Genomic DNA, 113,032 nt, shown 5'->3' on the forward strand with positions numbered 1-113,032 from the left:
TGACCTCGTCCACCACGTGGAACAACCAGCCGGCCTCCAACCTGTCCATCGGCGCGAAGAACGTCGCCTACGGCTGGTCGTCCAGCGGCGCCGGCGGGGCTTCGTCCTGCCCCGCGGCCTGGATCGGCTGGGACGTGACCAGCGCCCTGCAGAGCATCGTGACCGCCGGCGGCACGTCCATCACGTTCATGGTGAAGGCGGGCAGCGAGACGGACAACTACTACTGGAAGCGGTTCGCGAACAACCCGAACGTCTCCATCACCTACAACACGATCCCGGCCACGCCGTCGAGCCTGGCGATCGCGCCCTGCACGACCTGCGCCAGCCCCGCGCTGGTGTCGTCCGCGCAGCCGACGCTGTCGGCCAAGGTCAGTGACACGGACGCGCAGGCGCAGCGGGCCGACTTCGAGGTGTGGACGCCCGACCACGCGACCAAGGTCACCGGCGGCTCCGTCTCGGGCGTCGCCTCCGGAGCCACGGCCTCGTGGAAGGTGGGTACGGCCCTGGCCAACACCACCTACCACTGGCGGGTCCGCTTCTACGACGCCACCGACTACAGCGCGTGGTCCAGCTGGTTCACCTTCACCGTGGACGCGGCCCCGCCGCCCGCCCCTGACGTCTCCTCCGCCGACTATCCCGAGGACGCGTGGGCGAAGGGCTCCGGCCAGGCGGGCCAGTTCACCATCACGCCGACCGGCACCGATGTGTCGGCCGTGGTCTGGTCCTTCGACGGCGCCGCCCAGCAGTCGGCCGCGAACTCCGGCACGCCGTACACGGTGAGCTGGACCCCGGCCGCCGACGGTCCGCACACGTTGCAGGCCTGGGTGAAGGACAAGGCGGGCAATCTGTCCGACGCCACGACCTACGCCTTCAACGTCGGCCGCTCGGCCGTCACCTCCCCGAAGGACGGCGGCTCGACCGCCCGCCGTACGGTGCTGACCGCCGAGGGCAGCAGCGGGCTGACCGCGGTCACGTTCGCCTACCGGCGCGGCGAGGCCGACGACTGGCACCAGGTTCCCGCCGCGGACGTGCGGAAGAAGGCCGACGGTTCGGCGATCACCTGGCCGGTGGCGATGGCCTCCGGTGTCTCCCCCGAGCTGCTCTGGGACGCCACCCACACGCTCACCGAGGACGGCGTGATCCAGATCAGGGCCGAGTTCACCGCCTCCTCGGGAACGGCCGCGTCCCAGCCCGTCGAGCTGATCGTCGACCGCGACGCGGAGGGCGCCTCCAGCCAGCCCGTCGGGCCGGGCTCGGTCAACGTGCTCACCGGTGACTTCAGGATGGCGGCCACCGACGCCAACGTGTTCGGTGTCGGGCTCATGCGCTCCTTCTCCTCGCGGGACCCGCGCAAGGGCTCCTCGCTGCCGGGGGTCGCGGCCATCTTCGGCACCGAGTGGACGCCGACCGGGCTCGCCCAGTCGGGGCAGGGCACCTTCGCCCAGCTCCGCCTCACCTCCCCCACCTCCGTCGAGCTCAGCGGCGAGGGCTCGTCGGTGGCGTTCACCAAGAACACCGACGGCTCCTTCGCCGCGCAGCCCGACGCCGCCAACCTGAAACTGACCTACGACGCGACGACCGACCGCTACACCCTGGCCGACACCAACTCCGCGGAGCGGACGGTCTTCGCCAAGGTGACCACCGACGCGACGGCCTACCTGGTCCGCGCCGTCTATCCGGCGAGCGGCAAGAGCAGCACGGCCTTCGTCTGGGAGTCGGTGACCGGCACCGACGGCAAGGCGCTGGCCAGGCCGCTCAAGATCATCGCTCCGTCCTGGTCGGTCGCCTCGCAGGGCGACTGCGACGTGGACACCCTCGCCGGGCTGCCCCAGGGCTGCCGGCTGATCAGGCTGACGTACGCCACCACGACGACCGCGGGCGCCCAGCTCGGCGACGTGGCCGGCCAGGTCAAGCAGATCAGCCTCTGGGAGGGCGGGGCGAGCGCGCCCCAGGGCCTGGCCGAGTACCGCTACGACGACCTGGGCCGCCTGCGCGAGCAGTGGAACCCCAACACCCCCGACATCAAGACCCGCTACGACTACGACCTCGGCGGCCGGGTGAACCGGTACTCCCCGCCCGGCGAGCTGCCGTGGACCTTCACCTACGGCAAGGCCGGCAACACCGACACCGCCGCCGACGGGATGCTGCTCAGCGCCTCCAGGCCGACGCTGCGCCCGGGGACACCGAGCGAGACGAACGGCACCGCGACCACCTCGGTGGTCTACGACGTCCCGACCGGCGGGGCCGGCGCGCCGTACACGCTGACCGAGGCCGCCACCGCGGCCTGGGGCCAGAGTGACGCGCCCACCGACGCGACCGCGATCTTCCCGGTCGACCAGGTGCCCGCCAACCACACCGGCCGCGGCGGCCTGGCCGCCTCCGACTACGGCCGCGCCACGATCACCTACCTCAACGCCTCGGGGCAGACGGTCGACCGTGTGGAGCCGGGCGGCGGCGTGTCCGTGAGCCAGTACGACGCGCAGGGCAACACCGTGCTCTCGCTCTCGGCGGGCAACCTGGCGCTGGCCATGGGCCAGGGCTCGTCGGCGGGCACCGACCTGGGCCGGCTCGGCCTGCTCAACACGCCGACGGCGGAGCGGGCCCGGCTGCTGGCCGAGCAGTCCGTCTACAGCGCCGACGGCCAGCGCATGGAGTCCGAACTGGGCCCGCTGCACCTGATCACGCTGAACGGCGCTCAGGTCGCCGCCAGGAAGCACACGGTCAACACCTTCGACGAGGGGCGGCCCGCGGACGCCAAGGTGGCGAACCTCACCACCACCGTGACCGTCGGCGCCTCGGTGCCCGGCAGCGCGGCCGACACCGACCTGAGGGTGAGCAAGACCACCTACGACTGGGCCACCGGCAAGAGCCTCAAGACCGTCCAGGACCCCGGCGGCCTGGCGATCACCAAGACGACCGGCTACGACTCCGAAGGCAGGGTGATCACCGCCACCATGCCGAAGTCGTCGGGCGACGACGCCGGCACCACCACCAGCGAGTACTACTCCGCCGACGGCTCGGGCACCTGCGGCGGCAAGGCCGAGTGGGCCGGGCTGCTGTGCCGCACCAAGTCGAAGACGGCCGTCTCCGACAGCGGCTCCAGGCCCGCCGAGTTGGTCACGAAGGTCTACACCTACGAGCCCGGCGGCCGGGTGACCGGGGTGACCGAGACCGCGAACGGGATCACCAGGACGACCACCACCACGTACAACGTCGCGGGCGAGATCGCGAAGGTCACGGTCACCGGCGGTGTGGGCACGGCCGTGCCCGAGGTGACCGCGATCTACGACTCGGCCGGGCGCGCGGTGCAGACCACCGCGTCCAACGGGACCGTGATCAAGCGCGAGTACGACGCGCTGGGCCGCCAGACGTCCTACACCGACGCCGACGGCGGCGTGACCCGGGTGGAGTACGACGCGCTCGACCGGGTGACCAAGAAGACCGACACCGCGCCGTCCACGGTGACCTACGTCTACGACACCACCGCCGACCCCAGGGGCGTGCTCACCTCGATGACCGACTCGGTCGCGGGCACGTTCACCGCCGCCTACAACGTGGACGGCTCCATCGTCCGCGAGAGCCTGCCCGGAGGCGTCTCCTACAGCCTCACCAGGGACCCGTCGGGCGCGCCGACCTCGCGCGTGTACCAGAACGCCGCCGGTGTGAAGCTGATCGACGACTCGGTGACCTGGTCGGTCCACGGCCAGCAGGTCACGCACAACGGGATGTCGGCTCAGAAGATCGCCTACGACAAGCTGGGCCGGATCGGCTCGGTGGACGACACCGTGAGCGGGGTCTGCGCGCGGCGGGCGTACGGGTACGACGCCAACTCCAACAGGACCTCGCTGACCAGCAGCGGCTGTGACGGTTCCGGGTCCGTCACCGAGAACCACGCCTACGACGGCGGGGACCGGCTGGCCGACCCGGGCTACACCTACGACGCCTACGGCCGCACCACGGCGACGCCCGCGGGGCTGACGGTGGACTACTACAACACCGACCTGGTCAAGTCGATGACCTCGGGCTCGGTGCGGCAGTCGTACACGCTCGACCCGCAACTCCGGCGCGACACCACCACGCTGGAGCAGCAGAGCGGCGGAGTCTGGAGCAGCGCCGGCAAGCGGGTCGAGCACTTCGACGCCGACGACGACACGCCGGCGTGGATCGTGGAGGACACCACCTCCGGAGCCATCACCAGGAACGTCCACTCCATCTCGGGCGGCCTGTCGGCGATCACGTCGGCGACCGGCGACGTCCGGCTGCAACTGACCAACCTGCACGACGACATCAACGTGGTGTACACGGTGGCCGGCGGCGTCCCGATGGCGCTGGACTTCGACGAGTTCGGCAACCCGCGCGCGGGGCAGCCCTCGACGAGGTACGGCTGGCACGGCGCGGCCGAGCGGGCCACCGACACCCCTGACGGCACCATCCTCATGGGCGTCCGGCTCTACCAGCCCAAGCTGGGGCGCTTCCTGCAGACCGATCCGGTGGACGGCGGCAGCGCGAACGCCTACGACTACGCCGCCCAGTCACCCACGTCGAACGCCGACCTGGACGGCAAGAAGTGGTACTGGTGCACGAACTTCTGGCACTTCGCCTTCAACCACTGCGGCGTCAACTACGCCTACTACCACGGCAGCTGGCGGTACGTGCACTGGAAGAAGACCCCGGCGGGCTGGTGGGTCCGCGGCGTGTACTACGACTACTGCACCAAGGCCCCCGACAAGCCGCTCGGGTACGACTTCCGGCAGGCGTGCATGATGCACGATTACGGCTACGCCCTGCGCAACATGGGATACGTCCACAGCAAGTACCAGGTGGACTACATCTTCTACTACGTCCTCTACTGGGGCGTCTGCTCCCATTACTTCTGGAAGGGAACCTGTAGGTCCATCGCGTACAACTACTTCCTCGCGGTGCTCGCCTTCGGCTGACGCCCAGGATCGGCACCGGCGGGAGCCTGGCTCCCGCCGGTGTCGGCGTTCCATGGGTTGACGGGCCAAGAACCATCGTGCACATTTAAGCGACTTTGATCTTCTTTGTGCACTTCAGTCTTGTCCGGGAGCGCGATGGAGTTCGCCGTTCTGGGGCCGCTTCACATCTCGGCCGATGACCAGCCGCTACCACTCGGCGCGGGCAAGCAGCGCGCTCTGCTCGCCGAACTCCTCTGTCACCCGGGACGCGCCGTCTCCACCGCCACGCTCATCGAGGCGCTCTGGGGCCAGAGCCCGCCCCGGACCGCGGCGGACAACCTCCGGCTTTACGTGCACCAACTCCGCAGGACGCTGGGCCGCGACCGGATCACCCGCACCGGCACCGGCTACGTGCTCGCCCTCCATCCGGGCGAGCTCGACGCGGACAGGTTCGAGACCCTGGCCGAGCAGGGCAGGATCGCCCTGTCCGCCGGAGACCACGAACGGGCCGCCGAGCTGCTCAAGCGGGCGCTGGACCTGTGGCGCGGTCCCGCGTACGCGGAGCTGAACCTCACCACCGCACTCAGCGACCACGCGCACCGGCTGGAGGAGGAGCGGCTGACCGCGCTGGAGAACCGGGTCGAGGCGGACCTGGCCCGCGGCATGCACGCCGCGCTCGTCGCCGAGCTGAGTGGGCTCGTCGGCGAGCACCCCCTGAGGGAACGGCCGCGCAGGCAGCTCATGCTCGCTCTGGCCAGGTCGGGCCGCCAGGCGGAGGCGCTGGCCACCTACCGCGACGCCCGCAGGGTCTTCGCCACCGAACTCGGTCTCGATCCCGGCGCCGAACTCCGTCATCTGCACCAGGCCATCCTCACCGGCGCCCTGCCCGCCGACTCCGCCCCCGCTCCATCGGGTGACCGGTGTCCTGCGCAACTGCCGGCCGACATCTCGGACTTCACCGGCAGGGTCGAGCAGCTCGCCGAGCTGACCGATCTCCTCGGCGACGGGCCGCCGCCGGGGCCGGGCCCGGTGCGTGTATGCGTCATCGCGGGGATGGGCGGGGTCGGCAAGACGACGCTGGCCGTACACGCGGCCCATCTGATCGCCCGGCACTACCCCGACGGCCAGCTCCACACGAACCTGCACGGCGCGGAGTCCTCCCCCGCCGACCCCGGCCAGGTGCTGGCGGCCTTCCTCACCGCGCTCGGCGTGCCGCGCCCCACCCTGCCGGAGACCGTCGAGGAGCGGGCCGCGGTCTTCCGGAGCCGCCTCGCGGACCGCCGGATGCTCATCGTGCTCGACAACGCCGCCTCCGAACAGCAGGTCCGCCCGCTGTTCCCGGGTACGTCCGGCTGCGCCGTCATCATCACCAGCAGGACCCGGCTGACCGGGCTGTCCGGCGCGGCGGTGGTCGAGCTGTCGGTGCTCCACTTCGACCAGGGCGTCCAGCTGCTCTCCCGGATCGTCGGGCCCGGCCGGGTGTCCGCGGAGCCGGAGGCGGCGGCCGAACTCGTCCGGCTGTCGGACGGCATCCCCCTGGCCGTCCGGGTGGCCGGCGCCCGGCTCGTCGCCCGGCCGCGCTGGCCGCTGACCCGCCTGGCCGGGCAGCTCACCGACGAGCGGCGGCGGCTCGACCAGTTCGCCACCGGCGACCTGGCCGTCCGGGCCAGCCTGGCGCTCAGCTATGTGGGGCTCGACCCCGCCGCGCGCCGGGCGTTCCGGCTGCTCGGCTCGCTGGAGGTGCCCGACTTCGCCGGCTGGGTGGCCGGGGCGCTGCTCGACCTTCCCGTGGCGGCCGGTGAGGAGCTGGTCGAGGTGCTGGTGGACACGCAGCTCGTGCTGATCAGCGGGATGGATCCGGCCGGGCAGCCCCGCTACCGCTTCCACGACCTCGTCCGCCTGTACGCCCGCGAGCGCGGCGAGCTCGAAGAGGAGCCGGCGGCCGTGGCCGCGGCCCTGAGCAGAGCCTTCGGGGCCTGGCTCGCGCTGTCCGAACGCGCCACGGAACGCCTGCCGGGCACCACCTCGGCCATCATCCACGGCACCGCCCCGCGCTGGAACTCCCCCGACGGCGCCCCGTGGGAGCCGCCGGCCGTACAGGATCCGACGGCCTGGTTCGACACCGAGCGGGCGGCGCTGGTCGCGGCGATCCGCCAGGCGTGCTCGCTGGGCCTGTCCGAGGTCGCCTGGGACACGGCCTGCTGCGTGGAGCGTTATTTCGACGTGTGCGGCCTGTTCGACGACTGGCGCGGGCTGCACGAGCGGGTCCTGGAGGTCTGCCTCACGACGGGCGACCGGCTCGGCGAGGCGATGATCCGGCGCGGGCTCATGCACGCCACCACGTGGACGGAGACCGGTGGCGCGGCCATGGCCGCGCAGTACGAGGGGGCCGAGCAGCTGATCGCCCTGTTCGCCGAGCTGGGCGAGGAGCGGGGGCTGTCCGACGCGTACGTGCTGCGCGCCTGGGGTGAGGCGGCCAGAGGCGACACGGCGGAGGGCCTGCGCTCGGGGCAGATCGCGCTGAGCCTGGCGGAGGGCAGCGGCCACCGGGGCGGGCAGGCCAGGGCGCACGTGTGCATGGCGGTGGCGCACGGGACCCGGAACATCAAGATGGCCATCCCGCACCTGCTGCGCGGCCTGGAACTGGCCGAGCAGCTCGGCAATCCGCGCTTCGAGGCCACGACCCTGCAGTTCCTGGGCCTGGCGCACGCCCATGCGAAGGAGTTCGAGACCGGGCTGGACTACCTGGTCAGGGCCCTGGCCATCTACCGGCAGATCCGCGATCCGCTGCTGGAGGCGATGGGCCTGGTCGCGCTGGCCAAGCTCTATGCCGGACACCATGACCCGAGGGCGCGGGCCGCGGCCGAGGCGGCCGAGCTGCTGAGCAGCTCCCATCGCCTGGCCCACCACCGGGCCGACGCGCTCTGGGTGCTCGGCGAGGTGGACCTGGCGGAGGGCAGGATCGACGAGGCGGTCATCCATCTGGAGGAGTCGGTCCGGCTCTGGCGCACACGGGGGTGGCAGGAGTTCCTGGCCGGCGCGCTGGCCGGCCTCGCCGACGCCTACACCGCCGCCGGTGACCTCCCGGCAGCCGCCGCGGCCCGTCAGGAGGCGGACGCTCTCTCCGGATCTACTCAGGCGGGATGAGTACGAGGGCCGATGCCGGGAAGGTCCGTCGGTGATCAGGATGGACTTCACACCTCTTTGGGAGTCACATGTCCCGTTCCGTCATCGCCTGGGCCCTGATCCTCGTCATCGCGGGATCCGTCGCCGTAGCCATCTGTATCGCCACCTCGCCCGTGGCCTCCGCCGACGCCCCCCGTGACTTCTTCGACTCGCCCTACCTGCTGCCCGCCTTCCTCGTCCTGGCGGTCCTGGCCGGTCTGGCCGGTTGGTTCGTCCCTCAAGTGGGCGTGCTGTGGGGGCTGGTGGCCGCCGCTCCGTTCTATGTCTCCTTCGCCCCGGCCGTGATCAAGGAACTCCGGGAAGGCGGGCAGGGGCTCTGGCCGGTCGGGCTGCTGTACCTGGTCGGCCTCACGCTCATTCCCCTGGTCGCCGCCCTGACGACCTCGCTGGTCGTCAGGGCGCGCGGATAAAGGGCATCAACCCTTGTAATTGAAAATCTGGTGGAGGGTGTGCTGAATTTCCACCAGGTCCTTTTGGTCGGCCATTACCTGGTCGATGGATTTGTACGCCGCGGGATGCTCGTCCACCAGTGCGGCGGCTCTGTCCGCATTCCAGATCCGGCCGCTCATGGCCGCGGTGAGAGAGGTCGCCGACAGTTCCCGCTTCGCCTTTGTCCGAGACATGCGGCGGCCCGCGCCATGGGAGCAGGAGTTGTACGACTCGGGATTTCCGCGACCGCGCACGATGTACGAGCACGTGCCCATCGAGCCGGGGATCACTCCTTCATCTCCCGTGTCGGCCTTGATGGCTCCCTTACGGGTGATCCAGAGGGACTTGCCGTAGTGGGACTCCTGCTGCGTGAAGTTGTGGTGGCAGTTGATCGTACGGACCCGCTCGCCCTTGCCCACGACCCGGAACAGGGCGTTGATCAGAACCTTGTCCATCCGGGCCCGCGAGGCCATGGCGTAGCGCTGCGCCCACAGCATGTCCTCGATGTACGCGGTGAACTCCGGCGTGCTCTGGACGAGGTAGGCGAGGTCCGGGTCCTCCAGGCTGGTGGCCTGCTTCTTCATCAGCTTCTTGGCGCCGACGATGTGCATCGTGGCGAGCTGGTTGCCGACGCCGCGCGAACCCGAGTGCAGCACCGTCCACACCCGGTCACGCTCGTCGAGGCAGACCTCGACGAAGTGGTTGCCGGAACCGAGGGTGCCGAACTGGTCGGCCACCTTCCTGGTCTGCCTGGGGTTCAGGTCGGTGTAAGGAAGCCCGAGGTCGCCGAGGGCGCGGTCCGTCGACGGGTCCTGGTGGCCCTTGCCGACGCCGGCGGGGATGCGGTGCTCCACCATCGGCATGAGGGCGGCCAGGGTGTCGGGCAGGTCCGAGGCCGTGAGCGTCGTTTCCGTGGCCACCATGCCGCAGCCGATGTCCACACCGACGGCGGCGGGAATGATGGCGTTTTCCGTGGGAATCACCGAACCGACTGTGGCACCGATGCCGATATGCGCGTCGGGCATGAGAGCGACGTGACCGGAAACGAATGGCAGGCGGGCAGTGCGTGCGGCCTGCGCGATCGCGCCTTCGTCGATCTCGCTGGCCCACGACAGCAGGTTCGGTGCGGGCTGGTTCGGCATGAAAGAAATCTCCTCACTGGTTCGTGATCAGTTTGGCGGGACCAGCGAAGAATTCCCAATCATTTTATCGAGTGCGGGTTTTATGAAGCACATCGAGCCGGACACGACCGCGCCCACCGAGGCATGGGAGGCCGAGCGCATCGAGTGGGCACCAGAGGGCCTGCACGCGCCGCACCGCGCGTTCCGCTACAAAGGTGCCACAACCCGTCCAAACTCAGTCGCCACCAGGCAGCCCGTTCCTCCGTTAGAGTCTTGGGGAACGGGCATGCCGGGCGGAGGATCGCATCGGTTGAGGCAACGCGGCAACGAAGGCGAGAGGACAGCGACGTTGGGGCAGCAGGGGCGCTCCGCAGGCACTCCGCTGACGTCGGACGACCCGCCGGCGATCGGCCCCTATGAGCTGATCAGCCGCCTTGGCTCAGGCGGCATGGGCACCGTCTATCTGGCCAAGGCCGCCGACGGCGTACAGGTCGCGCTCAAGGCGATCCGCCGCGACTACACAGCCGACCCGGTCTACCGGGCGCGCTTCCACGAAGAGGTGTCCAACGCCCGCAAGGTCGCCTCGTTCTGTACGGCCCGGGTCCTGGACCACGGCGAGCACGACGGGGTCCTCTACCTGGTCACCGAGTACATCGAGGGCATCTCCCTCGAGGACCACCTGATCGAGCACGGCCCGCTGACGCCGTCCGTGCTGCACTCGGCGGCCGTGGGCGTGGCGGCGGCGCTGACCGCGATCCACGCCGTCGGCCTGGTGCACCGCGACCTCAAGCCGGCGAACGTGATGCTGACACTGGGCGGCCCCCGGGTGATCGACTTCGGGCTGGCCCGCTCGACCCACGTCTCCTCCCGCCACACCAACGCGGGCATGGTGATGGGCACGCCCGGTTGGATCGCTCCCGAGCAGGTCTTCGAGGGCCGCACCAGCCCGGCGGGCGACGTGTTCGCGTGGGGGTCGCTGATCGCCTACGCCGGGCTCGGCGGCCACCCGTTCGGCGAGGGCGACGCCTACGTCATGGCGGCTCGTGCCCGCACCGCCCCGCCCGACCTGCGCGGCCTGCCCGCGCCGCTCGACCGGCTGGTGGCCGCGGCCATCCATCCCGACCCCGCGCGCCGCCCCGCGGCCAAGCAGCTCCTGCTCGAACTCGTCGGCGCGGCCGACGAGCCGGCCGCCCAGCTCGCCGCGACGCGCCACCTCAGCAGCTCGTGGAATCCGTCGGAGTTCCCGCCGCTGGCCGAGTTCCCGCACAATCCGCAGGTACGCCCGGCGCCGCCGGGCTGGACCCCGCCGCCGCAGGCCCGTCAGCCACAGGTGCACCCGCCTCAGCCCCACCCGTCGCAGACGCACCAGCCGCAGGCCCACCAGGCCCACCAGGCCCAGCCCCACCAGCCGCAAGCCCACCAGCCTCAGGCTCATCAGCGGACCGGCCCGGGGCCGCTGCCGGGACGCGGGCCGGTGCCCCGTCCGGCCGCCCAGGCGCCGCCACCACCCCGCCAGGCACCCCTGTCTCCTCAGCAGACAGGCCAGGTGCCGCTTTCCGCCCATCAGACGGGGCAGGTGCCGCTGCAGCCCGGACCGAGGGGTCCGGCGTTCCCGGCCAAGCCGAAGCCGAAGAGGAGCGTGTTCGCCAGTTGCCTGACCGCCATCGTGGTGGCCATCGTGCTGCTGGTGTTGCTGCTGGCCGTACTGACGTGGGCGCTCAGGTCGCCCGACGCGGTCGGCGCGGACAGCCCGGTGCAGGACGGCAAGCTGAAGTTCGCGGTGACGGGCACCAAGTGCCCCAAACCCGCAAAGGGCGCGAAGCAGCGCACCTGCCAGGTGAGCGTCAAGGTCGACAACATCGGCCAGGAGGCCCGGGTCCTCTACCCGGGCCAGCAGAAACTGCTCGACGAGGACGATGCCTTACACGGCGGCATCAAGCTGCTCGACAAAGCGGGCTCGGAGGTCACACCGGTCCGCATCGGGCCGGGCCAGTCCTTCAGCGGCGCGCTGCTGTTCGAGCTGCCGAAGGAGGCCCAGCCCGCGGGGCTGGAGCTGCACGACTCCGGCCTGAGCACCGGGGTGCGGGTCAGGCTCGACTAGAGCCGTAGGCGGCGGGGTCGGAGATGTCGATCCTCGAACGGTCGGGCAGTGCGAGCGTCGCGGCGAAGCCGATCGCCGCACCGATGATCATGAACACGGAGATGGCCTGCCAGCCGTAGTCGTGCAGCAGCCAGGTGGCGATCAGCGGTGCCGGCCCGCCCGCGATGACCGAGGCCAGCTGGTATCCCAGCCCGGCTCCGCCGTACCGCAGACCGGTCGGGAAGCTCTCCGCGATGAGCGCCGCCTGCGGGCCGTACTCCATGGAGTGCTGGAGTTGCGTGATCATCATGGTGAGCAGGATGACGACGGCGATGCCGGTGTTGAGCAGGGCATAGTAGGGGAAGGCGATCACCGCCAGCAGCGCGGCCCCGATGAGGTAGATCCTGCGGCGGCCTATTCGATCGCTGAGGTGCCCGAAGTACGGGATCGCGAAGAGCTCGACGGCCGCCGCGGCGCTGACGGCGGCGAACGCGAACGTGCGCGACATCCCGATGTGCGGGGCCGTGATGTAGGTGATCACGAATGTCGTGTAGAGGTAGAACGGCATCTGCTCGGAAACGCGCAGAAGCGCGCTGAGCACGACCTCCTTGGGATGCTTCTTGAGGACCTCGACGACCGGCAGCTTGGCCACCTGCCTGGTCTCCAGGAGCCGCGCGAACAGCGGCGTCTCCATGACCCGCAGCCGCACCCACAGACCGACGGCGACCAGCACGAGACTGGCCAGGAACGGAATCCGCCAGCCCCAGTCCTTGAACGCGTCGCCCGCCGCCAGGGCCACCAGCGACATCGCGCCCGTGCCGAGTATGAGGCCGATGGGCACGCCGACCTGCGGCCAGCTCGCCATCAGGCCGCGTCTGCGCTGGTTGCCCCACTCCATCGACAGCAGCACCGAGCCGCTCCACTCGCCGCCGACCGCGATCCCTTGCAGAATGCGCAGGACGACCAGCAGGACCGGCGCGGCCACGCCGATCGAGTCGGTGCTGGGCAGCACGCCGATGAGCGCGCTTGAGACGCCCATCATGACGAGGGTGATGATGAGCGTGGCCTTACGCCCGATGCGGTCGCCCCAGTGCCCGAAGATCGCCGCGCCTACCGGCCGGGCTGCGAAGCCGACCGCGTACGTGGCGAAGGCCGACAGGGTGCCCGCGTACGGGCTGGACTTGGGGAAGAAGACGTCGGCGAATACGGTCGCCGCGGCCGTGCCATAGAGAAAGAAGTCATACCACTCGATGGCAGTACCGACGACGCTCGCCGTCGCTGCCTTCCTCACCTGGGATTGATACTCCGCCGCTGGTAACCCGTGATCGTGCGTCACCTGCGCCTCCTCAGCCCGGACCGGGACTCCCAGTGTGATCCGGCTCACACGCCACCCGGCTTGCGCGATGCCTACCCGGCTCACGGGACACGAACACGGGATTTGTCAGATCGTTAGCGACAAGTGGTGTCTTTCTGGTGTCGGAAGCCGCCTGCGAGGAACCGCGTTACGGTCTCGTCGCCGCAACTCGGGCTTTCCGGCAGCCGTCCGACCGCCTATGCGGCGGTGAGCGCGGCCTGGGCTTGGGGAAGGTCGATGAAGGTGTCCTTCCGTTCGACCAGCCCGTTCTCGTCGAGTGTGACCACGTCGAGGCAGTCGAAGCGGATCGGACGTCGGTTGCCGTCGGGGTCGGCGAGGACAGCGGTGAGCGCCCACTCGAGCACCCAGTGGCGGTCGCCGATGATCGTCCGGTGGACGTCGAATCCCATCTCCGGCCACTGGGCGAACATGGCGGCGAAGGTGTCGCGAAGTGCGGACCGGCCGTGGACCGGCTGCTCGCCGTTGTGCAGCCAGAACTGGGTCGCGGGCGAGTGCAGTGCGACGATCGCGTCCACGTCGCGGGTGGCGAAGGTCGTGACGTAGGTGTCGAAGACGTTCTGTGCGGGCGATGCGGTGGGGGGCATGGCTCATTCTCCTGTCACTGGCTGGGCGGATCACTTGATGCGGTAGACGCGGTAGTTGACGTGGTTGAGCGACAGCTCGTTGACCGCGATGGCGACGGTGGAGTTCAGCCACGCGTAGCGCTCCGCGCCGGTCTCGAACAGCGGCGCGGACCGTGCGTGCATCTCGTCCCAGCCGATGGTCTCACCGACCCAGAGTCGGCTGATCGCCTCGTCCGAGAGCGTGGCGCGACCGGTGACGGTGACGAACACCAGCTCGCCGTCATGGGTGCGGATCGTCGCCCGGACGTCGAGGCGGGCGACGCGATCGGAGCCGACCATGATCCAGTCACCGCCGCCGGGCAGGAACTCGCCGCGCAGCCGCGGCCCCTCGACGGTTCCGCGCTCGACGACCGCGATCATGCGCGTGCCCAGCGGGGTGGACAAGGTCTGCATGGTCTGGAACGTGATGGCGAAGTCGCACAGGCGCTCGACCGCGACCTCGGTGATGGCTGGGTCTGTGTCGAGAAGGGTCATGGGGTCCTCCGGAGCCGGTAGTCCTGCCGTGGCACCACCTTGAAACGATCACTTGGAAAAGTCAAGTGATAGCTCTGAATTTCAGATCAAGAGCTTGGACTTGGCATGACGTGCGGTACGCTGCCGTCATGGCATCGCGTTCCTACGGTCACTACTGCGCGGTGGCCAAAACGCTCGACCTGGTCGGCGAGCGGTGGACCCTGCTGGTCGTCCGCGAACTGCTGGACGGCCCGAAACGCTACGTCGATCTCCTTGGCGGGCTCGTGGGCATTTCCACCGACATGCTGGCCGCCCGGCTGAAGACGCTGGAGGAAGCGGGAATCGTCAGCCGGCGCACGCTTCCCGCGCCCGCCGCATCGAAGGTGTACGAGCTGACGCCGCTCGGCCGGGAGCTGCAACCGGCGATGACCGAGCTGGCCCGGTTCGGCATGCGCCTGCTCGGAGAGCAGGACGACGACGCCTTCCAGGTCCACTGGATCACGCCGTCGCTGTGGGCGATGTTCCAGCCGGAGCGGGCCCAGGCCCTGTCGCTCACCGTCGAGTTCAGGGTAGGCACCGACGCCATGCACGCCCGCATCGCCGACGGCGCACTGCGCACCTGCCCCGGCCACGCCGACGATCCCGACGCCGTCCTGACCTTCGCCGATGCCGCGACCCTCACCGAGATCGGGCGCGATCCCGCCGCGTCACTCGCCGCCGTCTCCACCGGCCGTCTCCACGTTCAAGGAAGGCCTGACGCCGTCCAAGCCACGAGAGACCTCTTCGGACTCAACCGCTAGAGGATTGCGCATACCCCCGAACGGGTCCAACATGATCGGCGATGACCGACACAAACATGATCATGAAGGCAGCGGCCGAGTGTCAGGCGTTCCTGGAATCGGCCGCCGGCCAGGACTGGTCCGGCCCGATCCCCGGCCTGCGGTGGACCGTGGCGCAGGCCGTGGCCCACACGGCCGACGGCCTCCTGTGGTATGCCACCGACCTCGCCGCCGGAGGCCGGGAACTGAGCACCATGGACCTCGCGGTACGGCCGGAAACCGCTCCTCAGGACCTCATCGCCACGCTGGGAACGTTCGCCACCGTGCTGGCCAGGGTCGTGGAAGGCGCACCACCGGACGCCCGGGGCTGGCATCCGTACGGGCTGGCGGACGCGTCCGGCTTCGCCGCCATGGCCTGCGACGAGCTGCTCGTCCACACCTACGACGCCTCACTCGGTCTGGAACCGGACTTCGTCCCTTCCGAAGAGCTCGCTCTGCCGACCCTGGGCCGCCTGTTCCCCTGGGCTCCTGGGCTGGCCGGGGCTTGGGAGACCCTGCTGTGGGCCAACGGACGAGCCGACCTGTGGGGCCAGGAGCGGCAGACAGGCTGGCGATGGCACTGCGCACCGCTGACGCAGTGGGACGGGACCAACCCACGGACGGGTTGAGGGCAGGAACCAGTGGAGGATCACGGGAGCCGGAACAAGGCCACGCCGCCCCCTTCCTCGCGGCTGTCACCTGTCGCTTCGACCGCGAGCACCCGTTCGTCGGGAGACCAGGCGCTGCGGGTGCGCAGCAGGGGCGAGGCGAGGTTCAACAGCCGGCTGCCCGATCCGATGTCCCAGACGCGCAGGGCCGCGTCGTCGCGTCCCCGTACTGTGGCGATCATGGACAGCCGCTTGCCGGACGGGCTGAAGTGGAACCATGGGCCGATCACATCCGCCTCCGGCCCCAGGTCGCCGGGCAGCGCTCGCAGCACCTTTCCCGACCTCGCGTCCGACAGTGTCACCTGCCCGGCCTTACCGTCCCAAGCCGCCTTCACCGTGCCGTCCGCGCTGGCCACCTCCCGTGCTCCCCACCGGCGCCCCCATGCGTCCTGGTCCCGCGATTCCAGCCGCTTGCCCGTTCGCACGTCCCACCACAGGCCGGCCGCCTCGACCGCGGTCTCATCGAGAGAGAAGATCATCCCCTGGGTCCGGGGCAGCTCCATCACCGGTGATTCCCAGCCTCCGGGACTACCGTCCAGACGCCACAGGCGGACGCGTCCCTTGGGCAAGGTGCCGCCATCCTCGGACGCGGTGCCTCGCCAGGCGGGTTCGAAGAACACCCCCGCGGCGTACCGGCCCGTCCAGGAGACGCCGAGCGTGCCGACCAGGCCGCCTCGAAGATAGGGGCCGTCAGCGGTGTGACCGGTGACCGCCCCGCTGGGGGTGACGATCGTGACAAGCGCCGTCCGCTGAGGCGGCGGCTGCTTGTCTTCCTCCGGTTGGTCGGTCCGCTGCACCTCGGTGCCGACCATGCTCAGGTGCTTCCCATCGGGTGCGAAGGCGATCGCGGGAAAGCTCCTCAAGGCCTCGTTCCCCACGAACCCCGGCACGTGATGTACGGCCACACACCCGCTGCGATCCAGCCAGCGGTCGAGCCGCTCACATGGCCGTAACTCCCGGCTGGACCACCAGGCGACGGCCGCCACGATGACGATCGCGACCACAACCGCCGCGCTCCACCGCGAGAGCCGACGATTCCTTAAATTGATCACAAATCGAGGCTACTGCCCTACCCCGTCAAGCGGTCCCCGAGTTCCACGCCCAGGCCGCGATCCCCACCCGATTCGCCGCTCCGAGCTTGCGCTGGACATTGGCCACATGTGTCTTCACCGTGCCGGCGCTGATGAACAACTCGGCCGCGATCTCCGCATTGGTATGCCCGTGCGCGACCAGGCGCGCGATCTCCACCTCCCGCTCGGTGAGCGGATCCTTCGGCGGCACCGCCTTGGAGCCGCGCAGGTGGCGCAGCAACCGCACGGTGACCTGCGGGCTGATGAGCGTGTCCCCGGCCATGGCGGCGCGAATGGCCTCGATGAGCAGCGTCGGCCCCGACCGCTTCAGCAGGAACCCGCAAGCACCGTTGCGGAGCGCGGTGTGCACATAGTCATCGAGGTCGAACGTGGTCACCACGATCACCCGCGTCTCCTGCGCGAGCACCCTGGTGACCTCAAGCCCGTCGAGCTTGGGCATCCGGATGTCGGCCAGTACGACGTCGGGCTTGAGATGCCGGGCCAGCTCCACGGCCGCCCGGCCGTCGGCCGCCTCCCCCACGACCGTCATATCGGGCTGCGAGTCGAGAATGAGCCGGAACCCGATCCGTACATCATCCTGATCATCCGCGATGAGAACCCGTGTCGTCACGGTCCTTCCCCCTCCAGCCGCGCGTACGTCACCCCACAATCCCACCTCCGGCCCGCGGCTCCGGACTCAGACGGGGACGACCGCGGTGACGCGCCAGCCCGTGCCGTGGGGACCCGCGGAAAGGGAGCCGCCGACCGACTCAAGCACTTCGGCAAGGCCCGCCAGGCCGAAGCCGCCGTCGCGACCGTGCTCGGCGAAGCGGCTCCCGCGTTCGTCGGCCTCCGGCCGGCCACCGCTGCCATCGTCGTCCACCCGGACACGGAGCATGTCCCCGTCTCTCGTCACCGCGATGTCGACGGTGGTCGCACGCGGCGCGTGCCTGCGTACGTTGGTCAGCGCCTCCGTCACCACCCGGTAGGCGGTCGCCGACGCCTCGCGCGAAATCTGCTCCGCCTCGACGAAGAGATTCACCCGGACGGTCGGCGAGAACCCGTCGGCGAGGTCCCGCAGCCCGTCGATGCCGGGTGCGGGACCTCTGGCGGGTTCGTTGAGCATGTGGACCGTACGGTCGAGCGAGGCCAGGGCCCGCTGGCCGCCCTCCTCGATGCGCCGCAGGGCATCCTCGATCTGCGGCGGCAGCCCTGGCGCGAGCCGGGCCGCCTGGGCCTGTACGAGCATGCCGCTGACATCGTGCGCCACGAAATCGTGCAGGTCACGGGCCAGAGCGAGCTGCTGATCCCGTACGGCCCGCACCACCGCCCGGCGCCGGTTCCCGTCGAGCGAACGCAGGTAGAGCCCGGCCGCGGCGGCCCCGACCGCCCCCAGCGACCAGCCCGTACAGCCGGCCAGAACCAACGAGAGCGGCCCGGGCCAGACCATGCGCAGCAGGATGACCGAAACCGCGAGACCAGGTACGAGGGCCGCGACAGGCGCGCGGCGGGCCGCGAGCATGGTCAGGGCGAGCAGTGCCGGAACCTCGATCAGCAGCCAGAACGTGGCGCCGCCAAGGGTGCCCGTCAGCGGATAGTAGGCGGTGATCGCCAGGGAGACCGCTCCCCCGCCCACGGCCGAGTAGGCGGGCGGGACGCGCCGCGTGCCCGCCACCACCCGCGCGCACAAGCCGATGAGGTTCACGAGTCCGACCCTAGAGCGCCTCGGCCGGCGGCCTGCCCAACAGGCCCCGGACGAGACCGCAGGAGCCGCCAAGCCCGTAGCTAAAGCGCTTTGCCGCGAATCTGCTCTTCGACCCGGTAGTCAAGAGTGGCGTACAGCTGAACGGCCTCCTCGTTGGCGGGGAAAACGTTCAACGCCAGCAGGTGATTGCCGTGCCGAGCCGCCACCCGCTCCCCCACTCGCATGAGCGCATGACCGTACCCGTGGCCGCGACGGCTTTCCTCGACCCACACCGAGAAAACAAAGGCGCGGCCCGCCCAGCGATCAAGTTGAATCCAGATGGACGCGATGACCTCGCCCGCGGATTCGATCACGTGGAAGGAGTGGCCGGGCGTGTCCATACCCTTGGGCAGTTCCCGGTCGAGGGCGAGGCGGGCCGCGTCCCACGCCTCCTCGGGCGCCAGGCCTTCGGCCTCCAGGCTCTTGGCGTAGTCGGTCGCCTCGCGCTCCAGCCATACCCGGAACTCATCCGCTCGCGGTTTCCGGTCAAGCGGGCCATCGGTGGGAGGAGAGCAGGCGCCGATGGTTTTGGCCATGGTCTGCACCTGCACGGAATAATCCCGGAACAATGCCAGGTGCGCCGCGTCCGAGCCGTCGAGACCGGCATTGACCACCTTGACGCCACGACCGGCACACCAATTCTCCGCGTGCTTCAAAGCAGTCGTGCCGTACCCCCGCCCACGATCGGTGGCGGCGATCCAGATGTCATGCACGAATCCTTCGCCGGCTGCCGCCGCCACCGCGACGAAACCCACTGCGCACCCGTTCGCCATGACGGCGAAAAGGGCGGAGTCAGCCGCTTCACGCCAGCTGACGGCGGAGATTTCGACGGCCTCGGCGATATCGCCGGCGCCATATCCCCAAGCCTCATATCTGGCATGGAGTCGTTTGTCCCAGTCCAGGCGCCACATATTGACGAGATCCGGCGTGGCCGGATGAATCTCCACCATCGTCGCTTGCTCCAACCGGGCGGCGAAGAGGTTGATCATCGAAACACGGTGGAAGCGCTGGTGTCAATACGAGCCTGACGCGGCGGCCCCGCCGACACCGCATGACGCGTACACGGACACGCTACGCTCTCGCGCGTGTCCGAAATATCGGTTCCCGGCTATGAGATCCGGGGCGTGCTGGGGCAGGGTGGCTTCGGGATCGTCTACCTCGCGCTCCAGTCCGCCGTCGGTCGGGAGGTGGCGCTCAAGGTGGACAACCGAGTGCTGCTCTCCGACCGCGACAGGCGCCGCTTCCTGCGCGAGGTCACCGCGGCCGGCGCGCTGTCGGGGCATCCCCATGTCGTCCCCGTCTACGATGCCGGGCTGCTTCCGGACGGCCGGCCGTACATGGTGCTCGAACTCTGTCCCGGCGGGTCGCTCTCCGGTCAGCGCCTGCGGCCGGACGCGGTGCGGGACGTCGGGGTGCGGATCGCCGACGCGCTCGCCGCGGCGCACACCCAAGGCGTGCTTCATCGCGACGTCAAGCCCGCCAACCTGCTGCTCAACCGCTACGGGCACGTGGCGCTGTCCGACTTCGGCCTGGCCACGATGCCCGACTCGGGACCCGACGCGTCGGTGACGCGGGAGTCGCTGACGCCCGCCTACGCTCCTCCGGAGGCGTTCGAGCTCGCCGAGCCGAGCGCTGCCGGTGACGTCTATTCACTCGCGGCCACGCTGTACGCGCTGCTGTCCGGGCGTCCGCCCCGTTTCCCGGAGAGCGGGGTGCCGAACCTGGCGATGGTGCTGGCGATGCATCGCCTGCCGGTTCCCGACATTCCGGGTGTGCCGCCGGCGCTGACGGCGGTTCTGCGTCAGGCGCTCGTCAGCGACCCGCACCAGCGGACACCGAGCGCCGCCGCCTTCCGCGACGCGCTGACCGCCCTGCGCCTCGACGCCGAGCCGGTGGGGTCAGGCTCGGGCCCGATGTGGTCGGGCTCGGATCCGAGGTCGCAGGGCGCTGATCCGGTATGGGCCGGATCGCCGAACAGCGTCCCGTCGGGAGCGCCAGGTGCCGGTAGGCCGGCCGACCCGTACCAGTACGCCGCATCGCAGCCGGTCAGCCCGCCTGGGCCCGGTCATGCCGGCCAGTTCGACAGCCGGTCCGTCAGCCGGCCCGTGGGGCATAGACGGCGGAGTGGCGGCGGCCGGGATGTCCGGCGGGACGACACCGTTGAGCCGGTCGCTCCCCGGGGCGTCTCCAGGGTGTTCCTGGTGATCGTGTCGGCCTGTGCGCTGGTCTTGGCGACAGGCGCGGGGGTGGTCATCTATGAGCACTTCACCCGCGGGCCGGAGACGGGGCAAGCCCCGCAAGCGACCGGGACGGCCGCGCGGAAGTCCCCGGCGGCCGCCCGGATCGCCGGCGTGGAGACCTACACCAAGGGATGCCCCGCGTCCGCCGTGCCCGGGGCGAAGGCATCGTGCGTCAGGGACTCCGAATGCTGGGCCGGCCTGGTCGTCTCCGCGGGCGACACGACGGCGAGGCGGCTTGGTTGCGAGGAGACCCATTCCTGGGAGACGTTCGCGATCGCCCCGCTTCCGGCTGACTCCCTCACCTACGATCAGCGTGATCTGGCGAGACATCCCCTGGTGAAGAAGGTCTGCTCCACGGCCGTCCTGCTGGCCACGCGGTACGGCGCGGCCAAGAACATCGCCGGCGACAAGTGGCTCGCGGATGTGATGCCGCCTTCGTCGGCGCAGTTCGATCAGGGCCTGCGGGTCTACCGGTGTGTCGGTGCCCTGGCGGGTGCGGAGAGGTCCGGCTCCGTCTTCCGGCCCACCTCTTGAGGAGGCAGGATGGGCCCGCGACTGGTACTCGTCACCTTGGCGGCGGTACTGACATTGGCCGGATGTACGGCCGGCTCGCAACCAGTCCCTGATGAGACCCGCTCGGTGAAGGCGAGCGGCACCCCGGCCGCCACCCGCCCCCAGGGACGCTGGCGGGTGGTCTACCGGCAGAAAGGCCTGGACCACGGGGCCGACTTCCTGGACATCACGGCCACGAGCGAGAGCGACGCGTGGGCGGTCGGCGAGCGGACCTTCGGCACCGACGGCCACGAGGCGTTGCTGGTCCGCTGGGACGGCAAGCGCTGGCGACGACTGGCGAAGGAACTGCCGAAGCAGGCCCGGTACGTCACGCTCACCAAAGTGGACGCCTCAGAGCCCGGCAATGTATGGGTCATCGCCGAGGACAAGGAGGGAGGCGAGTCCGGGCTGCTGCACTTCGACGGCCGGCGCTGGTCGTTCGTCCCCGATCCGGTGGACACCTCTGACGAGGCCGCGAGTCCGTCCGAGGTGATCGCCCTGGGTGGTGGGCAGGCGTGGACGTTCGGCGACGGGTGGGCACGGCACTTCGACGGGCAACGCTGGACCAGCCAGGCGATCCCCATCGTCACGCACGCCGCCTTCGCGCGCTCGCCCCAGGACATCTGGGCGGTCGGGGAGTCGGACCCGGTGCCGGACGACGCTTCCGCGCAGTCGGAACCCGCCGTCGCGCACTTCGACGGCCGGACCTGGCAGCGGATGCCGCTGCCCGCGCCGTCGCCGCCCGGCTCGTTCGAGTCTCGGCTCGACGCCGTCCTGGCCGTGGCCGCCGACGACGTATGGGCGGTCGGCGGCTACGAGACGCCGGACGGTACGTTCGGCCCGCTGTCATACCGGTGGAACGGCACCGCCTGGCGGGCGGTCGCCCTGGACGGCGGGCGGTTGACCGGGATCGCCCGCGACAGCGGCGGCGTGGTGTGGGTGGCCTCCCATCGGTTCAACCCCGATCCGGGGAACGACAGCTACCGGCTCCTGGCGGAGGCGGGCGGACGTTGGTCACGGGTCACCCCCTCCGCCCCGGTGACCGGGATGACCTCAGGGAAGCCCTTGTGGGCGATCGGCCAGAACGCGATCACGGAGTATCGCTGAGACGGGGTCAAGGGAGTTCAGGTCGCGGGTGACTTCGACGGTCTCCACCAGGGGCCTCGGCTCCTACGCGCGGCTCAGCAGGACCGGCTCGGTGATCGGGGACTCGTGGGTGCCGAGGACGGTGCAGGCGTGGGCTCCGGCGGTGGCGCCGAGCCGTACGCACTGCTCCAGCGGAAGCCCGCGGAGCCTGCCGTACAGGAAGCCGGAGACGAACGCGTCGCCCGCGCCGTTGCTGTCGGCGACCGGGCCGGGCAGCGGCGCGGCCGGGAAGGCGCGCAGCGGTGTGTCGCGGGTGAAGACCAGGCAGCCCTCGGCGCCGCGGGTGCAGACGACCGTGTGGGCGCGGCCGCGTTCGATGATGCCGGCCATGGTCGCGGCCGGGTCGGCGAGCGCGGCGGCCGAGAGGAAGACGAGGTCGGAGCGGTAGGCGAAGTCCTGGTGGTAGTCGTCGACGCCGTTCCAGTCGTGGAGGTCAGTGGAGACGGGCATGTCGAGGTCCGGGTACACGTGACGGCAGAAGTCGGTGATCGACACGTGCGCGTGCCGCGCTTCGACACCCGTGTAGAGGTGGCGCGGGAGCCGCTCGCCGGGCGTGCTCCTGGGGTCGAACAGCGAGGTGCGGCGGCCGTCCGGACCGACCAGCAGGACGCTGCGCCGGGTGCCCGCCGCCGCCGGCGCCCAGGCGAAGTCGAGGCCGCGCAGCGCGTGGCGGATCAGCGCGCCCTGCGGGTCGTCGCCGATCAGGTCGGCGAACGCGACGTCGAGCCCGAGCGCCGCGCAACCGAGCGCGACACCGGCGCCGGTGTTGCCGATCCGGTCGATCACGGGCGGCACGGCGTAGGTGTCCTCGTACGGCAGGGGCAGCGTGGGCACGTACACGGTGGTGTCGACCCCGGCACCGCCGAGGACCAGGACGTCGCGGATCAACGGCTCACCGTCATCGGTTCACCAGCGGGCCGGAGCCGGTGGAGCCGCGGACGACCAGTTCGGGCTGGAAGACGAGCTCGACGTGTTTGGCGGGAGCGCCGTTGACCTCTTCGAGCAGGGTCTGCACCGCGGCCGTGGCCATCGCGCCGATGGGCTTGCGCACCGTCGTCAGCGGCGGATCCGTGAACGCGATCAGCGGCGAGTCGTCGAAGCCGACCACCGACACCTCGCCCGGCACGGCCAGCCCCTTCTCGCGGCAGGCGCGGATCGCTCCCAGCGCCATCAGGTCGCTCGCGCACACGATGCCGGTGCAGCCGCGGGACAGGAGCTGCATGGCCGCCGCCTGCCCACCCTCGACGGAGAACAACGAGTGCGCGATCAACTCGTCGACCGCGCTCGTACCGAGGAGCTGGGCCATGGCCTGCCGGTACCCCTCGATCTTCCTGATCACGGGGACGAACCTGCGCGGCCCCAGCGCCAGCCCGATCCGCTCGTGTCCGAGGTCCACGAGATGCTGTACGGCCAGCCGCGCGGCGAGCCGGTCGTCGGGTGAGATGAACGGCGCGTCGATGTGCTCGCTGTAGCCGTCGACCAGCACGATCGGCAGCCCCCGGTCGGTGAGCCTGGTGTAACGGTCCATCCGGGCGGTGGTGTCGGCGTGCAGCCCCGACACGAACACGATGCCGCTCACCCCACGGTCCACCAGGAGTTCGGTGAACTCGTCCTCGGGCGCGCCGCCCGGCAGCTGGGTGCAGAGCACGGGCGTGTAGCCGTGCTGGGTCAGCGCCTTCTCGATGGCCTGGGCGAACGCCGGGAAGATCGGGTTGTCGAGCTCGGGCGTGACCAGGCCGACGAGCCCGTTGCTGCGCTGCCGCAGCCGGGGCGGCCGTTCGTAGCCCATGAGGTCGAGCGCGGCCATCACGGCCTGGCGGGTGGCGGCGGAGACGCCCGGCTTGCCGTTGAGCACCCGGCTGACCGTGGCCTCGCTCACCCCGGCCTGGGCGGCGATGTCGGCGAGGCGCGCGTGACCGGTCATGGCCGCCACTTTACTTTCCACCGGGCCGCCGGATGTGGCGCGTACAGGACGTCACCGCAGGCGGAGCCGCTCCTGCGCACGTGATCGGCCACGGCCTCGCGCCACCCCCTGATCATGCTCCGTAACCCTAGACGGTCTCGACCATGAAAGCCCTTGCCGCAAGTTTACGCAAGCCCTTCCAGGGCCCCGTTTTTCCGGACTTTTTCACCAGCGGATGTCCCAAACCCCTGACCGAAACCCGATTGGGCGGAGATCTTTTATGACAAGGGTGGACATGCAGCGTTAAGGCGCGATGTACTACCCCTTCAATCAGCCCCGTCACAGGTGACACGTGCGCAAGGTGTTGGGCCCATGAGCTCGGTCGTTCTCGACAAAGTGACCAAGGTGTACCCGGGTGACTACCTGGCAGTAGACCGACTGAGCCTGAAGGCCGAAAATGGCGAGTTCCTCGTTCTGCTCGGACCCTCGGGCTGTGGCAAGTCCACACTACTCCGCATGATCGCCGGCCTCGAGGAGATCACCGAAGGGGACCTCTGGCTGGACGGGCAGCTGGCCAACCATCTGGCCCCGCGTGACCGCGACGTCGCCATGGTGTTCCAGAACGGCGCCCTCTACCCGCACAGGACCGTACGCGGCAACATCGCCTTTCCCCTGGAGATCGCCAAGTCCGACCCGGCGCAGGTGCGCGAGCGCGTCACCGAACTGTCCAAGGCGCTGCACATCGACGACACGCTGGACCGCCGCCCGGGCACGTTGTCCGGCGGCCAGCGCCAGCGCGTCGCGATGGGGCGGGCGATCGTCCGCCAGCCCAAGTTGTTCCTGATGGACGAGCCCCTGTCGAACCTCGACGCCGGCATGCGCACCGAGCTGCGCATGGAGATCTCCGCCCTGGTCAGATCGCTGAACGTCACCACCATCTACGTCACGCACGACCAGGTCGAGGCGCTCACGCTGGCCGACCGCATCGCCATCCTCAACCGCGGCGTCCTGCAGGACGTGGGCACCCCGTCGCAGATCTACAACGACCCCGCGACGGCGTTCGTGGCGGCCTTCCTCAACTCGCAGCAGCTGAACCTCCTGGCCGCGACGGTACACACGCCGCAGAACCAGTACGTCCTGCTCGACTTCGGCCCGCACCGGCTGACGATCCCGTGGAGCGACCCCCGGGCGTACGCCATCTCGCAGCACACGGGCGGCCAGGTGCTGGTCGGCATGCGCCCCGACGGCCTGGCGCCGGTGCCCGAGTCGTACGAGGGGCCGTCGTTCTTCGGCCGCGTGCGGGCACTGGAGTACCACGGTCATGAGTGGCTCGCCTACGTCGAGTGCGGCATGCCCGCCGTACCGGTGCCCGAGCCGCCGGACCGGCGCGCGAAGACCAACGGTGACAAGAACGGGGCCGGCGGGCTCGGCGGGCTGGTCCGCCGGATGTTCTCCCAGCGCGAGGAGGAACGGGAGCAGCAGGAACAGGTGGGGCAGAACGTCGGCAGCGGCACCCACCGGCGCTCCGACATCATCGTCCGCCTGGGCGGGCGCCCGGCCTGGCGGGCCGGCGAACCGGCCAAGGTGGCCGTCGACCAGGCGCGCCTGATGATCTTCACCCCCGATGGCGGCCGCATCGACCCACCCCGCCGCTGACACCTCCCCCGGGCGGGGGAAAGCGATGGCTCACGGTGGGGAGGCCACCTGTCACCGCCGTCGGCACGCTTGGTGGCATGACTTACTGGACTTCTCGATGGGCCGGTTACGCGGCGATCGGGGGCGATTGGCATGCTCGGAGGGGCGGTAGTCAGCGACCGCGGGGGCGCGGTCTTCGGCGGGTACTGCGCCATCTGGGCGGCCCTCCTGACGATCGCCGCTCTCGGGTTCCAGCGCCGCACCAGAGCGGCGCGAGTTCCAAGCCTGGCTTATCGAACTCGGTGACTCCGACGATTCGGATTCTGTTCTCCTCGAACGACGTCACGGTGGCGGCGCTCGGGACTATTAGCTGTGCGGGCGGTTAGCTGTGGGCGGCGCCCTCTCCCGTGCGGTGGAGATCGCCTGTGGGCGGCAGGATCCCGGCCACCAGTGCGCTGAGGGCGGCCAGCGCCTGCTGAGCATCGACCCGCTCGGGCGCCAGCAGCCACTGCTGGTGGATGCCGATGCCGGCGCCGATGATCGCGACGGCCAGCGCCTCGGCCGACACCCCCGGAGGAAGCGGCAGCCGTTCCAGCCAGCGCCGGCAGTGCTCGCGCAGAGTGTCGTGGATCTCGACGTAGCGCCCGCGGATGGGTGAATCCGGCTCCAGCGCCTCGACCAGGAGCGTGACGAAGAGCTTGGTGGTCGGGAGCGCGAACATCGCGCCGGCCGCCAGGTGCAGCTCTTCGAGCTTCGACTCTGGGAGCTCGGCGAGGCTGTCGCGGACCATCGCCACCGAACGTTCGAGCACCGCCAGCAGCAGGCCCTCCTTGCTGCCGAAGTGCCACGGGATGGAGCCCCTGCTGATCCCGGAGCGTTGGGCCACGTCGATGAAGGTCGTCTGCCGGTAGCCCTTCTCGGCGAACAGCTCCGCCGCCGCGGCGAGGATCAACTCGCGGCTCTCGTTACTGGTCTGCTCTCGTCGCGTTGTCACGCCACCTCCTCTATGCTATGAATCATATTCTATGTTGGCCGACACAGAAACGGAGGCCACCCACTCATGAGACTCCCGGACACCGCCCACACCTCACGCCCCTGGCGGATCCACACCCTGACACCCGACTTCCGGCTCGAGGACGTATGGGAGCTGCCCACTCCCGGCGGCCCCGACGACCTGGAACGCCTGGTGCGGCAGATGGTCACCGGCGATGGCCGTTTCTCCGGCGCCACCCGAGCCCTGTTCGCGCTGCGCTGGAAGATCGGCGAGCTGCTCGGCTGGGACCGGCCGGACACCGGCGTCGGCGTACGCGTGGAGACGTTGCGCAACCGGCTGCCCGCCGACCTGCGCGACGGCCCGCCCGCGCCGGACCCCGTCGCGGTGCCCCTCACCTCGGTCTATCTGACCGACACCGAGTGGGCGGCGGAGCTGGCCAACAAGACCGTGCACACCGTCATGCACATCGGCTGGGTGCCGGATTCCTCCGGCGGCCACCACGGGCAGCTGGCCGTCCTCGTCAAGCCGAACGGCCTGTTCGGCAGGGCCTACATGGCCGCGATCAGGCCCTTCCGCCACCTGATCGTGGACCCGGCATTGATCCGGCTGATCGGCCGCGGCTGGCAGAGGGGGGCGGCATGAAGATCGGAATGATCGCGAGTCACTATCCGCACGCCTTGCACCGGGAGGAGTTCATCGCCCGGGTGCACCAGGTCGCCGAGGTGTTCCGTGGCACACCAGGATGCCTGTCGGCCGACTGCTGGCTGTCCGACGACGCGGTGATCTCGATCGTGCAGTGGGAGTCGGACGAGGCGTTCGCCGCGTCGCTGGCCGCGGCACAGGAGGCGGAACTCGATCTGGCCTATGACGAGCGCGAGGTACGGCCTCGCGAGATTGTTCGAGTCGTGGCCCGCAGTTGACGAACCGGACCACGGTCCGTATTGTTCCCTTACAAGCGGACCGCAGTCCGGAAAGGGGCAATCATGAAGCCGATCCTGCACATTTCCGCCTCCCCCAGAGGAGCGGAGTCGATCTCGCTGGCCATCGCCTCGACCTTCGTCGAGGAGTACCACGCCACGCATCCCGGGGCGCAGGTCGACCACTTCGATCTGTGGGATGGAAGCCTGCCGGAGTTCGGGCCCGCCGCGGCGAAGGCCAAGATGACTGTGTTCGGAGGGGGTGTGCCCGAAGGAGAGGAGGCGGTGGCCTGGGAGGCGGCCGTGCGGACGTTCGAGTGGTTCGACGCCTATGACCGGTATCTGTTCAGCGTGCCGATGTGGAACTCGGGCGTTCCGTACAAGCTCAAGCAGCTCATCGACGTGGTCAGCCAGCCGGGCATGGTGTTCGGGGTGGATGCGGAGACCGGCTACCAACATCTGCTGCGCGGGAAGCGGGCCGCGGTCGTCTACACCAGCGCGGTCTGGGGGCCGGGGGTCGGGGCGGAGTTCGGGAGTGACTTCCAGTCGACGTTCTTCGGCGGGTGGCTGCGCTGGGCCGGGATCGACGACGTTCAGGAGATTCGGCACCATCCGACGTTGACCGGGTCGTACGAGGACGAGCGGAAGCAGGCCGACGAGCGAGCCCGAGAGGTCGCCAGGCGCTTCTAGCGACTTCCGCCGATCGTGCCTGGTGAAGACGACATTAGCCACGAGGCCAGGACCATTTGGACCCCCTTTCTTGACGGCCTGAGAGCCGGCGTTCAGGCTGCGCAGGTGACAGTCCGTACACACTCGAAGACTGGGAGGGACCATGGCGCTACGGTTCTACGGCAAAGGCGGCAGCGACACCGAGAACTGCCCTTCGGTCTCCGTCGATGAGACTGACCTCAGCCTCGTGTTCGTCGGCTGGCCAATCGAGGACCCCGAAGTGATATCCGAGATCGAGCAGTACAGTCACATCGCACCGGACGAGCGTGCCTTCCGGATTCCTCCGGAGCTGCGTAAGGCGATTTGGGAGGCTTTGGGTGGCGACAATCCCAACTTTGGCTGAGCTGCTGAACAAAACCCAGCGCTCGGTTACTCACCTCGAGATGCGGGACACCTATGGGCTCAGCGGTGAGGGCTACCGGGCATGGCGCGAGGGCGTCCGTATCGAAGAAATCTCCAAGTACGACTACCTGTCCTCCTGGGTGAACCTCATCCGCCGGCACATGGCGCGAGGCGTCACCTTCCGTCGCGCGAGAGTCGTCTCCGAACCGTTCAGCGACTACATCCGGTACGAGCACGCCATCACCCCCGCCGCGAACCTTGCGGCCGGGGAGCTGGTTCGTTGGCTGTCTCGGCAACGTGCTTACGACTTGGCGCTGCCTGGCTGTGACTTCTGGCAGTTCGACGATGGGCTGGTGCGGCTGATCTTCTCATCGGGTGACGGTGAACTCGTCGGGTACGAGATGACCGACGATCCGGCAGTGGTCAGCCTGTGCAGCTCGGCCTTTGAGGCCGTCTGGGAGCGCGGCATTGACCACGCTGAGTACAACCCCGCCTAGTCACCGCGCCTCGTACCGTGCCCGCGTCATCGTCCAGCAACGCTCAGCAAGCCCGTAAGGCCATCGGCAACCGGCTACGGGTGATCCTTCGACAGTCCGGCCTGACCTCGCGTGCCCTGGCGAGGCAGGCCGGCTGGGAGGAATCCAGGTGCTCCCGCCTTTTGTCCGGCCGTACCCCGCCGACGGAGACGGACATCGAGATTTGGTGCCGCCTCTGCGGCGTGCCAGAGGAGATTCCTGACCTGATCGCGGCCTCTCGCAACGTCGAGAGCGCCTACATGGAATGGCGCCAATATCAGCGTAGTCAGAAGCATCTCAACGAGATGCGGCGGAAACTGTACGAGGAGACTCGGCTTTACCGTTTCTACAGCTCCACCACATTCCCCTGGCCCGCGCAAGCCCCCGGCTACATGCGGGCGCTCATGCTGCGCGGCGCGGAGCTGCATCGTTCAAATCCCCCGGACATCGAGGATGCGATCCGAGTACGGGTGGATCGTCAACGGCTGCTGGATGATGGCACCCGCCGAGCTGCAATCCTTGTGGAGGAGTCGGCGCTACGCGCTCAGCCCTTCCCCGGCGAGGTGATGCGGGATCAGTTGAACCACCTCCTGGTCGCGATGCGACGCCCGAACATTTCCCTGGGCATAGTGCCTATCGAGGGGCGACGGGTCCAGAAGCCCGCCGAGAACTTCCACCTCTATGACGAGGCACAGGTGTTCATCGAACTACTGACGGCGGCGGTGACCATCACGCAGCCTCGCGAGATCGCCCTCTACGTCCAACTGTTCGATGACCTGACCGCTGATGCCGTCTTCGGCTCGAAGGCGCAGACGTTGATCAATGCCGCTATCCGCGCACTGAACTGAAATTCGTCGTACAAACTCGTACACACTTGTTGAGGTTGCGAAAGTGCAGGTCCTAGCGTCGATGGCATGTCACCGAGACGCGCTGCCGAGCCCCGCCAGGGCCAGCACAACGGGGTAACCGCCGATATGGCCAGCCGGCTGGACGAGGCGCTCGGGCCTGCGCAGCAGGAGTTGAAGCGGCGACATATCCCGTGTCTGAGGGTGTCGCTGATCAGCCTGGAGTTGTGGGAACGGCAGCCGCTGACGTTCCCCGAGTACCACACGCCCGCCATCGAAGTCTGGGACCGGCAGGGAAAGATCGTGGCTGCCGTCACGATGAGCGTGGATTTGAACCACTTCTGCGTGACCGTCCCTTCGCAGCAGAGCCACCCCTACCTCATTTCTGTCCAGGCTCCCGAACTGGTGGCAGCGCTCATTCCTGGCTATGACCGGGAGGGGCCGTGAGTCTGGTGACGGAGGCGGGCGAGACCGGCTTTCGCTATCCGTTCGTGATCGGGTGGACGGGGGAAATCCAGAGTGACCCGTTGAAGTGGATACCGCGCCGTGGCGGTCTGCAACTCAGCTACGCCATTCCGAGTCGTGGCGACTACAACAACGGCGTCTTGCTGTTGCGGCAAGGCAAGAAGATGACGGGACGGCCCGACTTCACGTCGGTGAACACCCGGAGGCAGTGGCGTTGTATGGACAATCGGCTATGCCAGGTGTGTGCTTGTTCGGCGGTAGACGCCGAGACCCGTCGGATCTGGTGGTTGCTGTCATCCGACTCCGGTGATGGCGGAGATGGCTACACCAACGCGCCGCCGACATGTCGGAGGTGTATCCCGGAGGCGATCACGCAGTGTCCCCACCTGCGGCGTAACGCCGCAGTATTCACTGTGGGCACCTGTTCGCCGTTCGGGGTGCGAGCTGATGTGTTCTTGCCCTGCCTGCCGCCGCTGGTGCCGTACGAGCGCAACGTGGTGCTCACGTTCGATGACTACGACATGTCTCACGCGCTTGGCCGGGAGTTGCTGATACGGCTACATGATGTGCAGCCAGCGCCTATGGACGAGCCTGAGTTGAGACTCAGACGGCCCGGTTGAGGTGTTCTCGCTGGTTCATCCTCGGAATCCTCTGATCGGCGGTGCGCGGGCTTGGGCCTGGGACAGGCGGTAGGAGTTGGTACCGGTCTTGATGGTGTTGCCGCCACGGTCAAAGCCCGCTCCAAGCAGCCAGCCCGGCGGAGCGTTCTTGGGCAGGCTGTCCGAGCGTAGCGAGGTCCTTCAGGGGGCGGGCGTCAGCCCGCCTGGGAGGACGTCCGGAGCGAAGCGGAGGGCCGTTGTGGGCGGGCGGGCATCAGACGGCCAACCACCGAATCGGGTAACGGGCGGGAGGAAGAACGTCCGGAGCGAAGCGGAGGCCTATTGGTCAGAGGCGGCCCGTTGTAGCGTCCAGGGCGTACACCTTGCTGTCGGTGCTGCCGAAGTACACCAGCCCATCGACCACCACGGGACTGGACCAGCTGATGTCGCCGAGGGTGGTGTAGCTCCAGCGGACCTTGCCAGTAGCCGCGTCCAGCGCATGGATCTGGTCATCGTGGCCGCCGATGTACACCACGCCGTCGGCCACCGCCGGACGGGCGTTGATCTTGTCGCCCGTGGCATAGGTCCAGCGCACCCTGCCGGTGGCCGCCTCCAGCGCGTACAGCTTGCCGTCGCCGCCACCGACGTACACAAGCCCGCCGGACACCGCCGGACTGGAGAGGACGGCGCCGCCGGTGGCGTGGGTCCAGCGCACCCGGCCAGTGGCCGCCTCCAGCGCGTACACCTTGCCGTCGGCGCTGCCGACATACACAAGCCCGCCGGACACCGCCGGACTGGAGTCGACGGCGCCGCCGGTGGGGTAGGTCCAGCGCACCCGGCCGGTGGCCGCGTCCAGGGCGTACACCTTGTCGTCGCTGCTGCCGATGTACACGATTCCGTCGGCCACTGCCGGGCTGGAGAGGACGGCGCCGCCGGTGGGGCGGGTCCAGCGCGCCCGGCCGGTGGCCGCGTCCAGCGCGTACACCTTGCTGTCGCGACTGCCGACGTACACCATTCCGCCGGCCACCGTCGGATAGGAGTCGACGGCGCCCTTGGTCGCGTGGGTCCAGCGCGCCCGGCCGGTGGCCGCGTCCAGCGCGTACACCTTGCCGTCGCCGCTGCCGGTGAATACGTTCCCGCCGGCCACCGTCGGACTGGAGTAGACGTCGCCGCCGGTGGTGTAGGTCCAGCGCACCTGGCCGGCGGCCGCGTCCAGGGCGTACACCTTGTCGTCGCTGCTGCCGATGTACGCGATCCCGTCCGCCACCGCCGGGCTGGAGATGATGAAATCGCCGGTGGTGTAGGTCCAGCCGATCGCGCGCGTCGGTGCGGTGGAAGCGCTGGGTGCGGCAGGCGTACTGCCGACGGAGCCGGCCGTTTGCGGTCCTCGTGAAGCCAGCTGCCGCAGCGGGCAGGGGGCGGAATGCCTTGTCGTCGTAAGCCGAGACACCGATCAGGATTGCCCGGGAGCGGGGGTAGTCAGGCGAGCGCGGCGCCTCAAGACTCATCGGGCGCCCGCAGTACTTGGCGCAGCAGCGGCGCGATGTCCTGGTCTTTGACCCGCCGGGCGTCTAGTTTCACCTCGCCGGAGGCTTTGATGGTGATGGTGACGTCCGCCCGGCGGGTGGCCAGCCAGACGGTCAGCGCCCGCGACAGGGCCGCGACCGCGCCTGCTGAGCTGAGCGCCAGGACGAGCGTGTCCAAGGCCCCGCCCAGTTCGTCCTCCGCCGCGGGCCTCCGCACGACCTTTACCGTCCCGGTCAGCTCCCGCTCACTGGCCAACCAGTGCCGCAACGCGGTGAACTCCGCTATCTCATCGCCACCTGTGAGCTGGATCTGTGTCTGCATCAGCTACCCCTCCACCGATGGGACCATCGCTCCAAGCAAAGCAGGGGAGGGAGCCCTTCGCTGCGGATTGCAGCAAAGAGTGACCAACTGACAACAAGCCGTCAATGGTCGCAACGCCTTCGCTAAGGCCGCCGACTGCCAATGTCCGATTTTCGAGCCTCGAACCCAACAAAGGTGGGCACTTGCTCGTCCAACGATGAGTTTCCGTCGCGGCAGTGGTCTCACTCCCGAATCGACTGGAAGGAGTGGTTCCGGTGGACCTGTACAGCGTCGTGTGCGTGCGTGACCGGGTGACATCGCAGAAGTGGTTCGAGGCGTTCTTCGGGCGGCCGGCGGACGAGATCATCGGCGAGGAGTACCTGTGGCAGGTCGGTGAGAACGCGTGGGTCGTCATCGACGACCGCCACATGCGGGCCGCGCGGGTGGGCGGCACCATGATCACGCTCGGCGTGACCGATCTCGACGAGATCTTGGCCCGGCTGGCCGCGCACGGCATCGAGCACGAGCCCGTGGAAACGTACGGCAACGGTGTGCGCCACGTGGAAGTCCTCGACCCGGACGGCAACAGCCTGTCTCTCGCGGAGGCGCCCGCCCAGTGATCCGAGCTCAGGAGACGGTAGCGCGGGCGTCAACCTATCGGAGGCGCTGGAGGCCGGCCCTCCGGGCCGCCGGCGTCGTCCCGGTCCTGCCTGTCGACGACAACGCACGGGCCGACCTCACCGGGGCCCCCTCACGGACTGATCACATCAGGTCCGAACTCAGCCCCCGAGAGGCTTCCAGGCGAGGCCACTCAAGCGTTGTGGGTGAGCGCCTTGCATCCGGCCTTGGCTCGCTCGACGTGGTGCGCTGTACGACCTCGCGCTCGATCGTCGAGTTGGTGGTCGGGGCTGGGGTCTTCGCCGGGGCCTTGGTGCTCGGCTTGGGTCTGGGCCAGGCGGTAGGAGTCGGTGCCGGTCTCGATGATGTCGCCGCCACGGTCAAGCCTGCTCCAAGCAACCGGCCCGGCGACGTTACGGACGGTCTGGACGGGCGAAGGCCGGAGCATGTTCGGGGCGGGGCCCAAAGCCGACGAAGCGGGCGGGTATCTTGCGAAGCCCCGGGAACACGCGGGTGAGGAAGAGCATGGACTTCGGCGGGCCGGAACGTTTGCCCGCGAACTGCTTCTCGAACATCACCCGCTGCAGCAGCCGCTGACCATTCTGCACGATCACGGTGGGGCGATACCTGCGCCGTTGCACGGCTGCCAGATCTGTGAGGGTGACGGTGTGCCGACGCAACGGGTCGGCCAGGATGGTGCCGGCCGCCACCGCGTCCTGGATGGCCAGGTTGATGCCCACTCCGCCAGCCGGTGACATGGCGTGCGCGGCGTCGCCGATGAGCAGCAGCCCGTCGAGGTACCAGCGCTTGAGCCGGTTCAGCCGCACGTCGAGTACATGCACGTCGTCCATGCTCGCCAGCCCGCCGACCCGGTCGGCGAAGTCCGGCCGCAGGTGGGCGATGCGCTCTCGGAAGCGCGCTATTCCTTCGGCCCGCAGCCGCGCGTCAGAGCCTTTGGCGGTGAAGTACGCCACCTGGTAGTAGTCGTCGCGGGCGAGGGAGATCAGTGCCTCAGGACCCCGGGCGACCGGCGTCACGCCGGCGGGCACCTCCCGCTCGCCGACCGGCCGGGGCAAGCGAAACCACCAGACGTCGAACGGCACGCGAAACTCCTTGGGCACCAGGCCCGCGTCGCGGCGCAGCGTGGAGTGCCTGCCATCGCAGGCGACCGTCAGCTCGGCGCGGATCTGCCCGTCGCGGCCGTCCGCCGTGCGATACCGGACCCCGGTGATCTTCTCGCCGTCTCGTAGCAACGCGGTCGCCTCGGTGTTCATGCGCAGGGTGAAGCCGGGCTCCTCGTCGGCCGCCTTGGCCAGGAAGGACAGTAAGTCCCATTGCGGCACCATCGCGAGGTAGTTGTACGGCTTTGGCAGCGCCTCGAAGTCGCCCAAGGTCACCATGCTCCCGTCGGGCGCGGGGAGCGACAGGTTGCCCAGGCGGCTTTGCGGCAGGGCGCGAAAGCCGTCGCCGAGGCCGAGCTCGTCCATGAGCCGGATGGTGGCGGGATGCACGGTGTCCCCGCGAAAGTCGCGCAGGAAGTCGCCGTGTTTCTCCAGCACAGTGACCTCGATCCCGGCCCGGGCCAGCAGCAGGCCCAGCATCATGCCGGCCGGGCCGCCGCCGCACACCAGGACGCCGGTGCTTTCGGTGATCGTCATGACCGTCCCTTCCCGCGCAGTCCGTACTGGATGAACAAGGCGATGACCATCAGGCGCAGGGCTACGTTGGCCCAGATCGACGGGTCCACCGCGGCGCGGGTGAACGCGTACGTCTCGACCGCGGCGGTGCAGCCATGTAACACGATCATGGTCCACGTGATGACACGCACCGCATCCTGTTGCCGGAGGGTTCTACCGGCGAACGACAGGAACGCCACGGCCAGTTCGGCGGCCCCCAGCAGGTAGCACACCAGGTAGCCGTCTGGCATGATGCGCACGCCTACGGCGCCGGGAATCAGGCCGGGCGCGGCGATGAGCATGACACCCGCCGCCAAGGTGACCAGGGCATGAAGGGTGAGCAGGATGCGGAGGTTCACCTCGACTCCCGTAGGCGGGTGAGGGCGGACTGCCGGTCGTTGAGGCGTGGGTAGGGCTCGTCCGGAACGGGCACGCCGAGGAAGTCGCACAACGGCTCCCAGCCCTGCCCGCTCTCGTAGACCAGGACGCGATCCGCACGGAGCGTGCCGGTCACCTCCGCCGTGTGGCGCAGGAACACCTTCACGGCATGGCTCTCATCAGGCATCGGGTCGGCCGGTGTCGTGCCGAAGGTGTCGCGCCAGATGCGATCCAGCAGCGGCCGCATGCCGGTGATCACAGGCTGGAGTTCGCGGGGCACCGCACTGGGATCGTGCAGCAGCGCGAAGACGGTGTCGCGGAGGCTGACGTACCAGGCGTGGGGGTCGCGCACGGTCAGGATGACCTTGGCGTCGGGGTGGGTGTGCGTGAGCGGGCGCCAGAAGTGGGCGCTGGGCCAGTCCACCGCGGCCTGGTAACCCCGCAGCAGGCCCGTCCAGTCGACCTGCTCCTCGAGGGCCTGCCGCCACCGCGGCGCCTGCTCTGGATGGGCGCCGATCTCCTGCATGTGGTGACAGGGACCGAAGCCGAGCAGCTCCAGCGCCGCCTTCAGCGATGTGGTCCCGGTACGCGGCAGTCCCGCGCCGATCACGCTGATCATCCGCACGCCTCCTAATTCATCAGAAGGTGAAACTCTTATGTAGACGATACACACATGAGGGTCATGCCGGAAGCGATACCATGACACCTCGTGGACCGAAACCTCCTGGAGGCCGCCCTGGCAGCCGCCGAGCAGCATGGCAAAGACGTGGCCGACTTGCCGCTGAGCGCCATCGCGGCCGCCGCGGGTATCTCCCGCAGCACCCTGATCAGAAGGCTCCACGGATCACGGGCCCAGCTGGACGAGGCGGTCCGGGAGGCCGGAATCGACCCCGGGGGGCGCCCGCCGGTCCGGGACCGGGCCATCGAGGCCGCAGCTACGCTGATCGCCCGCGACGGGCTCGGCGCGGTCACCATGGAGGCCGTCGCGACCGCCGCGCACTGCTCCCCGACCAGCCTGCACGCCGTCTTCGGTAGTCGCGACGGCCTGCTCGCCACCATGTTCGACCGGTACGTCCCCGTGCCGGATCTGGAAGCGCTGGCCGCTGAACCACCCGAACGCATCGAGGACATGGTCCACGCCGTCTACGCCGCGCTGGCCGAGGCGTTCGCCCGCGAGCCACGGGTGTTGCCGGCCATCTTCGGCGACCTGTTCACCCGTCCCGACGGCACCGCCGCCCGGATGCTCAAGGCCAACCTGCCCAGAATGTTCGCCAGTCTCAGCACCCTGCTGACCACGCAGATCCAAGCCGGCCGACTACGGCCCCTCCCCCTGCCGCTCCTCATCCAGCTCATGATCGGCCCAATGGCAGGGCACATGCTGCTGCGCCCCGTCCTGCAAGACGGGCTAGGGGAAGGCCTGCCCCCCGTCGAGGCGGTCGCGCGGACATTCGCCGAGGCGTTCATCCGCGCCACCGCCCCCTGAGCCTGCCACGCTGGGGTTGCCGTAGTACTCGCTGGAAGCGGGCGGATATGGCGTGACCGGTGATCAGGTATTCGTCTGGAGGGGTCCTGGGCCTGATCGACGGCTTCGGGGTAGCGCTGGCGCCTGTCGTGCTCGGTCGATGCTGGTAAAGCTCAGGTCACGTCCCTTGCGCCTGCCGGTAGGGATGATCAGATCCCACGTGGCTCAGCCCAGGTAGAAGTCCCTGCGAGCGGCCACGAACGCCTCGATCGTCTGGGCAGGTACGCCTGTCACGCGTTCGACGTCGTCGGACGCGCGGTCGTAGCGGTTCTCGCGATGCAGCCGGGCCATGGTGGCGATGTGCTGTTCGGTGTGCGGCGGCAGGCCCGCCTTCGCGAGCACCTCGGCCCGCCACTGGTCCAGCGGCACGTCCACGTACGACACCGGACGCCCCAACGCGCGTGAGAACTCCGCGGCCATCTCCGTCATGTCGACCGTACGTGGCCCGGTCAGCTCGTAGACGTGCCCGATGTGCGGAGCCGGGTCGCGGAGTACGGTGGCGACCACCCGGGCGACGTCGTCCGCGGCGATCGGCGACGTGCGCCCGGTACCGAACGGCAGCGCGATCGTGCCGTTCTCCCGGATCGATCGCGCCGCCAGCGTGGTGAACAGCGGATTGTTCAGGAACGTCGTCGGCCGGATGTGTACCACCGGCAGGCCCGACCAGTTCAGCACCTGCTCCGTCAGCCAGTGCAGCCGCTGCTGGTGCGACTCCGCGGTGCTGGTGGCGGTCATCTGCGACACCGTCATCTGTGACATGTCGACCAGGCAGGCCAGTTCCCCCTGCTCCCGCGCCACGGTGGCCACCACAGTCGCCGCCAGGAGCTGGTCCGGCGACACGGGCATCCCGAAGTACATCCGCCCGACCCCCTCCAGGGCGGGCGCGACGGTCTCGGGCCGGGTCAGATCGCCGACGACCACCTCCGTGCCGAGCGCACGCAACTCAGCCGCACGATCATCGTCATGGTGGACCATCGCACGCGCCGGCACGTCCCACGCGCGCAGTTGGTCGAGGACCGAGCGGCCCACGTCACCGACCCCGGCGATGAGAACAAGGTTGCTGGCGGCCATCGGTCGATCTCCTTCTGCGTAGCCGAGTACCTGGGTGGAGGTGTGATCACGTGTGCGTGTGGCGTCTGAAGGAGTGCGGGACGTTCGGCCGAGTGGTGCCCGGCTCTGTGGGACGCTGTATTGCGAGACCGGGCGCGCAGGCCGCGAACCGGGACGGTGTGCCCGGCAGGCTCCTTCAGCGGGTGTACCCGCAGCCGAGCATCACGACGTGGGCGAATACCTCATGTTCGGGTCATCGGAGCGGCAAGCACCTGTCTCATCCCTGAGCGCCCGGACCGAACCCCGACCTCGCGATGCGCAAGTGGCTGTGCGGCTCGATCATCACCGGCCCCGCCGCAGTGATCGCCAAGGTCTACGACCACGCCGAAGCCCGTGATCCCGCAATGTCCGTCCCTGGGTCGTACTCGTCGACGGAGCCCGCCACCAGCTCGATCTGATCACGGCGGAGGCCGCCCGCCGCGGCGTCAGCGTCCACATCGTCATCGACTTCGTTCACGTGCTGGAGAGTTATGGGCTGCCGCCTGGAGCCTGCATCCTCCCGCGGCACCGGCCGCCGAGGACTGGGTCGCCGGTCACGCTCTGGCCCTGCTGGCCGGGCACACCGGCCACGTCATCACCGCGCTGTCCGGTCAGGCGGCCACCACGGCCGCCCACCGCCGCGACGGCATCGAGGCGTGCATCCGCTACCTCACCAACAACGTCGAGTATCTGCGCTACGACCAGGCGCTGGAGGCGGGATGGCCGATCGCGACCGGCGTGATCGAAGGCGCCTGCCGCCATCTGATCGCCGACAGATTCGACCTCGCCGGGGCACGCTGGGGCCTGGCCGGAGCCGAAGCCGTCCTGAAACTCCGCGCCCTGATCGCCAACGGTGATCTCGACGAATACTGGCGTTTCCACCGCGCCCGGCAACACGAACGGGACTACCAGAACGGATGCTCCCTCACGGCTTGATCGCTCCAGCCACTGAGGAAGAGCTACGCCCGATTGAGCTTCTCAAACAGACAGACTGTTTCTCTATTCCGGACTACAATCTGCGGCCCTGCGGCCAGCCCGTAAACTGCTCACTAAAATTGCATACCTTTCCCCTATGGATCTCCACCAAGGCTGTGACTACCATCAAGCAGTAAACATCGACACCGAAGGAGGTTACTAATGGGCCGTATCAAGAAGTTCGGCGTTTCGGCGGCCGCGGTGGCCGCGATCGCCGCCGCGACAACCCTAACGTCACCGACCGCTCCCGCCCAGGCAGCGACCTGCAGCACTAACGCGCAGATCGGCACTATCGGCGGCACTGGCTGGGCGATGTGCAGCGGTGCCGGAGTGACTCAGACACGGGTCGTGCTCTTCTGCCAGGACAGCGGCGGTAGCTACACCACGGTATACGGCCCTTGGGTTGTTAATTCCGTTAAATCAAATGCCCGATGCAGCAGCACCTCATGGCCGATATCGGTCGGATATCAAACAATGTGAGCCATCACAAGCTCATCCGATCGCGGCGTCAATTCCGGCTCGATCGTGACCCGAATGTTCCGGGTAAACCTTGAACCACCCGAAGTCTTCATCTTTCTTCCCAGGGGCACAATTAACCGGCCAAGGCCCTTCCCTCGCCACCCCTACGCGGCCCGCGCGACCGGCTCTTCGCCGAGGAGGAGTCTCACCTGAGGTCGGTGTCAATGTCACAGGAACATGTCACCATCGGTTCGGAGGTGTCCGGCAGTGGCCAAGAAACGCGGCGGCAAAACCTGGACGCTGGCCGGCGCGGCGAAAGCTGGCCCGGGAGGCGCCGATCGCCACGGTACGGCATCTGCGCACAGCAGAGATCTCGCGAGCCTGGCATCAGCAGAAACTGCCAGTGGGCTATTTGGTAACGACTGCCCGGCGCCTCAAGAACATGAGTTCGCACCTGCCATCCAGCCAGGGGCCCGCCGAAGGTCAACGAGGTCGTCGCAGGCGAAGCCTGCGCCGGGGAGGACGTCCGAGCGAAGCGAGGTCCTTCGGGGTCGGGGCTTTGGCCCGACTGGAAGTAACGTCTGAGCCCCCAAAGCGCGAAGCGCCCAAACCGAAGCCCGTTGTGCGCCGAAGGCGCCCCCAGAAGGACGTCCGGAGCGAAGCGGAGGTCCTTTGGAACGGTCAGAGGTGGCCGAGGTGGGCCGAGAGGCGGTCGGTGGTCTGTAGGAGGGCGGCGGCGCAGGCGTCGGCTTCGGCCATGAAGCGTTCTGCCGGGCCGCAGACGCTGATGACCGCCACCGGCCGGCCATGGTGGTCGAGGATGGGGGCCGCCACGGAGGCCGCGCCGCTCTGTCGTTCGGCGATCGACATGGCGTACCCCCGGCGGCGGATGAGCGTCAGGTCGGTACGCAGGCGGGCGGGGTCGGTGACCGTGGCGGGCGTCAGGCTCTCCAGGGAGCGGTCGAGATAGCGGGCGATATCCGCTTCTGGGAGGAACGCCAGGAACGCCTTGGATGATCCGCCCGCGTGCAGCGGATACGGGACGCCCAGCGAGACCGACATGATCACCTCTCGCTCGGGTGTCGCCTGGTCGATGTAGACGCGGGTGTCGCCGGTCCTGATCGACAGGGTGGCGGTCTCGCCGGTGAGCCTCGACAGGGCGGGCAGTTCGGGCGCGGCCAGCCGCCGGACGTCGATGCGGTCGAGGTAGGCCAGGCCGAGCCGCATCGCCGTCAGCCCCAGCGAGTAGCGCCTGCTGTCCTCGTCGAGCACGACCAGCCCCCGGCTCCTGAACGAGGCCAGCACCCGGTGCACCGCCGCCTTCGACATGCCCAGGCTCTCGGCGATCTCGGTGACGCCGAGCGTGTCCGTGCCCGCCTCGGCGAACCGGACGAGGATGTCGGCGGCCCGTTCGACGGTGGCGGCGGTCTGGCTGGGCATGGTGCGCCTTTCGCGGCGAATCGTGTGTACTGTCGGAAACAGCATTCCTACTATTGGAACACAAGGAGCCGTCGAATGTCGCTGTGGAAGGCTCTGGAGGGATCGCGCGTGCTGGACCTGGCGCAGCCGATGCGCAAAGGCATGCCGCAATCCCCCAACCACCCGCCGTTCCGGATGGCGCTGGAACGCCGGCACGGCGACCTGGTCAGGCCCGACGGCGGCTCGGCCGCCAACGAGATCATCGTCACGGGCGGCCACGTCGGCACGCACGTCGACGCGCTCGCGCACGTCTCTCAGGAGGGTCTGCTGTACGGCGGGCGGCCCGCGGCCGAGGTGATGTCGCACGCGGGGTTCAGCGACATGGGCATCGACGGGTTCGAGCCGTTCGTGGGCCGGTGCGTGCTGCTCGACGTGGCCGCCGTGCACGGGGTGGCCACGCTGCCCGCCGGGTACGAGGTCACCCCGGACGACCTGGAGCGGGCCGCCGGAGAGCTGGAGATCCGCGCGGGCGACGCCGTGCTGGTCGGGACCGGGTGGTCGCGGCTGTGGGAATCGGGGGACGACTTCGCCGGTCAGCGGAACGGCGTTCCGGGTCCGGGTGCCGACGCCGCCCGCTGGCTGGCCGCCCGCGGGCCGCGCGTCGTGGGGGGCGAGACGATCGCGTTCGAGCACATCGCGGCGGGCCGCGGGCATGCCACGCTCCCCGTGCACCGAATCATGCTGGTGGAGTCGGGCATCAACATCGTGGAGACGATGCGGCTGGCCGAACTGCTCGACTCGGGAGTACGCGAGTTCCTGCTGGTACTGAACCCGCTGCCGATCGTCGGCGCCACGGGCGCCCCGGTCCGCCCACTCGCCGTCATCGCCTGATCAGGGAGCGGATCTTGACCACTCATGTTCAGCGGCTGGCAGAGTTCGCGGTGGATTGTCGTGATCGGGGCGTGCCCGCCGGGGTACGCGACGACGTGACGGGCCGGGTGCTCGACGTGCTCGGCAACTGCCTGGCCGCCTACGCGGAGCCGGAGGGTGACGCGGCCCCGGCCGTGCTGCGGGCCGTACGGCGCTGGCAAGGGAACGGGGAGGCGACCGCGATCGGGAGCGGCGACCGGCTGCCCGCGCCGTCGGCGGCGCTGGTCAACGGCACGCTGGCGCACGCACTCGACTACGACGACACGCATCTGCCGTCCGTACTGCATCCGAGTGCCCCCGTGGTGCCCGCCGCGCTGGCCGCGGCGGAGGCCACGGACGCGTCCGGCGCGCGGCTGATCGCGGCCGTGGCGGCGGGCGTCGAGGTGTGCAACCGGCTCGGCATGGCCTCTTACCTGCCGGAGGCGGGAAACTCGCTGTTCTTCGAGAAGGGCCAGCACGCCACGTCGATCTGCGGCACGCTCGGCGCGGCGGTCGCGGCCGGGCTCCTGTACGGCTTGGACGCCGACGGCATCGCGCACGCCGTCGGGGTGGCGGCCAGCATGGGGGCCGGCCTGCTCGAGGCCAACCGTACGGGCGGCACGATCAAGCGGGTGCACTGCGGCTGGGCCGCCCACTCGGGCGTCACGGCGGCCGTGCTCGCGCTGGAGGGACTGACGGGGCCGCCCACGGTGCTGGAGGGCCGGTTCGGCTTCTTCCAGGCGTGGCTCGACGGCCGGTTCGACGCCGAGGCGCTGCTGTCGGGTCTGGGCGAGCGGTGGGAACTCCTGCGTACGGTCTACAAGCCGTATCCGACGAACCACTTCACCCATCCGGCCATCGACTGCGCCCTCGCCCTGCGCGCCGGCGACCTGTCCCCCGCCGACATCGAGTCCGTCGAGCTGGGGGTCGCGGCCCCGGTGCTGCGTACCATCGCGGAACCCCGGGCCGACAAGGTCAAGCCGAGCTCGCCGTACCACGCGAAGTTCTCGGGACCGTACACGGTCGCGGCGGCGCTGCACGGCGGCGGCGGGCTGGGGCTGTCGCTGGACGACTTCGCCGCCCTCGATCCGGAACGGCTGGCGCTGGCCGAGCGGGTGCGCTGCGTGGCGGACGAGCGGGCGACGGAGATCTTCCCGCGCGCGTTCGCGGCCGTGCTGCGGGTACGGCTCCGCGACGGCTCGCTGCGGGAGCACCGGGTCGACTCGTCCCGAGGCGGCCCGGAACATCCGCTGACGCCGGAGGAGCTGGCGGTGAAGTTCCGCACGAACGCGGGGCGGGCACTGGGCCCCGACCGCGTGGCGGCCCTCGTCACGGCCGGCCGCAGCCTGCCCGAGACCCTCACCGTGGCACCGCTCCTCCACCTGACGATCGCCTAACCGCTCCTCCCACTGACGTTCTTCGAGCGGTCCGTCGTGGCCGGGGTCGCTGTCTCCTGGAACGTGCCCTCTGAGGACACCGCCTCCGACGGGGACGGCGGCATCACCTCGCGCGTGTCGTGGAGCGGCGGCAACTGCGCGGGCTCCTCGCGCTGAGCAGACCCCAGCGCAGCCGCTGCCTCCCGTTCGGACACCTCAGGAGAAGGCTCAGGCGCTTCGCGGGCGGTTTCCCCCTGGGAGGTCACGGCGGGAGCCGGCTCCTCCCCCGGCGCGACGTCACGGCCCATCCGGTCGAAGAAGCGCAGCAGCTCCACCGGCAGCGGCATGATCAGTGTCGTCGTCTTCTCCGCCGCCACCTCGACCACCGTCTGCAGCAGGCGCAGCTGTAACGCCGCGGGCGTCTCGGACATGATGGCCGAGGCGTCGGCCAGCTTCTGGGCGGCCTGGAACTCCCCGTCGGCGGTGATCACGCGGGCCCGGCGCTCGCGTTCGGCCTCCGCCTGCCGCGACATCGAGCGCTTCATCGACTCGGGCAGCTGCACGTCCTTGATCTCGACCCGGTCGATGTGGATGCCCCAGCCGAGCGCCGGGCTGTCGATCATGAGGGCGAGGCCCCTGTGCAGCTCTTCGCGGTTGGACAGCAGGTCGTCGAGCTCGCTCTTGCCGATGATCGACCGCAGCGAGGTCTGCGCCACCTGTTCGACAGCGAACAGGTAGTCCTGGACCTCGATCGCCGCCCGCAGCGGGTCCTGGACGCGGAAGTAGACGACCGCGTCGACCCTGACCGAGACGTTGTCGCGGGTGATGCCTTCCTGGGTGGGGACCGGCATGGTGACGATCTGTACGTTGATCTTCTTCATCCGGTCCGCGAAGGGAATCAGGAAGGTCAGCCCCGGCTGACGTACCTGTCTTTGAGCCCGGCCGAAGCGGAAGACGATGCCTCGTTCGACCTGGTTGACCACCCTGACGAAGCTGAATGCGGTCCAGAGCAGGATCACGGCGATGACGGCGAAGAGAATGCTGCTGACCATGATGGTGTCCCTTCCGCATCGAGCGTAGGCCGGTCATGGCGAGGTGGTCCACCGTGGCCCGTCGGGGGTGTCCTCGACGAGCACGCCGCCGCTGAGCATCGCCGCCCGCAGCGCGTCGGCGTCCCCGTAGCGGCCCTGCCCGCGCAGGTCGTCGCGGAACGACAGGAGGGGCTCGACGAGAGAGCGCAGGCCGGCGGTGGTGGACACCTCGGCCAGCCGGGCGATCAGCAGCCGCATCAGCTCTCTGGCCTCGTCGACGCCGCCCGCGTCCTCCTCGGTGTCGGCCGCCCACTTGACCAGCTCCGCCTCCAGGTCGAGCACGGCGCGGGCGGCCGCGACCAGGTCGGGCTCCGCCGCCGCGCACTGGAAGCGCCGCTCGCACGAGCGGACCGTCTCCTCCAGGGTGATCTGGGCCGGCGCCGGAGCGGTCGCGGGGCGAGGCGGCGGAGCGGCCACGGCACGGCCGCCTTCGGCCAGGTGGCGGAGCTCCCCCAGGTCGATGCGGGTGCCCGCGGGCAGAACGACCTGCGAGCCTGGACACCGTACGGTCAGCCCGCCGCGGCCCGCGACCTCGACGGTCTCGGCGTCGAGGTCGAGGACGACCGCGGTGTGCTCGTCGATGCCGAGAACGGCCGTGCCCGGCGGCAGCTCGCGTTCCATCCGGGACAGCCGCCGCTCGCCCAGGTAGCAGTAGCGGGTGTCGTGGGTGCCGCCTTCGGCGTTGTCGAAGTGCGGGATCAGGACCGCGCGCAGGCCGAGCGCCGCCAGCAGGTCGAGGCCCTCGCGCCAGTGCGGCTCGGCGCCCACCTTGTAGATCTCGTAGACCGGCACCGTCGCGAGCCCGGCCGTGCAGGCGGCGGCCGAGGCCAGCACGGTGACGCCCTGGCGGGCGCGGACGCGGGCCCGCAGATCGCCCGCCGTGGGCGTGGCCGTCCAGCGGTCGAGCGCGTACGTGGGGCTGCCCGGACCGGAGAACACCCAGTCGGCGCCGGCTGCTCCGGTCGCCACCTCGACCTCCAGGCCGACGCTCCGGGCGAAGTATCGGCGGGCCCGGGCGGAGATGTCGGCCGCGTTCTCCTGGAACGCGTAAGGCGTGTCGAGCAGCACGGCCCTGGCGCCCGCGCGCAGCCGCTTCGCGGCGGAGCGGTGGACCTCCACCATGGTCGGGCTCGTCTCGCCCGACCCCATGAGCACCAGCAACCCGGACATGCTGTCCGCCTCTCTCTTCGCGCCCCACCGACCGCAAGCAGTGCGAAGTAATCGCTTTTGCATATGACTGGCAGTAAGTTGTGGGCGGTGACGGGAAGACACGTGGTCTCGGTCGAGACGCTCATGCTAAGGGCGACCACTGACAGTAAGTGGGCGTATCGGCGTGCCACCACCTTGCCGCGCCCCGGAGAGGCTCCCGACCAGGCAGCGCGGCGAGTCTGCGGAGTCGCGGCCGACGCACCCGCGACCGTCGTGCACTCCACGAGCTGGCGCTACCGGCCCGAGGGAGAGATCGTCCTCACGTACGCGGTGTGCCCCGATCCGGAGCCCGAGTTGCCGGCCATCGAGCTGCCCGCCCTGGAGATCGTCATCGGCGACGCGCCCGCGAAGCCCGCACCGGACCGGATCGAGGTGGCGAACGTCGTCGCGCACGCCATCCGGCACCTGGCCTTCCTGGTTGACGAGGACCCGGTCGTGCGGCAGGCGCTCGCCCACCACCCGGACGTCGTCACGGCCCTGAACCCGGCGTTCGCGCCCTGCTCGTAACCGGCCGCGCCTTCACCCCGTGGACCCGGAGGAACGCCACCGCCTCCGGCGGCCGAATGCCTGCATCGGCTTCTCGATGAAGCGGTACGCCAGGGCGCTGGCCAGCAGGACCAGCGTCATGGCCAGCACGGCCAGGCCGAGCTGCAGCGGCAACGGCGACCGGCGCAGGTCGCCGCTCACCTCGACGAAGAACTTCAGCAGCGGATGGTGCACCAGGTAAAGCGAGTAGCTGATCAGCCCGAGCCAGGTCAGCACCCTCGGCACCCGCCTGCCGCGCAACGCCATCCCGCCCGCGAACGTCACACCGGCCAGCACGATCGTGGTGATCCACACATCCGGCTCGACCCACCACCAGCCGGACTCGATCGCCCAGACGGGGGCCAGCGCGACCAGCGCCGCGGTGGCGGCCACCGGCCACAGCCCGCCCGTGCCACGCTCCCACCGCTGGATCGCGGTCCCGGCGAACATCACGCTCAGCACGGCCACGCCCATCCACGGCACCCGGCCGCCGAGGACCAGCAGCGCCACCGCCATCAGGCCCAGCACGCAGGCGGCCTGCGTACGGAATCTGCCGGAGATCACGCACGCCAGCCCGGCGAAGAACACGGCGCCCGAGGCGTAGGCGAGCCAGCCGCCGTCCAGCACGGCCCCGGCGAGCAGCAGCCCGACGATCACCGAGCCCGCGGCGAACAGCACCGCGAACAGGCCGCTCCGCTCGTGCTGCCGGGTCACGAACAGCGCGGTGACGATCAGGTAGAACACCATCTCGTACGAGAGCGTCCACATGGTGTCGGCGACACCGCCGACGCCCACCACGTCGAGCAGCATCGTCGCGTGCCCCACCACGGCCGTCCCGTCGCGGGGCACCTCCTCGCGCACCGGCACCCACCAGGCCGCCGCCAGCACCAGAGCGGCCACGGCGAGGTAGAGCGGGTAGAGCCGGAAGACCCGGCTGACCCAGAACGCCCGCACATCGCCGTGCCGCTCCAGCGACATCGGGATGATGTAGCCGCTGACCAGGAAGAACACCAGGATGCCGTAGACGCCGAGACTGAACCAGTACGGCCGGAGAGCCGGCAGGAACCAGGGCAGCAGGTGCTCGGCCACCACCGCGAGCGCCCCGATGCCGCGCAGGGCGTCGAGCCAGGCGAGGCGGTTCGGGGTGTGGGTCGTACTGGGCTGAGTCGCGGCGGGGGCGATCGACACCCGCCCCAACCTACCCTGACCCGAACTAGTGATGCCCCCGCTTTCAGCGGTGGCTGGTCAGCGGGGCGTGGTGGTCGGCGCCGGCCGGGCCGTGGGGGTCGGTGTGTACGGTGGCGGCGCGTAGTTTGGGCAGGTCGTGGATGAGGCGGTGTTCGGCCGCCACCGCCACCGCGTGCGCGTTCACGAGCGAGAGGTGGTGGCTCACCAGGATGTCCACCTCGGCGTGCAGCGCGTGGCCGATCCAGCGCAGCCGTACGGAGCCGACGCGTTCGACCCCCTCGACGCCGCCCAGGATGGCTTCGGCCTCGTCGACGAGGGCCGGGTCGACGGCGTCCATCAGCCGGTGGTAGATCTCGCGGGCGGCGTCCCGCAGCACGAAGCAGATGGCGACGGTGATGAACAGGCCGACGATGGGGTCGGCCAGCGGGAAGCCCAGCGCCGCGCCACCCGCGCCGATGAGCACGGCGAGGGAGGTGAAGCCGTCGGTTCTGGCGTGCAGCCCGTCGGCGACCAGCGCGGCGGAGCCGATCTGCCTGCCGACCCCGATCCGGTAGCGGGCCACCCACTCGTTGCCGAGGAACCCGACCACGGCCGCCGCGGCCACCCACCCGACGGCCCGCATGTCCCGCGGATCGAACAGCCGCGTGATCGCCTCGTACCCGGCCAGCCCGGCGGAGGCGGCGATGATCAGCACGATGGCGATGCCGGCGAGGTCCTCGGCCCTGCCGTACCCGTAGGTGAAGCGGCGGGTGGCGGCGCGGCGGCCGAGCGAGAACGCGATCGCGAGCGGCACGGCGGTGAGCGCGTCGGCGACGTTGTGCAGCGTGTCGCCGAGCAGCGCGACGGAGCCGGACATGACGACGATCACGGCCTGGACGGCGGCGGTGACCAGCAGCACGCCGAACGAGACGGCCAGCACGCGCAGCCCGCGACTGCTGCCCTCCAGGGCGGCGTCGGTCTTGTCGGCGCTGTCGTGGCTGTGCGGCGCGAGGGCATGCCCGACCTTCGAGACCAGCCCCTTGATCCCGCCGACCCCACGCTTACCCTCATGACCATGCCCGTGCCCGTGGCCGTAGCCGTGCTCAGGTCCGGCTGAAGGGCTGGAATCGTGCTTATCGGTCATAGCACTCCTCACTCCGCACTTGCCCAACGAATCCGCGCAAGCCACTATATGTAGTCATGTACGCACGCGACAACGTCTCAGGTGCCACCCAAGCGCAACAGCAACCCACTCCCGCGCAGGTGAACAGCGCCGTCGACGCGTTCCGGATGCTCAGCGACGCCACCCGGCTCAGGCTCATGTGGCAGCTGTCGTCAAGCGAGCTGGACGTGAACTCGCTCTCGGAGGCGGTCGGCGTGGCCCGCCCGTCGGTCTCCCAGCACCTGGCCAAGCTCCGCCTGGCGGGCCTGGTCGACACCCGCAGGGACGGCCGCCGCGTGCTCTACCGCGCCCGCGACGGCCACGTCCGCGCGCTCATCGCCGAAGCCCTCTTCCACGCCGACCACGAGGTCTCCGGCCTGCCACCGCACGACTAGCCTGCGGACGTCACCAGCCGATGTGGTTCTTGCCGGAGACGAGCGAGCGGGCGATGACCAGCCGCTGGACGTCGTTGGTCCCCTCGCCGATGGCCATCAGCGGCGCGTCCCGGTAGAGCCGCTCGACCACGAACTCCTGCGAATAGCCGTAACCACCGTGAATGCGCATCGACTCCAGCGACGCCTTCAACGCCACCTCAGAGGCGAAGTATTTGGCCATCCCCGCCTCCATGTCGACCCGCTTCCCGCTGTCGGCCTGCGAGGCCGCCCAGTAGGTCAGCAGCCTGGCCGCCTGGATCTCGGTCGCCATGTCGGCCAGTTTGAGCTGTACGGCCTGGAAATCGGCGATGGGCTGGCCGAAGGCGTTCCGCTCGCGGGCGTAGCCGATCGCGGCGTCGTAGGCGGCCTGGGCGACGCCGACCGCGCGGGCGGCGATGTTGATCCGCCCGATCTCCAGCCCGCCGAGCACCTGCTGCATGCCGCGCCCCTCGACCCCGCCGAGCAGCGCGTCCACGGGCACGCGTACGCCGTCGAGCACGACCTCGCACGTCTCGGTCCCCTTGTAGCCGAGCTTGGGCAGATCCCGGCTGACCCCGAACCCCTCGGCCGCCGGGTCGACGAGCAACACCGACATGCCCTTGTGCGCGGGCTCGGTGACGGACGTCTTCACGAGTACGGGCAGCGGGTCGGCATGGCGGGCGTTGGTGATCCATGTCTTGGTGCCGGTCACCACATAGTGATCGCCATCACGGACCGCCCGGGTCTGGATCCCCTGCAGATCCGTCCCGGCACCGGGCTCGGTGAGCGCGATCCCGGTACGGCGGGCCCCGGTGGCCAGATCGGCGAGATAGCGCGACTTCTGCTCCTCGGTGCCGTGCCGAGCGATCATCCAGCAGGCCAGCGAATGAGACCCGATGGTCCCGGCGACCCCCATCCACCCCCGGGCGATCTCCTCGAAGACCAGCGCGAACGACACCATGTCCGCCCCGAGCCCGCCATACTCCTCAGGCACCGTCAGCCCGAAGAGCCCCATCGCCTTCATCTTGTCCACGATCTCGGTGGGGTAGCGCCCGGAGTGCTCCCACTCGATGGCGACGGGCATGATCTCTTTGTCGACGAACGCCCGAAGAGTCTCCCGGAAGGCCCTCTGGTCATCGTTCAGCTGGAAATCCACCGGCTCCTCCTCAGAAAAACCACGGCCGGGGCCAAGAATACGCGCGTCGAAAACCCCGGCCCCGCCCACCGGAGGAGCGTCTCCCTGGACAGACCTGAGCCCTGTACGGCGGGTGGGGTCCACCGGGCCGGCCGTACAGAAAAGAAAGAAGCCGATCAGCGGCCGGCCACAGAAGAGGTCTGTCGCCGGCCGCTGATCAGAAGGTCTGTCGGGGAGCGGTCAGCGGCCGGCTCCGGAGATCGGTGTGGGGAGCACCGGGGAGAGTTTGGAGACGACGGCGACGATGCGGGCGGCGCGTTCGAGTTCGGCGCGGTGGAAATGCGGCCCCTCCGCCCGTGCGACGACCACGTGCAGCCCATGGGTGGCCACCGGCAGCAGCATCAGCCGCAGATCGTCGGCCGCCCGCGTGGCGGCCCTGAGCGGCGGAGGTTCGGACAGTTCGAACACCGCGGGCGCGGACACGCTGGCATGGCGGACGACGTCACCCGCCAGCGCCAGCGACCACTCCGCGCCGCAGAGCCCCGGCAACGCGTCCACCAGGGTCGCGATCCCCCGCGACGGCTCCGACGCGACGTGCATCAGCAGGTCGTAGTCGGGTGCCGCGCCCGGGATGTCCTTGGTCGGCCAGGCGCCCTCGACGCGTACGCCCGGCACGGCGGAGAGCCGGTCGCGTACCTCGTCCGCGGTCACCGTCCCCGGCCAGGACACCGTGAAGTCGTCCACCGCCCGGCCCGTCTCCCGTTCCAGCACGGTGACCTGAAGAATGTCGGCGCCCAGCGCGCCAAGCGCCCGCGCGACCTGGCCCAGGCCTCCGGGCCGGTCCGGCAGCGACACCCTCACTCTGAGCAGCATGACCCGCCCCCTTTCCAAGAGGCTCTCACAGTGCCCGCGGAAGGTTTCCAGCATGTTCCACGCATATGTCATGCATGCTGCGGTTATATCCAAGGATGGACCGCTAATCCGGCATTGACGATAAAGGTTCGCCCAGCGCCACCTGCGGCTTTGCGCAGGCGGCGCCCAAGAGCGTGGAGATCAGGCGAACACGTCCTGCTGATAACGGCCCTGCTCCTCGAGAGCCGCCAGCCATCCCGCTCCGTCCGCGCCGGTCTTGTCCCGGTGGATCGCGAGCAACGCCCGCCGCACCGCGGGCGCCATGCGCAGCCCGTCGCCGCAGACGTACACGTGCGCGCCCGCCTCCAGCAGTTCCCACACCTCGTCCGCCCGCGCGGCGACCGCGTCCTGCACGAACCGGTACGGATGCCCGGCCACCGCCGAGTAGGCCATGGTCACGTGCACCCCGTCAGCCGCCGCCCAGTCCTCCACCTCGGCCCGGTAGAGCCAGTCGTGCGCGGGATGGCGGCACCCGGCGAACACCTCGGCCCGCCCGGTGGCCCCGGTCAGCGCCCGCTCCTCCAGGAACCCCCGCAGCGGCGCGAACCCGGTGCCGGGACCGACGAGGACCACCGGCGTGGCGGGGACCTCGGGCAGCCGGAACGGCGGCGCGGGCACCCGGATGTAGCCGTAGAAGGTCTCTCCGGGAGCCAGCCCGGCCAGGTAGGCCGAGCACATCCCGCGGTACTCGCCGCTGCCCGACCAGGCGGGCCCCTCCACCAGCCCGACGGTGATCCTGACCAGCCCGGGGTCGGCCAGCGGCGAGGAGGAGACGGAGTAGTAGCGCGGCCTGATCGGCCCGGCCATCTCCAGGAAGACCGGCAGCGGCAGCTCGATCGCCGGGAAGCGGTCGAGCAGCGCCAGGGGCGAGACCCGCTTGGCCAGGATCTCGTCGGCGTAGTCGGCGGTCAGCGCGTCGAGCTGGCCGCGCGTCCACGGGCACGAGGTGTGGGCGGCCAGGGCCGCAAGGTCCGACCTGGTGGCCACCTCCTGGAGCTCGGCGAACTCGGTCAGCAGCAGCCCGGCCGTCACCGGCGTGTCCACGGGCAGGTGCGTGGCTCCGCTGGTGCGCAGCCGTACCACCTGCTCGCGGGGGACGCGCAGGCAGCGCAGCGCCCACTCCACCAGCTCCGGGTCGTTCTTGGCGAAGGCGGCCATGTGGTCGCCCGCCGAGTAGGTCACGCCCTCGGGCAGCCTGGCCACGATCGACCGGACGCCGGGACGCGGCGCCTCCAGCGAGAAGTCCCACAGCCCGGCCGGGTCGCCGGTCAGCTCCTCGTTGGACACCACGGTCAGCGGGAACGCCCGCGCGGAGACGACCGAGGGCCGCACCTCGGCCTCGCTGAGCACCTCCATCTGGTAGCGCGGCCCCGCGTCGGCGGCCGACGCGCTGTACTCCTCCGCCGTCGCCGCCCACAGCTTGGCGGTCCACGCCGACACGTCGCCGTCGAAGTCGCCGTCGGCGTCGGCCTCGCCCCGCTCGATCAGCGGCACGGCACCGGCCGCCGTCAGCTTGGCGAAGGCGCGGCGCGGGAAGTCCTGGTACGTGGGCCACTGGGTGTTGCCGCAGCCCAGCAGCGCCAGCCGTACACCCGACAGGTCGGGCAGCTCCTCCAGCGCGTCGAAGCGCTGGGCGTTGTCCGGCGCCTTGCCGTTGTAGGAGGAGGCGACCACCAGGAACAGCCCGTCACTGGGCGGGTCGAGCTCGTCGAGGGTGGTCAGCGTGGTCGCGAAGCCGGCCCGCCCGGCGCGCTCGGCCAGCCGTTCGGCGATGTCGGCGCAGGTGCCCAGGTTGGAGCCGTAGGCGATGGTGAGCGCGACGCCGGTGACGGCGATGTCCTGCTGCTCGGCCGTCTCGACCGGCTGTTCGAGCGCGGCGGCGCGCTCGTGGGGCCGGCGCTCGCGGACCCGGACGGTGAACCCGTCGGGCTTCAGCGTGAGCGTCTGCTTGATCTTCATCTTGTAGACGGCGGGGTCGGAGACGGCGAAGCGGCGCAGGATCATCGCCAGCGCCAGCCTGGCCTCGGTGAGCGCGAACTGGCGGCCGATGCAGGCCCGCTCGCCGTTGCCGAACGGCTTGTAGGCGGCGGGGTGGTGGTGGCGCTTGTTCTCGGGCAGCCAGCGGTCGATGTCGAACTCGTCGGGGCGCTCCCACGCCTTCGGGTTGCGGTGCAGCGACGGCAGCAGGATGACGACCGGCGTGCCCGCCGGCACCTCGTACTCGCCTCCCAGGGTGGTGTCCTCGATGGCGTTCACGCTGATGGCCGGGATCGGGGACCAGGAGCGCAGCGTCTCCTCCAGGATCCGGGAGATCACGTCCAGCTTCATGACCGTCTCGTAGGTCGGCGGCTCGTCGCCCGGCAGCAGCCGGTCGACCTCGTCATAGGCCAGGGCGAGGGTGTGGGGGTCGCGCAGCAGGTTGTACAGCGCGAAGGAGAGCAGGCCGCTGGTGGTCTCGTGCCCGGCGATCAGGAAGGTGAGGACCTGGTTGCGGATGTTCTCGTCGGACAGCCGGGCGCCGGTCTGCGGGTCGGACGCCTCCAGCATCAGGCCGAGCAGGTCCTTCGTGGCCGCGCCGCCCTCCGCGCGGCGCCGCCTGATCACGTCGTCGACCAGCTCGCGCATCAGCTCGATGTCGGCCCGGTAGCCGGCCTCCTGCTTGCGCCTGAGCTTGGTGACGACGGGGAGCTGCTGGTTGCGCAGCATCGCCTCGGTCAGCGCGCCGCCCATCGCGGTCAGGAACGGGTGCAGCTCCGGCGAGTCGAAGGAGTCGAACCGGTAGCCGAACCCGGTCAGCGAGATCGTGTCGAGGGTGAGCCGGGTCATGTCGTCGGCCACCGGCAGATCCTGCCCCGGCCGTCCCGCCCAGGACTCGACGAGCTGCTCGGCGACCTCCAGCATCTGCGGGTAGTACGCCTTCATCGAGCGCTGGCTGAAGGCCGGCATCAGGATCCGGTGCGCATGGCCCCAGACGGGCTCGTCCGGCCGGGCGGTGAACAGCCCGTCACCCGCGAAGTCGCGGACGATCGACAGGGGCGGGTTGATCTCCTTGCGGAACCGCGTCTCGTCACACGCCTCGGCCACCAGGTCCGGATCGTGGATCACCACGATCCGGCGGCCGAGCAGGTCGAGCTGGAAGATGCCCTCCGGATGTGCCCGTGCGACCTGCTCGAAGTAGGCGATGGGCGAATGCGAGGGGATCTGGAGCGCGTTGCCGAAGACCGGGAGCCCTCGTGGGGCGGGGATCTCTCTCATTGCGTACTCCCGTTGGGTAGCCATACACCGTATGGCTGACGCTACCATACGGTGTATGGCAGTGAGCGCGCGCAGGGGTACCCCGCTGACCCCCGAGGAGATCTACAACACGGCGTTGCGCCTGGTGGACGAGGTCGGCGTGGAAGGGCTGTCCATGCGCAAACTGGCCGCGGAGCTGGACGTCAATCCCATGTCGCTGTACCACCACGTCGAGAGCAAGACGGCGCTGATCTCGCAGATCTGCGCCTCGCAGGGGCTCCGTATGGAGTTGCCGGGGGAGGATCTCCCCTGGCGGGAACGGGTACGCCTGCTGGCGCACGCCTACCGCTCGCTGTCGCGCGACCACCCGAACATGTGGCGCTACGTCCACTCGCATCCGGAGATCATCGCCAGCCGGACGGGCGGGCTGTGGGACGTGCTGTTCTCGATCCTGGTGACGGTGGGGGTGCCGGAGAGCGAGCTGCGGCGGACGGCTGATGTGCTGTACGGGTTCGTGACCGGCCTGGTGTTCGCCGAGTCGGCCGGGCACATCGGGCAGGGCCAGGACTCCGCGGAGGCCGACCGGACCTTCGAAACGGCGATCGACCTCATCATCCGCGGCCTGGGCGGCTGACCAACGTCAACCGGGGCCATATCACCGTGATAGGGGTCGTTTGCCATCTATGCCAATCCCTAGCAACCGCTAGCTTGACAAGCACCCCCACAAAGGAGTGCTCATGCGGAGTAAGCGCTGGCCTCTCTTAGGCGCCACCATCGTGGCAGCCTGCCTGGCCACCACCCCCCTGACCCCCGCCGCGGCGGCCTCGCCCTCTCCCGTCCCCTCGGATTCGACCCCGCCGTCCTTGATCGACTCCCTGGAACGTGACCTCGGCCTGTCCGAGCAGCAGGTCATCACCCGCCTGGCGAACGAGCAGCGCGCGGCCGCCACCGAAGCCGCCCTGACCTCCTCGCTCGGCGCCGCCTTCGGCGGAGCCTGGCTGAACGGCGACGCCTCCAAGCTCCTGGTCGCCACCACCGACCCCGCCACCACCGCCGCCATCGAGGCGAAGGGCGCGCAACCCGTACTCGTCACGCGGACGCTGGCCCAGCTCACCGCGGTCAAGGACCAGCTCGACCGGGCGTCGGACCAGGCCAAGGCCGGCGCGTCCCTGTGGTACATCGACGTGACCACCAACAGCGTCGTCATCGTCGCCGGCCAGCAGGCGGCCGGTGACACGCTCGCCACCGCCGCCGGCGTCGACCGGAACGCGGTCCGCGTGACCGTCTCCAGCGAGCAGCCGCAGACCTTCATCAACATCATCGGTGGCGCGCCCTACTACATCGGCTCCAGCCGGTGCAGCGTCGGCTTCGCCATCACCCGCGGCACCACCCCCGGCTTCGTCTCCGCCGGGCACTGCCGGGTCGCCGCCAACACCACCAACCCGACGGGCACCTTCCAGGGCTACTCGTTCCCGGGCAACGACTACTCCTGGGTCGCGGCTCCCGGTAACACCGCCACGCCGTACGTACGCGGCTCCGGCGGCGCGAACGTCACCGTCCGCGGCTCCACCGTGGCCGGCGTCGGCTCCTCCATCTGCCGCTCCGGTTCGACCACCGGCTGGCACTGCGGGACCGTTCAGCAGCTCAACGCCACCGTGAGGTACTCGCAGGGCACCGTCACCGGCCTCACCCGCACGAACGTGTGCGCCGAGCCCGGCGACTCCGGCGGCCCGTTCATCTCCGGCAGCCAGGCCCAGGGCGTCACCTCCGGCGGCTCCGGCAACTGCACCAGCGGCGGGACGACCTACTTCCAGCCGGTCAACGAGATCCTCAGCACGTACGGACTGACCCTCCGTACAGGCTGACGGCAGCTCTTCCTCGCGTGCCCGGTGCCCCTCGGTACCGGGCACGCTTCCTGTGTGTCCTGCGGCGCACACGCCAACCGTCCGAAAAGTTATGTCTAATCGTCTATTGACATAACTTATGGCGACAACCAGTATTTTGGCATGTCAGGACGCGAGCTTCTCCTCCACGTGCGGATCCGCAAGGCGCTGGAAGATCGCATCCGTGGCGGCCAGTGGGGGCCCGGGACCCGGATCCCCACGGAGGTCGAGCTCTGCGAGGAGTTCGAGGTCTCGCGCATCACGGTGCAGCGGGCCCTGCGGGACCTCGCCGACGCCGGGCTCATCGTCCGGTTCCGTCGGCGCGGCAGCTTCGTCGCCCAGGCCATCGGCCAGCACAACCTCCTGCGCTTCACCGGCCTGCTGATCCAGGGCCCGGAGACGCACGGGGATCATCAGGTCATCTCAGCTCAGGTGCTCCCCGCCGAGGGAGCGCGCCTGCGGCTGCCCGGCGTCCCGGACGCGGAGGCCGTCATCCAGATGGAGCGCCACAAGCTGGGCGCGGACGGTCACGTGCTCAACACCGAGCTGCACGTGCTGCCCTTCCGGCTGGCGCCCGACCTGCTCGACCAGCCGCTGGAGCCCCTCACCACCCACGCCTACCTGCGTGACCGCGGTGTCGAGCTGGTGCGGGCCCGGATGTACGTGGAGCCGTACGTGCTCGGCGACGACCAGGCCGCGCTCTTCGGCCTCGCCCCGGGCACGCCCGTCTTCCGGTGGCTGCGCGAGACCTGGACCCGCAAGGGAGATATCGCCGAGCTCCTCGAAATGATCGTTCCGACCGGTTCCGAGCGCTTCTACGTGGAGACCGACCTGCGCGGGGCCACCGACCACAGCTGACCTTTCCGCCCCCCTACAAGCCCCATACGTGGGCTTCGCCATGCCCAGGATCGGAGTGCTCATGACCTCTGTCGCCGTCATCGGCACCGGCACCGTCGGTTCGATGGCCCTGTGGCGGCTCGCCGGACGCGGCATCCACGCGGTCCCGCTGCTGCGCGAGGCCCGCGAGCTGTGGGCCGAGCTGGAACGTTCCGCCGGTCGTCGCCGCCGCGTCCGCCGCCGAGCGCGCCGGTGCGCGGATCGCCCGCTACACACCCGTTCACGAGATACGACCCGACACCGACGGCGTGACGGTCATGGCCGAGGACGGCGAGCACCGCTTCACCCACGCCGTGCTCGCCCCGGGCCCCTGGGCGCCCGGCCTGCTCCCCGAACCGGTGGCCGGACGGCTCACCACCAAGGCCATCACCTCGACCTGGTTCCCGCGCCGCGACGAGACCCTGTTCGCCCCGGACCGGTGTCCGATCGCCATCCGGGTCGGCGAACCCGCCTACTCCTGCTTCCCCTCGGTCGACGGCGTCGGCGTCAAGGTCAACCTGCACGTGCCGTGGGAGCCGATCGGCTCACCCGAGTCGCTGAGCCGTACCGTCCCCGTCTCCTACGTCTCGCAGGTCGCCGCCGCGGTGGCCGGGACGCTGCCCGGTCTGCGCCCCGATCCGGTGCGCATCGCCACGTTCTGCGAGGCGTTCACGCCGGACGGGCACGGGCTGCTCGGCCGGTACGGCGCCACCGGCCGTACCGTGCTCGCCACCGCGTTCAGCGGGCACGGCTTCAAGCTCGCCCCCGTCTTCGGCGACATCATCGCCGACCTGGTCGAAACCGGCGCAACGGCGCGCGAGATCGACCATCTCGCCCCCTCCCGGAGGTTTTCATGACACGCAGCTCCCTGGCCGCCGTCGGCCTGGCCGGAACCCTCGGCCTCACCGCCTGCGGCGCCCCCGTCCCGTCCGCCGCCCCCGGCACCCTGGTCGTGGCCGGCTACGGCGGTTCGTACGAGGAGGCGTTCAAGCAGTCGGTGATCCCCGGCTTCGAGAAGACCTGTGGCTGCAAGGTCTCCTACATCGCCGGCAGCTCCACCGACACGGTGGCCAACCTCAAGGCCCAGCAGAACGCCCCGCAGATCGACGTCGCGCTGATCGACGACGGACCGCAGGCCCAGGCCGTGCGGGCCGGGCTGCTGGCCTCCAGCGCGTTCACCCTGCTGCTCGCCCACCTGGTGCTCACGGTCCCCTACACGGTGCGGCTCGTGCTCGCCGGGCTCGCGGGCCTGGACCGTTCGGCCGAGAAGGCCGCCGCCGGACTGGGCGCGGCGCCGTTCCTGGTGTTCTGGCACGTGACGTTGCCGGCCGTACGAGGGGCACTGATCGGCGGCGCGTTCTTCGCCTTCATCACCTCCTTCGACGACCTCACCGTGGCCCTGTTCGTGGTCACCACCGACCTGCAGACGCTGCCCGTCCGGATCTTCAACTACATGCAGTACGACTACGACCCCACGGTCACGGCCATCGGCACGCTCATGGTGCTGTTCGCCGCGGTCGCGGTCGTCGTGATCGAACGCTTCGTCGGCGTGGCCCGGCTGTTCGGCGCCGACGCCGAACAGAACCGCTGAGCCGTCCCCAACCGAGAGGAGTCAATGTGCGAGTCGTCGTCATCGGTGCGGGGGTGGTCGGATCCGCGATCGCGGCCGGGCTCACCCGGCGCGGCGCGCAGGTCACCGTCCTGGAGGCACGTACACCGGGATCCGGTACGACCTCCACGTCGGTGGCGTGGATCAACGCCAACAACAAGACGCCCAAGGAGTACTTCGACCTGAACCACGCCGCCGTGTGGGCGCACCACCAGCTCGCGGGCGGCTCGGGCGACTGGTTCTTCCCGACGGGCAACCTCGAGTACGCGGTGGGTGGCGACCATCGCGAGCTGCTCGAACAGCGCGTGCGGCGGCTGATCGGCATGGGCTACCCGGTCGAGCGGGTGACCGCCGGGCGGGCGCTGGCCCTGGAGCCCGACCTGGTGCCGCCGCCCGCCGGCACCGAGTACGTGTTCTTCCCCGGCGAGGCCTACGTCCTGGCGACGCGGCTGCTCGGGCGGCTGCTCGGCGAGGCGCGGGACCGGGGGGCCACGGTGGAGTGCGGGGCCGAGGTCACCGCCATCGACACGACGGCGGCGGGCGCGAAGGTGACGCTGGCCGACGGGCGTACCTTCGCCTGTGACGTGGTCGTCACCTGTGCCGGGCGCTGGACGCAGGGGGTCGCGGCGCTGGCCGGGATCGACATCCCGATGCTGGATCCGGTGGTGTCCGGCAAGGTCACCAACGGGTTCCTGGTCACCACCGCGCCGCTGCCCGCCCGGCTGTCCCGGGTGCTCACCACCGCCGGGCTCAACCTGCGGCCCGACGGCGGCGGCCGGGTGCTGCTGCAGTCCCTGCACCTGGACGGCCGGGCGGACCCGGCGGCCGCCGTGCCGGGCGAGGTCCTGGACGAGATCATGGGGTTGCTTCCCAAGGTGCTGCGCGCGACCGAGGGCGCGACGGTGGAGCGCGCGGTCGTCGGTCAGCGGGCGATGCCTGGTGACGGGCTGGCCGTGGCCGGGTTCGCGGACGCGGCGCGGCGGGTTTACACGGTGGCCACGCACAGCGGGGTCACGCTGGCGCCGCTGCTGATGGAGGAGGTGTCGGGCGAGGTGTTCGGCGAGGAGTCGGCGCTGCTGGCGACCTTCCGGCCGGGCCGCTTCACCGACGGCACAGCCGGCCCCACCCCCACCCCGGCCCGCAGGCCCGGCCAGCAGTAACCCGGGCGGTGGTGGCCTCCGGAGAGCGGTGGTTCGTTACCAGCGGTGGTGGACCTGAGGGCGGATCAGCTCGTCGTAGACGGCGGTGACCGCCACCCGGGTCTCCTCCGTGAGTGCGGGGAGCCCGGCCGCGGCGGCGTTGGCGGCGGCCTGGCGCGCGTCGCGGGCCCCCGGGATCACCACGCTGACCCCCGGCTGGTCGATGATCCACCGCAGCGCGAACTGGGCGGTCGTCATCCCCTCCGGCACCAGCGGCTTGAGCCTCGCCACAGCCCGCAGCCCGGTGTCGTAGTCGACCCCCGAGAACGTCTCGCCGACGTCGAACGCCTCCCCGTGCCGGTTGTACGCGCGGTGGTCGTCGTCGCCGAAGCGGGTGTGCTCGTCGTACCGGCCTGACAGCAGCCCGCTGGCCAGCGGAACGCGGGCGATGATCCCGACCCCGGCCTTGATCGCCGCCGGCAGCACCTCCTCCAGCGGCTTCAGCCGGAAGGCGTTGAGGATGATCTGCACGCTGGCGACGTTCGGCCGCGCGATCGCGGTCAGCGCCTCCGCGCAGGTCTCCACGCTCACGCCGTAGGCGGCGATCCTGCCCTCCTCGACCATGGTGTCGAGCGCGTCGTAGACCGCCTGGTTCGCATAGACGGGAGTCGGCGGGCAGTGGAGCTGCACCAGGTCGAGGGTGTCCACGCCGAGATTCTTCCGGGACCGGTCGTTCCAGGCCCGGAAGTTGTCCAGGGTGTAGGCCGACACCTCCTGCGGCACCCGGCGGCCCATCTTGGTGGCCACCGTCAGGCCGGGCCGTTCCTTGATCAGCTGACCGACGATGCGCTCGCTGCGCCCGTCGCCGTACACGTCGGCGGTGTCGATGAACGTCACCCCGGCGTCGACGGCGCCGTGCAGCGTCGCCAGCGCCTCGTCCTCCCCGACCTCACCCCAGTCGGCGCCCAACTGCCACGCCCCGAGGCCGACCACGCCGACCTGCCTGCCTGTCCTGCCCAGCTCACGCTTCTCCACATTCCCGATCGTACGACCACACTCCCCTCTGCTAGACAAGACGCAACGGTCAGTCTAGTCTTTGGATCATGTCCAACACTTTGCACTCTCCGCTGGTCCGTACCGTGCTCGACCGGCTGTTCGCCGCGGCGGATCGCGATGACGACACGCCGCACGGACCCATCCCCGGCGGCTCCTTGGCGACCGCCACCGCGCAGGAGCGCGCCGACGCGCTGGCGGCCCACTACCTGCCGATCTCCGCGCGAGGCGGCGACCTGCTCTACGCGCTGGTCCGGGCCGGTCGGCCGGAGACCGTCGTGGAGTTCGGCACCTCGTACGGGATCTCCACCCTCTATCTGGCCGCCGCGGTCGCGGACAACGGCACGGGCCAGGTGTTCAGCACCGAGATGAGCACGACCAAGATCACCGCCGCGCGGGCCAACCTGGATGAGGCCGGGCTCGGCGGCCTGGCGACGGTCCTGGCCGGCAACGCCCTGGACACTCTCGCCGACGTACCGGGGCCGATCGGCCTGGTGCTGCTGGACGGGTGGAAGGAGCTGTGCCTGCCGGTTCTCCGGTTGCTGGAGCCCCGGCTGTCGCCGGGTGCGCTGGTGGTGGCCGACGACATCACCTTTCCCACCATGGCCGACTACCTGGACTACGTTCGCGAAGCGGCGAACGGGTACGTCAGCGTCGCCTTTCCGGTCGAGGACGGCATGGAGATCAGCTGCTACACCGGCAACTGACCTGCGCCCCCAGACGGACTGTCTGACACCGGGGCGGCTGACCGACGTCAGAGTGGAGCGTCGGCCTTCCGGGCCGGACGGAGAAGGGCGGCCTCGATACCGGCCAACAGCATCGTCACCACCGACTCGAACAGCACGTCCGGCGGCTCCGCCGTGGCCTCCTCACTGATCCGCCGCAGGTGCGGGTGGCTTTCGGCGGCCAGACCACCCACGTCCGGCCTTCCGCCGCCCAGCCTCTCGGCATTCGACTTCTCCGCAGACGATCCCCCCACGCGCGGCTCCGTAGCGGGCGACTCGTCGGTACGCGCGGCCTCGACACCCGGCCGGTCGGTGGGCCGGTCCGTGGGTGGTAGTGGAGGGACGAGTGGCACGGCGGCGGGGACCAGCCCGGCGGGCGGGCGATCGTGCCAGGTGTCCCAGATCTCGGCGAAGCCGGCCACCTGGAGCACGGTGATCGTCCAGGCGCGGTAGGCGTTCTGGGGGCTCAGCCCGAGTTCGAGGAAGAAGCCCACCAGCGCGTCGTCCGCGTCGAGCAGGCCAGGGGCGGCCAGGTGGGTGAGGTTCTCGGCGTGGGCGAGCGCCAGCAGGCCGGGGTGGGCTCGGTGCCAGGAGCGCAGGTCGAGGCAGTACTGGCGCAGGCTCTCACGCCACCGCCCCGGATCCAGGCGCGGTTCGGGACGGTCGGCGTGGCAGATCGCCATCACCTCGCGCAGCAGGTCGTCGCGGTCGCTCACGTAGTTGTACAGCGCGCGCGGCGAGACCTGGAGGTCGGCGGCGACGTTGCGCATGGTCAGCTCCGTGGGACCGGCCCGGCCGAGCACGCGTAGCGCGGCGCGGGCGATCCGTTCCCTGGTCAGCGTCGGCCGGCCCAGGCGAGCTTCGGGGCGTCGGCGGCGGGCGGGCACCGGGCCATGCTAGCCGGATCCCTTGAACTTCACACACCGTTGACTTTAAGGCGGCTCCCCCATCACACTTAGGCGACCCTTACAAAGGAGGAAACGGCATGCGGTGGTCCTTGGTCGTCGGATACGGGGTGGGGTTCGGCCTGGCGATGAGCGTGCTCTTCACCATTGCGATCTTCGCCGGAGCGTTCGCCAGCCGCGACTTCCTGCTGAACGACTACCCCCCGGCCATCCAGGAGCGTTACGCCAAGCCCAAGAGCGCGCGCGGCCGCCGGGTGGCGGTCTGGGTGGGAGTGCTCTTCTGGGGAGTGTGCTGCGTACCCCTGACGGTCGCGGCGATGTTGCGCCTGCGCGCGGACCTCGGCACCGACCTGGGCTTCGGTCCGGCTGCCGTGGCGGGCGCGCTCATGTTCCTCACCCTGTCCCTGTACGACCTGGTGGTCCTCGACTGGATCGTCTTCGCCGGACTGCGCCCCCGCCTGCTGGTGCTACCGGGCACCGAGGACATGCGGGAGTACCGGGACCTGCGCTTCCACGCCGTGGCGGCGCTCAAGGGCAGCCCGTTGATCCCGGTCGTCGGCCTGCTGACCGGCGGCATCGTCGCGGGGCTGGAGGCGATCGCCTGACGTCCTGATCGCCAGGCACATCGCGTCAAGTCGGCCCGCCGACGGGATCCACACGGCTGACCGCTGGATTGCCCGGACCTGACTATGATCTTAACAATTTCGGTGCCACGAGAATGAGGTGTCCATGAAGCGAGCGACGGTGCGCAGCGTCGGAATGGTGGCGCTGGTCCTGGTCAGCCTGGTGGGAGTCGGCTCCACCGCGCAGGCCGAGACGAGCCGGGCGTCGGGCCCCTGCGAGCTGGACTTATGCCTGTACGAGCACGACAAGTTCAAGGGCGCAGAAGAGAACTTCATGTTCGAGGGCTGGAACCTGTGTTACAAAGCGCTCAAGGTGAAGAACGCGGCGAGCTCCATGTGGAACAACACCGCTGCCAGGGTGCAGTTCTACGACTCCGCCAACTGCTCCGGCGCGTACGGCTACGCGGCCAAGCCGAGTTCCTCGGACGGCGACCTGACGAACAACGGGTTCGACAACAAGACCAGCTCCATCAAGTACGTCCACCCGTAAGCCCGAAGTCGACCGATCCGGGGGAATCAGAGTGTCTGTTCGGCTGTGGGGAGCGGTCGGGGTCCTCCTGACCGCGGCGACAGCCGCCTGTTCGACGGCGGCGGCGACGGAGCCGCAGGTTTCGGTGCCGCCGCCGGGGGTGGAGGCGCGCGAGCTCTCGATCCCCTTCGACCGGTACAACTTCTCCGCGTCGGACATCAGCACCCTTGATCGCGCCGAGGAGCTCCTCGTCGGCGACTGCATGCGGCAACGGGGCATGGCGTGGAAGGAGCTGCCGCCGAGCGCGGCGGAGGACCTGGAGCCGCAGAACCGCCGCCGCTACGGCGTCGTCGAACCGGAGATAGCCCGCCTCTTCGGCTATCACACCCCTCCGGACCGCCCCACGGTGGCCCAGCGCGCTGCCGCACGCGACAGCCGTGCGCGTAGCCTGTCGGCGAAGGAACAGCGGGCCGCGTCCGCCGAGAAGGACGGCTGCCTGGGGCAGGCGCGGGCCCACCTCGAGCAGGGCACTCCGCAGGTCGACGAGGCCCTGTTCAACAGGCTCATCTCGGAGACCTTCAACCAGTCCCAGCAGGATCCCAAGGTCGTCCAGGTCTTCCGGGCCTGGAGTACGTGCATGCGGGAGCAAGGCTGGCAGTACGCCGCTCCGCTCGCCGCCATCACAGACGAGCGGTGGATGAAGGAGGGCCCCGCTTCCCCGGATGAGATCCGGGCGGCACAGGCGGACGTACGGTGCAAGGTGAAGACCGGCCTCGTCTCCATCTGGTCCGCCGCGGAGAAACGCATCCAGGACGCTGCCATCAGCGCACACCCTGCCGAGTTCCAGGCGCTGCAGGCGACCAAGGATCAACAGCTCGCAGCCGCCCGCGCCGTCCTCGCCCGAGGCTGAGCGTCACTGGCGCGGCCGCCCGCGCCGTTCTCACCCGAGGCTGACCGTCACTGGCGCAGGCGCGCACGCCAGGGATGTGTAGGGTGCTCGATCTCCAGCGCCCCCTCCAACCAGCGCCGCTGCTCGTCGCTCAGCACCGGGAGGACCGCCTCGAAATCGGCCTCGTCCTTCGGCCGTGGGCCCTTGGCCTTGTAGAGCAGTTGCACCTCGGGGGCAAGCCGGCGGAAACCGTCCTCCTCCACGGTCAGCCCGGCCAGCGGGCGCCGGATCCGAGGGTTACGCCGGTACGTCCATTCCTCTCCCTCGGCCTCGTCCAGCATGAGCTGGAACCGCCATGGCCCGTCCGGATGCTCGCGTACCCAGATGTCGTGCGCCTGCTCGGGCAGCACCTCCTCCAGCGCCCATGGCCGCAGCGTCTGGGGCACGACCGCGGCGTGGACGTCCCAGCCGTCCAGCAGCCGCCGCATCGCGAGCTGGTCCCGGCGCAGCAGCGCGATGTCCACGTCCCCATGCTCGCGATACGCGTGGCCCACGGCCAGCTCGATCGCGTACCCACCGGCCACCCACCACGGCACCGCCAGCCCCCGCATCAGCGCGACGACCTCGCCAAGCGGCGCAGCCTCCCAAGGCCCCCATGGCGTCTCGATCCTCGTCATCCGGAAATCATGCATGACGCCAGGCCCCCAGGCGCGGACGGACAATGATCAGGATGCGGCGACAGAACCGCCCTGGCTGCGGATACCCTGCTGGAAAAGGTTTTCTCCCTTCGCTTCCAGCGAGTTGCCCGAAGAAGGTTGGCGCATGGCCAGGAGCGCGAGCGGCCGGCCGGTGACCATTATCGAGGTCGCGAAACAGGCCGGAGTCTCCATCTCTACGGTGTCCCGGGTGATGAACGGCAACCACCACGTGGACCCGGCGATCGCCGGGCGAGTCCGCGCCGTGGCGGCCGAGCTGCGCTACTCGGCCAGCCCGCTGGCGCGTTCGCTCGTGCTGGGTCGCACCCAGCGGGTCGCCATCATGGTGCCGGACCTGGAGAATCCGACCTTCCAGAGCGTGCTGCGCGGCCTGACCCGTGCCGCCGCCAAGGACAACTACCACGTACTGGTGGCCGACTCGCTGGAAACGGCCGGCGAGGAGAGCACCTTGGCTTCTGAGGCACGCCGCTGCTGCGACGCGATCGTGCTCTGTGCGCCCAGGATGCCGGAGGACCAGCTCAGGGCCTTGCTGCCCGAGCTGGCGCCGGTCGTGCTGATCAACCGCGAGAGCCCGTACGTCCTGGCGCCGACCCTCACCGCCGACTACGAGGCGGGCATCCAGCCACTCGCCCGGCATCTGCACCAGCTCGGCCACCGCCGGATCGCCTACCTGGAGGGCAATCCCGACAGCGCGTCCAACGCCCAACGGCTCAGCGGGCTCACCCGGTTCCGTGCCGAGCATCCCGACGCCGACGTGATCGGCATCCCGTGCGGCGTCACGTTCGAGCACGGGCACGCCGTGGCGGACGCGGTGATCGCTTCGGGGGCGACCGGGGTGCTCGGATTCAACGACCTTGTGGCGATGGGCCTGCTCAGCGGGTTGAACGAGCGCGGCGTACGCGTACCGGAGCAGCTGTCACTGACCGGGTTCGACGACATCCCCTTCGCGAAGTACATGACGCCAGCGCTGACCACCGCGTCGGTTCCGGTCGTCGAGCTGGGCGAGGAGGCGTGGAAGCGGCTGCACGCGCTGCTCAACGGTGAGCGGCCGGATCACGACCTCAGCTTCCGCCCGCGCATCGAGATCCGCGGCAGCACCGGGCCCGCTCCCGCCTCCTGACGCGTGGAGCCTGCTTGTGGAGAGTGCTCTTCGGCGGGGGTGGATGGTCACCGGGCCGAAAACGGCCGTGCCCTCGCCCGCCGATCCGGGTGGGGCGGTGGCGAACAGGCCGAGCTCCGCCGAGATCCAGCGCCCCTGCTCTGCCCGGAACCCCTCGAAGCCAGTGACCCAGCCGTCGCCGGCACTGTCACCAGCACCGCCGACGCCACCACCACCACTACCATCGGCGTCGGCGTCGGCGTCGGCGTCGGCACAGTGGCGGAATTGCAACGCGCAGATCCCGTCGTCATCGGAGGCGATCCGCAGCCCGACGGTCGCGGCCTCATCGGGCAGCCGCGCGCTGAACCGCGTCATCTCACCCTCGTCACCCGCCTCGTACGTCCGCACCTCGACACTGACCCCGTCGCCATCGCGAACCAGCCCCACGTACGCGTAACAGGCGCCGAGCACGACCACTCCGGCCCTGGTCCCCGGATCATCCGCCGCCAGCCGGAGGGTGGTGGTGAACTGCGCCGCCACCCCGGGCAACTGCTGACCGAGCACCTGTGGCAGGTCCCGCAGATTGCCCCGGTCGTTCGGCACCGCACGCAGCCTCGCGCGACCGTCGCCGTCCAGGCGTAGCACGCCAGGCACCGGATTCGCCTGCCAGTACCACTGCGGCCCGAGCTCCTCCGCACGGAAATCGTCGTCCCGCCGCGGCTCCACGAGATCCCCCGGCTGAGGCTCCGATGCGCGCGCCGGCGCCAAGTGCTCCAGGACCGGACGTCCGTTCTCCCCCATCACCGGCCACCCGTCGTCCCCCCAGTGCATCGGCTGCAGGTGGACCACCCGCCCGAACACCCCACGGTCCTGGAAGTGCAGGAACCAGTCCTCGCCCTCCGGCGAGGTCACCCACGCCCCCTGATGCGGCCCGTTGACCGGCGTGTCGCCCTGTTCCAGGACAATGCGATCCTCGTACGGCCCCGCCAGCGACCGTGACCGGAACACCGACTGCCAGCCGGTGGCGACACCACCGGCGGGAGCGAAGACCCAGTACCAGCCATCGCGCTTGTAGACCTTGGGCCCCTCCAGCGTCGAGTAGCCGGGCAGGTCGTCCCCCTCGATCACGGTGACGGGCGTGCCGATGATCTCGCGAGCGTCGGGCGTCATCTCCACCAGCGACAGCCGGTTGCTGATGCCGCTGCGGCTCTTCGCCCATCCGAACACCAGCCACGCGCGCCCGTCGTCGTCCCAGAACGGGCACGGGTCGATCACGCCCGGCCCGGGGAGCAGGAAGTGGGGCGCCGACCACGGCCCGGCGGGGTCCACGGCGGTCAGCACGTGAACGCCCTGGTCAGGATCGGGGTAGAAGATCCAGAACAGGCCGTCGTGATGCCTGATGGAGGGCGCCCACACCCCGCCGCCGTGCCGGGGCACCAGGAACCGCTCCGCCGGCGGCACGGCGGGCAGCGCGCGGCCGATCAGCTCCCAGCGCAGCAGGTCCGGCGAGCGCAGGATGGGCAGTCCCGGCGCGCGGTTGAAGCTCGATGTGACGAGGTAGTACGTCTCGCCGACGCGGATGGCGTCGGGATCGGGCCAGTCGGCGTTGAGGACGGGATTGCGGTACGTGAGCCGCCCGGCCGCGTCGTCTGCCATCAGTCCAAAGCTCCCGCAACTGGCCGAGAAAACGTTTCTTCACTATTCTCGCACGCACCGTAACGCCCGAGCCGCGTTCAACAGTTCGGGCGCCTGGTCCGTCTATCTCGTGACGGACCAAGGAAAGGCATAGGCCATTGCATGAAATATCCCGCTTCGAGGACTTCGTCGCGGAACGGGCCGATGCCCTGCTGCGCTACGGATACCTGCTCAGCGGCAACCCGCACGACGCGGCCGACCTCACCCAGGAGGCGCTGATCCGGCTGCATCGCGCCTGGCCACGGGTGCGCCAGAAGCAGGCCCCGGAGGGCTACACCAGGATGATCATGGCCAGGCTGCACATCAGCATCTGGCGGCGGCGCAGACGCGAGCGGCTCGACTGGGCGCTGCCCGAGACCGCCCAGCTCGACGTGCTGCCCTCCGGCATCGAAGAGGACCTGTGGCAGGCCCTCGGCGCCCTGCCGCGCAAGCAGCGAGCCGTGCTCGTGCTGCGTTACTACGAGGACCTGACCGACGCGGAGATCGCCGACGTGCTCGGCGTCTCCCGGGGCACCGTGCGCAGCCACGCGTCGCTGGGCCTGGCCAAGCTCCGTTCCGCCGTACCCCATCCCTCAGAGATCGACGGGAGCTCCCTGTGACCGATCAGTTGGAATCCCGCCTGCGGACGACACTCGGCCATGCCGCCGAGCACGCGCCGAAGGCGCCCTCCGACTTGCGTACCCACGTCGTGGCGCGGTCGCGCCGGCGCAGGACGCGCAGGCAGGCGCTCGTCGCGGCAGTGGCCGTCGTCGCGGTGGCCGTGCCGCTCACGCTGACGACCGCCGGCGGGCAGGAAGGTGACGGTGTCGCCACCGGGACCATCGACCCTCACCACCGCATGCCGGGCGTCATGGACGGCAAGACCCCGCTGGGTGACCGCCTGGTGATCGGCAACCCATCCGAGAACCGGCCCATGACCCTCTGGTACGCCAAGGGAAAGTCGGGAACGTTCCTCTGCCGGTCCATCGAGAGCAGGGCCGGCGTGGGCACGGAACAGTGCGGCAAGCCGATCGACGAACGGGAGGGCGCTGAGCAGGGCTCGACCGAGTCGCTTCCCGCACCGTCCACGGGCGTGGTGCTGTACTACGGAACCGCGCCGGCCGAAGTCGCCCGCGTCACCGCCGTGATCAAGGGTGGCGACCGCGTCACCGGGACGATTCACCGGCCGAAGGGAGCTCCCCAGAGCATCTGGACCGTGTCCGCACCCGCGGGCAAGCCGGCGACGACATTCGAGTTCGCGGACGCCGAGGGCCGGACGAAGTCACGGTTCACCAGAAAGCCCACCTTCTTCCCCGAGACCGCGGCCGAGCCAATCGGTCCTGCCGTGCGGATGTCAGGGGGTCTCTCCGTGGATCTGTACAAGGTGCCGGACAAGACGTTGCTCTGGAAGCTGGACGGACAGGTCGTCGGCCTGCACATCGTCGAGCACGCCCCCCTGACGGACACCCTGGGCAGCAGGTACCCCGTGGAGCTGCGCGACCACGGCAAGCGCTGGTTCGGCCTCGCGCCCGCGAAGACCGCCCGCGTCACCCTGATCTTCGCCGACGGCCGGTCCGTGTCGGCCGTCACCCAGCCGGACCCGTGGCACCTCGACGTCAAGCTGTTCGCGGGGACGCATGACCATACCGGCGACATCTACCGCGAGGGCTTCCAGGTCGTCGGCTACGACGACGCGGGCGTGGAGATCTGGCAGGCCCGACAACCCAAGGAGAAATGAGAATCAAAGGCCCGGGCGGGGGCCCGGGCCTTCGATCACGCAAGGGTTTCAGCGCTGGTAGGCGCCGGCGTTCGGGGCGGCGGGCAGGCCGGCGATGCCCGCGCCGGCCGACCTCCGGCCGAACCACGCCGGGCCGAGCCGGACCCCGTGGCCCAGCGCCGGAGAGCCGGGCCGCAGGTGGAGGTCCGTACGGGAGACGAAGCGGGGGTCCGCCTTCACCGACTTGGGCCCCAGTTTGAACCCGTACGTCCGCCCCCGGTACACGCCGCCCGCGTCGTCGGCGCCCTTCCCGTCCTCGTACCCGGCCTGGCCGCCGACCGAGATCGCGTTGTTGCGCAGCTTGAGTATCGACGGGGAGCAGCCACCGTGGCAGGACCAGCCGAGCGTCACCCGTCCGGGCAGATAGACCGAGTTGTGCACCGCGAGGGTGCCGGTGACCGGGCCGACGACGTGCTCGGGACCCCGGGTGACCAGGAACGATCCATTCTTGTGCGAGGAGGTGACCACGTTGAAGGCGAACACGTTCCCGGCGGCCGTGCTCCCCTTGCGGGCGCCGAGTTCGGTGAACGCCTCGTTGTCGCGGGCGATGTTGTGTGTGATCAGGTTGCGGTCGCCGTTGAAGATCTCGACCGCCGCCCCGTCGAAGCCGTAGTCGACGCTCGGCGCGTAGCTGCCGGTGATGGTGTTGCCCGTGACCGTGTTGTCGTCGCCGTTCAGCAGGACGCCGAACGCCCCGGAGTCGTTGTCGGGCTCCGAGTCGTTCACGCTCATCCGGGTGTTGGCCGTGAGCCTGCTGTCCCTGATGACGTTGCGGGATCCGCTGGGGGTGACCAGGACGCCGGCGATGTTGTGGTCGGCCTGCACGCCGACGAGCTCGTTGCCGTCGCCGCTCAGCTCGAACCCCGCCCACTGGCAGCCGGAGGCACGCAGGCCGCTGATGCGCCAGTGGTCGCCGCTGACGACGACGCAGTTGCCGTCCATGCCGGAGATCTTCGCCATGGGGCCGGTCCCGTACGGCTGGATGACGATGGGTTTGGCCGCCGTGCCCTTGGCGGTGAGGGTGAGCGAGCCGGTCCATCTGCTGCCGCGTTTGACGCTGACCGCGTCGCCGGGTTTGAGGTCGGCCGCGCCGATCTTGTCGAGCGACTTCCACGGTTTGGTGGCGCTGGTGCCCGCCGCGTCGTCGTCGCCCGCGCGCGAGTCGACGTAGTAGGTGGTGCCGGCACGAGCCAGAGCCGGTAACGGCAGGCCGGGCACGAGTGAAGCGATGACGGCCACGGAGAGCAACCTCATGCGAACACACCACTATCTAGTTTAAATCTGAACGATGGGGCGCCCACGCTAGCGCGTCAGCTCGTGAGGCGCCAGACACGGAGCGAAGGGCCATCACCTGGCAACACATCGGTGTCAGAAGCGTTATAAACACCCGCCGCCCGGGTGGGCAGCGGCAGGGCACGGCCCGGCGCCCTACGCGCGCACACTAGCAGTGACTCTGCGGCGGTTTCCCGGAGAAAGACCAGGCAGTCCGCATCGGCATGCAACCACCGCAGCCCGCCGTGGCGCAGCGCGGGCTCGGCCCGGCGCAGCCCGAGCAGCTCCCGGTAGGCGGCCAGCGTCTCGAGGTCCTGGTCGGCGGGGCGGTCCCACGGCATCGGGGTGCGCGAGTGCTCGCCGTTCACGCCCGTCAGGCCGTACTCGCTGCCCGCGAACACCATCGGCGTGCCCGGCAGCGTGGCCTGCAGCCCGAGCGCGACGAGGTGGCGGTCGACCGAGCCGGTCACGGTGCGGATGCGCGGCGAGTCGTGCGAGTCGAGGAGCTGCCATGAGTTCGCCTGTGAGCGCCACGACAGGTGGGCGGCGAACGTGCGGAACGTCGCGTGGGTCTGGAGCCCGTCACGCGACGGCACGCCGCCGGGCACGCCGAGGAAGTTCGCCAGGTCCAGCTCGGGCGAGCGCAGCCAGGCCCACACGGGCCGGGTGAAGCCGCCGTAGTTCATGGTGCCGTGCCAGCCGTCGCGGTCCAGGTCGGGTGCGGCGTCGTGGCAGTGTTCGGCGATGAGCGCCGCGCCGGGGCCGATCTCCCGCCGCAGCAGGGCGGCGATCTCGTGGTTGTGGTCGTCGGGGCCGCGCCGGCCGGTCATGTTCGCGACGTCGACGCGCCAGCCGTCGAGCGGGCCCAGCCACTTCTTCAGTACGGCCGGCATCCGGTCACGCACCAGGTCGCTGCTCCAGTTGAGCTTGGGCAGCGACTTGACCCCGTACCAGGACTCGTAGTCGCCGGTGCCGGGATCGAAGTAGAACATCTCCCGCTCGGCCGCGCCCGCGTCGGACAGCGCGGCGGTGAACCAGGGGTGCGTGCGGCCGCAGTGGTTCGTGGTGATGTCGCCGATCAGCCGCATGCCGCGCGCGTGCAGCGCGCCTGCCAGCCGGCCCAGCGCCTCGTCGCCGCCGAGCAGCGGGTCGACCCGGTCGAAGTCGGCGGCGTCGTAGCGGTGGTTGGAGCGGGCGGGGAAGATCGGCGTCAGGTAGACGGTGTCCACGCCGAGCGCCTGTACGTGGTCCAGCCGCTGGACGATGCCGTCGAGGTCGCCACCGTAGAACTGCCGGGACGTGCCGGGGCCCGACGGGATGACCGGATCGCGGTCCCAGTCGCGCGGCAGCGCCCAGTCCGGCAGCTCCCGCATCGGCCTGGACCTGGCGAAACGGTCAGGGAAGATCTGGTAGACGATCGCGTCGGCCAGCCACGGGGGCGGCGGCTCGTGGCAGACCAGCCGGAAGTCAGTGGCGTCGGTGACGTCGTGCGTGACGAGCCCGGCCGCGGTCAGCCACGCCTGTCCGCCCGTGGTGTGCAGGAGGAACCGGTAGGGGGTGACCGGGTTGGCGGCGACGATGTCCGCCTGCCACCAGACGTCGGTCTCGCCGTACCCACCCAGAGCGCCGGGGGTGGCGGCCGACGCGGCGGTGAAGCGGGGTTCGCCGTCGCGGACCGTACGCACGTGCACGCCGGTGATCGCGGCGGACAGGGGCGCCCGCACCCGGACCGTCACCGTCGAGCCGGGTGACGGCGCCTGGGTGGAGACGTACAGAGCGGAGCCGTCGTGATGCGGCTCGCCGAGGAAGCGCAATGAGACCTATCCCTTGACGGCTCCGGCCGTGAGCCCGGAGACGATGTACTTCTGCAGCCATAGGAACACGCCGACGGTGGGTACGGCGGTGAGCAGCGTGGCCGCGGCGAACATGCCGAAGTTGGCGTTCCGCTGGTCCCCCGCGATCATCCCGTACATGCCCACGGCCAGCGTCTTGCTCTCCGGATCGCGCAGGAAGACGTTGGCCATGATGAACTCACTCATCGTGCCGATGAAGGCCAGCAGCGCCGTGACCGCCAGGATCGGCGTGACCAGCGGCATGATGACCCGCCAGAAGATCTGCGCGTGCGTGGCCCCGTCGACGGTGGCCGCCTCGTCCAGCTCCTTGGGGACGGTGTCGAGGAAGCCCTTCATCAGCCAGGTGTTCACGCCCAGCGCGCCGCCCAGGTAGAGCAGCATGAGCCCCCACACGGTGTTGAACCCGAACGCCGGGTAGAGCTCGGTCACCCTGGTGAAGATCATGAAGATCGTCACGATGGCCAGGAACTGCGGGAACATCTGGATGAGCAGCAGCGCCAGCAGCCCGACCCGGCGCCCGCGGAACCGCATCCGGCTGAAGGCGTAGGCGGCGAACATCGACAGCAGCAGGCTGGCGAACGACGACGACAGCGCGATGAACGTCGAGTTGAGGAACCACCTGGCGAACGGATAGCGGTCGGAGGTGAACAGATCGGCGAAGTTCCCCAGGCTGGCCCCGGTCGGCAGCAGGTCGGTGGAGGCCAGCGTGCCCAGCGGGTTGATCGCCGCGGAGATCACGAACAGGATCGGGAACACCGCGAACGCGCACACCACCAGCACGAACACGTGCCGTAGCGCGAGTCTCATGCGTAGACCTCCTCCTGCTTGCGGGTCCGGCGGAAGGCCACCGCGGAGATGAGCGCCACGATCGCGAAGATGAACACCGAGATCGAGGCGGCGAAGCCGAACTGCGCGCCATAGGTGCCGAACGCCAGCCGGAAGGTGTAGGTGATCAGCAGGTCGGTGGCCCCCACCTGCGGGCTCTCCGCCGGGAACGGGCCGCCCTCGCTGGTCAGCGCGATCGCGTTGAAGTTGTTGAAGTTGAAGGCGAACGACGAGATCAGCAGCGGCGTGAGCGCGACCAGCAGCAGCGGCAGCGTCACCTTGCGGAAGCCCTGCCACGGCGTCGCCCCGTCGATGGAGGCGGCCTCGGTCAGCTCGCGCGGGATCGCCTGGAGCGCGCCCGTGGTCACCAGGAACATGTACGGGAAGCCCAGCCAGAGGTTGACCAGGATGACCGCCAGCCGGGCGGTGGACGGCTGGCCCATCCAGTCGACGTCCAGCCCGAAGAGCTGGTTGACCAGCCCGAAGTCGCGGTTGAACATGTCCCGCCAGACCAGCAGCATCGCGAAGGACGGCATGGCGTAGGGCAGGATCAGCGCGATCCGGTAGGCGCGGGTGCCGCGCATGCGCGGGTGGTGCAGCGCCAGCGCCACCGCCATGCCGAGCGCGAACGTGGACGCCACGGACACCAGCGCGAACACCACGTTCCACCCGAAGACACCGATGAAGTAGCCGGAGATCGTGGGGTTCGTCAGCACCCGGGCAAAGTTCGCGAAGCCGACACTGACCTGCCAGCCCTGCGCGAGGTGCGCGCCCTTGGCGTTGACGAAGTAGCCCTGCCCCTCGTCGGCCGTCCACCGGTCGCCCTCGCCCTGAACGCAGTCGCAGCGCGCGTCGTAGACGAGCGCCGCCCGCCCCTCGACCGCACGGCTCAGCCCGTTCGCCTTGATCAGCCCGCCCCGGGTCGGTACGGCCAGCGCCGCGATCTGCTGCGCCCTGGCCGCCGCCTGCGGGGCCGTCAGCACGGTGAAGCCGGGCGCCTTCAGCACCTTGCCCGTCACGCCCACCTGGGCGCCGCTCACCGGTGCGAGCCCGGCCTGGTCGCCCGACTGGACCTGCTTGGTCGCCGGGTCCACCAGGAGGAAGACCAGCTTGTCGCCCTTCAGCGCGCTGGTCAGGCTGTACTCGGGCGAACCGGGCGCCTGCCGCACCGAGCCCGTCTCGATCGCCGTGATGGCCGCCGTCTTGTCGCCGCGGTGGCCGTCGCCGAAGTTCGTGAACGCCGTGCTCACCGTGTAGAGGACCGGGAAGACCTGGAAGGCGATCAGGAAGAGGGTGCCGGGGACCAGGTATTTGGCCGGGATGAACCGGCGGGTCAGGTAGAGGTAGGCGATCACGGCGGTGGCGCCGCCGAGGATCATCAGGGCGGGCCACGACCCGGCCGCCACCAGGGGCGGCGCCGCGTACACCAGGAGCGCCGCCGCCACCGCGAGCACCGCGATCCTGCTCACCAGGAAAGCCGTGGTGATCTCGCGGCGGGGCCGCGGGGGAGCATGAGCCCCCGTGGCCTCACGCACGTCCAGGGTCATGGCGTCAGTTCTTGAGCGAGGTGTCGATGGCCTTCTGCGCGGCCGCCGCGGCCTTGGCCGGGTCGCCGCCCTTGACCACCGCCGCCTCGGCGATGCCGAACGGCTCCCAGACCGCCTGCATCTCGGGGATGGCCGGCATCGGCAGGCCGTTCTTGCCCGCGTCCATGAACTTGCCCGCGTCGGGGTCGGTCGCGCCGACCTCCTGCAGCGCCTCGGTCAGCGCCGGGGGCCGGGGGTCGGCCGCGTACAGGGCCTTGGCCACGTCCTTGTTGGTCACGTAGTTGGCGACGAACTCCTGCGCGAGGGTCTTGTTCTTGCCCTTGGAGGCCACGAAGAACGACTGGACGCCGACGAACGGCGTGGCGGGCTTGCCGTCCTTGAACGACGGGACGGGCGTGATGTCGTAGCTGACGCCGCCCTTCTTCACCTCGGCCATGGCCCAGGGGCCGGAGATCAGGAACGCGCACTTGCCGCCCGCGAAGCTGGCGACGTAGTTCTCGTTGGTGATCGACGTCTTGAGGGCGCCGTCACCCTTCTCCCCCAGCTCCTTCAGCTTGCCGAACGCCTTGACCGAGTCGGCCGAGCCGAGCAGCACCTTCTTCGGGTCCGGGTCGCCGGAGGCGGTGGTGCCGAACAGCGAGCCGCCGCCCGCCGCGAAGAGCGGGTAGACGTGGAAGGCGTCGCCCTTCTGCGCCACCGGCAGGCAGAGCACCTCCTTGACCTTGCCCGCCGCCTTGAGTGCCTTGCCCTGCTTGACCAGGTCCTCCAGCGTCGCGGGGGCCTCGGGCGCGAGCTTGGTGTTGCGGATCAGCGCGATGTTCTCCACCGCGTACGGCGCGGCCATCGTCTGCCCGTCGAACGTGACCGCCTTGATGGCGATCTCCGGGAAGGCCGCCTTCTGCGCGTCGGTGAGGTTGACCGGGTCGATGGCGCCGTTCTGCACCAGATTGCCGATCCAGTCGTGCGCGCCGACCATGACGTCCGGGCCGCTGCCCTGCTGGGAGGCGTTGAGGAAGACCTGCTGGTTGTCCTTGCTGATCTCCTTCACCTCGACGGTCACGCCGTTCTCGGTGCCGAACTGATCGGCGAAGGGCTTGAGCGCCTTGACCCGGTTGGGGTCGGCCCAGATCACGAGCTTGCCGCCGCCCTTGGCGGCGGGGGCCGAGGCCGAGGTGGCGGAGCCGCTGGGGGCGGCGGAGGGGGTGCCGGGCTGCGAACCGCCGCACGCCGTGGCGGCTAATGCCAGGGACGTGAGAGCGGCCACACCCAGGGCTCGCTTGCGCATGGGACCTCCTGAGGTCCGGAGGGAGCTATTGACCGCTTTCGCGGCTTATATTTCCGGGACGTTAGCGAGTCTTTGCAAGAATTGGAAGAACTTGCGAAAGAGCGTTACCTGATCCAGATGCGCTGGATGCTCCCTTGACCTCGCCACCTGGTCTCCTGGGAGAAGTACGGTGTTATCTGCAACTTTCCGCAACTTACGCTTGACCCCACAGAACCACGCAGGCCATCCTGCACCAGACATCACGGACATTTCCCCCGGAGGACCGCAATGCTCGGCAACGACGATTGGTGGCGGGACGCCGTCGTTTACCAGGTGTACCCACGCAGCTTCGCCGACGCCAACGGCGACGGCATCGGGGACCTGCCGGGCGTGCGTGAGCGCCTCGGCTACCTCGGCGAGCTGGGCGTGGACGCGATCTGGTTGAGCCCCTTCTACACCTCGCCGATGGCCGACGGCGGCTACGACGTGGCCGATTACCGTGACGTGGACCCGATGTTCGGCACGCTGGCCGACCTCGACGGGCTGATCGCCGACGCGCACGAGCTGGGCATCAGGGTGATCGTGGACCTGGTCCCGAACCACTCCTCCGACCGGCACCCGTGGTTCCAGGCGGGGCTGCGCGACCGCTACATCTTCCGGGACCGGCCCAACGACTGGGAGTCCATCTTCGGCGGGCCCGCCTGGACACAGGTCGCCGACGGGCAGTGGTATCTCCACCTCTTCGCCCCCGAACAGCCCGACCTCAACTGGGAGCACCCGGAGGTGCGGGCCGAGTTCCGCGACATCCTGCGGTTCTGGCTGGACCGCGGGGTGGACGGCTTCCGCGTCGACGTGGCGCACGGCATGGTCAAGGCCGCCGGGCTGCCCGACGTGGGACCGAAGGAGGGCCGCCAGGCCGAGATGCTCGGCGACGAGCGCGTGCCGTACTTCGACCAGGACGGCGTGCACGAGATCTACCGCGAGTGGCGGCCGATCCTCGACTCCTACCCCGGCGGGCGGATGGCCGTCGCCGAGGCGTGGGTGTCCTCGCCCGAGCGGCTGGCCCGCTACGTCGGCCCCGACGAGCTGCACCAGGCGTTCAACTTCGACTTCCTGCTGGCCGACTTCCACGCCAAGTCCTTCCGCGCGGTCATCGAGAAGGCGCTGGCCGAGGCGGAGCTGGTCGGCGCGCCGACCACCTGGGTGCTGTCCAACCACGACAAGCCCCGGCACGTCACCCGGCACGGCGGCCTGGCCCGGGCCAAGGCGGCCACGCTGCTCATGCTGGCGCTGCCCGGCTCGGCCTACCTCTACAACGGCGAGGAGCTCGGCCTGCCCGAGGTGCTCGACCTGCCGGACGAGCTGCGGCAGGACCCGGCGTTCCTGCGCAGCGGCGAGAGCCGCGACGGCTGCCGGGTGCCGATCCCGTGGACCACCGCTCCCGGCTTCGGCTGGCGGGACCCGTGGCTGCCGATCCCCGAGTCGTGGGCGCCGCTGTCGGCCGAGGCCCAGCACGACGACCCCGCCTCCACGCTGAACCTCTACCGGGCCGCGCTGCGCCTGCGCAAGGCCCACCCGGCGCTCGGCGGCGGCACGCTGGCCTGGCTCGACTCCCCCAAGGACGTGCTGGCCATCGAGCGCTCGCCCGGCCTGGTCGTCGTCCTGAACACCGGCGACGAGCCGGTGGAGGTGACCGGCGAGGTGCTGCTGTCGAGTGGCCCGCTCACCGCCGACGGCACCCTCCCGCCCGACACCACGGTGTGGCTCCAGCGCTGAGGCCGGCTGCGGCCCGTACGGCCTTCGCGGGCTGTGCGGGCCGTACGGCCCGCGCGGGTGGACCATGGGGGAAATTTTCCCTTTGATCGCCTCATCGCGGTACTTACCGTTAGTAGCCTCGTTTAATGTCACGCGTCTGGGCGAGGTCCCTGCGTGGCCGCGTCACGTTCGTGGCGGCCGCCGTGGCGGCCTCGGTACTGATTCCCGCGGGGGTCGGCAGCGTCGTCGTGGCCAGGTCCGTGATCGAGGCCCACGTGTGGGAGGAGACCAGGGACGCCGCCGAACAGGTGGCGGTCGAGTCACGCGGTGGCGACCTCCCCCTGGGCGCGGCGATGCCGCTGCCCGACCCGTACGTCGACCTGATCCAGGTCGTGGCCCCGGGCGGTCAGGTGATCGGGACGAGCGACGCGGCCCGCAACCTGCCGCGGCTGAGCGACGTCTGGCCCACGCCCGACAACCGGGTCATCAGCACCACGAACTGCATCCCGAGGATGTGCATCCATCTGACGGCCGTACGCGTGTCGCCGGCGCCGAGTTCGAACGTTGTGTACGCCGGGCGCACCACGCCGGGCCTCCTGGACCTGCGGCTCCTGGAGACCGTGGTGTTCACCCAGATCGTCGTGCTCATGGCCCTGGCCACCTGGACGACCTGGCTGACCATGGGCCGGGCCCTGCAACCGGTGGGCGCGATGCGGGCCGAGCTCGACGAGGTCAACGCCAGCGACCTGAGCCGCCGGGTGACCCAGCCGCCGGGGGACGACGAGGTCGCCGAGCTCGCGCGGTCCGTCAACGGCACGCTGGCCCGCATGGAACGTTCGGCGTGCCAGCAGCGCCGCTTCGCCTCCGACGCCTCGCACGAGCTGCGCACCCCCATCGCCGGGCTGCGCGCGCAGCTGGAGAGCGCCCAGCTCTACCCGGAGGACACCGACTTCGTCGCCCTGGTGGACAGCGCGCTGCGCGACACCGACCGGCTCGAAGCGATCATCACCGACTTGCTGCTGCTGGCCAGGATCGGCTCGCGTGTGGACGTGGTGAAGGAGCGGGTGGACCTCGCGGCCCTGGTCCGCGACGAGCTGTCGTGCCGCGAGGACCCGCTGCCCGTCAAGCTGGCGCTGGACGAGGGCGTCGTGGTGGACGGGGTACGGATGCAGCTCGCCCGGGTGCTGACGAACCTGCTGGACAACGCCCAGCGGCATGCCGAGAACATCGTCAGGGTGGTCGTCACCAGATGCGGGGACATGGCCGTCGTGGCCGTGGAGAACGACGGCGTGGAGATCGCGCCGACGGACCGCGAGTGCATCTTCGACCGCTTCACCCGGCTGGACGCGGCCCGCAGCCGCGACGCCGGCGGCACCGGTCTGGGCCTGGCCATCGCGCGCGACGTCGCGGTGGCGCATCGCGGCGAGATCCGCGCCGAGGAGTACCGCGGCGGCGCCCGCTTCGTCCTGCGACTGCCCGCCGTGTGACACGATCCACCTACCGTCGTTCGCCTTGTGACATGAACCGGTGGATTTACGTGCCCTTTGTCCGGGATCATGGGGACATGACGGAACAAGCGCCGCAAGGTGTGGACCCGCACATCCCCAACGCGGCGCGGATGTACGACTACTTCCTTGGTGGCAAGGACAACTTCAAGGCCGACCGGGAGCTCGCCGAACTGGTCATGAGCGTGTTACCCGAGGTCAGAGAGGGCACGAGGCAGAACCGCAAGTTCATCGGGCGAGTGGTCGAATACCTCTGCCGTCAGGGCGTCACCCAGTTCCTCGATCTGGGCTCCGGTCTCCCGGCCGCGGAGAACGTGCACGAGGTAGCCCACCGGTTCGCGCCGGACGCGCGCGTGGTGTACGTCGACAACGACCCCGTGGTCGCCGCGCACGGCCGCGCCCTGCTGGCCGACCCGGAGAAGGTCACCATGGTGCTGGCCGACGGCCGCGAGCCGGAGAAGATCCTCGGGCATCCCGAGGTGCTGTCCGTGCTGGACTTCGACCGGCCGGTCGCGGTGCTCATGATGTTCTTCCTGCACCTGGTGCCCGACGAGGACGAGCCGCAGGAGTTCGTGGCCACCTACCGCGACGCGCTGGCGCCGGGCAGCTATCTGGCCATCTCGCATGTCGGCAACGACGTCGTGCCGGAGCGGGTGGCCAAGATCAGCGAGTTCTACCAGAAGGCGAACGCGCCGTTCTGCCCGCGCCCCGGCACGGAGATCGCCCGGTTCTTCGGTGACTTCGAGCTGATCCCGCCGGGGCTGGCGAGCGGCCTGGGGCCGGAGATCGGCTGGCCGTTCAACGACCCCCAGGAGACGCAGTTCCTCGATGAGGAGATGGCGCGGATGGGCTACGCGGGCATCGGCCGCAAGCCCTAGACCGTCGTCATCTCCCGTTGCTCGTCCGCCGCGGGCGGTTCGGGTCGTACGTCCTCGTCCAGCAACGTCGCCTCGTCGAACGGCACGTTGCCGGCGAGCACCTCGGCCGCCCGCGCCTTGTCGAACTCGCCCGTCCAGGTGGCGACGAGCACGGTGCCGATCGCGTTGCCCGCGAAGTTCGTCAGCGCCCGGGCCTCGGACATGAAGCGGTCGATGCCGACGATGAGGCCGACACCGTCGACCAGCTCGGGCCGGTGCGACTGCAGGCCGCCGGCCAGCGTGGCGATGCCGGAGCCGGTCACGCCCGCCGCGCCCTTCGAGGCGATCATCATGAACCCCAGCAGCGCGAGCTGCTCGCCGAAGCGCAGCGGCGACCCGCTGGCGGAGGCGATGAACAGCGTGGACATGGTCAGGTAGATCGCGGTGCCGTCGAGGTTGAAGGAGTAGCCGGTGGGCACCGTGATGCCCGCCACGGTACGGCTCACGCCGAGGTGCTCCATCTTGGCGATCAGCCTCGGCAGCGCGGCCTCGGACGACGACGTGGACAGGATCAGCAGGAACTCGCGGCCCAGATAGCGGAACAGCGGCCACAGGCCGATCTTGGCCACCCCCCAGAGCAGCGGGCCGAGCACCAGCCCGACGAACAGCACGCAGGTGGTGTAGAAGGCGATCATGATGATGGCCAGGCTCTTGAGTGCGTCGAGGCCGGTGGCGCCGACGACCGCGGCGATGGCGCCGAACGCGCCGACCGGCGCCGCCCACATGATCATGGCGAGGATGCGGAACACCAGCCGCTGGATGTGCTCGATGGCCGTCAGGATCGGCGCGGCCTTGGGCCCGATGGCCTGCAGCCCGAATCCGGTGAGCAGCGCGACCAGGAGCGTCTGCAGCGTCTGACCCTCGGTGAACGCCGACACCACCGTGGTGGGGATGATGCCGAGCACGAAGTCGACCGAATCGGTGGCGCCCCCCTTGGCCGCCTCGCCCTCGGCGACCTTCTTGGCGGCGTCGGTGAGGTGCAGCCCCGAGCCCGGGTCGATGAGGTTGCCGACCAGCAGCCCGATGATGAGGGCTACCGTGGACATGATGAGGAAGTAGCCGATGGTGAGCCCGCCGACCTTGCCGACCTTGGCCGCCTTGGTGACCGAACCGATGCCGAGCACGATCGTGCAGAAGATGATCGGGCTGATCATCATCTTGATCAGGTTGACGAAGCCGGTGCCGAGCGGCTTGAGCGCCTGGCCGACGTCCGGCCAGACGAATCCCACCAGGATGCCGAGCAGGACCGCCGCGATGACGGCCAGGTAGAGATAGCGAGTGCGATCACGCATGGAGGGTCTCCGGTCGCTATGAGTGAAAGTCCTAACCATGCGACTATGCGGTCCGTGGTGATCCAGGTCACTATTGCGTAAGTTTCGTTCATTGAGAGGTCCACGATGCGCCGCTGGAGCCTGGCAGGGCAGATGTTGCTCCTGCAACTGCTGGTGGTCACCGTCACGCTGGTGGGCGCCGCCACGCTCGTCTCCGTGCTGGCGGACCAGCTCGTCACCGCCGAGGCGGCGGGCGCGGCCAGGTCGGCGGCGGCCGCCGTGGCGGCCTCGCCCGACGTGCTGGCCGCCCTGGACGAGCCGTCGCCCACCACGCGGCTGCAGCCGTACGCCGACCGGGTGGAAGCCGAGTCGGGCGTCGACTTCGTCACCATCATGAAGCCCGACGGCACCCGCTACACGCACCCCAACCGGGCGGAGATCGGCAAGCGGTTCCTCGGCCACATCGACCGCGCGCTGCGCGGCGAGACGTTCACGGAGACCTACACCGGCACGCTCGGCCCGTCCGTGCGGGCGGTCGCCCCGGTCCACGCGGGCGGCCCGAACGGCCCGATACGGGCGCTGGTCAGCGCGGGCATCAAGGTCGACCGAGTGAGCGCCAGGCTGCGCGGCCAGCTCGTCTGGACCGGGCTCATCGCCCTGCTCGGGCTCGCCCTCGGCGCCGTCGGCACCTGGCTGGTGACCGCCCGGCTCCGCAGGCAGACGCACGGGCTCGGCCCGGTCGAGCTGGGCCGCATCCACGAGCATCACGACGCGGTCCTGCACGCCGTACGGGAGGGGCTGCTGCTGGTCGGCAAGGACGGCACGCTGACGCTCTGCAACGACGCCGCGCGGCAACTGCTCGACCTGCCCGCCGACGCCGAAGGGCGGCACCTGGACGAGCTGGGCCTGTCGGGGTTGTTCGACACGGATCAGGAGCGCGTGCACCTGGTCGGCGACCGGGTGCTGGCCGTCAACGGCGCGGCCAGCAGGCTCGGCACCGTGGTGACCGTCCGGGATCACACCGAGCTGCAGGCGCTGGCCGGGCAGCTGAACGCCGAGCGCGGGTTCGCCGACTCGCTCCGGTCGGCCGCCCATGAGTCCGCCAACAAGCTGCACACGGTCATCACGCTGGTGGAGCTGGGCCGTACCGAGCAGGCGGTGGCGTTCGGCACCGCCGAGCTGCGGGCGGCGCAGGAGCTCACCGACCGGGTGATGGGCGCGGTGCGCGAGCCGATCCTGGCCGCGCTGCTGCTGGGCAAGAGCGCCGAGGCGGCCGAGCGCGGCAGCGAATTGGTGATCAGCCACGACAGCGACCTGGACGACCTCGGCCTCGACCCCGGAGAGCTGGTGACCATCGTCGGCAACCTCATCGACAACGCGATCGACGCGGCCACCCGGGTCGAGGTGCTGCTGCGGGGCGGCCGTGACGGCTTCCTCATCCGGGTCGCCGACGACGGGCCCGGCCTGATCGCGCCCGACGCGTTCCGGAAGGGCTGGACCACCAAGGGCGACGGGCACGGGCTGGGGCTCGCGCTGGTCGGGCAGGCGGTGCGGCGGCTGGGCGGCACGATCGAGGTGGACGGCTCGGTGTTCACCGTACGGCTGCCCGTGCCCCAGCCCGTGGCGGAGCCGGTCCGATGATCTCGGTGCTGGTGGTCGAGGACGAGGAGATCACCGCCGAGGCCAACCGCATCTACGTGAACCGGGTGCCGGGCTTCGAGGTGGCGGGCGTGGTGCGCTCGGGCGGGGAGGCGCTGCGGTTCCTGCGGCGCACGCCGGTCGATCTCATCCTGCTCGACCTGTACCTGCCCGACATGCACGGGCTGGAGGTCTGCCGGGCCGTACGGGCGGGCGGGCTGCTGTGCGACGTGATCGCGGTCACCTCCGCGCGCGATCTGGCCATGGTGCGCAGGGCCGTGTCGCTGGGCATCTCCCAGTACCTGCTCAAGCCGTTCACCTTCGCGACACTCAACGAGAAGTTGACCGGCTATGCCCGGTTCAAGGAGGAGGCCGGCGAGATCGTCGGCCAGGGCGACGTGGACCGGGTGCTCGGCACCCTGCGCGGCCGCTCCGAGCTGCCGAAAGGGATGGCTCGCGACACCCTCGACCTGGTCGCCGCCGAGCTGCGCGGCCGGCCCGCGGGGATGTCGGCGCAGGCCGTGGGGACGGCTGCCGGGGTCTCCAGGGTGACCGCCCGCAGATACCTGGAACACCTGGTGGAGCTGGGGGTGGCGGTCCGGATGCCCCAGTACGGAGCGGTGGGCCGTCCAGAACTGCTCTACCGGATCCCCCCGGAAAGTTAATTAGGGGGACGCTGCCAGTTCAATCCGCGCCTCTAGCTTCGGGATGCCACCCGTTAGCACTGAGGAGTCACGTTGCGAGTCCTGGCCGTTGTTCCCGCCCGCGGAGGTTCCGCAGGCGTTCCGTTGAAGAACCTCGCGCCGGTCGGCGGTATTCCCCTGGTCACCCGTGCCGTGCGCGCTTCGCTGCGCAGCGAGCTGATCGACCGGGTCGTGGTCAGCACCGACCACGCGGGGATCGCCGAGGCCGCCAAGGAGGCCGGCGCGCTCGTCGTGGACCGTCCCGAGGAGCTCAGCGGCGCGACCGCCTCCAGCGAGTCGGCGGTGTTGCACGCGCTCGACGCGCTCGGCGAGGACCCCGAGGTGGTCGTCCTCGTACAGTGCACCAGCGCGTTCATCGACTCCGACGACCTGTCGGCGGCCGTGCGCAAGGTGCTGGACGGCGAGGCTGACACGGTCGTGTCCGGCCTGCCCACGCACGAGTTCCTCTGGACCGCCGCCGGCGGCGGGATCAACCACGACCCCGCGATCAGGCAGCGCAGGCAGGACCGCGAGCCGCAGTTCCGCGAGAACGGCGCCTTCTACGTCATGCGCACCTCCGGGCTGCGCGAGCACGGCCACCGCTTCTTCGGCACCGTCGCCGTACAGCCGGTGCCCGTGCGCCACGCGATCGAGATCGACGAGCCCGAGGACCTGGAGCTGGCCCGCGCGCTGGCCCCGTTCGTGGACGTGCCCGAGCCGATCGACGTCGACGCGGTCATCACCGACTTCGACGGCGTCCACACCGACGACCGCGCCTACGTCGACTCCGACGGCCGCGAGATGGTGCTGGTCAGCCGCTCCGACGGGATGGGCATCGCGCTGCTGCGCCGCTCCGGGGTGAAGGTGCTGGTCATGTCGACCGAGCACAACCCGGTCGTGGCGGCCCGCGCCCGCAAGCTGGGCGTCCCCGTGCTCCAGGGGCTGGCCGAGAAGCGGGTCGTCCTGCGTGACTGGCTGACGATCGAGGGCCTGGACCCGGCCCGCGTCGCCTATGTGGGCAACGACGTCAACGACCTGGGCCCGATGGCCGAGGTGGGCTGGCCGATCGCGGTGCCCGACGCGCACCCGCGGGTACGCGCGGCCGCCAGGGTCGTGCTGTCCAGGCCGGGCGGCGACGGAGCGGTCCGCGAGCTGTGCGACCGGGTCGTGGCGGCCCGGCCCGAGACGCCCTCCGCCCCCGAGGTCAAGCCGCGTCCCAGGTTCGGCCCGGTGGCGGTCGGCGAGGTGCTGGTCGGCGACGGCGAGCCCGTCTACGTCATCGGCGAGATCGGCATCAACCACAACGGCGACCTCGACCTCGCGCGCCGGCTCATCGACGTGGCGGCCGACGCGGGCTGCCAGGCGGTGAAGTTCCAGAAGCGCACCCCGGCGATCTGCGTGCCCGAGGCGCAGAAGAGCCAGATCAGGCAGACGCCCTGGGGCGAGATGACCTACCTGGAGTACAAGGAGCGGACCGAGTTCGGCCACGACGAGTACCGCCAGATCGCCAAGTACTGCGACGAGCGCGGCCTGCACTGGTTCGCCTCGCCGTGGGACGTGCCCTCCATCGACTTCCTGGAGGAGATGGACGTCGTGGCGCACAAGGTGGCCTCGGCCAGCGTCGCCGACCACGAGCTGCTCCGCGCCCTCGCGGCGACCGGCAAGCCGATGATGCTGTCGACCGGCATGTCCACGCTCTCCGAGATCGACCAGGCCGTCGAGATCCTCGGCACCGACAACCTGATCATGATGCACGCCACCTCCACGTACCCCCTCCCGCCGGAGGAGGCGAACCTGCGCACGATCACCACCCTCAAGGAGCGCTACGGCGTGCCGGTCGGCTACTCCGGCCACGAGCGCGGCCTGCAGATCTCGCTGGCCGCGGTGACGCTCGGCGCGGTCTGCGTGGAGCGGCACATCACGCTCGACCGCACCATGTGGGGCTCCGACCACGCCGCGTCGCTGGAGCCCGCCGGCCTGGAGCACCTGGTACGCGACATCCGGATCATCGAGCAGGCGATGGGCGACGGCGTCAAGCGCGTCTTCCCCGGCGAGGAGGCGCCCAAGGCCCGCCTGCGCCGCGTCACCGTCTGACGAGCGCCATCTTGATCACTCTGTCCGTCATCGTTCCTGTGCGTGACGGCGAGCGTTTCATCGCCGACGCGCTCTCCTCGCTCCGCCGCAACGCCCGGCCCGACTTCGAGTTCATCGTGGTCGACGACGGGTCGGTGGACGCCACCGGCGACATCGTCGAGGACTTCCGCGCCGACCTGCCCGGTCTTGCCGTGCTGCGCAATCCGGCGCCGGTCGGCCTCGCGGACGCCCGCAACACGGGGCTGTCGGCCGCCTCGGGCCGGTACGTCACGTTCATGGACGGGGACGACTGGCTCGCCCCCGGCTATCTGCCCCAGCTCGTCGAGGCCATCGACGGGCTCGGCTGCGACTTCGTACGCGCCGACCACGTGCAGGTCGAGGGCCGCAAGCGGGTCGTGCACCGCGCCCCGCTGGCGCGGCGGGACGCGGTGCTCGACCCCCGGGACGCGATCCTGCCCGCGAACGTGCGGACCATGGTCGACTACCCCTACGCGTGGGCCGGCGTCTACCGGCGCTCGCTGCAGGACCTGCTGCACTTCCCCGGCTCGCTGCACACCGCCGAGGACCGCCCGTGGATCTGGCGGCTGCACCGGGAGGCGGCCACGTTCGCGGTGGTGTCGCTGGCCGGGGTGTTCTACCGGCGGATGGTGTCGGGGTCGCTCACGCGGGTGGGCGACGAGCGGCAGCTGCACTTCTTCGACGCCTTCGAGCTGGTGTTCAAGGACCTTGAGGAGGAGTTCCTGCCGAAGGCCGTACGCAACTTCTGCGCGCTGCTCGCGCACCACCTGGAGATCGCCGACCGCTTCACCCCGCAGTTGCGCGCCCGCTTCGAGGAGCGCGGCGCGGAAATGGTACGGGCGCTGCCCACCGCCCTGGTGGCGGACGCGGTGGCGCGCATGTCCGTGGACCGCGAGGCCACGCTGCGGGCGCTGCTGCCCGACCTCCCCCCAAGCCCCCACGTCCGGCTCCGCCGTGAACGGGAGGACTCATGACCACGGTCTTCTACGCCTCGACGCTGTTCGGGGCGATGTCGCTGGCGGCCGGGATCGACGACGGCCGGTTCGCCGAGGGACGCAGGGTCCTCATCGTGTCGAACAACGCGGCGATCCCCGAGGTGACCGTCCCCCTGGACCGGACACCGGGCTTCGCCGTGCTGCGCTCCCGCTTCGACGCGATCCACTCGTGGAACGAGCTGATCGCGCCGCTGCACCCGTCGGAGTGGAAGGCCCGCGTCATCGAGGTGCCGATGATGGAGCGGCTGATCCGCTCCCAGCTCGCGCTCGACGACGTGGAAGAGCTGGTGCTGGAGTCGATCGCGGTGCCGCCCGCCCGGACGATCGCCGGGCTGGTGCGCGACTGCCCGATCACCGTCTACTCCGACGGCCTGATGAGCTACGGCCCGACGCGCGACCCCCTGCCCGCCGAGATCTTCCGCCGCATCACCCGCCTGCTGCACCTGGACCTGGTGCCGGGGCTGGAGCCGCTCTTACTGAGCGAGTACGACGTGCCGGCCTCGCTCCTGCCGGACGAGGCGTTCCTGTCGGTGCTCCGGCAGGTGGCGACGACCGCGCCCGACATGCTGGCCGGGCAGGCGATGATCCTCGGGCAGTACCTGTCGGCGCTGGAGATCGTCACACCGGAGGAGGAGGCGGCGCTGCACGAGTCGATGCTGCGCGGCCTGGTCGCCCGCGGCTTCTCGAGCGTGGTGTTCAAGCCCCACCCGGCGGCCGGCCGCAGGCACGCCCAGTTGCTCAGGGCCGCCGCCGAGCCGCTGAACGTGCGGCTGACCGTGGCCGATGAGAGCGTACCCGCCGAGGTGTGCTTCTCGGCGCTCCGGCCCGAGCTGGTCGTGGGCTGCTTCTCGACCGGCCTGGTCACGGCCGGGCGGTTCTTCGGGCTGCCGGTGGCCTCGTTCGGCACCGAGCTGGTGCTGGAGCGGCTGGCCCCGTACGAGAACAGCAACCGGGTGCCCGCCACGATCGTCGACGCGCTGCTGCCCCGCATGTCGGTGGACGGCACCATCGAGCCGGCGCCGCGCGGCTACCTGCGGGAGCTGGTGCGGGCGGTGGGCTACTGCATGCAGGCGGAGACGTATCCGGAGCTGCGGCCGGTGGACTTCGACTTCGACCCGCGCTACTTCAAGCGCAAGCGGCTGGAGACCCTCGACCTGACGGCCAAGCCCACCGCGCTGACGCGGCTGCGCCGGAAGATCAAGTCGGCCATCTGAGGGGCGCCACCCGGCAGGGCGGGCGGCGCCCCGCCCTGCCGGGGCACGCCCCGCCCTGCCCGGGGCAGCTCATCCCGAGGGCACCCCTTTAGGACAGCGCCCGCAAATATCGGCGCATCCGCCGCTTTGCCCGGTAACCGGCACGTAGCACGGTGGGGTGCACGTCCAGGCGCATCCTGGCGCGGCGGCGGGCGGCGGCGTGCTCGGGCCCGTCGAGCAACGACCTGGCCGGGACCCGGGGGCCACCGGTCACCAAGCCGCCCAGCAGGCCCACCCAGTCGTTGCGATCCATCGAGTGGAAGTAGTTGGCCGCGCACCACCCGGCGTCGGCGGCGCGGAAGCCGCCCGTGGCCAGCTCGTCGAGCGTGCCCAGCAGCCCACTGCCCTCGAACACCAGGTTGATCATCTCCGCGCTCACACCGAAGTCGCTCAGCACCAGCAGCGGCACGTCCTGCGCGATGGCCTCCAGCGCCGCCGTCGAGCTGACCGTCACGAACCCGGCCGCCTGAGCGAGCTGGTCGTGCATCGAGCCCGCCTCGAACGCCACCCGCCCCGGCTCGCCGAGCTCGCGCCAGAGCCGCTGGTAGTGGTGGCGTTCGTTGTGCGTCTGCCGTTCGTCCTCCAGGGCGCGCAGCTTCACCACCACGTCCAGGTCCGGCCGGCGGGCGGCCAGCTCGGCCAGCGACAGCAGGATGCGTTCGCGGTCCTCGCGCTCACGCGGCACCTTGGCCTGGGTGGCGAACACCACCCGGTTCCCGCCGCCGCGCACGGCCCGCGGACGCAGGAACGGCAGCCGGGCCAGCCCGACCGCCCCTCCCCCGCCGAGATCGGCGGCGATCCCGGCGAACTCGGCCACCTCCCGCTCGCTGTGCACCACGAACAGGTCGCAGCCGCTGCGGAACAGCCACGCCTTCTCCGTCGCGGGCACCGAGATGCCCGGCAGCCCGGTCACGAACACCGGCCGCGGCCGCAGCCCGGCGAACGCCTCGGCCACCAGCACGTCCACGACCGGCCCCGTACAGGCCACGATGATCGCGTCCGGCCGCGTACGTTCCGCCAGCCGCCGCACCGCCCGCGCCGACATCAGCGGCGGCGTGGGACGGTCGCCCACGGCGGCGGCGATCTGCTCGGGCGACGGCGCGATCGGCGTGCGCACCACGACGAGCTCCGTCTCAGAGCCGGGAGGCAGGTCGCCGAGCAGGCAGGCCGCCCACTTCAGGTACGAGTCGGAGTCGGCCACGGCCAGCACTCTCACGCGGTCACTCCAGTCGGATACGGGTTGACGATGGTCACCCGGTTGTTCCAGTCAGATAGGGGTTGCGGCCGGTCATCAAGACGTTCCGGTCAGACGGGGGTCTGTGCCGGTCACCCGGCCACACCGGTCAGATGCGAACGCAGGGCGGGAGCCGCCCTGCTGGTCCACCAATCGTCCGGTACGTCCACCGGCTCGACCGCGACGCCGCGCGGCGTGAGCAGCACCCGCAGCGAGCTGATCGCGGTGGACGGCAGGCTGAGCACCCGCTGGCTGGGGTCGAGGCCGCGCAGCGTCAGCTCGGCCGGCACGCCGGCGTCGTACACGGTGATCCCGGGCCGCTCGCGGATGAGCGCCACGTCCGCGGGGTCCTCGCGGCGGTGCGGGAAGTAGGCGAGCGGCTCCTCGGCGGCCAGGTCCGTCAGCCAGCTCAGATAGCGGTCGCGGCGCACCAGCCCGTTCCTGACCAGGGAGGTGCCGAGCACGACGGTCCGCTCGACCGGTCCGGGACCGCCCAGCGGCTGCTCGCGCAGCCACCCGAAGTCGTGGCGGACCAGGTCGACGCCCGCCGCGCGGACGGCCAGCGCCAGCTCGTCGGACACCGGCAGCGCGGTGAAGACCGACACCCGGCTCGCGCGCAGCCTGATCGCCGCCGCCAGCCCCAGCGCCGCACGCAGCTTCCCCGGATGCGCCCGCGCCCGCAACAGCGGCTTGTACGGCCCGGCGGCCAGCAGTTCGAGCAGCCGGAGCGTGGCCAGCCCGTCATCGACGATCACGATCCGGCCCGGAAGGGACACGAGCCAGCGGAGCTGAACCCGCCCGGAGAAGGCGTCGCCGACGGCGTGCGGGGAACGCGGCATGCGCTCGCGCGGCTCGGCCAGCTCCAGCCCCTCAGGCAGCGCCAGATCGGACAGCGCCCGGCGGGTGGCCTTCAGCGCCCGCAGCCCGGCGCGCGGGACGACGGCGGTGACCGGCCCGAGCAGCCCAGCGCGGTGGGCCTCGATGGCGCACAGCATCTGGAGCGGGGACTCCACCCAGGCCGACGCCTGTTTGCCCACTCTGATCTCCCCGCGTGGTGTGGCCCATTAACGACCGCTTCAAGCTAGCCCGCCCGCCTTAAGCCGTCAGAAACGACACGTGAACAATGGAGACCATGAACTCTCTGCTCCTCAATACAGACGGCGTACAGGTGCCGCAGCTCGGGTTCGGCGTCTGGCAGGTGCCTAGCGACGTGGCCGAGCAGGTCGTGACGACCGCTCTGGAGGTCGGTTACCGCCACGTCGACACCGCCAGCGCCTACGGGAACGAGGAGGGCGTCGGCCGTGCCGTGCGCGCCTCGGGGATCCCGCGCGAGAAGCTGTTCGTCACCACCAAGCTCTTCAATCCCGACCACGGCCGGGCCGAGGAGGCGTTCGACGAGAGCCTGTCGCGGCTCGGGCTCGACTACGTGGATCTCTATCTGATCCACTGGCCGTTGCCGGAGCACGGCACGTACATGCAGGCGTGGCGCGGCCTCGAGAAGATCTACCGTCAGGGGCGGGCGAAGGCGATCGGTGTGTCCAACTTCACCGTCGAGACGCTCACCCGGGTGATCGACGAAGCGGAGATCACGCCGTCCATCAACCAGATCGAGCTGCACCCGTACTTCCAGCAACGGCGGCTGCGGGAGTTCCACGAGGCCAACGGCATCCTCACCGAGGCGTGGAGCCCGCTGGGGCAGGGCCAGGGCCTGCTCGGCGACCCGGCGCTGGCCGTGCTGTCGGAAAAGTACGGCAGGACGCCCGCGCAGATCGTGCTGCGCTGGCACATCCAGCTCGGCAACGTGGTGATCCCCAAGTCGGTCACACCGGCCCGGATCAAGGAGAACTTCGAGGTGTTCGACTTCGTCCTCGACGCCGAGGACATGGCGGCGATCGGCGCCATGAACACGACGGATGGCCGCATCGGCCCCGATCCGGACACTTTCCACTGGATGGGCTGATTCCCTACGATCTCCCCCCATGAAGAATTTCGCATGGGGTATCGCGGCCACGGGTGTCATCGCCAAGCGGGTCGGCACGGTCATCGCGGCTGAGCCGGGGATGCGGGTGGCCGCCGTCGGCTCCCGTGACCTCGGCCGCGCGCGGGCACTGGCCTCGGAACTGGGCGCCGAGTCGGCGTACGGCTCGTACGAGCAGTTGTGCGCCGACCCCGCCGTCGACGCGGTCTACGTGGCGACCCCGCACGCCCAGCACCTGGAGGTGGTCGAGGCGGCGATCGCGGCGGGCAAGGCGGTGCTGTGCGAGAAGCCGCTCGCCGCGTCCGTCGCCGACGCGGAGCGGATGGTACGCCTCGCGCGCGAGGCCGGGGTCTTCCTGATGGAGGCCATGTGGATGCGGTTCAACCCGCTGATTCAGCGGGTGGCCGCCGATCCCCGGTTCGAGGAGATCCGCTCGGTCCAGGCGTCGTTCGGCTTCACGTTGCCGTACGACCCCGCGCACCGGCTGTGGGCGCCGGAGCTGGGCGGCGGGGCACTGCTCGACCTGGGCGTCTACTCGTTCGGGCTGGCGCAGCTCCTGCTCGGGATGCCGGAGCGGGCGCACGTCACGGGCTCGCTGGCGCCCTCGGGGGTGGACGCGGAGGCGGGCGGGGTGCTGGTCTATTCGGGCGGCCGGCGGGCTCTGGTGGAGTGCTCGCTGCTGGGCCCGTACGCGAACGACGCCTACGTGGTGGGGACCGGCATGCGCGCGGACATCAAGGCCCCGTTCTGGGCGCCGGAGCGGGTCGTGCTGAGCGGGCCGTCGATGGAGACGGAGGAGCTCGTGCTCGATCCGGCGGACAACGGATACGCCGGCGAAGTCCGCGAGGTGCGGGCCGCCGTGGCCGCGGGAAGTAAAGAATCCGCGATCATGCCACTTGACGAAAGCCTTGCCATGATGGGGCTTCTGACAGATGCACGAGGGCAACTCTCCTGACCAGGAGTTTTGCTATTTGTAATCCTCTTGCCCCATGTATTACCTTGTACGACATCTAAGGCATACGTACCTGTTTGTCCGGTTCTTTGCCTGACCATCGCGCAAGTATCACAGGATCGTCCTGTGACCGCTGAATCCGCCTCGTGCGGAACCGGGGACCCATGTCCTTTGGGGTGAATCGGCACGTCAGTGCCGTAGGGCAGCTTCCACGTCCGAACCCGTCAGCTAACCCGGTAAGCGGCATGGAAGCAAGGAGAAACCCCCTCGATGGCCATGAGTCGTCTTACCCGTGCCCCCAAACTGACCTTCGCCCAGGCCGCCCTCGGTGTGGCCGTCGCGGCCGCCGCCATCGGCGGGCAGTCCACCGCCCACGCGGAGACCATCAGTTCCGGCACTCAGCAGCACGCCGCCGCGCCCGCGGACCACCCGGAGGTCAAGGTCCAGGCCAAGGCCAAGATCTCGGCCGCGCAGGTCCTGGCCCTGGCCAAGGCCCAGGTCGGCACCACCGAGGACGCCGCCGGCGGCGGCACCAAGTTCCAGAAGTGGTACATGAACACGCCGCGCGCCCTGGAGACCGTCAAGCGTGACGGCGGCAGCAGGCAGGAGTACCTGAACGCCGCCTGGTGCTCGATGTTCGTCTCCTGGGTCGGCGCGCACACCGGCGCGCGCAGCATGGTCGGCTGGGACGCCTACACCGTCGAGCACGCCCGCTGGTTCGCCAAGAACCACCGCTGGGGCCAGGCCCCGAAGCCGGGCGCCGTGGTGTTCTTCTCGTGGAGCGGCAGCAAGAGCCTGGACGACATCCAGCATGTCGGATTCGTCGTCAAGGACAACGGCAACGGTACGATCTCCACGATCGAGGGCAACACCGGCAACGGCACGGTCGCCCAGCGCGTCCGGCCGAAGTCCCAGGTGGTCGGCTACGGATACCCGAACTACACCGGCTGACGGCTACTCCCCGAGCCCTCCGGCCCGACTCTCCCCCACAAGCTTTCCTGTCGACGAGCGCGCGTCCTTTGGGCGAGCGCTCGTCGGCGTCTTCCCGGGCGTGCTGTTTCGGAACAGCCGAAAGGCCATCACGTTCCACCGAACACCGCATTATCCGGCCGTAACCCCCCAAGTTTGGGGATGTACGGGTCCGCCCGTCACCTCCAACACTGGCGATGGCCGGACAACGCGCCGGTTCTCGATACCGCAGGAGGGGACATGTCACCGACGACCCAGCAGGACAACTGGCGGTTCTGCAACAAGTGCTACACCCTTTGGTGGAACGGTCGCCCCGACAACGGGCACTGCCCCGCGGGTGGCGCCCACGAGGGGCACGGCAGCTGGAACTTCTACCTCCCGGCGAACCCCGCCGAGCATATCTGACGCAAGACCGGCCCCCACCCGGCCGATCCCCCCGCGAGGCCACGGCTTCGCGGGGAGTTCTGCGTGGGTTGCCCGCTCGCCGGGTCAGCCCAGTTGCTGGGCGTTCAGGCCGATGAGGCGTTCGCAGGCGGGGCTTTCGTCTGGGTAGAGAACCTGGATGTCGATGAGGAGGTCCGTCCCGGGGTCGACGCTGTGTCCGCCGCCTTCAGGGGAGCCGAGCAGGACGGCGCCGTCGGTGCCGTTGCGAAGGATCTCGCCCCAGACAGGCGGCGCAGCACCCGACGCGCCGCCGACGTGCCCTTCTTCTGCAGCCGTCGGCGTTGCCGGTGCCGCCGTTCCCGCAGCGCGCGGACGTGGCCGTTGCCGCCGATCGGCCCAGCCAGCGCCGGACCGGGCAGCACCACCCGATCGGAGGTGACCGCCAGGTTCGCCACGCCCTGATCCACCCCGACGAAGCCACCGACCGGCTCCCGCACCGCCGGCTTAGGCAAGGTGAGGGCGACCTGCAGCAGCCACACGCCGCGCCGACAGATCAGGTCGGCCTCACCGAGCGGCAGCGCGTCTACGGCTTTGAGGTCGTCTGGCCGGCCGGTGTAGGAGATGGTGACGCGGCCGGTGGGCGTCCACAGCGACACCGTGCGGGCGTCACGGTTCCAGCTGAGCAGCCGGGCGTCGTAGGGGACGGCGCCGTGCGGGCGGAAGATGTGGGCGCGTTTCTTGGTGGCGCGCCGGTTGGCGTAGACGCCGGCGACCCGGGCGATCGCCCGCACCGCCGCCTGCGCACCCAGCCCGGCCACCTGCGCCCGCACCTCGTAATAGGCCAGCCGATGCAACTCCAGCACGGCGAAGACACGGTGCTGCCAGGCCAGCCGGGAGACAATGGTGGCCGCCTGGTTGCACAGCAGCACCGCCGCGGCCAGCGCCTCAGCTTGGGCCGGGGTGGGCGTGAGCCGCAGTTGCACGACGGTGGGCAGGCCGTGCCGTTTGGTGGCGGAGCGGCGGATCGCCATCGCGCACCTCCTGTCACAGCGCCCTCACCCACCGCACACATTACCGAACGCGACCGAGACTTTCCATACTGTTTTCGAAAGGAGGGGTGGCGCTTCTCCTGGTCCTGAAGGACCAGGTCTCCGCGCCACAATCCAGATGAAGTTCATGATCGTAGGGAAGGCCAACGAGGCGACCGAGGCCGGGGAACTGCCCAGCCAGGAGCTCGTCGACGCGATGGGCGCCTACAACGAGAGCCTGGCCAAGGCGGGGGTGCTGCTGGCGGCCGAAGGACTGTATCCCAGCTCCCACGGGGCGCAGATCGCCTATACCAAGGATGGCAAGGCGACCGTGCTCGACGGGCCGTTCGCCGAGGCCAAGGAGCTGATCGCCGGGTTCTGGCTGATCCAGGTCAAGTCCCGGGACGAGGCCATCGCATGGGCGCTGCGGGTGCCTGTGCCCGGTGGGCATGAGGGGATCGGGCTGGACGTCTGGCAGGTGTTCGACGCGTCCGACCTGCCGGACGACTCGATGAGCCCCGAGGCGGCCGAGCGCGAGGCGCTGTTGCGGGAGCGGCTGCTGCGATCCGCCGAAGACTAGCAGCTTGCGTGATCTTGGGTCGGCTGGTCTTATGACCAGGTGATGGCTTCCGATACACACCGGGCGATCGAGACGGTCTGGCGGATGGAAGCGGCGCGGCTGATCGCCGGCCTCACCGGGCTGGTGCGCGACCTCGGTCTGGCCGAGGAGCTGGCCCAGGACGCGCTGGTCGCGGCGCTGGAGCAGTGGCCGGAGTCGGGCGTGCCGCGCAATCCCGGAGCCTGGCTCATGACCGTCGCCAAGCGCCGCGCCATCGACCTGCTGCGCCGCCGGGAACGCTACGCGCACAGGCTGACCGAGCTCGGCCGCGAGCTGGCCGAGCCGGGCGCCGAGGCCGAGCTGCCCGGCGTGGACGAGATCGAGGACGACCTGCTGCGGCTGGTGTTCACGGCGTGCCATCCGGTGCTGTCCACCGAGGCGCGGGTGGCGCTCACGCTGCGGGTGCTCGGCGGGCTGACCACCGACGAGATCGCCAGGGCGTTCCTGGTCCCGGAGCCGACGGTGGCGCAGCGGATCGTCCGCGCCAAGCGGACGCTGGCCGACAGGCAGGTGCCGTTCGAGGTGCCGCAGAGCGAGGAGCTCACCGGCCGCCTGTCGTCCGTTCTGGAGGTCGTCTACCTGATCTTCAACGAAGGCTACTCGGCCACGGCCGGTGACGACTGGATGCGGCCGGGGCTCTGCGCGGACGCGCTGCGGCTCGGCCGGGTGCTGGCCGGGCTGATGCCCAAGGAGCCCGAGGTGCACGGCCTGGTCGCGCTGATGGAGATCCAGGCGTCGCGCGCGGCGGCCCGGGTGGGCTCGTCCGGCGAGCCGATCCTGCTGCTGGAACAGAACAGGGGCCGCTGGGACCGCCTGCTCATCCGCCGTGGCCTGGACGCGCTCCAGCGGGCCGAGGACCTCGGTGGCGACCTCGGCCCGTACGTGCTGCAGGCCGCCATCGCCGCCTGTCACGCACGGGCACTCACCGCCGAGGAGACCGACTGGCGGGCCATCGCCACTCTCTACGCGGCGCTGGCGCGGATGTCGCGGTCGCCGGTCGTCGAGCTCAACCGGGCGGTCGCGCTCGCCATGGCGTACGGTCCGGCGGTCGGGCTGGAGCTGGTGGACCAGCTCGTCGACGAGCCGGCGCTCAAGGGCTACCACCTGCTGCCGAGCGTACGCGGGGATCTGCTGGTCAAGCTGGGGCGGCCGGAAGAGGCGCGGGCCGAGTTCGAGCGGGCGGCGGCCATGACCCGCAACACCCGGGAACGCACCCTGCTCCAGGAACGCGCCGCCGCCTGCTGACCCGCCCCCGGCCCGCCGTACGACCGTCTCAAGGGCCGTGACTACGAGAAAAGCCCGCAGTGGATGGGCGACATGCCCAGAAAGCAAACACAAACGAGTCCCTTGTGATGGGAGCGCTCCCAAACGGCTCTTTGCGCCCTTCATCACTAAAAATCCCTTTCTAGACCGAGAAATAGCCCCATAGGTAACGGTTGCGTTTCAGCGCATTGACGGGCAAGGGCCGCAAGTGCACCCTTTGTGGGAGCGCTCCCAAGGACTTCCCACCGCGGCCCGGAGCGTGTGCCGCGGTGCACCTCCCCACCCATTCACCCGAGAAGGGGTCCACCATGATGATCCGCAACCGTCGCGGCGGTCTCGCCGCGGCCTCGGCCCTGGCGGCGGCGGCGCTGACCGTCGCATCTTGCAGCTCCGGTGGCACTCCGGCGGCCAGCAACGCACCTGCCTCCTCAGCGGCCGCCGAACCGGTCACGATCCGGGTGCAGACTTTCGGCGGCGGCTCGAACTTCGGCTACAAGAACGCCATCACGAAGTGGAACGCCGAGCACAAGGACGTCCAGATCAAGGAAGAGCACCTCACCGACCAGTTCGAGCAGCAGTACTGGCCGCAGATGATCCAGTGGTTGCAGGCCGGCAACGGCGCGGGCGACGTGGTCGGCATCGACGAAGGCGGCATGGGCCTGGCCAAGGCGCACCCCGAGTGGTGGGCCGACCTGAAGGAATACGGCCTGGAGTCCCGCAAGGCGGACTTCCCCGCGTGGAAGTGGGAGAACGGCGCCACCGCCGACGGCAAGCTGTTCGGCCTGGGCACCGACATCGGCGGCATGAGCATCTGCTACCGCTCGGACCTGTTCAAGAAGGCCGGGCTGCCCAGCGAGCGGGACAAGGTCAGTGCCTTGTGGCCCACTTGGGACGCCTTCATGAAGGTCGGCCAGCAGTTCCAGGCGAAGGTGAAGGACACCAAGTTCGCCGACGGCACGAACACGCTCTACCAGGTGGTCCTGTACCAGGAGGCGGCCAAGAACGGCAACGTCACCTACTTCGACAAGGACAACAACCTCATCGTCGACAAGAACCCGGCGGTGAAGGCGGGCTTCGACTTCGCCACGAAGATGAGCCAGCAGGGCCTGACCGCCAAGCTGCGTAACTTCACCGACGAGTGGGCGGCGGGCACCCAGAAGGGCGCGTTCGCCACGGTCGGCTGCCCGTCGTGGATGCTCGGCGTGGTCAGCGGCAACGCGGGCGACGGCGGCAAGGGCAAGTGGGACGTGGCCGCGGTTCCCGGCGGCGGCGGCAACTGGGGCGGCTCCTGGCTGGCCGTGCCGAAGCAGAGCAAGCACCCGAAGGAAGCCGCCGCGGTGGCGGACTACCTGACCAGCGCGCAGACCGAGGCGAGCATCTTCACCGACTTCGGCAACATGCCGAGCAACACGCAGGCGCAGCAGGACTCGGCCGTGCAGAGCGCGAAGAACGAGTTCTTCAACAACGCTCCCATCGGCGAGATCTTCGCCAAGTCGGCGTCGAGCCTGCAGCCGGTCTTCCTCGGCGTCAAGCACGCCCAGGTCAAGAACGCCATCGAGTCGGTGATCCAGGGCATGGACGACGGTTCGGTCCCCTACGGCAAGGCCTGGCAGCAGCTGGTCGACGACGCGGTGAAGGCCGCGGGCTGATCTCCCTGCCCGGCCCGCGCTGAGCGGGCCGGGCTACTGCCGCCGAAAGGTCACTCATGAGTATCGACACCCTCCCGCGGGCGGTGCGGCCCAGCCGGCACCACCCGCCCGGCCGCCGCTGGCGTTCCCGCCTGGACGTCAAGGTGATGCCGTACACCCTGGTGTCCCCGTACTTCATCCTGTTCGCCGCCTTCGGGCTCTTCCCGCTGGCGTTCACGCTCTACTACTCGCTCTATGACTACGACCTGGCCGGGACCACGGAGTGGACCGGGCTGGGCAACTACACCAAGCTGCTGGCCGACGAGGACTTCTGGAACGCCGTCACCAACACGGTCGGCATCTTCTTCCTGGCCACCGTCCCGCAGCTGCTGCTGGCGCTGTTCCTGGCCAACGCGCTGAACAAGCGGTTCCGGCTGCGCCTGGCCATCCGGATGAGCGTGCTGCTGCCGCTGGTGACCTCGGTGGTCGCGGTGGCGGTCGTGTTCACCCAGCTCTTCGCCCGCGACTGGGGCCTGGTCAACTGGATCCTCAGCTGGTTCGGTGTGGACGCCATCAACTGGCGGGCCGAGCGGATCCCGTCGTGGCTGGCCATCGCCACCATGGTCGACTGGCGCTGGACCGGCTACAACGCGATCATCTTCCTGGCCGGGATGCAGACGATCCCGCGCGACCTGTACGAGGCCGCGGCGATCGACGGCGCCTCGCGGCGGCGGCAGTTCTGGCAGATCACGCTGCCGATGCTCCGCCCGACCATGATCTTCGTGGTGCTCAACTCCACGATCGGCGGGCTGACGCTGTTCTCCGAGCCGACCACGTTCTACAACGGCAACGTCGACGGCGGGTCGCAGGGGCAGTTCCAGACGGTGGCGATGTTCGTCGTCAAGCAGGGCTTCCGCGAGTTCGACTACGGTTACGCCGCCGCGGCGGCCTGGCTGCTGTTCCTGCTCATCCTCATCGGAGCGTTCATCAACTTCATGTTCGTGCGCCGGATCGGGGGCACCAAATGACCAACTGGTCGCCGACCCTCATCACCCGGGTCATGCTGGCGCTGGCCATCGTGCTGTCCGCCTTCCCGCTGTACTGGATGCTGGTCATCGCCTCGCGCACCAACGCCGACGCGGTCGCGGTGCCGCCGCCGTTCCTGCCGGGCGGCAACCTGGGCCAGAACATCGTGGCGGTGCTGAACAACGAGGACGCCCACTTCCTGCTCGGCCTGACCAACTCGTTCATCGTGGCGAGCGTCGTCACCGTCTCGGTGGTCATCATCTCGACGCTGGCCGGCTTCTCCTTCGCCAGCCTGACGTTCAAGGGCAGGAACGTGCTGCTGCTGCTCGTCCTGCTGACGATGGCCGTGCCGCTGCAGCAGATGGGCGTGGTGCCGCTCTACCGGCTGATGGTGAGCCTGGAGTGGACAGGCACCCTCAAAGCGGTCATTTTGCCGTACCTGCTCAACGGGTTCGGGGTGTTCCTGATGGCCCAGTACACCCGCCAGGCGGTGCCGATGGAGCTGGTCGAGGCGGCCAGGGTCGACGGCGCGGCCACCCTGCGGATCTGGTGGAACGTCGTGCTGCCGGCCGTGCGGCCGGGCATGGCGGTGCTGGGGATCAACACGTTCATGCTGATGTGGAATGACTTCATGTGGCCACTGATCGTGCTCACCCCGGACAATCCAACCGTGCAGATCGCGATCACGTCGCTGAACGCGAGGTTCTCCACGAACTACACCTTGATCTTCGCGGGAACGGCGCTGTCCATCATTCCGCTCATCGCAGTATTCGTCGCATTCGGCCGCCAGATCGTCGGCGGACTCATGGAAGGTGCGGTCAAGGCGTGACGACACAAGAGGAACAGACGCGTATCGGGCTGCGCTTCCCCACGGGGTTCGTGTTCGGGGCGGCCACCTCGGCGTACCAGATCGAGGGCGCGGTCGACGAGGACGGGCGCGGGGTCTCCATCTGGGACACTTTCGCCAAGACTCCCGGCCGCGTGCTCAACGGGGACAACGCGGACGTGGCCATCGACCACTACCACCGGTACCGGGAAGACGCCCAGATCATGGCGGAGCTGGGCCTGTCCGCCTACCGCTTCTCGGTCTCCTGGCCCCGGATCCAGCCCGACGGGTCCGGCCGGATCAACCAGAAGGGCCTCGACTTCTACAAGCGGCTCACCGACGAGCTGCGCCGGCACGGCATCGACCCCTGGCTGACCCTCTACCACTGGGACCTGCCCCAGGCGCTGGAGGACAGGGGCGGCTGGCCCAACCGCGACACGGCCTACTGTTTCGCCGACTACGCGGCGACCGTACACGAAGCGCTGAAGGACTACGTGCATACCTTCAGCACCGTCAACGAGCCATGGTGCACCGCGTTCCTCGGCTACGCCTCGGGCGAGCACGCCCCGGGGCGCCGCGAGCCGGAGAACGCGATCAGGGGCGCGCACCATCTCAACCTCGCCCACGGTCTGTCCGTACAGGCGATGGGCGCGCGGCGGGTCGGCGGCTGCGTGAACCTCTACGCGATCACCCCGGCCACCGCCAGCGAGGCGGACCAGGACGCGGCACGGCGCATCGACGGGCTGCAGAACCGGTTCTTCCTCGACGCGCTGATGACCGGCCGCTATCCGCAGGACGTCCTCGACGACCTCGGCATGGACCTGGACTTCATCCGGGACGGCGACCTGGCGACCATCAAGGCGCCGATCGACCTGCTGCTCGTCAACTACTACAGCCGCTTCACGGTTTCGGGAGCACCAGGCGGCAGAGCATCGGCGGCGGCGGCGCCCACGGACACCGGCTCGCCCTGGGTCGGCAGCGAGCACGTGTCGTTCGTCAACGGCGGCCGGCCGGTCACCGCGATGGGCTGGGAGATCGACCGGGGCGGCCTGCTGGAGGTCCTGTCCAGGGTGGCGCGGGACTATCCGGCCATCCCGATGGTCGTCTCCGAGAACGGCGCGGCCTTCGACGACGTCCTGGAGCACGGCCGGGTGCACGACGCCGAGCGGGTGGCCTACCTGGACGAGCACCTGCGCGCCTGCCGCGACGCGATCGACGCCGGCGTGCCGCTGGAGGGCTATTTCGCCTGGTCGCTGATGGACAACTTCGAGTGGGCATGGGGCTACGGCAAGCGTTTCGGCCTCGTGCACGTGGACTTCGAGACCCAGCGGCGCGTACTCAAGGACAGCGCCCTCTGGTACTCGGAGATCATCCGGCAGAATAGGCGCCATGAACAGACCGACTCTTGAGGCAGTGGCTGCTCTAGCCGGGGTGGGCCGGGGCACGGTGTCGAGAGTCATCAACGGCTCGCCCAACGTGAGCGAGAAGGCCCGCGACGCCGTGCAGCAGGCCATCCAGGAGCTGGGCTACGTGCCCAACCGCGCGGCGCGGGCACTGGTCACCCGGCGCACCGACACGGTGGCGCTGGTGGTGTCCGAGTCCGAGCTGCGCGTCTTCGACGAGCCCTACTTCGCCGGGACCATCAGGGGCATCGGCTCGGCGCTGGCCGAGACGGGCCTCCAGCTGATCCTGGCCATGGCCCAGTCGCAGGAGGAGCACGAACGCCTGGAGCACTACCTGACGGGGCAGCACGTCGACGGCGTGCTACTCCTGTCGCTGCACGGCGCCGACCCGCTGCCCGGCAGGCTGGAGGCGATGGGCGTGCCGACCGTGCTGGGCGGCCGGCCCGTCGGCCTCACCCCGTACAGCTATGTCGACATGGACAACCGGGCCGGGGCCCGGCAGGCGGTCAAGCACCTTCAGGGTCTCGGCCGGCGGCGCATCGCCACGATCGCCGGTTCGCAGGACATGGGCGTGGGCGTCGACCGGCTGGCCGGCTACCACGACGCGCTGCGCACCTCGGGCGCACGGGAGCTGGTGGCCTATGGCGCCGACTTCTCCGAGGAGAGCGGCGCGGCGGCGATGTGCGAGCTGCTGGCCGCCGAGCCGGAGCTCGACGCCGTGTTCGCCGCCTCCGACCCGCTGGCGGTGGGGGCGATGCGGGTGCTCAAGGCCGAGGGCCGGTCCATCCCGGGTGACGTGGCGGTGGTGGGGTTCGACGATTCCAAGATCGCCATGCATACCGACCCGCCGTTGACCACCATGCACCAGCCGGCCGAGGAGATGGGCCGCCAGATGGCGCGGCTGCTGGTGGCGCGCATCAATGGCGAGGTGCTCCGCCAGCCCGTGGTCATCCTCGACACCCACCTGGTGCGCCGGGAGTCGGCTTGACCAGCAGATATGCTCCATTCGACCCCTGAGAGAGGATCCCTCCGTGCCCCAGCTCGCCGCCGGCGGATACACCGCGCAGATCAGCCCGCGTGGCGCCGCACTCAGAACGCTCCGGCACGGCGAGCGCGACCTGATCACGAGCTGGCCCGCCGCCGGCCCGGTCCCCTATTTCGCGGGCACCATCCTCGCCCCCTGGCCGAACCGGGTGGGCGGGGCCCGCTACCCGTTCGGCGGGCGGACGCACGAGCTGGCGGTGAGCGAGCCCGAGCGCGGCCACGCCCTGCACGGGCTGGTGTCGGGCGTCGACTGGCAGGTCGAGGAAGAGCAGGATGCGCTCGTACGGCTGGCGCACACGATCACCCCGACAGCCGGTTACCCGTTCACGCTCGCCCTGCGGGTGCTGCACCGGCTCGACGAGCACGGCCTGACCACCACGGTCACCGCCCGCAACGAAGGCGGCGCCGCCGCCCCCTATGGCTGCGGCCCCCACCCCTGGCTGCTCGGCGACGATCTGGAGCTGCCCGCCGCCAAGGTGCTGGTCACCGACGAAGGGCTGCTGCCCCGGTCCCTCGACGACGTGTCCGGTTCCCCGTACGACTTCCGGCGGGCCCGGCCGCTCGACGGCGACGTGATCGACCACGCGTTCACCGGGCTGGCGGCCGGGCAGGCCCGGGTCGGCGGCGTGCGCATGACGTGGGACCCGGCCGTGCTGCCCTGGGTGCAGGTCTGCACCAGCGGGCAGCTCGGCTACGAGGGCGTGGCGGTGGAGCCGATGACCTGCCCGCCCGACGCGTTCAACTCCGGCACCGACGTGGTGGTGCTGGAGCCCGGCGGCGAGCACGCGGCGAGCTGGACGATCAGCGCCGCCTGACCCCAGAATCAGGACTCGTGGACAGCAGGACGAAACGGCGTTTATCGCCCACCGAGCTCGACGACCTCGCCCGGCGCGCGCTCGGCGCGGGCGTGACCGCATCCACCGAACTCACCGACGGCTATGCCAACGCGGTCTGGCGGCTGTCCCTCGACGACGGCCGCGAGGTGGTGCTCAAGCTGTCGCCGCCGCCCGAGCTGGACCAGCTCAGCTACGAGCGCAACCTGCTGCGGATGGAGGCGGCGGCCTACGAACTGGCTGCCACCGCCGGCGTGCCGGTGGCGACGTTGCTGGGCACCGGGTTCGACGACCCCGTGCTGGGCGGCGACTACCTGCTGCTCGGCGCGCTCGACGGCGTGTCCTGGAACGACGTGCGGCCGGACGGCGAAGCCGGCCTCCGCCGCGAGCTGGGCCGCCTCCTGGCCAGATTCAACGCCGTGACGGGCGAGGTGTTCGGCTACCCGCACGCGGCCATCACCGGCGGCACCTGGCGCGAGGCGTACCTGGCCATGGTGGGGGCGCTGCTCGCCGACACCGAGCGCTATCCGACGCCGCTCCCCCTGCCCGCCGCGGAGATCGGCGCGCTGCTGGCCGCCGCCGCGCCCGTCCTGGACGAGGTGACCACGCCGCACCTCGTCCACTTCGACGTCTGGGCGGGCAACGTCTTCCTGGACCTCACGGGGACGCCCAAGATCCAGGCCATCATCGACCACGAGCGGGCGTTCTGGGGCGACCCGCTGGCCGAGTTCGTCACACCGACCATCTTCGGCGAGCTGCGCGAGGACGACCCGCTGCTGGCCGGGTACCGCGAGGTGACCCCGGTGGAGCTCACCCCCGCCGCGCGGACCCGGCTCGACCTCTACCGCGCCTACCTCTACCTGATCCTGCTGGTGGAGAACGGGCCGCGGCAGTACCCCGAGGCGGAGTACGCGCGGATCCGCGACCTGGCCACCAGCTCACTCATGGACGTCCTCGACCGCCTCGTAGGACTTGCCCCCGGGACCCGCGGCTAGCTTCCCGCACTGACCGGCGCTCAGGCCGGTGACCTTGTTCGGTACGCCCAGGTTCACCGGCGCGGGCGTGTTGCCCGTACAGGCGAGCGCGCCCTTGACCGTGGTGCCCGACAGGATCGGCGCCGCGTTCGAGGTCAGCAGGGCCGCGCCGCGAATGTCGGCGCCCACGACGGCCAGCGCCCCGGCGCGGTCGACCGTCAGCGCGCCGTCCACCCGCGCGCCGAGCACCTGCACCGAGGCGGCCTTCGAGGCGATGAGCGCGCCGTCGACGCGACCGCCGGTGACGACCACCGAGGCCCCGGCCCGCACGGTCACCGGGCCGCTCACCTGCGCGTGGTCCAGACAGGTGACACCGTCGGCGATGGTCAGCGGGCCGCGCTGGACGCCGGTGACGGTCCTGGTGCAGGCGGGCGGCGGCGCGATCGTGGTGACCGTGAAGCTGCCGGCCTTGCCGTAGTTGCCCGCGCCGTCGATCGACCGGTACTCGATCGCGTGCCGTCCCCTGGGCAGCTTGCCGTACACGAGGGAGTCGATGACCGTGCCGTCCTCGGTGAACGTCCACGGCAGCTCGGAGGAGGTCGGCCAGCCGAAGTAGTTGAACCAGCCGTCCCCGTCGACCCTCGACTCCGAGACCACGTAACCGCCCTGATCGTCGGTCCCGGTCAGCTTCATCGTGAACGGCCCGTTGTAGACGTAGGTGTCACCGGACCTGACGAGCGGCCGCGACAGCTCGTAGCCGGTCTTCGGCGAGGTGGCGTCGACCGTCCAGGTCAGCGTCCGGCCGCCGACCGTCGCGGTGAGCGTGTGCGTGCCGTCCGCCGGCTTCAGCGCGCCGAGGTCCAGGTCGCTGTCGCCGTCTCCGACCCGCCTCCCGTCGAGCGCCCACGCGACCGCCGGCACGCTCGCGGCCGGGTGCGTGGTCTCCACGTACACGACGCCGGTACGGCCCAGCGGCCGGTCCACCGGCGTGGACGAGACGATGCCGGCCGTGACGCCGTCGGGCGGGGTGGTCAGCGAGGTGTCGACGGTCCAGGAGCGGGAGGCGCTCATCGCGGCGCGGATCGCCGGGTCCCTGACGAAGTTCGTCGGGTCGGTGACCGTCGCCTTGACCGTGTGCGTGCCCGGGGTGAGGCCGAGGGTGCGCAGGTCGAGCGCGGCCGGCTTGCCATCGGGCAGGTCCGTGCCGTCGACGTTCCAGGTGACGGTGAGCGCGTGGCCGTTCGGGCGCATCGGCTCCACCCAGAGCACCCGGTCCGCGCCGACGGGCGTGTCCGACGGGGTGGCGTCCTGGATCACCGTCGTCTTGGCGGTGATCCGCTGCGCCATCACCTCCCGGCTCACCTGGTCGTAGTAGTAGCCGAGCGTCTTCATCATCGAATGCCGGCTCGGCCGCCAGATGCCCGTGGTGGAGTACATGCCGCCCTCGTAGCGGCCGATCGGGCCGCCGGACTCGCTGGGCTCGCCCAGCCAGCGCCACCACTTCTTCTTCTGGTCGAGCAGCTGCTGCTCGGTCAGCAGCGTGTGGTGGGCGGAGGCGGGCTCGGGTCCCGTGTAGGCGCCGCCCGGGACGCCGCGCTGGTAGTAGTCGTACTCGTCCTGCAGGCCGCCCAGAGAGTGGCCCAGCTCGTGCGGGCTGATCAGGGCGGACATGGAGTTGCTGCCGGACGCGGTCGCGTAGGAACCGCCCGCGCCGCCGTACGTCACGCTGTTGGCCAGCGCGAGGATCTGCCGGTTGGCCGTGGTGGTGCCGGTGACCAGGTTCGCGTAGCGGGTGGCGGCGGTGTTGTCCATGGTGATCAGCCGCTGGACGCTGTTCGCGTTGCACTGGCCCCAGAAGCCCATGCTGAGCGGGGTGGTCTTCTTCGGTGAGGTGAGCGCGGGGTCGCAGCTGACGCCCGACTCGCCGGAGACGATGTCCACCCGGTAGACGTTGATGTAGGCGCGATAGGACTTGTACGGCTCGATGGACCACATCACGTTGAGGTGCCGGTCGACGTCGGCCTGGAACTTCGCCTGCTCGGACTCGGTGTAACCGTCGCCCATGATGACCAGGTTGAACCGTTTGGCGGGCGCGCCGGTGACCTGGACCGGCACGACGGTGGCAGCGCCGGGCGCGGCGACCGCATCGGCTGCGTTGGCTGGGTGGAGTGGGGGGACGTATAAGACGGCGGCGGCAAGAACCAGGGCCGCGGATCTACGCATGCCCCGCATTATCGGCCCGTTGTTCGGCCGGCGTCTTATACGAATCGCCGATAACTTCGGGATGATCGTTTCCGGACGATGCTCCACCTCCGGACCGGACGGCCCATGCGACCGCCGTACGGGCTGGGCGCCCCTAATCTCCTGCCATACGGCTGGGCGTCCCTAGCCTCCCGCCGTACAACTGGGCGTCACCCTAGAAGCTCGGCCCGTGCGGTGCGGTCAGGCCGTGGGGAGTTCGGCTAACAGGACCGGTTGGGTCGTGGGCTGCTTGGAGCCGCCCGCCGGTTCGACCGTGAGGCCGATGTGCTCGTCTCCCTTGGCCGCGGTGGCCAGCATCGGCGTGGTGACGCCGTCCGGGCGCTGGTTCAGGAGTCCCGCCGGGCGGATGCCGTCGCGGCCCATCAGCCACAGCTCGTACACCCTGGACTTCGGCAGTTCGGGCAGGCCCGACGACGTGAACACCATCCGCCCCCGGGCGCGCGAGACCACGACGGTGCCGCTGCCGCCCGCGGTGATCGACTGCCGTACGGTCGTGACATCGGGCGCGGCCAGGACCGCGGCGACCTCGCCGTCCCTGGCCTGGAGATCGCCCAGATCGCGGCGGGCGTCGAACACCACGACGCCGAGCGCGATGGCCGCCGCCGTGGACACCGCGGCCAGCCCCGCCACCACCCGCCCCCGCCAGCGCCGCAGCGGCACAACCACTGCCCCGGACGAAACGGCGACCTCGGGGACCACCGGGCTCTCGGACAGGACCCGGATCGTGGCCGAATCGCCGGACCCGGCCCACTCCTGAGACCCCCCGCCCCCGCCCCCAGACACCGCCTCGCGGACCGTCGTGCCGTCCGCCGCGCCGTCCGGCGTGCGGTCCGGCGTGCGGTCCGGCGTGCGGCTCGCGTCGCGGTCGGTCGCACCGTCCGGCCGCCGTCTCACGTCGCGGTCCGTCACGTCATCGCGCGGCGATCCCGCCTTCCAGACCGTCACGTCACCCGGCGGGCGGGTCGCGTCGCGGTCGGTCGCGTCGCCCGGCGGGCGGCTCGCGTCGTGGAGGGTCGCCTCCCACATGGCCGGGGTCTGTCCCGGGCGGCGGGGGTGCCAGACGGTGGGGGCGTCGTCGGCAGGTAGCGGCCGTACCCGGGCGGCGGGCTCCTGCCGTACCCCGGCGACGGCCGCGAGGACGCGGGCGCGCAGGGCGGCGGGCGGTGGTTCGGCGATCGCGAGTGCGAGCAGCGCGGCCGTCTCGCGCAGGCGCCGCACCTCCGCCCGGCACGCGGGGCACTCCTTCATGTGCTTTTCGAACAGCACCCCGTCGCTGTCCGGCAGCGCGTGCACGGCATAGGCGCCGGAGAAGGTGTGGAGCTCCTTGCTCATGTCGCACTCCACGTCGCTCGGGGGTTCACGCCCTTACTTCGGCGTCTCGGGCGTTTCGGATGGCGGATGGTCTATGCATTTCTCCACAGAGAGCTACAATCTCATCGGGTGATGAAATATGTCCTGTGTAATAGCGGGCGGCGGACCGGCGGGCGCGATGCTCGCCCTCTTGCTGGCCAGAGCAGGCGTCGAGGTGACCCTGCTGGAGAAGCACGCCGACTTCCTACGTGACTTCCGTGGCGACACGATCCATCCATCGACCCTTCAGGTGCTGGACGAGCTGGGCCTGGTGGAGGAGTTCCTGAAGCTCCCCCACCGCAAGACGTACGGGGCGGCCCTGATAACCGACGACGGGCCGATCCAGCTCGCGAACCTGCGTGGGCTGCCGGGTAAGTACGACTACATCGCGTTCGTCCCGCAGTGGGACTTCCTGAAGCTCATCACGTCGGCGGCCCAGAAGTACCCGACGTTCCGCCTGCTCATGGAGTCCGAGGCGACCGGCCTGATCCGCGAGGGCGGCGCGGCGCGCGGGCTGCGATATCGCGATAAATCGGGCGAGCATGAGATCAGGGCGGAGCTGACCGTGGCCGCGGACGGCCGTGGTTCGACCCTGCGCGCGGCGGCCGGGCTGGTGCCACAGGAGTTCGGCGCGCCGATGGACGTCCTGTGGTTCCGGCTGCCGCGGGTCGAGAGCGACCCCGACCAGACGTTCCTGCGGATCTCGACCGGCCACATGATGGTCGGCATCAACAGGGAGACCTACTGGCAGCTCGCCTACATCATTCCCAAGGGCGGCTTCGACCGGCTGGCCGAGCGGGGCATCGACGCGTTCCGCCAGCCGGCGGCGCGGCTGCTGCCGTGGCTCGGGGACCGCATCGGACAGATCACGAGCTATGACGACGTCAGCATGCTCACCGTGGCGATCAACCGGCTCCGCCGCTGGCATCGGCCCGGGTTCCTGGCCATCGGCGACGCGGCGCACGCGATGTCACCGATGTTCGGCGTCGGCATCAACCTGGCGGTGCAGGACGCGGTCGCCACGGCCAATCTGCTGGCGGCGCCGCTGGGGGCGGGCCTGCCCATCCCGGAGGCTCTGCTGCACCGGCTGCAGCGCCGCCGCCTGCTGCCCACCAGGGTCACGCAGGCCGTGCAGCGTGTGGCGCAGGACCGGCTGATCGGCCCGACGATCAACGGTCAGGTGGCGCCGCCCCGCATCCCGGCCAACCTGCCGCGCAATCCGCTGGTCGGCGGGGTGGTCCGTCGCTTCCTCGGTCTGGGAGTGCGCCCGGAGCACGTGATGACGCCCGAACGCTGACCCCGCTCGGCCCGTCCGGGCGCGGGTCCGTTCTCACAACGTGGACATCGGGGTCGGCGACCGCGGGCCGGTAGCATACCCTCGTATGTCGTGAGCGCACTGAGCAATCCCGAGGAACTCGATTCCTGGCGAGCCCTGCCGGCGGCCCAGCAGCCTGACTGGCCCGACCGCAGCGAGCTCGAGAAGGTCGTCGCCGAGCTCGGCGGCCTGCCCCCACTCGTCTTCGCCGGCGAGTGCGACCAGCTCAAGGAGCAGCTGGCCGCCGTCGCGCGCGGCGAGGCGTTCGTGCTGCAGGGCGGTGACTGCGCCGAGACGTTCGCCGGAGCGACCGCCGACAATGTGCGCAACAAGCTCAAGACGCTGTTGCAGATGGCGATCGTGCTGACGTACGCCGCCAAGGTGCCGGTGGTGAAGATCGGCCGCGTGGCCGGGCAGTTCGCCAAGCCGCGGTCCAAGGGCACCGAGACGCGTGACGGCCTGGAGCTGCCCGCCTACCGGGGCGACATGGTCAACGGGTTCGCCTTCACCGCCGAGTCGCGCAACCCCGACCCGTGGCGGCTGCTGAAGGCCTACCACTCCTCGGCCGTGACGCTCAACCTGGCCCGCGCGTTCACCAAGGGCGGCTACGCCGACCTGCGCCAGGTGCACGCCTGGAACCAGGACTTCGTGGGCGAGTCCCCGGCCGGTCGCCGCTACGAGCAGCTGGCCAGGGAGATCGACCAGGCGCTCGCGTTCATGCGCGCCTGCGGGGCCGACCCGGAGGAGTTCCACACGGTCGAGTTCTACTCCTCGCACGAGGCGCTGATCCTCGACTACGACCGGGCGCTCACGCGTATCGACTCGCGGACCGGCAAGCCGTACGACGTGTCGGCGCACATGGTCTGGATCGGCGAGCGCACCCGTCAGCTCGACGGCGCGCACGTCGACTTCTTCTCCCGCATCCGCAACCCCATCGGCGTCAAGCTCGGCCCGACCACCACGCCCGCCGAGGCGCTGGCGCTGGTCGAGAAGCTCAACCCCGAGAACGAGCCGGGACGGCTCACGTTCATCACCCGCATGGGCGCCTCCAAGATCCGCGAGCACCTGCCCGCGCTGGTCAAGGAGGTCACCGCGGCGGGCGCGCAGGTCGCCTGGATCTGCGACCCGATGCACGGCAACACGTGGGAGGCGCCGAGCGGCCACAAGACGCGCCGCCTCGACGACGTGCTCGACGAGGTGACGGGCTTCTTCGAGGTGCACCGCTCGCTCGGCACGCATCCCGGGGGCATCCACATCGAGTTCACCGGCGACGACGTGACGGAGTGCGTGGGCGGCGGCCACGAGATCGTCGAAGACGACCTCTCGCGCCGCTACGAGACGGCCTGCGACCCGCGGCTCAACCGCGGCCAGTCGCTCGACCTCGCGTTCCGGGTGGCTGAGCTCTACCGCTCCAGCTGAGTACGACCGGCAGCCCTGGTTGACCCGGGGCTGCCAGAGCATTCTTCGGTCATGCCCGGCCGCCATCTCCTAGGATCACCCTGATAAAGGTGAAAAATCCTCAACTCTCGGGAGAGATCGTGGACAGGGCCCCGGATGGCGTGGACCCGAGCGTGCCCAACATCGCCCGGATGTATGACTACTTCCTGGATGGCAAGGACAACTTCGCCGCCGACCGGGCCGCAGCCGAGCAGATCTTGACGCTGTTCCCCGGCACCCGGGAGTCCGCCAGGGCCAATCGGGCCTTCCTCCGCCGGGCCGTACATCATCTGGTCGAGTCAGGCATCGAGCAGATCGTGGACCTGGGCGCGGGGCTGCCCACCCAGGGCAACACGCATGAGATCGCACCCGAGGCGCATGTCGTCTACGTCGACTACGACCCCGTGGTGTGCACGCATGGGCGGGCCCTGCTGACGGGCGCGCAGGTGGACTTCGTCGAGGCCGACATCAGGGACACCGGCGCGCTGCTGGAGGTCCTGGGCGAGACGATCGACTTCGGCCGGCCGGTGGCGTTCCTGATGCTGGCCGTGCTGCACTTCCTCCCCGACGAGGCCGCGTACGGGATCGTCGGCAGGCTCCGTGACGCCGGTCCGGCGGGCAGTTACCTGGTCGTCAGCCACGCCGTGGACGCCAAGCCGGACACCACCCCGCAGGCGCTGGAGATCTACGAGCGCGCGACGGCCGCGCTCAACCTCCGGACGCCCGAGGAGATCGCCCGCTTCTTCGACGGCTACGAACTGGCCGAGCCCGGCCTGGTCTACCCCCAGGAGTGGCGCCCCGACACCGACGAACCGCTGCTTGAGGCCGCCACCAACGTCGGCTACGCGGGCGTCGGCCGCAAGCCCTAGCAGGCGCACAAGAAAAGCCCCGCTGATGCGGCGGGGCTTCGTGGTGCGGTCAGTTCTGCTCGGCGCTCTTCAGCTCCTCATTGAGCTCGGCCCTGATCGCCTCCATGTCGAGGGCGCGGACCTGGCTGATCAGGTCTTCGAGCGCGGGCGCCGGGATCGCGCCGGGCTGCGCGTAGACCACGATGCCGTCCCGGATCGCCATGAGCGTCGGGATCGAGCTGATGTCGAAGCCCTGGGCGAGCGCCTGCTCCGCATCGGTGTCGATCTTGCCGAAGGTGATGTCCTCGTGCTTGTCGGACGCCTTCTCGAAGATCGGCCCGAACATCTTGCACGGGCCGCACCATTCGGCCCAGAAGTCGAGCAGGACAATCCCCTTGTCGGCGATGTCGTTGAAGTTCTTCTCGGTTACCTCGATGCTCGCCACCAGTGGCTCCTCGTATCGTCGAGTGAAGTCGGTATGTCATCTCAAGGTGCAAACCTGTCAACCACGTACCCGCCACCAGCATTCCATGTCCACAGCCCGGGCGGCCCACGTCACACCCACGCGGTCATGAACCGGTCGTCACGGCGCGCCTGACACTCTCGCGGAGCAGGGCGCGACGCCGCTCGTGCAGCTCCGGGGGCTCCTCGGCGGTGGCGGCGTAGACGTTGCTGACCGGTGACCAGGCCATGGACATCGCGATGACCATGGCCATCACGTCGAACGGGTCACCCGGTCTGACGATGCCCGCGGCCTGCGCCTCGGCGATCGCGTTCAGCTTGTGGTCGTTGAGACCGTCGGCCTCGACGAGGTGACCGGCGGGGCGTCGCTCCAAGCGTGCCCAGGTGGCCAGCCGGATGAGGTCGGGGC

Annotated in this window: 103 protein-coding genes, 2 pseudogenes and 1 riboswitch (2 of these 106 cut by a window edge); of the genes and pseudogenes, 63 read left to right on the forward strand and 42 right to left on the reverse strand. The window is 70.0% G+C overall.

Annotation, left to right across the window (positions count from 1 at the left end):
* From ACGFNP_RS06140 to ACGFNP_RS06150, 3 genes are all read left to right on the forward strand, one after another.
* Positions 1-4,937, forward strand: the 3' portion of a protein-coding gene (locus tag ACGFNP_RS06140) for a phospholipase A2 (protein WP_393315399.1). It extends 1,090 nt beyond the left edge of the window; only the last 4,937 of its 6,027 coding nucleotides appear in the window; its start codon lies beyond the left edge, outside the window; its stop codon occupies positions 4,935-4,937.
* A 135-nt stretch (positions 4,938-5,072) separates the two neighbouring features.
* On the forward strand, positions 5,073-8,063 hold the full coding sequence (locus ACGFNP_RS06145) for a BTAD domain-containing putative transcriptional regulator (protein ID WP_393315402.1): 2,991 nt from the start codon (positions 5,073-5,075) through the stop codon (positions 8,061-8,063).
* 68 nt (positions 8,064-8,131) lie between these two features.
* Complete coding sequence (locus tag ACGFNP_RS06150) at positions 8,132-8,512, forward strand: hypothetical protein (protein WP_358326837.1); 381 nt, start codon at positions 8,132-8,134, stop codon at positions 8,510-8,512.
* A 6-nt stretch (positions 8,513-8,518) separates the two neighbouring features.
* On the opposite strand, the gene ACGFNP_RS06155 is transcribed toward ACGFNP_RS06150, so the two are convergent.
* Positions 8,519-9,673 (reverse strand): RtcB family protein, encoded by a 1,155-nt coding sequence (locus tag ACGFNP_RS06155; RefSeq protein ID WP_393315405.1) that lies wholly within the window; start codon positions 9,671-9,673, stop codon positions 8,519-8,521.
* A gap of 328 nt (positions 9,674-10,001) precedes the next feature.
* Here ACGFNP_RS06155 and ACGFNP_RS06160 point away from each other — a divergent pair, with 328 nt between their 5' ends.
* Positions 10,002-11,753: a serine/threonine-protein kinase gene (locus ACGFNP_RS06160; protein ID WP_393315408.1), complete on the forward strand. Its 1,752-nt coding sequence runs from the start codon at positions 10,002-10,004 to the stop codon at positions 11,751-11,753.
* Here ACGFNP_RS06160 and ACGFNP_RS06165 read toward each other — a convergent pair.
* The 3 genes from ACGFNP_RS06165 to ACGFNP_RS06175 all read right to left on the reverse strand — a co-directional run bounded on the left by ACGFNP_RS06165 (position 11,740) and on the right by ACGFNP_RS06175 (position 14,204).
* Positions 11,740-13,023 (reverse strand): MFS transporter, encoded by a 1,284-nt coding sequence (locus ACGFNP_RS06165; protein ID WP_393315411.1) that lies wholly within the window; start codon positions 13,021-13,023, stop codon positions 11,740-11,742. The two genes, ACGFNP_RS06160 and ACGFNP_RS06165, sit on opposite strands and share 14 nt — an antisense overlap.
* Positions 13,024-13,283: 260 nt before the next feature.
* Positions 13,284-13,691, reverse strand: a complete 408-nt coding sequence (locus ACGFNP_RS06170) for a nuclear transport factor 2 family protein (RefSeq protein WP_393315414.1) — start codon at positions 13,689-13,691, stop codon at positions 13,284-13,286.
* A 30-nt stretch (positions 13,692-13,721) separates the two neighbouring features.
* Positions 13,722-14,204: a DUF3237 domain-containing protein gene (locus ACGFNP_RS06175; protein WP_393315417.1), complete on the reverse strand. Its 483-nt coding sequence runs from the start codon at positions 14,202-14,204 to the stop codon at positions 13,722-13,724.
* A 128-nt stretch (positions 14,205-14,332) separates the two neighbouring features.
* Between ACGFNP_RS06175 and ACGFNP_RS06180 the strand changes: the two genes are divergently transcribed.
* On the forward strand, positions 14,333-14,983 hold the full coding sequence (locus tag ACGFNP_RS06180) for a winged helix-turn-helix transcriptional regulator (RefSeq protein WP_393315419.1): 651 nt from the start codon (positions 14,333-14,335) through the stop codon (positions 14,981-14,983).
* A gap of 41 nt (positions 14,984-15,024) precedes the next feature.
* On the forward strand, positions 15,025-15,630 hold the full coding sequence (locus tag ACGFNP_RS06185; protein ID WP_393315422.1) for a maleylpyruvate isomerase N-terminal domain-containing protein: 606 nt from the start codon (positions 15,025-15,027) through the stop codon (positions 15,628-15,630).
* 20 nt (positions 15,631-15,650) lie between these two features.
* Here the strand turns inward: ACGFNP_RS06185 and ACGFNP_RS06190 are convergent, their stop codons facing one another.
* The 4 genes from ACGFNP_RS06190 to ACGFNP_RS06205 form a co-directional block, all read right to left on the reverse strand.
* The gene (locus ACGFNP_RS06190; RefSeq protein ID WP_393315425.1) at positions 15,651-16,673 is read right to left on the reverse strand and encodes a WD40 repeat domain-containing protein; all 1,023 of its coding nucleotides are present in this window, start codon (positions 16,671-16,673) and stop codon (positions 15,651-15,653) included.
* A 73-nt stretch (positions 16,674-16,746) separates the two neighbouring features.
* On the reverse strand, positions 16,747-17,370 hold the full coding sequence (locus ACGFNP_RS06195) for a response regulator transcription factor (protein WP_358326819.1): 624 nt from the start codon (positions 17,368-17,370) through the stop codon (positions 16,747-16,749).
* Between the two features lie 66 nt (positions 17,371-17,436).
* Complete coding sequence (locus ACGFNP_RS06200) at positions 17,437-18,444, reverse strand: sensor histidine kinase (RefSeq protein ID WP_393315429.1); 1,008 nt, start codon at positions 18,442-18,444, stop codon at positions 17,437-17,439.
* Between the two features lie 80 nt (positions 18,445-18,524).
* Positions 18,525-19,472 carry a GNAT family N-acetyltransferase gene (locus ACGFNP_RS06205; protein ID WP_393315433.1) on the reverse strand — a complete coding sequence of 316 codons (948 nt, stop codon included), beginning with the start codon at positions 19,470-19,472 and terminating at the stop codon, positions 18,525-18,527.
* A 96-nt stretch (positions 19,473-19,568) separates the two neighbouring features.
* On the opposite strand from ACGFNP_RS06205, the gene ACGFNP_RS06210 reads away from it, so the two are divergent.
* Complete coding sequence (locus ACGFNP_RS06210) at positions 19,569-21,257, forward strand: serine/threonine-protein kinase (RefSeq protein WP_393315436.1); 1,689 nt, start codon at positions 19,569-19,571, stop codon at positions 21,255-21,257.
* A 9-nt stretch (positions 21,258-21,266) separates the two neighbouring features.
* Positions 21,267-22,382, forward strand: coding sequence for a hypothetical protein (locus tag ACGFNP_RS06215; RefSeq protein ID WP_393315439.1), 1,116 nt, complete (start codon positions 21,267-21,269; stop codon positions 22,380-22,382).
* Positions 22,383-22,445: 63 nt separating this feature from the next.
* On the opposite strand, the gene ACGFNP_RS06220 is transcribed toward ACGFNP_RS06215, so the two are convergent.
* A complete protein-coding gene (locus ACGFNP_RS06220) occupies positions 22,446-23,309 on the reverse strand; it encodes a PfkB family carbohydrate kinase (RefSeq protein ID WP_393315442.1) in 864 nt (287 codons plus the stop codon).
* Between the two features lie 10 nt (positions 23,310-23,319).
* A complete protein-coding gene (locus ACGFNP_RS06225) occupies positions 23,320-24,345 on the reverse strand; it encodes a LacI family DNA-binding transcriptional regulator (protein WP_219535195.1) in 1,026 nt (341 codons plus the stop codon).
* Positions 24,346-24,696: 351 nt separating this feature from the next.
* On the opposite strand from ACGFNP_RS06225, the gene ACGFNP_RS06230 reads away from it, so the two are divergent.
* On the forward strand, positions 24,697-25,980 hold the full coding sequence (locus ACGFNP_RS06230; protein WP_393315446.1) for an ABC transporter ATP-binding protein: 1,284 nt from the start codon (positions 24,697-24,699) through the stop codon (positions 25,978-25,980).
* Between the two features lie 361 nt (positions 25,981-26,341).
* On the opposite strand, the gene ACGFNP_RS06235 is transcribed toward ACGFNP_RS06230, so the two are convergent.
* Positions 26,342-26,953: a TetR/AcrR family transcriptional regulator gene (locus ACGFNP_RS06235; protein ID WP_358326800.1), complete on the reverse strand. Its 612-nt coding sequence runs from the start codon at positions 26,951-26,953 to the stop codon at positions 26,342-26,344.
* A gap of 66 nt (positions 26,954-27,019) precedes the next feature.
* Between ACGFNP_RS06235 and ACGFNP_RS06240 the strand changes: the two genes are divergently transcribed.
* From ACGFNP_RS06240 to ACGFNP_RS06280, 9 genes and pseudogenes are all read left to right on the forward strand, one after another.
* Positions 27,020-27,595 carry a DUF2867 domain-containing protein gene (locus ACGFNP_RS06240; protein ID WP_393315449.1) on the forward strand — a complete coding sequence of 192 codons (576 nt, stop codon included), beginning with the start codon at positions 27,020-27,022 and terminating at the stop codon, positions 27,593-27,595.
* On the forward strand, positions 27,592-27,873 hold the full coding sequence (locus ACGFNP_RS06245; protein WP_393315452.1) for an antibiotic biosynthesis monooxygenase: 282 nt from the start codon (positions 27,592-27,594) through the stop codon (positions 27,871-27,873). Before ACGFNP_RS06240 ends, ACGFNP_RS06245 begins: the two co-directional genes overlap by 4 nt.
* A gap of 63 nt (positions 27,874-27,936) precedes the next feature.
* Positions 27,937-28,560: an FMN-dependent NADH-azoreductase gene (locus tag ACGFNP_RS06250; RefSeq protein WP_393315455.1), complete on the forward strand. Its 624-nt coding sequence runs from the start codon at positions 27,937-27,939 to the stop codon at positions 28,558-28,560.
* Positions 28,561-28,702: 142 nt separating this feature from the next.
* Positions 28,703-28,942, forward strand: coding sequence for a hypothetical protein (locus tag ACGFNP_RS06255; protein WP_358326789.1), 240 nt, complete (start codon positions 28,703-28,705; stop codon positions 28,940-28,942).
* The gene (locus ACGFNP_RS06260; protein ID WP_358326787.1) at positions 28,935-29,438 is read left to right on the forward strand and encodes a DUF6879 family protein; all 504 of its coding nucleotides are present in this window, start codon (positions 28,935-28,937) and stop codon (positions 29,436-29,438) included. Before ACGFNP_RS06255 ends, ACGFNP_RS06260 begins: the two co-directional genes overlap by 8 nt.
* A 17-nt stretch (positions 29,439-29,455) precedes the next feature.
* Positions 29,456-29,659, forward strand: a pseudogene (locus tag ACGFNP_RS06265) (helix-turn-helix domain-containing protein); the annotation flags it as partial.
* Complete coding sequence (locus ACGFNP_RS06270) at positions 29,660-30,304, forward strand: DUF5753 domain-containing protein (protein WP_393316603.1); 645 nt, start codon at positions 29,660-29,662, stop codon at positions 30,302-30,304.
* Between the two features lie 66 nt (positions 30,305-30,370).
* Positions 30,371-30,748: a hypothetical protein gene (locus ACGFNP_RS06275; protein ID WP_393315459.1), complete on the forward strand. Its 378-nt coding sequence runs from the start codon at positions 30,371-30,373 to the stop codon at positions 30,746-30,748.
* Complete coding sequence (locus tag ACGFNP_RS06280; protein ID WP_393315462.1) at positions 30,745-31,386, forward strand: hypothetical protein; 642 nt, start codon at positions 30,745-30,747, stop codon at positions 31,384-31,386. The genes ACGFNP_RS06275 and ACGFNP_RS06280 overlap by 4 nt, the downstream gene beginning before the upstream one ends.
* Before the next feature lie 325 nt (positions 31,387-31,711).
* Here ACGFNP_RS06280 and ACGFNP_RS06285 read toward each other — a convergent pair whose 3' ends face one another.
* On the reverse strand, positions 31,712-32,815 hold the full coding sequence (locus ACGFNP_RS06285; RefSeq protein WP_393315465.1) for a PQQ-binding-like beta-propeller repeat protein: 1,104 nt from the start codon (positions 32,813-32,815) through the stop codon (positions 31,712-31,714).
* 47 nt (positions 32,816-32,862) lie between these two features.
* A complete protein-coding gene (locus tag ACGFNP_RS06290; protein ID WP_393315468.1) occupies positions 32,863-33,213 on the reverse strand; it encodes a hypothetical protein in 351 nt (116 codons plus the stop codon).
* A 254-nt stretch (positions 33,214-33,467) separates the two neighbouring features.
* Between ACGFNP_RS06290 and ACGFNP_RS06295 the strand changes: the two genes are divergently transcribed.
* Positions 33,468-33,812, forward strand: coding sequence for a VOC family protein (locus ACGFNP_RS06295; RefSeq protein ID WP_358326779.1), 345 nt, complete (start codon positions 33,468-33,470; stop codon positions 33,810-33,812).
* Between the two features lie 411 nt (positions 33,813-34,223).
* Here ACGFNP_RS06295 and ACGFNP_RS06300 read toward each other — a convergent pair whose 3' ends face one another.
* From ACGFNP_RS06300 to ACGFNP_RS06310, 3 genes are read right to left on the reverse strand one after another with little or no spacing between them, the layout of a single operon-like run.
* Positions 34,224-35,468: an FAD-dependent oxidoreductase gene (locus ACGFNP_RS06300; protein WP_358326775.1), complete on the reverse strand. Its 1,245-nt coding sequence runs from the start codon at positions 35,466-35,468 to the stop codon at positions 34,224-34,226.
* On the reverse strand, positions 35,465-35,845 hold the full coding sequence (locus ACGFNP_RS06305) for a hypothetical protein (protein WP_358326772.1): 381 nt from the start codon (positions 35,843-35,845) through the stop codon (positions 35,465-35,467). Before ACGFNP_RS06305 ends, ACGFNP_RS06300 begins: the two co-directional genes overlap by 4 nt.
* A complete protein-coding gene (locus ACGFNP_RS06310; RefSeq protein WP_393315471.1) occupies positions 35,842-36,483 on the reverse strand; it encodes a sulfotransferase family protein in 642 nt (213 codons plus the stop codon). Before ACGFNP_RS06310 ends, ACGFNP_RS06305 begins: the two co-directional genes overlap by 4 nt.
* Positions 36,484-36,573: 90 nt before the next feature.
* On the opposite strand from ACGFNP_RS06310, the gene ACGFNP_RS06315 reads away from it, so the two are divergent.
* Positions 36,574-37,347: a helix-turn-helix domain-containing protein gene (locus ACGFNP_RS06315; protein ID WP_358326767.1), complete on the forward strand. Its 774-nt coding sequence runs from the start codon at positions 36,574-36,576 to the stop codon at positions 37,345-37,347.
* A 204-nt stretch (positions 37,348-37,551) separates the two neighbouring features.
* Here ACGFNP_RS06315 and ACGFNP_RS06320 read toward each other — a convergent pair whose 3' ends face one another.
* Positions 37,552-38,457: an NmrA family NAD(P)-binding protein gene (locus tag ACGFNP_RS06320; protein WP_393315473.1), complete on the reverse strand. Its 906-nt coding sequence runs from the start codon at positions 38,455-38,457 to the stop codon at positions 37,552-37,554.
* Positions 38,458-38,829: 372 nt separating this feature from the next.
* On the opposite strand from ACGFNP_RS06320, the gene ACGFNP_RS06325 reads away from it, so the two are divergent.
* Positions 38,830-39,411, forward strand: coding sequence for a hypothetical protein (locus ACGFNP_RS06325; protein ID WP_358326761.1), 582 nt, complete (start codon positions 38,830-38,832; stop codon positions 39,409-39,411).
* A gap of 201 nt (positions 39,412-39,612) precedes the next feature.
* A complete protein-coding gene (locus tag ACGFNP_RS06330) occupies positions 39,613-39,930 on the forward strand; it encodes a hypothetical protein (protein ID WP_358326758.1) in 318 nt (105 codons plus the stop codon).
* A gap of 660 nt (positions 39,931-40,590) precedes the next feature.
* On the opposite strand, the gene ACGFNP_RS06335 is transcribed toward ACGFNP_RS06330, so the two are convergent.
* A complete protein-coding gene (locus ACGFNP_RS06335) occupies positions 40,591-41,349 on the reverse strand; it encodes an IclR family transcriptional regulator (protein WP_393315477.1) in 759 nt (252 codons plus the stop codon).
* Positions 41,350-41,424: 75 nt separating this feature from the next.
* On the opposite strand from ACGFNP_RS06335, the gene ACGFNP_RS06340 reads away from it, so the two are divergent.
* Positions 41,425-42,219 (forward strand): cyclase family protein, encoded by a 795-nt coding sequence (locus tag ACGFNP_RS06340; protein WP_358326752.1) that lies wholly within the window; start codon positions 41,425-41,427, stop codon positions 42,217-42,219.
* Positions 42,220-42,233: 14 nt separating this feature from the next.
* Positions 42,234-43,634: an MmgE/PrpD family protein gene (locus ACGFNP_RS06345; protein ID WP_393315480.1), complete on the forward strand. Its 1,401-nt coding sequence runs from the start codon at positions 42,234-42,236 to the stop codon at positions 43,632-43,634.
* Here ACGFNP_RS06345 and ACGFNP_RS06350 read toward each other — a convergent pair.
* Positions 43,631-44,665: an SPFH domain-containing protein gene (locus ACGFNP_RS06350; protein WP_358326746.1), complete on the reverse strand. Its 1,035-nt coding sequence runs from the start codon at positions 44,663-44,665 to the stop codon at positions 43,631-43,633. The genes ACGFNP_RS06345 and ACGFNP_RS06350 overlap by 4 nt on opposite strands.
* Before the next feature lie 33 nt (positions 44,666-44,698).
* Positions 44,699-45,874: a hypothetical protein gene (locus ACGFNP_RS06355; RefSeq protein WP_393315483.1), complete on the reverse strand. Its 1,176-nt coding sequence runs from the start codon at positions 45,872-45,874 to the stop codon at positions 44,699-44,701.
* Positions 45,875-45,961: 87 nt separating this feature from the next.
* On the opposite strand from ACGFNP_RS06355, the gene ACGFNP_RS06360 reads away from it, so the two are divergent.
* Positions 45,962-46,420, forward strand: coding sequence for a hypothetical protein (locus ACGFNP_RS06360; protein WP_358326740.1), 459 nt, complete (start codon positions 45,962-45,964; stop codon positions 46,418-46,420).
* A 12-nt stretch (positions 46,421-46,432) separates the two neighbouring features.
* Here the strand turns inward: ACGFNP_RS06360 and ACGFNP_RS06365 are convergent, their stop codons facing one another.
* A complete protein-coding gene (locus tag ACGFNP_RS06365) occupies positions 46,433-47,626 on the reverse strand; it encodes an acyltransferase family protein (protein ID WP_393315486.1) in 1,194 nt (397 codons plus the stop codon).
* 43 nt (positions 47,627-47,669) lie between these two features.
* Positions 47,670-48,749: a cation diffusion facilitator family transporter gene (locus ACGFNP_RS06370; RefSeq protein ID WP_393315489.1), complete on the reverse strand. Its 1,080-nt coding sequence runs from the start codon at positions 48,747-48,749 to the stop codon at positions 47,670-47,672.
* A 56-nt stretch (positions 48,750-48,805) separates the two neighbouring features.
* Between ACGFNP_RS06370 and ACGFNP_RS06375 the strand changes: the two genes are divergently transcribed.
* Complete coding sequence (locus tag ACGFNP_RS06375) at positions 48,806-49,162, forward strand: metalloregulator ArsR/SmtB family transcription factor (RefSeq protein ID WP_358326731.1); 357 nt, start codon at positions 48,806-48,808, stop codon at positions 49,160-49,162.
* Positions 49,163-49,172: 10 nt separating this feature from the next.
* Here ACGFNP_RS06375 and ACGFNP_RS06380 read toward each other — a convergent pair whose 3' ends face one another.
* The 3 genes from ACGFNP_RS06380 to ACGFNP_RS06390 form a co-directional block, all read right to left on the reverse strand.
* A complete protein-coding gene (locus ACGFNP_RS06380) occupies positions 49,173-50,336 on the reverse strand; it encodes an acyl-CoA dehydrogenase family protein (protein WP_358326728.1) in 1,164 nt (387 codons plus the stop codon).
* A gap of 219 nt (positions 50,337-50,555) precedes the next feature.
* On the reverse strand, positions 50,556-51,188 hold the full coding sequence (locus ACGFNP_RS06385) for an ACT domain-containing protein (RefSeq protein ID WP_358326725.1): 633 nt from the start codon (positions 51,186-51,188) through the stop codon (positions 50,556-50,558).
* Between the two features lie 180 nt (positions 51,189-51,368).
* Positions 51,369-54,482, reverse strand: coding sequence for a bifunctional cytochrome P450/NADPH--P450 reductase (locus ACGFNP_RS06390; RefSeq protein WP_393315494.1), 3,114 nt, complete (start codon positions 54,480-54,482; stop codon positions 51,369-51,371).
* A 55-nt stretch (positions 54,483-54,537) separates the two neighbouring features.
* Between ACGFNP_RS06390 and ACGFNP_RS06395 the strand changes: the two genes are divergently transcribed.
* The 6 genes from ACGFNP_RS06395 to ACGFNP_RS06420 all read left to right on the forward strand — a co-directional run bounded on the left by ACGFNP_RS06395 (position 54,538) and on the right by ACGFNP_RS06420 (position 59,989).
* A complete protein-coding gene (locus tag ACGFNP_RS06395) occupies positions 54,538-55,095 on the forward strand; it encodes a TetR/AcrR family transcriptional regulator (protein ID WP_393315497.1) in 558 nt (185 codons plus the stop codon).
* 103 nt (positions 55,096-55,198) lie between these two features.
* Positions 55,199-56,326, forward strand: coding sequence for a S1 family peptidase (locus ACGFNP_RS06400; protein WP_393315500.1), 1,128 nt, complete (start codon positions 55,199-55,201; stop codon positions 56,324-56,326).
* Between the two features lie 141 nt (positions 56,327-56,467).
* Positions 56,468-57,202: a GntR family transcriptional regulator gene (locus ACGFNP_RS06405; RefSeq protein ID WP_393315503.1), complete on the forward strand. Its 735-nt coding sequence runs from the start codon at positions 56,468-56,470 to the stop codon at positions 57,200-57,202.
* A gap of 68 nt (positions 57,203-57,270) precedes the next feature.
* Positions 57,271-58,077, forward strand: a complete 807-nt coding sequence (locus ACGFNP_RS06410; protein ID WP_393316606.1) for an FAD-dependent oxidoreductase — start codon at positions 57,271-57,273, stop codon at positions 58,075-58,077.
* Complete coding sequence (locus tag ACGFNP_RS06415; protein WP_393315506.1) at positions 58,074-58,811, forward strand: ABC transporter permease subunit; 738 nt, start codon at positions 58,074-58,076, stop codon at positions 58,809-58,811. Before ACGFNP_RS06410 ends, ACGFNP_RS06415 begins: the two co-directional genes overlap by 4 nt.
* Positions 58,812-58,837: 26 nt before the next feature.
* The gene (locus tag ACGFNP_RS06420; RefSeq protein WP_393315509.1) at positions 58,838-59,989 is read left to right on the forward strand and encodes an NAD(P)/FAD-dependent oxidoreductase; all 1,152 of its coding nucleotides are present in this window, start codon (positions 58,838-58,840) and stop codon (positions 59,987-59,989) included.
* Between the two features lie 36 nt (positions 59,990-60,025).
* Here ACGFNP_RS06420 and ACGFNP_RS06425 read toward each other — a convergent pair whose 3' ends face one another.
* A complete protein-coding gene (locus ACGFNP_RS06425) occupies positions 60,026-61,003 on the reverse strand; it encodes an aldo/keto reductase (RefSeq protein ID WP_393315512.1) in 978 nt (325 codons plus the stop codon).
* A 68-nt stretch (positions 61,004-61,071) separates the two neighbouring features.
* Between ACGFNP_RS06425 and ACGFNP_RS06430 the strand changes: the two genes are divergently transcribed.
* On the forward strand, positions 61,072-61,728 hold the full coding sequence (locus tag ACGFNP_RS06430; RefSeq protein WP_393315515.1) for an O-methyltransferase: 657 nt from the start codon (positions 61,072-61,074) through the stop codon (positions 61,726-61,728).
* 47 nt (positions 61,729-61,775) lie between these two features.
* Here the strand turns inward: ACGFNP_RS06430 and ACGFNP_RS06435 are convergent, their stop codons facing one another.
* Positions 61,776-62,633, reverse strand: coding sequence for a TetR/AcrR family transcriptional regulator (locus ACGFNP_RS06435; RefSeq protein ID WP_393315518.1), 858 nt, complete (start codon positions 62,631-62,633; stop codon positions 61,776-61,778).
* 98 nt (positions 62,634-62,731) lie between these two features.
* Between ACGFNP_RS06435 and ACGFNP_RS06440 the strand changes: the two genes are divergently transcribed.
* The 3 genes from ACGFNP_RS06440 to ACGFNP_RS06450 all read left to right on the forward strand — a co-directional run bounded on the left by ACGFNP_RS06440 (position 62,732) and on the right by ACGFNP_RS06450 (position 64,653).
* Positions 62,732-63,256: a hypothetical protein gene (locus tag ACGFNP_RS06440; protein WP_393315521.1), complete on the forward strand. Its 525-nt coding sequence runs from the start codon at positions 62,732-62,734 to the stop codon at positions 63,254-63,256.
* A 124-nt stretch (positions 63,257-63,380) separates the two neighbouring features.
* Positions 63,381-63,764 carry a peptidase inhibitor family I36 protein gene (locus tag ACGFNP_RS06445; protein ID WP_358326694.1) on the forward strand — a complete coding sequence of 128 codons (384 nt, stop codon included), beginning with the start codon at positions 63,381-63,383 and terminating at the stop codon, positions 63,762-63,764.
* A gap of 31 nt (positions 63,765-63,795) precedes the next feature.
* The gene (locus ACGFNP_RS06450; protein WP_358326691.1) at positions 63,796-64,653 is read left to right on the forward strand and encodes a hypothetical protein; all 858 of its coding nucleotides are present in this window, start codon (positions 63,796-63,798) and stop codon (positions 64,651-64,653) included.
* 47 nt (positions 64,654-64,700) lie between these two features.
* Here the strand turns inward: ACGFNP_RS06450 and ACGFNP_RS06455 are convergent, their stop codons facing one another.
* Complete coding sequence (locus ACGFNP_RS06455) at positions 64,701-65,309, reverse strand: nucleotidyltransferase domain-containing protein (protein WP_393315525.1); 609 nt, start codon at positions 65,307-65,309, stop codon at positions 64,701-64,703.
* A gap of 145 nt (positions 65,310-65,454) precedes the next feature.
* On the opposite strand from ACGFNP_RS06455, the gene ACGFNP_RS06460 reads away from it, so the two are divergent.
* Positions 65,455-66,468 (forward strand): LacI family DNA-binding transcriptional regulator, encoded by a 1,014-nt coding sequence (locus ACGFNP_RS06460; protein WP_393315528.1) that lies wholly within the window; start codon positions 65,455-65,457, stop codon positions 66,466-66,468.
* Positions 66,469-66,537: 69 nt separating this feature from the next.
* Here the strand turns inward: ACGFNP_RS06460 and ACGFNP_RS06465 are convergent.
* A pseudogene (locus ACGFNP_RS06465) lies at positions 66,538-68,103 on the reverse strand (family 43 glycosylhydrolase); the annotation flags it as partial.
* A 137-nt stretch (positions 68,104-68,240) separates the two neighbouring features.
* On the opposite strand from ACGFNP_RS06465, the gene ACGFNP_RS06470 reads away from it, so the two are divergent.
* Both ACGFNP_RS06470 and ACGFNP_RS06475 read left to right on the forward strand, forming a co-directional pair.
* Positions 68,241-68,741: a SigE family RNA polymerase sigma factor gene (locus tag ACGFNP_RS06470; protein ID WP_393315531.1), complete on the forward strand. Its 501-nt coding sequence runs from the start codon at positions 68,241-68,243 to the stop codon at positions 68,739-68,741.
* The gene (locus ACGFNP_RS06475; RefSeq protein ID WP_393315534.1) at positions 68,738-69,859 is read left to right on the forward strand and encodes a hypothetical protein; all 1,122 of its coding nucleotides are present in this window, start codon (positions 68,738-68,740) and stop codon (positions 69,857-69,859) included. Before ACGFNP_RS06470 ends, ACGFNP_RS06475 begins: the two co-directional genes overlap by 4 nt.
* Positions 69,860-69,907: 48 nt before the next feature.
* Here ACGFNP_RS06475 and ACGFNP_RS06480 read toward each other — a convergent pair whose 3' ends face one another.
* The 5 genes from ACGFNP_RS06480 to ACGFNP_RS06500 are packed head-to-tail and all read right to left on the reverse strand — an operon-like array spanning position 69,908 to position 76,680.
* Entirely contained in the window at positions 69,908-71,152 is a 1,245-nt protein-coding gene (locus tag ACGFNP_RS06480) for a right-handed parallel beta-helix repeat-containing protein (RefSeq protein ID WP_393315537.1), read from the reverse strand.
* 56 nt (positions 71,153-71,208) lie between these two features.
* Complete coding sequence (locus ACGFNP_RS06485; RefSeq protein ID WP_393315540.1) at positions 71,209-72,984, reverse strand: glycoside hydrolase family 13 protein; 1,776 nt, start codon at positions 72,982-72,984, stop codon at positions 71,209-71,211.
* Positions 72,985-72,990: 6 nt separating this feature from the next.
* Positions 72,991-73,830, reverse strand: coding sequence for a sugar ABC transporter permease (locus ACGFNP_RS06490; RefSeq protein WP_358326669.1), 840 nt, complete (start codon positions 73,828-73,830; stop codon positions 72,991-72,993).
* The gene (locus tag ACGFNP_RS06495; RefSeq protein WP_393315543.1) at positions 73,827-75,395 is read right to left on the reverse strand and encodes an ABC transporter permease subunit; all 1,569 of its coding nucleotides are present in this window, start codon (positions 75,393-75,395) and stop codon (positions 73,827-73,829) included. The genes ACGFNP_RS06490 and ACGFNP_RS06495 overlap by 4 nt, the downstream gene beginning before the upstream one ends.
* 4 nt (positions 75,396-75,399) lie before the next feature.
* Complete coding sequence (locus tag ACGFNP_RS06500) at positions 75,400-76,680, reverse strand: extracellular solute-binding protein (RefSeq protein ID WP_393315546.1); 1,281 nt, start codon at positions 76,678-76,680, stop codon at positions 75,400-75,402.
* Between the two features lie 267 nt (positions 76,681-76,947).
* Between ACGFNP_RS06500 and ACGFNP_RS06505 the strand changes: the two genes are divergently transcribed.
* The 3 genes from ACGFNP_RS06505 (at position 76,948) to ACGFNP_RS06515 (ending at position 80,797) form a co-directional block, all read left to right on the forward strand.
* Entirely contained in the window at positions 76,948-78,435 is a 1,488-nt protein-coding gene (locus ACGFNP_RS06505) for a glycoside hydrolase family 13 protein (RefSeq protein WP_393315549.1), read from the forward strand.
* A gap of 125 nt (positions 78,436-78,560) precedes the next feature.
* Positions 78,561-79,901 (forward strand): sensor histidine kinase, encoded by a 1,341-nt coding sequence (locus tag ACGFNP_RS06510; RefSeq protein WP_393315552.1) that lies wholly within the window; start codon positions 78,561-78,563, stop codon positions 79,899-79,901.
* A gap of 77 nt (positions 79,902-79,978) precedes the next feature.
* A complete protein-coding gene (locus tag ACGFNP_RS06515; protein ID WP_358326655.1) occupies positions 79,979-80,797 on the forward strand; it encodes an SAM-dependent methyltransferase in 819 nt (272 codons plus the stop codon).
* Here ACGFNP_RS06515 and ACGFNP_RS06520 read toward each other — a convergent pair.
* Positions 80,794-82,128: a cation:dicarboxylate symporter family transporter gene (locus ACGFNP_RS06520; protein ID WP_358326652.1), complete on the reverse strand. Its 1,335-nt coding sequence runs from the start codon at positions 82,126-82,128 to the stop codon at positions 80,794-80,796. The genes ACGFNP_RS06515 and ACGFNP_RS06520 overlap by 4 nt on opposite strands.
* Before the next feature lie 105 nt (positions 82,129-82,233).
* Between ACGFNP_RS06520 and ACGFNP_RS06525 the strand changes: the two genes are divergently transcribed.
* The 5 genes from ACGFNP_RS06525 (at position 82,234) to ACGFNP_RS06545 (ending at position 88,749) form a co-directional block, all read left to right on the forward strand.
* Positions 82,234-83,748 (forward strand): ATP-binding protein, encoded by a 1,515-nt coding sequence (locus ACGFNP_RS06525; protein WP_393315556.1) that lies wholly within the window; start codon positions 82,234-82,236, stop codon positions 83,746-83,748.
* Positions 83,745-84,410 (forward strand): response regulator, encoded by a 666-nt coding sequence (locus ACGFNP_RS06530; RefSeq protein ID WP_358326646.1) that lies wholly within the window; start codon positions 83,745-83,747, stop codon positions 84,408-84,410. Before ACGFNP_RS06525 ends, ACGFNP_RS06530 begins: the two co-directional genes overlap by 4 nt.
* A 72-nt stretch (positions 84,411-84,482) precedes the next feature.
* Positions 84,483-86,522: an N-acetylneuraminate synthase family protein gene (locus ACGFNP_RS06535; RefSeq protein WP_393315560.1), complete on the forward strand. Its 2,040-nt coding sequence runs from the start codon at positions 84,483-84,485 to the stop codon at positions 86,520-86,522.
* An 11-nt stretch (positions 86,523-86,533) separates the two neighbouring features.
* Positions 86,534-87,514, forward strand: coding sequence for a glycosyltransferase family 2 protein (locus ACGFNP_RS06540; protein WP_358326641.1), 981 nt, complete (start codon positions 86,534-86,536; stop codon positions 87,512-87,514).
* On the forward strand, positions 87,511-88,749 hold the full coding sequence (locus ACGFNP_RS06545) for an alpha-2,8-polysialyltransferase family protein (RefSeq protein WP_358326638.1): 1,239 nt from the start codon (positions 87,511-87,513) through the stop codon (positions 88,747-88,749). Before ACGFNP_RS06540 ends, ACGFNP_RS06545 begins: the two co-directional genes overlap by 4 nt.
* A gap of 88 nt (positions 88,750-88,837) precedes the next feature.
* On the opposite strand, the gene ACGFNP_RS06550 is transcribed toward ACGFNP_RS06545, so the two are convergent.
* Together ACGFNP_RS06550 and ACGFNP_RS06555 are read right to left on the reverse strand one after the other, a co-directional pair.
* Complete coding sequence (locus ACGFNP_RS06550; RefSeq protein WP_393315564.1) at positions 88,838-90,004, reverse strand: DUF6716 putative glycosyltransferase; 1,167 nt, start codon at positions 90,002-90,004, stop codon at positions 88,838-88,840.
* 110 nt (positions 90,005-90,114) lie between these two features.
* Positions 90,115-91,059, reverse strand: a complete 945-nt coding sequence (locus ACGFNP_RS06555) for a hypothetical protein (RefSeq protein WP_393315567.1) — start codon at positions 91,057-91,059, stop codon at positions 90,115-90,117.
* Positions 91,060-91,154: 95 nt separating this feature from the next.
* Here ACGFNP_RS06555 and ACGFNP_RS06560 point away from each other — a divergent pair, with 95 nt between their 5' ends.
* From ACGFNP_RS06560 to ACGFNP_RS06575, 4 genes are all read left to right on the forward strand, one after another.
* Positions 91,155-91,982: an aldo/keto reductase gene (locus tag ACGFNP_RS06560; RefSeq protein WP_358326628.1), complete on the forward strand. Its 828-nt coding sequence runs from the start codon at positions 91,155-91,157 to the stop codon at positions 91,980-91,982.
* A 19-nt stretch (positions 91,983-92,001) separates the two neighbouring features.
* Positions 92,002-92,955, forward strand: a complete 954-nt coding sequence (locus ACGFNP_RS06565; RefSeq protein WP_393315570.1) for a Gfo/Idh/MocA family protein — start codon at positions 92,002-92,004, stop codon at positions 92,953-92,955.
* Positions 92,956-93,073: 118 nt separating this feature from the next.
* Positions 93,074-93,210, forward strand: a riboswitch (cyclic di-AMP (ydaO/yuaA leader).
* A 12-nt stretch (positions 93,211-93,222) separates the two neighbouring features.
* Positions 93,223-93,903, forward strand: coding sequence for a CHAP domain-containing protein (locus tag ACGFNP_RS06570; RefSeq protein WP_358326622.1), 681 nt, complete (start codon positions 93,223-93,225; stop codon positions 93,901-93,903).
* Between the two features lie 258 nt (positions 93,904-94,161).
* Positions 94,162-94,326: a hypothetical protein gene (locus ACGFNP_RS06575; RefSeq protein WP_214641500.1), complete on the forward strand. Its 165-nt coding sequence runs from the start codon at positions 94,162-94,164 to the stop codon at positions 94,324-94,326.
* Between the two features lie 104 nt (positions 94,327-94,430).
* Here ACGFNP_RS06575 and ACGFNP_RS06580 read toward each other — a convergent pair whose 3' ends face one another.
* A complete protein-coding gene (locus ACGFNP_RS06580; protein WP_393315574.1) occupies positions 94,431-95,336 on the reverse strand; it encodes a hypothetical protein in 906 nt (301 codons plus the stop codon).
* Positions 95,337-95,472: 136 nt separating this feature from the next.
* On the opposite strand from ACGFNP_RS06580, the gene ACGFNP_RS06585 reads away from it, so the two are divergent.
* The 9 genes from ACGFNP_RS06585 to ACGFNP_RS06625 all read left to right on the forward strand — a co-directional run bounded on the left by ACGFNP_RS06585 (position 95,473) and on the right by ACGFNP_RS06625 (position 104,970).
* Complete coding sequence (locus ACGFNP_RS06585) at positions 95,473-95,913, forward strand: YciI family protein (protein ID WP_393315577.1); 441 nt, start codon at positions 95,473-95,475, stop codon at positions 95,911-95,913.
* 42 nt (positions 95,914-95,955) lie between these two features.
* On the forward strand, positions 95,956-97,197 hold the full coding sequence (locus ACGFNP_RS06590; RefSeq protein WP_393315580.1) for an RNA polymerase sigma factor: 1,242 nt from the start codon (positions 95,956-95,958) through the stop codon (positions 97,195-97,197).
* 326 nt (positions 97,198-97,523) lie between these two features.
* Positions 97,524-98,864 carry an extracellular solute-binding protein gene (locus tag ACGFNP_RS06595; protein WP_358326611.1) on the forward strand — a complete coding sequence of 447 codons (1,341 nt, stop codon included), beginning with the start codon at positions 97,524-97,526 and terminating at the stop codon, positions 98,862-98,864.
* A 56-nt stretch (positions 98,865-98,920) separates the two neighbouring features.
* Positions 98,921-99,871: a sugar ABC transporter permease gene (locus ACGFNP_RS06600; protein WP_358326608.1), complete on the forward strand. Its 951-nt coding sequence runs from the start codon at positions 98,921-98,923 to the stop codon at positions 99,869-99,871.
* Positions 99,868-100,698, forward strand: coding sequence for a carbohydrate ABC transporter permease (locus ACGFNP_RS06605; RefSeq protein ID WP_358326605.1), 831 nt, complete (start codon positions 99,868-99,870; stop codon positions 100,696-100,698). Before ACGFNP_RS06600 ends, ACGFNP_RS06605 begins: the two co-directional genes overlap by 4 nt.
* Entirely contained in the window at positions 100,695-102,104 is a 1,410-nt protein-coding gene (locus ACGFNP_RS06610; protein WP_393315585.1) for a GH1 family beta-glucosidase, read from the forward strand. The genes ACGFNP_RS06605 and ACGFNP_RS06610 overlap by 4 nt, the downstream gene beginning before the upstream one ends.
* Entirely contained in the window at positions 102,085-103,086 is a 1,002-nt protein-coding gene (locus ACGFNP_RS06615; RefSeq protein WP_393315588.1) for a LacI family DNA-binding transcriptional regulator, read from the forward strand. Before ACGFNP_RS06610 ends, ACGFNP_RS06615 begins: the two co-directional genes overlap by 20 nt.
* A gap of 43 nt (positions 103,087-103,129) precedes the next feature.
* Entirely contained in the window at positions 103,130-103,957 is an 828-nt protein-coding gene (locus ACGFNP_RS06620) for an aldose 1-epimerase family protein (RefSeq protein ID WP_393315591.1), read from the forward strand.
* Positions 103,958-103,974: 17 nt separating this feature from the next.
* Positions 103,975-104,970 (forward strand): aminoglycoside phosphotransferase family protein, encoded by a 996-nt coding sequence (locus tag ACGFNP_RS06625; RefSeq protein ID WP_358326598.1) that lies wholly within the window; start codon positions 103,975-103,977, stop codon positions 104,968-104,970.
* Here the strand turns inward: ACGFNP_RS06625 and ACGFNP_RS06630 are convergent.
* Both ACGFNP_RS06630 and ACGFNP_RS06635 read right to left on the reverse strand, forming a co-directional pair.
* Positions 104,914-107,172 carry a M64 family metallopeptidase gene (locus ACGFNP_RS06630; protein WP_393315594.1) on the reverse strand — a complete coding sequence of 753 codons (2,259 nt, stop codon included), beginning with the start codon at positions 107,170-107,172 and terminating at the stop codon, positions 104,914-104,916. The two genes, ACGFNP_RS06625 and ACGFNP_RS06630, sit on opposite strands and share 57 nt — an antisense overlap.
* Positions 107,173-107,391: 219 nt before the next feature.
* Positions 107,392-108,543: an anti-sigma factor gene (locus tag ACGFNP_RS06635; RefSeq protein WP_393315597.1), complete on the reverse strand. Its 1,152-nt coding sequence runs from the start codon at positions 108,541-108,543 to the stop codon at positions 107,392-107,394.
* 118 nt (positions 108,544-108,661) lie between these two features.
* Between ACGFNP_RS06635 and ACGFNP_RS06640 the strand changes: the two genes are divergently transcribed.
* The 3 genes from ACGFNP_RS06640 to ACGFNP_RS06650 all read left to right on the forward strand — a co-directional run bounded on the left by ACGFNP_RS06640 (position 108,662) and on the right by ACGFNP_RS06650 (position 112,182).
* Positions 108,662-109,858, forward strand: a complete 1,197-nt coding sequence (locus ACGFNP_RS06640; RefSeq protein ID WP_393315600.1) for an FAD-dependent oxidoreductase — start codon at positions 108,662-108,664, stop codon at positions 109,856-109,858.
* A 99-nt stretch (positions 109,859-109,957) separates the two neighbouring features.
* On the forward strand, positions 109,958-111,295 hold the full coding sequence (locus tag ACGFNP_RS06645; RefSeq protein ID WP_393316609.1) for a class II 3-deoxy-7-phosphoheptulonate synthase: 1,338 nt from the start codon (positions 109,958-109,960) through the stop codon (positions 111,293-111,295).
* A gap of 119 nt (positions 111,296-111,414) precedes the next feature.
* Positions 111,415-112,182: an SAM-dependent methyltransferase gene (locus ACGFNP_RS06650; protein WP_393315603.1), complete on the forward strand. Its 768-nt coding sequence runs from the start codon at positions 111,415-111,417 to the stop codon at positions 112,180-112,182.
* Positions 112,183-112,231: 49 nt separating this feature from the next.
* Here ACGFNP_RS06650 and trxA read toward each other — a convergent pair whose 3' ends face one another.
* Both trxA and ACGFNP_RS06660 read right to left on the reverse strand, forming a co-directional pair.
* Positions 112,232-112,606 carry a thioredoxin gene (trxA, locus tag ACGFNP_RS06655; RefSeq protein ID WP_358326583.1) on the reverse strand — a complete coding sequence of 125 codons (375 nt, stop codon included), beginning with the start codon at positions 112,604-112,606 and terminating at the stop codon, positions 112,232-112,234.
* 124 nt (positions 112,607-112,730) lie between these two features.
* Positions 112,731-113,032 carry the 3' portion of a TetR family transcriptional regulator gene (locus ACGFNP_RS06660; protein ID WP_358326580.1) on the reverse strand. 286 nt of this gene lie beyond the right edge of the window, so 302 of the gene's 588 nt are visible here — the last part of the coding sequence; the start codon falls outside the window, past its right edge; its stop codon occupies positions 112,731-112,733.

The organism is Nonomuraea sp. NPDC049269, from assembly GCF_043197155.1.
GTDB lineage: Bacteria > Actinomycetota > Actinomycetes > Streptosporangiales > Streptosporangiaceae > Nonomuraea.

Bases quoted from the DNA above. Each gene is read 5' to 3' on its own strand.
- ACGFNP_RS06400 (WP_393315500.1), top strand. From the start codon at position 55,199: ATGCGGAGTAAGCGCTGGCCTCTCTTAGGCGCCACCATCGTGGCAGCC.
- ACGFNP_RS06230 (WP_393315446.1), top strand. From the start codon at position 24,697: ATGAGCTCGGTCGTTCTCGACAAAGTGACCAAGGTGTACCCGGGTGAC.
- ACGFNP_RS06515 (WP_358326655.1), top strand. From the start codon at position 79,979: ATGACGGAACAAGCGCCGCAAGGTGTGGACCCGCACATCCCCAACGCG.
- ACGFNP_RS06240 (WP_393315449.1), top strand. From the start codon at position 27,020: ATGAGACTCCCGGACACCGCCCACACCTCACGCCCCTGGCGGATCCAC.
- ACGFNP_RS06340 (WP_358326752.1), top strand. From the start codon at position 41,425: ATGTCGCTGTGGAAGGCTCTGGAGGGATCGCGCGTGCTGGACCTGGCG.
- ACGFNP_RS06215 (WP_393315439.1), top strand. From the start codon at position 21,267: ATGGGCCCGCGACTGGTACTCGTCACCTTGGCGGCGGTACTGACATTG.
- ACGFNP_RS06640 (WP_393315600.1), top strand. From the start codon at position 108,662: ATGTCCTGTGTAATAGCGGGCGGCGGACCGGCGGGCGCGATGCTCGCC.
- ACGFNP_RS06480 (WP_393315537.1), bottom strand. From the start codon at position 71,152: ATGAGGTTGCTCTCCGTGGCCGTCATCGCTTCACTCGTGCCCGGCCTG.
- ACGFNP_RS06615 (WP_393315588.1), top strand. From the start codon at position 102,085: ATGAACAGACCGACTCTTGAGGCAGTGGCTGCTCTAGCCGGGGTGGGC.
- ACGFNP_RS06505 (WP_393315549.1), top strand. From the start codon at position 76,948: ATGCTCGGCAACGACGATTGGTGGCGGGACGCCGTCGTTTACCAGGTG.
- ACGFNP_RS06520 (WP_358326652.1), bottom strand. From the start codon at position 82,128: ATGCGTGATCGCACTCGCTATCTCTACCTGGCCGTCATCGCGGCGGTC.
- ACGFNP_RS06335 (WP_393315477.1), bottom strand. From the start codon at position 41,349: ATGCCCAGCCAGACCGCCGCCACCGTCGAACGGGCCGCCGACATCCTC.
- ACGFNP_RS06530 (WP_358326646.1), top strand. From the start codon at position 83,745: ATGATCTCGGTGCTGGTGGTCGAGGACGAGGAGATCACCGCCGAGGCC.
- ACGFNP_RS06500 (WP_393315546.1), bottom strand. From the start codon at position 76,680: ATGCGCAAGCGAGCCCTGGGTGTGGCCGCTCTCACGTCCCTGGCATTA.
- ACGFNP_RS06145 (WP_393315402.1), top strand. From the start codon at position 5,073: ATGGAGTTCGCCGTTCTGGGGCCGCTTCACATCTCGGCCGATGACCAG.
- ACGFNP_RS06205 (WP_393315433.1), bottom strand. From the start codon at position 19,472: ATGATCAACCTCTTCGCCGCCCGGTTGGAGCAAGCGACGATGGTGGAG.
- ACGFNP_RS06370 (WP_393315489.1), bottom strand. From the start codon at position 48,749: ATGACCGATAAGCACGATTCCAGCCCTTCAGCCGGACCTGAGCACGGC.
- ACGFNP_RS06460 (WP_393315528.1), top strand. From the start codon at position 65,455: ATGGCCAGGAGCGCGAGCGGCCGGCCGGTGACCATTATCGAGGTCGCG.
- ACGFNP_RS06590 (WP_393315580.1), top strand. From the start codon at position 95,956: ATGGCTTCCGATACACACCGGGCGATCGAGACGGTCTGGCGGATGGAA.
- ACGFNP_RS06255 (WP_358326789.1), top strand. From the start codon at position 28,703: ATGGCGCTACGGTTCTACGGCAAAGGCGGCAGCGACACCGAGAACTGC.
- ACGFNP_RS06350 (WP_358326746.1), bottom strand. From the start codon at position 44,665: ATGGTCAGCAGCATTCTCTTCGCCGTCATCGCCGTGATCCTGCTCTGG.
- ACGFNP_RS06605 (WP_358326605.1), top strand. From the start codon at position 99,868: ATGACCAACTGGTCGCCGACCCTCATCACCCGGGTCATGCTGGCGCTG.
- ACGFNP_RS06575 (WP_214641500.1), top strand. From the start codon at position 94,162: ATGTCACCGACGACCCAGCAGGACAACTGGCGGTTCTGCAACAAGTGC.
- ACGFNP_RS06355 (WP_393315483.1), bottom strand. From the start codon at position 45,874: ATGTCCGGGTTGCTGGTGCTCATGGGGTCGGGCGAGACGAGCCCGACC.
- ACGFNP_RS06440 (WP_393315521.1), top strand. From the start codon at position 62,732: ATGCGGTGGTCCTTGGTCGTCGGATACGGGGTGGGGTTCGGCCTGGCG.
- ACGFNP_RS06415 (WP_393315506.1), top strand. From the start codon at position 58,074: ATGACACGCAGCTCCCTGGCCGCCGTCGGCCTGGCCGGAACCCTCGGC.
- ACGFNP_RS06510 (WP_393315552.1), top strand. From the start codon at position 78,561: ATGTCACGCGTCTGGGCGAGGTCCCTGCGTGGCCGCGTCACGTTCGTG.
- ACGFNP_RS06635 (WP_393315597.1), bottom strand. From the start codon at position 108,543: ATGAGCAAGGAGCTCCACACCTTCTCCGGCGCCTATGCCGTGCACGCG.
- ACGFNP_RS06155 (WP_393315405.1), bottom strand. From the start codon at position 9,673: ATGCCGAACCAGCCCGCACCGAACCTGCTGTCGTGGGCCAGCGAGATC.
- ACGFNP_RS06405 (WP_393315503.1), top strand. From the start codon at position 56,468: ATGTCAGGACGCGAGCTTCTCCTCCACGTGCGGATCCGCAAGGCGCTG.
- ACGFNP_RS06150 (WP_358326837.1), top strand. From the start codon at position 8,132: ATGTCCCGTTCCGTCATCGCCTGGGCCCTGATCCTCGTCATCGCGGGA.
- ACGFNP_RS06395 (WP_393315497.1), top strand. From the start codon at position 54,538: ATGGCAGTGAGCGCGCGCAGGGGTACCCCGCTGACCCCCGAGGAGATC.
- ACGFNP_RS06225 (WP_219535195.1), bottom strand. From the start codon at position 24,345: ATGACCGGTCACGCGCGCCTCGCCGACATCGCCGCCCAGGCCGGGGTG.
- ACGFNP_RS06545 (WP_358326638.1), top strand. From the start codon at position 87,511: ATGACCACGGTCTTCTACGCCTCGACGCTGTTCGGGGCGATGTCGCTG.
- ACGFNP_RS06600 (WP_358326608.1), top strand. From the start codon at position 98,921: ATGAGTATCGACACCCTCCCGCGGGCGGTGCGGCCCAGCCGGCACCAC.
- ACGFNP_RS06525 (WP_393315556.1), top strand. From the start codon at position 82,234: ATGCGCCGCTGGAGCCTGGCAGGGCAGATGTTGCTCCTGCAACTGCTG.
- ACGFNP_RS06310 (WP_393315471.1), bottom strand. From the start codon at position 36,483: ATGATCAGCGTGATCGGCGCGGGACTGCCGCGTACCGGGACCACATCG.
- ACGFNP_RS06570 (WP_358326622.1), top strand. From the start codon at position 93,223: ATGGCCATGAGTCGTCTTACCCGTGCCCCCAAACTGACCTTCGCCCAG.
- ACGFNP_RS06320 (WP_393315473.1), bottom strand. From the start codon at position 38,457: ATGGCCGCCAGCAACCTTGTTCTCATCGCCGGGGTCGGTGACGTGGGC.
- ACGFNP_RS06580 (WP_393315574.1), bottom strand. From the start codon at position 95,336: ATGGCGATCCGCCGCTCCGCCACCAAACGGCACGGCCTGCCCACCGTC.
- ACGFNP_RS06290 (WP_393315468.1), bottom strand. From the start codon at position 33,213: ATGCAGACACAGATCCAGCTCACAGGTGGCGATGAGATAGCGGAGTTC.
- ACGFNP_RS06180 (WP_393315419.1), top strand. From the start codon at position 14,333: ATGGCATCGCGTTCCTACGGTCACTACTGCGCGGTGGCCAAAACGCTC.
- ACGFNP_RS06390 (WP_393315494.1), bottom strand. From the start codon at position 54,482: ATGAGAGAGATCCCCGCCCCACGAGGGCTCCCGGTCTTCGGCAACGCG.
- ACGFNP_RS06490 (WP_358326669.1), bottom strand. From the start codon at position 73,830: ATGAGACTCGCGCTACGGCACGTGTTCGTGCTGGTGGTGTGCGCGTTC.
- ACGFNP_RS06300 (WP_358326775.1), bottom strand. From the start codon at position 35,468: ATGACGATCACCGAAAGCACCGGCGTCCTGGTGTGCGGCGGCGGCCCG.
- ACGFNP_RS06595 (WP_358326611.1), top strand. From the start codon at position 97,524: ATGATGATCCGCAACCGTCGCGGCGGTCTCGCCGCGGCCTCGGCCCTG.
- ACGFNP_RS06275 (WP_393315459.1), top strand. From the start codon at position 30,371: ATGTCACCGAGACGCGCTGCCGAGCCCCGCCAGGGCCAGCACAACGGG.
- ACGFNP_RS06430 (WP_393315515.1), top strand. From the start codon at position 61,072: ATGTCCAACACTTTGCACTCTCCGCTGGTCCGTACCGTGCTCGACCGG.
- ACGFNP_RS06495 (WP_393315543.1), bottom strand. From the start codon at position 75,395: ATGACCCTGGACGTGCGTGAGGCCACGGGGGCTCATGCTCCCCCGCGG.
- ACGFNP_RS06560 (WP_358326628.1), top strand. From the start codon at position 91,155: ATGAACTCTCTGCTCCTCAATACAGACGGCGTACAGGTGCCGCAGCTC.
- ACGFNP_RS06185 (WP_393315422.1), top strand. From the start codon at position 15,025: ATGACCGACACAAACATGATCATGAAGGCAGCGGCCGAGTGTCAGGCG.
- ACGFNP_RS06630 (WP_393315594.1), bottom strand. From the start codon at position 107,172: ATGCGTAGATCCGCGGCCCTGGTTCTTGCCGCCGCCGTCTTATACGTC.
- ACGFNP_RS06455 (WP_393315525.1), bottom strand. From the start codon at position 65,309: ATGACGAGGATCGAGACGCCATGGGGGCCTTGGGAGGCTGCGCCGCTT.
- ACGFNP_RS06565 (WP_393315570.1), top strand. From the start codon at position 92,002: ATGAAGAATTTCGCATGGGGTATCGCGGCCACGGGTGTCATCGCCAAG.
- ACGFNP_RS06175 (WP_393315417.1), bottom strand. From the start codon at position 14,204: ATGACCCTTCTCGACACAGACCCAGCCATCACCGAGGTCGCGGTCGAG.
- ACGFNP_RS06385 (WP_358326725.1), bottom strand. From the start codon at position 51,188: ATGCTGCTCAGAGTGAGGGTGTCGCTGCCGGACCGGCCCGGAGGCCTG.
- ACGFNP_RS06375 (WP_358326731.1), top strand. From the start codon at position 48,806: ATGTACGCACGCGACAACGTCTCAGGTGCCACCCAAGCGCAACAGCAA.
- ACGFNP_RS06245 (WP_393315452.1), top strand. From the start codon at position 27,592: ATGAAGATCGGAATGATCGCGAGTCACTATCCGCACGCCTTGCACCGG.
- ACGFNP_RS06250 (WP_393315455.1), top strand. From the start codon at position 27,937: ATGAAGCCGATCCTGCACATTTCCGCCTCCCCCAGAGGAGCGGAGTCG.
- ACGFNP_RS06170 (WP_393315414.1), bottom strand. From the start codon at position 13,691: ATGCCCCCCACCGCATCGCCCGCACAGAACGTCTTCGACACCTACGTC.
- ACGFNP_RS06445 (WP_358326694.1), top strand. From the start codon at position 63,381: ATGAAGCGAGCGACGGTGCGCAGCGTCGGAATGGTGGCGCTGGTCCTG.
- ACGFNP_RS06330 (WP_358326758.1), top strand. From the start codon at position 39,613: ATGGGCCGTATCAAGAAGTTCGGCGTTTCGGCGGCCGCGGTGGCCGCG.
- ACGFNP_RS06585 (WP_393315577.1), top strand. From the start codon at position 95,473: ATGAAGTTCATGATCGTAGGGAAGGCCAACGAGGCGACCGAGGCCGGG.